Origin of the sequence: Methylobacterium terrae (assembly GCF_003173755.1) — a bacterium.
GTDB classification, from domain to species: domain Bacteria; phylum Pseudomonadota; class Alphaproteobacteria; order Rhizobiales; family Beijerinckiaceae; genus Methylobacterium; species Methylobacterium terrae.
Map to the genome: position 1 here is coordinate 3,125,370 of NZ_CP029553.1, position 112,810 is coordinate 3,238,179.

Sequence of the window (112,810 nt, forward strand, 5' to 3'; positions counted from 1 at the left end):
GTAGGAGAAGGGCCGGCCGTCGATCAGGCGGACGCGCACCGAGCGCTGCACCCGCTCGCCGGGATCGAGCAGCAGGGCCTCGGCGATGGCGGCCGGCGCCGCGACGTACTCGAAGGACAGGAGCCGCACGCCGGTGGCGCGCCCCATGGCGATCAGCCCCGCGAGCAGGTTCGGCAGGTCGCCGATCACCGGCCGGGCGCCGTCCGGACCCTGCACGAAGGTGCCGGAGCCGGGGCGCCGCCGCACCAGCCCCTCGCTCGCGAGAAGGTCGAGGGCGCGCCGCACGGTCACCCGCGCCAGGCCGTGCTCGGCGGCGAGCGCCGGCTCGCCCGGCAGCCGGGCGCCGCTCGGCAGCCGGCCGCTGGAGATCTGGTCGCGCAGCAGCAGGTAGAGCCGGCGCGCCTTGTGGGGCTCGATCGCGGAGGTCACGGGGCCATCCCTGGCTCGTGGCTTGCATGACTCGTGGCGTGCACGAGTCGGGTTGCAAGTGCCGTCCACGGTCATCCGCCGGCGCTCACCTGTCCGATTATGCAGACAGGTTGCTGTCCGTCAATTGGGACAGGTGGCAAGAACGAACAGGAATTTTCCGGGCGCCCGGGCGGGGCGGAGCCGGCGACCGGCACGGGCCGGTCCGGATCTCATCGCTTCCTGGTTCGCTCCGGGCCCGCGGAAGCGGCGCCCCGGACGACCCTGGGCGGGGCGATCGTCCGGCTCCGCCCCTCGCGGGCGCTTGCGCCTTACCGCGACGGCACCCATTGCCGCGACAGCGCGTAGAGGCGGTGCCCGAACGACCAGGTGCGCAGGAACCGCTTGGCGTAGCGCACCGGATCGTCGGCGAGGCGGCAGCGCCGGCGCAGGATGTCCCGGGCCGCCTCCGGGTCGCCGACGTCGAGGAGCTGGCGGGCGTATTCGAGCATCAGGAAGTTGCGGTAGCGCCCGGCGGAGCGCACGAGGTGCGGCGGGACCGCGTTGTGGCGCAGGAGGGCGGTCAGCGTCCGGTCGAAGGGCGGCGGCAGCGGGCGCTTGCGCATCTGGTGGGCGAGGACGCTGGTCGGGTGGCCGTCGCGGTAGACCGCCGTCGGCTCGGCCACGTAGCGGAAGGCGCCCTCGAGGGCGAGGCGGCAGAAGGTGTCGGTGTCGCCGCCCATCGCGGCGCCGACCGGGAACAGGCCCGCCCGCCGCAGGGCCGTCCGCTCGATCATCACCGCGCTCGGATGCACGGCGTAGGGGTAATGGGCGAGGGCGAAGGCGAAGAAGTCCTCGGTGCGCTGCCCGGGCAGGGCGGCCGGCATCACCGGCGCGGCGCGGCTGGCGAGCAGGTAGTTGCTGAACACCAGCACCGCGTCGCCCCGCGCCGCTTCCGCCGCCAGGTTCTCCAGGTGACGGCCGGCCCAGAGGTCGTCGGCATCCAGGAAGGCGATCCAGTCGCCGCGGGCCTCGGCGATGCCGCGGTTGCGCGCCGCCGCCTCGCCGCCGTTCGGCTGGCGCACCAGGCGGATGCGCGGGTCGGGATGCGCCGCCACGATGTCGCCGCCGCCATCGGTCGAGCCGTCGTCGACGACGACCAGCTCGAAATGCGGGTAGCTCTGGCGGAGCACCGCCGCGAGGGTTTCGGCGATCACGTCCGCCTTCTGGTAGAGCGGGATCACCACGGAGAGGGTCGGCAGCACGGATCGGCCTCCGGTCGGTCGCGCGGGTCATGCCGCGTCCGCCCTTGCTTACCAAGCCGCCGCGGGCGCCGGACCCGCCGCTTCCGGCGCTGCCGCCGCGGCGCCGCCTCCGGCATCCGGGGGCGGTCCTCCCCCGATCGGCGAACACGCTCCCGCCGAAGGCGGCGGTGCCGCGCTCCGCCGCCGCCGCTAGCCTCCTGCGGCGGCCGGCTCTCGTCCCGGCAAGTTCGGGTCCCGGCAAGTTCGGGTCCCGGCAAGTTCGGGTCCCGGCAAGTTCGCATCTCGGCAAGGTCGCGGCCCGGCAGCCGGCAGGAGGTTTCTCGCGATGATGGAAGCGGTGCGGGCCGGCGCCGGCGGCGATCCCGAGGCGCGGCGGATGCAGGCGGCGCTGGCGCGCAATCTCGCGGCGTTCCGCCACCTCCTCGCCCGGGCCCACCAGGCGGCGACCGAGGGGCGCGACGAGCATGCCGCCGTACTGGGCGAGGCTGCGGCGGCCTTCGCCACGGCCAACCATTGCGGCCTGTTCTCCAGCCCGGAGCTCGAGCGGCTGGTGACGGCCCTCGGCCGCCGCCTCGCGCCGCATCCGGTCGCATCGCGCGCGCCGCCCCGATCCTCGCCGGACCGGGTCCTCCACGTCCTGACCGAGGCGAGGATCGTGGGCGGCAGCAGCCGGATGGCCTGGCGCTGGATCGCGCAGGATCGCGGCCGGCGCCACTCGGTGGCCCTCACGCGCCAGGACGGCGCGCGGCTCCCGGCCCCCCTCGTCGCGGCGGTGCTGGCGAGCGGCGGCGCGGTCCACCGCCTCGACGGGGCGGGCCTGCTGGCGCGGGCGCGCCAGCTCGCGGCCCTCGGCCGGGAGGCCGACCTGGCGGTGGTGCACACCGAGCAGGACGCCGTGCCGCTCCTCGCCTTCGCGGATCCGGCCCGCTCGCCGCCGACCCTGTTCGTCGACCACGGCGACCACAAGTTCCGGCTCGGCCTCGCGGCGAGCACGGTGGTGGCGAGCATGCGCGAATCCGGCCAGCGCCACGCCCGCCGCCGACGCGACGTCGACCCGGCCCGCAACCCGCTGCTGCCGACCCTGCTCGACGCGGCCCCGGAGGCCGGACGGCGGGAGGAGGCGCGCCGGGCCCTCGGCCTGCCGGCCGAGGCGCGGATCCTGCTCAGCATCGCCCGAGGGACGAAGTTCGGTGCGCCCGGGAGCCCGAGCTACGCCGATCGGCACCTGTCGGTGCTCGAGGCCGATCCGGCGGCGCTCCTGGTGGTGGTCGGGGCGGGCACGCGCCCGGATTGGCAGGCGGCGGCGGAGCGCAGCGGCGGGCGCATCGTCGCCCTCGACGAGCGGCCCGACACCGCTCCCTTCTACGATGCCGCCGACATCTACGTCGATTCGTTCCCGTTCGTGTCGATCACCTCGCTGCTGGAAGCCGGCAGCCGCGGCCTGCCCCTGGTGAGCTGCTTCCCGCACGCGCCGGAGGCCGAGATCTTCGGCGCCGACATGCCGGGGCTGACCGGCTGCCTGCGGCGCGCCGGGGCCTGGCCCGAGTACCAGGAGATCCTCGCCGGCCTGCTGGCCGACGGGGCGGAGCGGCGCGCCCTCGGCCTGCGCACCCGGGCCTCGATCGCCGCCGTCCATACGGGGGAGGGGTGGATGGCGGCGCTCGAGCGCGCCTACGCCCTCGCGGCGCGGGAGCACGGCCCGTTCCGGGCGCCCCGGCCCGACGACGGGCCGGCCTTCGACCCCGTCGACCTCATCGTGCCGCTCGTCTGCCCGCAGGGCCACGCACCGGAACAGGCGATCGCCCAGCAATTGCGGATCTATCCCCTCTGGGCGCGGCTGAAGCTGTGGCTCGCGCTCGCGCGCGGGGCCGGGCCGGACGCCCGGATCGGGCGCAGCACCCTGGCCTGCTTCCTGCCGCCGGCCGCCCTCGCCCGGCTGCGGGCGGCGATGGCCCGGCGCCGGAGCGCGAGGGCGTGCGGGGGGGCCTGAGGGGGCATGAGAGACGGGATGGGGGACGACGAAACTCGGTCGTCGGCGCCCGGGATCAAGGCCCGCCGCGGCGCCGACGGGACACGGAACCGGGGTCTCGGTGCCCCTGGGACGCCCAGGCAAGAGATTGGGACGCTCGGACGTATCCTGCATCCCGCATCCGTGTTTGACCTTGGACCCCTGAACTGCTTCCCGGCTCAAGGACGATGTCGAAGCGCTCCTCTACCCCGATCCCGGCCTGGCTGCGTCGCCGCGGTTACTCTCCCCGCACCAAGGTGTGGCTCGCGGCCGCCTGCGAACGGACCCGCCGCCGGTCCGGGACGCCGTCGCCGGAGAGCGGGTGCGAGATCATCCCGTTCCCGGTCCGGTCGCCGGCCGTGGCCCGGGACGCGATGCGCGGCGCGGAGCCGCCACGGGTCGCCACCACCTGGCAGTAGGCGAGGCGTCGGACGGACGGCCTCTCCGCCTCGAGGAGCCCTGCGCAACATCCGCCGAAGCGGTCACCGGTTCGGCGGCGGAGTCGATGCCGTGACGGACGCCGAGCAGAGTGGCGCCGCTCCGCTCAGCCGCCCGGATGCACGAACAGGGTGTCGAACTCGCCCGGCTCGTAGTGGCGGCCGGTGATGTCGGTGATCACGATCCACTCGTGGCCGTCCGCCGCGAGTTCGTCGGCCTTCTCCAGCGCCGCCTCCGGCGAGGTGCGCTGGTACGAGAGGTGCCCGTCCGGGGTGTGGGCCGTCACGACGAGATGCATGGCTCTCCTTGCATATGCGGAGAGGCATTCTACAGGAACATGCCTCGCAGGGCGAGTCGGACCGAGACGGCGCCACGGCCACGCTTCCTGACCCATTGTCACGGAGCGGCCTTACTCACCGGCTAGGCGTGCCGCGTCGCCGCTTCCTGGAGGCCATCGGATGCCCGTCCTGCTCGCCGCAGCCTCATGCCTCGCCCTCGGCATCGCCCTCGTGGTGCTGCTCGGCCTCAACGTCTGAGCATCGGTCGCCGGGGCGGTGACCGCTTCGGCGACGACACCGAGGCGAGACGGCGAAGCCGAGCGGCGTTGCGCCATGCGACCCTGCTCAGAGCAGCGCCTTCGCCGCCTGCGCGACCTGGCGAATCGAGGTGTCGACCTCCCCGGCCGAGCCGGCGATCCGCTCCATGCTCCGGCGCACCGAGCCGACGCTCTGGGCCGCGTTCTGCATGTTGAACGACATGTCCCGGGTCACGGCGGCCTGCTCGACGATGGCGGAGGAGACCCCGACCGAGATCTCGCTGACGTGGCCGATGGCGGCGACGATCGCCTGGAGCGCCGCCACCGCCTCGGCGGTCGCGCCCTGCACGGCCTCGATCTGGGTGCCGATCTCCTGGGTCGCCCGGGCCGACTGGCCGGCGAGCGCCTTGACCTCGGCGGCCACCACCGCGAAGCCGCGCCCGGCCGCTCCCGCCCGGGCGGCCTCGATGGTGGCGTTGAGCGCCAGCAGGTTGGTCTGGTCGGCGATCGAGCGGATCAGCGACACGGCCTCGCCGATCCGGTCGGCGGCACCGGTCAGGCTCGTGACGATGCCGCCGGCATCCTGGGCCTTGCGCACCGCCGCGTCGGAGGCGGTGCGGGCCTCCTCGGCATGCCGGCCGAGCTCGGCGATCGAGGCGGCGAACTCCTCCGTGCCGGCGGCCACCGCCTCGACGTTGCCGGAGGTCATCACCGTCTGCTCGGTGGTGGCGCGGGCCTGGTCGGTGACAGCCGACACCGCGACGGTGATCGCCGCGATGTCCGCCTCGATCGCCCGCTGGCCGGCGCTCCGGCGCTGCTGGTCGAGCACCCGCTGGGTGATGTCGGTGGCGAATTTCACCACCGCGCAGGGCTTGCCGTCGAGGTCGAGCACCGGATTGTAGGCGCCGAAGATCCACACGTCGCGGCCGGCCTTGGCCACGCGGTGGAACTCGCCGGCCTGGTGGCGGCCGGCGGCCAGCGCCTGCCAGAACGCGGCGTAGTCCGCGCTCGCCCGCTCGGCTTCCGGGACGAACAGGCTGTGGTGGCGCCCCACCACCTCGTCGCGGGTGTAGCCCATCACGCCGAGGAAATTGGCGTTGGCCTCGGTGATCGTCCCGTCGGGCGTGAAGTGGATCACCGCCTGCGAGCGGTCGAGGGCGGCGATCTGGCCGGCCAGGTAGGCGTCGCGCTCCTTGCGGGCGGTGATGTCGGAGGCGAGCTTCACGATCCGCACGACGCGGCCGCGGCGGTCGAGGACCGGGTTGTAGGAGGCCTGGATCCAGATCGCGCGCCCGTCCTTGGCGACGCGGCGGAACTCCCGGGTCTCGAACCGGCCCTGCCGCAGGCCCTCCCAGAACGCCGTGTAGTCGGGACTGTCCCGCTCGGCCGCCGGCATCAGCAGGCCGTGGTGCCGGCCGCGCAGCTCGGCGAGGGTGTAGCCGGTCAGCGCCAGGAAGCCGGCATTCGCGTCCAGGATCGTCCCGGACGGGTCGAATTCGATCCGGCTCTGCGACCGGTCGACGGCCGCGAGGAGCGCGGCGTGGCTCGAGTGGAGAAGGGACACGGCTGCGGCCTCGGGCATCGGTTCCCGGTCAAGGTGCTCCGGGTTTATTATTGAACAGTGAAGACTGGAAAATTTTCCGGGCGGCCATCAAATGATAAAATACTCCCTGCGAGCATGCTATTCACTGAAAGTGCCCTAGATGACCAGGTCAGATGCTGACGAGCATTTTTCGCAAGGCGGGAAGATACCGACCGTCGTGAGCGCAGTCGCGGTGCAAGGAGGCGGCTCGCCGCCCCGCGAAATACGGAGACCGGCAGGCAATTCGGCGATCGAAGGGCGATCAACGGGTCCGGAAGGTCCCTGGACACCCTGATCGCCGGCCAGGCAGGTCGGGTGTGCACGGATCTATTTAGGACACGATACTATCGACGCCGACCGGACAGTGGCCGGATGCGCGACGCCGAGGCCGATCATCGGGTGCTCCGCTCGGTCAGGCCCGTACTGCGTGCCGGTCCGGCCTCCGCTCGGCCTGGAAGGATGGAGCGTCCGCGACGCGGGGATCGCCGGCGGGCTCGCCCGTCGGCGGCCCTCACCCCTTGCGCTGCGCCTTCACGTAGCTCGTGATCGCAGCCTGGCAGTTCGGGGACAGCTTGGCCTTGTTCTGGCGGAAGCAGGCCTGCACCTCGGGACCGTCCGGCGCCAGGTTGCCGCAATAGGTCAGGTAGTCGCCGGTGCAGTACTGCTTGAGCACCGCGCGATCGACCGCGACGGGCTCGGCGAGGGCGGCGCCCGTGGTCAGGGCGAGGACGAGGGTGGAGCGAAGGAGCACGTCGTCTCTCCGGTTGAGCGGATCGGGGAGGGGAGGAGGGGGGTACAGGCCAGACGATCCTGGCCGCAATGAGTTAGCGCGGCCGTAGCGATGATCTAGCAGGTCCGCGGCCGAGGACAAGTTTTCTCGCGGCGAGACTTCCGAAATCGCGCCGAGAGCGGTCGCCGGGACATCGGGATTCTGCCCTCGACTGTTCCTCGACCGCCCCGGACAAGTCATAACATCGCCCGTTCGCATCGCCGCACCGATGCAGCGTTCGTCGGGGCGGCGGCACCAGGACGGCGCTGCCGCCGGGGCGCCGGGAGTCGGTGAGCGGGGCAGCCGAGGGCGCCGGGATCGGCAGGCGACCTCATACCCTCCGCGCTCATGCATCGACCCGTCGACGCCAAGGCGTCCAGCGCAGCAGCGCCGACGCCCGTTCGGGCTGAGCCAGAGCCTTCGGACGGGTCCGTTCGAAGGCGCACCGGTGTCAGAGACGGCTGAGGCGCACCCGGGCGACGCCCGACATGCCGATCGCCCGGGCCGACGCCTGGGACAGGTCGATCACCCGGCCGCCGATGAAGGGGCCGCGGTCGTTGATGCGCACGACCACCGAGCGGCCGTTCGTCGTGTTGGTGACCCGGACCCGGGTGCCGAAGGGGAGGCGGCGGTGAGCCGCCGTGAAGGCGTGCGTGTTGAAGCGCTCGCCGTTCGCAGTGCGCCGGCCCTGGAATCCGGGGCCGTACCAGGAGGCGGCACCGGACTGGGCTTCGGCGGGCGTGCTGGCTTGTAGGGTCGCTCCGACGGAACCTGCCACCGCGAGCCCGATGATCGCCAGCTTTGCCTTCGAAACCATTTCGCATTCCCGTTTTGTTGCTTGACGCGGTGCAACATAAAACCGAAGAAGGCGACATTATGGAACAGTGAAAATCGAGATAATCTGTCGTATACTCGGAACTGCTGATCTGGCGGATGTCCGAGATTTACATCCGTTAACTGTTTTCGCAGGTCGATCCGCCGCGCCGGCGGGATGGAACCCGCGCCATCATACGGCCAAGGTCGGGCCGGCGGGCCGGGTCAGGACGCCCGCGCGGCCTCCCGCAGGGCGACCCGGATCAGGTCGGCGAGGGTGCGGGCGCCGAGCTTGCGGCGCAGCTGCGTGCAGGTATTGGCGATGGTCTTGTAGCTCAGGCCCAGCTCCTCGGCGATCGCCCCGTGCGAGCGGCCGGCGCCGAGGCGCTCGAGGATCTGGCGCTCGCGCGGGGTGAGGGGCGGCGCGGCCGGTGTCTCGCACCGCAGCCGCGCGACCTCGGCGGCCAGCGAGGGCGCGACGTAGGTGCCCCCGGCGCGCACCCGCTCGAAGGCGAGGTGGAGCTCCGCGGACGCCGTGTCCTTGAGGACGTAGCCCGCCGCCCCGCTCTCGAGGGCGCGCGCGGCGATCTCGGGATCGTCGTGCATGCTGAAGACCAGGATCCGGGTTCCCGGCGACACCGCCCGGATCCGCCGGATCAGCGCGAGGCCGCTCAGCGACGCGCCCTGGAAGGTCAGGTCGGCCACCACGATCTCGGGGCGGTGGCGGCGGAAACGCCGGTAGCCGGCGGCGATGCCGGTGGCCTCGTGCACGGTCTCGACGCCGGCATCCTCCAGCACGCGGCGGCAGCCCTGCAGCACGACCGGATGGTCGTCGACGACGAGCACGTTCACGGGTTCGATCCTCCGGCGCCCGGCCCGCGGCGACGCCGCGGGCCGCTCGGCCCCATTCCTGGCCTGCGGCGTCGCCGCGGGCCGCCTGACGGTCAGTTGGTCGGCTCGCCGGCCGCGACCTTGGCGGTCCAGTCGTCGAAGGCGACGACCGTCTGGCGCTGCTCGCCCAAGCCCTCGATGCCGAGAGTCACGACGTCGCCGGCCTTCAGGAAGCGGGCCGGCTTCATGCCCATGCCGACGCCGGGGGGCGTGCCGGTGGTGATGACGTCGCCGGGCTCGAGCAGCATGAAGTGCGACAGGTATGAGACGATCTGCCGGCAGTCGAAGATCATCGTGCGGGTCGAGCCGGTCTGCATCCGCTCGCCGTTCACGTCGAGCCACATGCCGAGATTCTGCACGTCGGCGACCTCGTCCGGGGTGACGAGCCAGGGGCCAAGCGGGCCGAAGGTCGGGCAGCCCTTGCCCTTGGTCCAGGTGCCGCCGCGCTCGAGCTGGAACTCGCGCTCCGAGACGTCGTGGCAGACGCAGTAGCCGGCGACGTAGTCGAGCGCCTCGTTGGCGTGGACGTAGGACGCGCGCTTGCCGATCACGATGGCGAGCTCGACCTCCCAGTCGGTCTTGGCCGAGCCCTTGGGCAGGATCACGTCGTCGTTCGGGCCGACGATGCAGGACGGCGCCTTGTTGAACAGGATCGGCTCGGCCGGGATCGGCGAGCCGGTCTCGGCGGCGTGGTCGGCGTAGTTGAGGCCGATGGCGATGAAGTTGCGCACGTGCCCGACGCAAGCGCCGAGCCGCGTGCCGGCGGGGACCTCCGGCAGGGTGGCGGGGTCGATCCCCCGCAAGGTGCCGAGGGTGTCGGCGGCGAGGAACGGGCCGGCGACGTCGCGGATCACGCCCGACAGGTCGCGGATCCGGCCGCCCTGGTCGACGAGTCCCGGCTTCTCCTCACCGCTCTCGCCCCAGCGCACAAGCTTCATGGTCGCCTCCCGAAACATCCGGTTCGAGGAGTCCCGGCCGACCGTTCGAGGCCGGGATCCCGCAGGGTCCGGACATTGGCGCCGGCGCGGCACCGCCGCAAGCCGGCAGGGGCGCGGGGGGAGCACGGCCCCGTTGCAGTTTCGTCACATCTGGGGCGAAACCATGTCGGCACGGCGAGCAAGCGGCGACAGGATCTTCTTCATCTATACGCTGGGCGGATCGAAAGATGGATAAAAAGCCTGTTTTCGACTTTTCCCGCGAGCAGATCCACAGCTCAAATCGAAAAAACTCCAGGACAAATCCGTCGGAACCCCGCCCATCGCCGGGATTGCACACCGGCTGCCTGCTGCCGCATCATTCCGCTCAAGCTGCGGGCGATATGAAGCCACGCGGCACGCGATTTCGGGTGTCGAGGTTACGTCATGACGGGTTTGAGGAGGGCGGCGCTGCTGGCCGGCGCATCGGTGGCGGTGCTGGCCGGTACCAACGGGGCGGCGCAGGCGGGAGCGTTCGGCCTGCGCGAGCAGAGCGCTCAGGCGATGGGCATGGCCTTCGCCGGCGCGGCGTCCGGCTCCGGCGGCCTGTCGTCGATGTTCTGGAACCCGGCCGTCGTCACGATGAAGCCGGGCTGGAACTCGGACTTCAACGCCACCCTGGTGGTCCCCTCGGCCACCATCACGCCGACGACCGGCACCTTCCCGCCCCTGATCGGGCTCGGCAATTCGGGCGATATCGGCCAGGCCGCGGTGCTGCCGGCGACCTACACGAACTACCAGCTCAGCGACCGGCTGTTCATCGGCCTGTCCGGCGCCGCGCCGTTCGGCCTCATCACCAAGCCGAACAACGTCTGGGCCGGGCAGACCTACAGCCGCTCGTCGAAGGTCTTCTCGCTCAACTTCAACCCGGTGATCGGCTACAAGGTCAACGACTGGCTGTCGGTCGCGGCCGGGCCGGTGCTCGAATACTTCAAGCTGACCCTGCGCCAGGCCACCGGCATCACCCCCGGGGCGAACACGGGGTTCCTCAAGGGCGACGACTGGGGCTGGGGCTTCACCGCCGGCGTCGTGGCGCGCCTCTCGGAGGGCACTACGGTCGGCGTCGGCTACCGCTCGTCGATCAACCACCAGATCGAGGGCTCGGCCTTCGGCATCGGCCAGGTCCGCGCCTCGCTCAACACCCCCGAGAAGGTCTCGGTCGGCCTGACCCAGGCGATCACCCGTGACCTGCGCCTGAACTTCGGCTTCGAGTGGGACAACTGGACCCGGATCGGCTCGCCGGCGATCGTCTCGCTGGCCCTCGGCCGGCCGGTGACGGCGCTGCCGCTGAACTACAAGAACGGGTTCTACTACTCGGTCGGCGCCGAGTACGACTTCACCCCGCAATGGACCGGCCGCGTCGGCTTCGCCTACGAGCAGTCGCCGATCGATCTCTCGAACCGCTCGACCCGCCTGCCCGACGGCGACCGCTACTTCGCCTCGGTCGGCGCGAGCTACCGCCTCAACGAGAAGGTCCAGTTCGACGTCTCCTACCAGCACCTGTTCTCCGTCGGCGGCCGCACCCGGATCGCGATCGTGCCGGGCGAGCCGCTCTACACCCCGCCGCTCGCCTTCCTGGGCACCGCCGACGCCAGCGCCGACATCGTCTCTGTCGGCCTGAAGTACCGCTGGGACACCCCGCCGGCCCCGGCGCCGATCCCGGTGCCGCTGGTGCGGAAGTACTGAGGTGAGGGCGCCCTTCGAGGGGCAGTGGGCTGCTCCTCTCGACGGCGCTTCCTGACTGCACGTCATTCCGGGGCCGCGCAACGGAGCCCGGAATGACGTATCGGATGGATTTCCGACTGCTGAGCGATTCAACCGCGTCGTCAGAAGCCGGTGGGCGACCATGACGACTCTCCCGCCGACTCCGATTCCCGACAATCGCAAGCTCGTCACCAACGAAACCGCCAAGCTGCTCGCGAACAATCTCGACCGCGTATCGACGGCGTGTTTCACGGTCGGCGCAGCCACGCCTGTAACCGGCTGGCTCTTCGGAGTGAGCGGACTGAACCAGGTGCCATGGTGGTTTCTGGCAGTCATCGTCTCCTGTTGGCTCGGAGGCTCCGCGCTCCCACATGACCTGGCACGACGCGTTCTCAGAGGGCTCATCCCATGAACGAGTATGCGGTCCTCGCCCTGATCGTCCCCTTCGTCGCGGTCGGCGTCGCCTACGTCGCGGTCCGGGTCCAGGAGCGACAGATCGCCCGCTTGAGACGGGACCTCGAGGCCGAAGCCGAGCAGGCGCGGCGTGCAGCTCTCGGCTAGGGACGAAAGCCGGTCGTCGTGATGATGGGAGGGTTGGTCGCGACCCGATTTGGACGGCCCTGTGCCGACATCAACAATCGCGACAGCCATGACCCACGAACTCTACCGCGTGATACGCCTGCTCGAAAGAGAGCGGATTCACTACCGTCTTGATCGCCATCGCGACGATAGCATCATGGTTACGGCAACCTTGGTCGGCGAGCGGATCGAGATCGATGTGTTCGAGGACGGGCACATCGAATATTCCCGGTTCCGCGGAAGCGAGGATGTAGAGGATGACGTCGCCTTGCTCGAAGCGCTGTTTCGCGAGGAGGGCAAGGAGTGATGGTCCTGCCGCTTCTTACTCCCGGTGGTCCTTGCCGTGGCTAAGCTGATAGGTTTCGGACCTTGAGCACCACTTCGGAGGAAAGCCCCCGGGACACCGCCCGGGGGCCCGCCTCATCTCACGCCTTCTCGAGCACGTAGGTCCCGGGCGCCGGGCCGAGCGAGGGCAGGGCGTCGCCGCCGGGCCGGCGCGCCGGCACCCGCTCGCCGTTCTGCTGCTCGAGCCAGGAGAACCAGTACGGCCACCACGAGCCGGGATGCTCGGTCGCCGCCGAGATCCACTCCTGGAGCGTGCCGTGGGCCGGTCCGCCGGTCCAGTACTGGTACTTGGGCTTGGCCGGCGGGTTGACCACGCCGGCGATGTGGCCCGAGCCCGCCAGCACGTAGTCGACGGGACCGCCGAAGGCGCGGCAGCCCTCGAACACCGAGAGCGCCGGGGCGATGTGGTCCTCCCGCGTCGCCAGGTTGAAGACCGGCGCCGTCACCTTGCCGAGGTCGAGGCGCACGTTGCCGAGCACCATCTCGCCGCGCGACAGCTTGTTGTCCAGGTAGCAGTTGCGCAGGTAGAACGAGTGGTTGGCGGCCGGCATCCGGGTCGCGTCGGAGTTCCAGTACAGGAGGTCGAAGGGCAGCGGCGCCTTGCCCTTCAGGTAGTTGTTGACGACGTAGGGCCAGATCAGGTCGTTGGGGCGCAGCATGTTGAAGGCGTTGGCCATCTTGGCGCCTTCGAGGTAGCCGCGATCCTTCATGCCGGCCTCGATCGAGCGGATCTGCGCCTCGTCGACGAAGACCTTGAGGTCGCCGGCATGGGTGAAGTCGACCTGGGTGGTCAGGAAGGTGGCGCTGGCGATGCGGTCGTCGCCGACCGCCGCCATGTAGGCGAGGCTGACGGCGAGCAGCGTGCCGCCGACGCAGTAGCCCACCGCCGAGACCTGGCGCTCGCCGGTCGCCCGCTCGATCGCCTCGAGCGCGGAGAAGATCCCCTCGCGCATGTAGCTCTCGAAGTCCTTCGAGGCGTGGCGCGCGTCCGGGTTGACCCACGAGATCACGAACACGGTGAGGCCCTGGCTCACCGCCCAGCCGATGTAGCTCTTGTCCTTGTTCAGATCGAGGATGTAGTACTTGTTGATCCAGGGCGGCACGATCAGCAGCGGGCGCTTGAGCACCGTGTCGGTCTGCGGCGCGTACTGGATCAGCTCGATCAAGTCGTTGCGGAACACCACCTCGCCCGGCGTGCTCGCCATGTTGACGCCGACCTTGAACTGGCCCTGGTCGGTCTGGCGCACGCGCAGCTCGCCGCCGCCGGCCTCGACGTCCTCGGCGAGCATCTTCATGCCGCGCACGAGGTTGGCGCCGTTCTCCCGGAAGGTCTCGCGGATCAGCTCCGGGTTGGTGGCGAGGAAGTTCGACGGCGACATCGCCCCCGAGATCTGCCGGACGTAGAACTGCGCCTTGGCGCGGGTATGGTCGTCGAGCCCCTCGGCCTCGTCGACCAGGATCTCGGCCCAGCGGGTGGTGATCAGGTAGCCCTGCTTCAGGAAGTCGAAGACCGGGTTCGCCGACCATTCGGGCGCCGCGAAGCGCTTGTCCTTCGGGTCGGGCAGGGCGACCGGCGTGACCGTCTCGCCCTGCATCTTCTGCAGGGTCGAGCCCCACAGGGCCAGGAACTGGCCGCCGATCAGGCTCTGGGCCTCCATCGCCTTCTGGGGATCGGTGAACCACTTCTCGGCCACGGTGCCGAGCGTGCGCACCACCTCGGTGACCGATTCGGCGAGAGCGGTGTTCGGTTTTCCCTCCTCGAGGGGCTTGGCGTAGGCGGCGAGCGCCCGGCCGAACTGCTCGGTCATCAGGCCCGCATTGCGCGACAGGGCCTCCACGTCAGCCACCGGCACCTGTGCCCCCGGTCCTTGCGCCCCTGGTACTTGCGCAAACGGCGCCGTACTCCTCTCGGTCGTCACGTGCGCATCCCTCCCTCGTTGTCGACGCCCCGCCCTGACGAGCCGCCTTTCCGACAAAATATCGTCTCAGACCGCCGGTTCCGCCAGATCACCGGACCGGGTTTCCTCACCGCCACGGTGCCCTCGCGCAAGGTTCCCTCGACGTCATGCCCGTCTTCCCCGCTCTTTGGCCCGGTCTGGCCCGCCTCGCCCTCCTCTCGACCTGCCTCGCGGCCGGCGGCTGCGTGCTCGACGGCGCCTCGGTGCGCGACGCCGCGAAGTCGGCCGGCTTCGGACCGAAGGAAGTCGCGGCTCCCGACTTCGTGGCCCAGTCCCGCCGCGGGGGCGGGGACTTCCTGCCGGTCGGCGAATCGGCCCCGCCCCGCGAGACCCGTGCCAAGTCGGCGGCCGGGGTGAAGGCGCTCGAGGCCGATCTCGATGCCAGCCGCCAGCGCAACGAGGTGAAGGGCCGCGACGCCGCCAAGGTCGGCGGCGCGGTCAAGCCGCCGGCTCCGCCGAAAGTCCCGCCGGCCGAGTGACGCGGAGTCACGAACGGCGGCCGCCCGAACTTCCTCTTCCCCCAAAACCCCTCTAGACAGCGTGTGTGACACGCGCGTCGCAGCGGCGGCGCCGATCCAGGACCCGGCCATGACCGATTTTCACCGCATCAAGCGACTGCCCCCCTACGTCTTCGAGCAGGTCAACCGGATCAAGGCCGCCGCCCGCGCCAACGGCGCCGACATCATCGACCTCGGCATGGGCAACCCCGACCTCGAGGCGCCCCGCCACGTGATCGAGAAGCTGGTCGAGACCGCCGGCAAGCCGCGCACCGACCGCTACTCGGCCTCGAAGGGCATCGCGGGCCTGCGCCGGGCCCAGGCGAACTACTACCAGCGGCGCTTCGGCGTCTCGCTCAACCCCGACACGCAGGTCGTGGCGACGCTGGGCTCCAAGGAGGGCTTCGCCAACATGGCGCAGGCCATCACGGCGCCGGGCGATGTGGTGCTGGTGCCCAACCCCAGCTACCCGATCCACGCCTTCGGCTTCCTGATGGCGGGCGGCGTGATCCGCTCGGTCCCGGCCGAGCCGACCCCGGCCTTCTTCCCGGCGGCCGAGCGGGCGATGCAGCACTCGATCCCCAAGCCCGTGGCGCTCGTCGTCTGCTATCCCTCGAACCCGACCGCCTACGTCGCCTCCCTCGACTTCTACCGCGACCTCGTCGCCTTCGCGAAGAAGCACGAGCTGATCCTGCTCTCCGACCTCGCCTACGCGGAGGTCTACTTCGACGATCATAACCCGCCGCCTTCCGTGCTGCAGGTGCCGGGCGCGATCGACGTGGCGGTGGAGTTCACGTCCCTGTCCAAGACCTTCTCGATGGCCGGCTGGCGGATGGGCTTCGCGGTCGGCAACGAGCGGCTGCTCGCGGCGCTGACGCGCGTGAAATCCTACCTCGATTACGGCGCCTTCACGCCGATCCAGGTCGCCGCCACCGCGGCGCTCAACGGCCCGGAGGATTGCATCCACGAGATGCGCGCCACCTATCGCCGCCGCCGCGACGCGATGGTCGACGCGTTCCAGAAGACCGGCTGGGACATCCCGGTCCCGTCGGCCTCGATGTTCGCCTGGGTGCCGATCCCGGAGCGCTTCCGCGGTCTCGGCAGCCTCGAATTCTCGAAGCTGCTCGTCGAGAAGGCCGACGTCGCGGTGGCGCCGGGCATCGGTTTCGGCGAGCACGGCGACGATTACGTGCGCATCGCGCTGGTCGAGAACGAGCAGCGCATCCGCCAGGCGGCCCGCAACATCCGCCGCTTCTTCGACAATGCCGACCGCACGCTGCACAACGTCGTGCCGATGCAGAAGGTCGGCTGACATCGTCACTTGTGGCCGGGGGGCGACAGGGGAGGCGCAATCGCGCCCCATCCGCGCTCCCCGCCGCCGCTCCGGCCCCGGTTCGGGTTGATCCGGGGGCTGCTGAGCGTCAGGGTGCGGCCAAGGTTTGGCTCCACCTTAGGGTATCCGATGCGTCGCTCGCTGAAGCTCGTCGTTCTCGCCGCCGCGGCCGCCCTGCCGGCCGCCTGCGCGCCGAACCCGATCATCGCCCGCGATCCCGTCCCGGCGCCGAGCCCCGACATCGCCTATCGCTGCTCCTCGACCCCGGCGCTCCTCAACGGCTACTGGGCCGATTGCGAGCGGGTGCGGCGCGAGCGCGAGGTCGTAGTCCGCACCAAGGGCTAACTCGCGCCCAAACCCGGACACCACGCCGCGCCCCGGAACCGGGCGCCGCTCGCCACGCGTTGACCCGGCATCCGTCACCGGAGGATGCCCCGCGTGGTCCGTCGTTTCATCCTGCCGCTCGCCGCCCTGGCAAGCCTGTCCCCGGCCATCCTCGCGGGCACGGCCCTCGCGCAGTCGCCTCTGCCCCTGCGCGTGCGCCCGCCCATGGCCGTCGAGCCGGACATCTACAACCGCGCCGCAGCAGCCGGCCCCGTCGTGCTGCAGGTCTCGCCCGACGTGACCGTCGGCCCGATGCCGTTGGGCCCGACCCGGCTCGTGGCGATCCGCGCCGTGCCGGTCGCGGCCGTCACCAATGGCGGCGGCTTCGGGCCGAGCGGCTTCGGCTACTACAACGACAGCGTGAGCGAGGGCCCGCTCAACCGCCCGCACCGCATGGCGGACTACGTCCTCGGCAGCCGGACCTACTAGACTCCTCCCCATTCAGAGAAGGATACGTCGATGCGCGCACGCTTCCTCGCGGCCGGCCTCGTCGGCCTCGCCACCCTCGCCGCCGCCCTGCCGGCCGCGGCCCAGAGCGTCGGCTACGTCACCGGCTTCCCGGGCCGGGACCCGGCCGGCGACGACGAGATCGGCTGGGGTCCGGCCTACCGGCCCGAGACCAGCTTCTCGCAGCCCGGCACGCCGCCGACCCCCGGCGACTTCGCCGGCGCCGCCTACCGGGCGCGGACCGGGCACGGGCCCTACGACGCGATCCAGGCCCCAATGCGGCCGGTGCGCGCCTACCAGTACCAGAACCCGGGCTACGGCGACGCCCCGGGCTACGACCAGGAACCCGGCTACGCCCCGCGCATGCGGAGCGTGCGGGCCCGGCATGCGGTCAAGCCGCGGCATCACGCCAAGGCGAAGATGCACCGGACGTACCGGCAGGTGATGCGCTGACGGCACCGGCGCGCCTCAGGTATTCGTCACTCACGGTGCCACCACGCAGGGTCATCCCGGCACTCGTCGCAGGCGAGACCCGGGATGACGATGCCGAGTGACAGGACCGCCGGGTGCGCCGAAGCGACGCCCCGCATATCGCTCAGGCAAACCCCTCCAGCACGATCTTCCCCTTCGCCCGCCCACTCTCGAGGAGCGCGTGGGCGCGCCTCAGGTTCGCGGCGGTGATCGGGCCGAAATGCTCGGCGAGCGTCGTGCGCAGCCGCCCCGCCTCGACGAGGCGCGCCACCTCGTCGAGCAGCGCGCCCTGCGCCGCGACGTCGACGGTGCCGAACATCGGCCGGGTGAACATGAACTCCCAGTGCAGCGACAGGCTCTTGCGCTTGAGGATCGACACGTCGAGCACCGCCGGGTCGTCGATCAGGGCCAGCCGCCCTTGCGGCGCGATCAGCTCGGCGATTCCCGCGAGGTGGGTGTCGGTGTGGGTGGTCGAGAACACGAGGCCCGGGGCGCCGAGCCCGAGCGCCGCGACGCCCTGCGCCAGCGACGCCCCGTGATCGACCACGTGATGCGCGCCGAGTTCCCGGCACCAGTCTCGCGTCTCCGGCCGCGAGGCGGTGGCGATCACCGTGAGGTCGGTGAGCTGGCGCGCGAGCTGCGTCGCGATCGACCCGACGCCGCCGGCCCCCCCGACGATCAGCACGGCCTCCGCCGCGCCGGGCACGGGCTTTCGCACGTCGAGCCGGTCGAACAGCGTCTCCCAGGCGGTGATCGCGGTGAGCGGCAGGGCCGCGGCCTCGGCGAAGGACAGCGAGGCCGGCTTGGTGCCGACGATGCGCTCGTCAACGAGGTGGAACTCGGCATTGGTGCCGGGGCGCTCCAGGGCGCCGGCATAGTAGACCGCGTCGCCGGGTCGGAACCGCGTCGCCTCGGGACCAGCCGCGACGACGATGCCGGCGGCGTCCCAGCCCAGGACCTTCCAGCCGCCGGCCTCCGGCGCGGCGCGGCGGCGCACCTTGGTGTCGACGGGGTTCACCGAGACGGCCCGGACCTCGACCAGAAGGTCGCGTCCCGTGGGCTCGGGGCGGGGCAGGGTGATGTCCCGGAGGGCGGCCTCGTCCTCGATCGGCAGGGAGGTCTGGTAACCGACGGCGCGCATGGGCGGGCTCCTTGATGACGGATGCCCAGATGACCGCTACTCTCACGAGGCGCAAGAACGCACATGAAGCGCCCATAGTGTCGAAAAGGATACCGTCATGGCCCGCACCCGGCACCGTAGCCTGGATTGCAGCCCGGGCTGCGCGGTCGAGGCGACGCTGCAGCTGATCGACGGCAAGTGGAAGGGCGTGATCCTCTACCACCTGCTCGACGAGGTGCCGGAGCCGGGGGGCGCCCTGCGGTTCAACGCCTTCCGCCGCCGGATGCCGAACGTGACGCAGCGGATGCTGACGAACCAGCTGCGCGAGCTGGAGGCGGACGGGCTCGTGCACCGCACGGTCTACGCCGAGGTGCCGCCGCGGGTGGAGTACCGCCTGACGGCGCGGGGCCGCACCCTCGAGCCGGTGATCCGGGCGCTCAAGGCCTGGGGCGATGCGCACGCCATGCCGGCCTCCGGGGCCGACGCGGCCTGCGGAGCCGACGCGGCCTGACGGGTCAGCGCGACAGGCTGCGGAACGCGCAAGTCCGCCCGCGATCCTCGTAGCCCGCCGGGCACTGGGCGACGCAGGCGCCGGAGGCGAACTTCAGCGGCGGGCGACAGTAGGATTCCTCCTGCTGGGCCCGCAGGGCGGGCGGCCGGAGGAGGGCGACCGCGATCATCACGGCGGCCGTCAGGATGATGCCGAGAGTAATGAGGCGCAGCACGGATCCGCACTCCTTTGTGCACTGCACGCCACCATATGGGGCCCGCGCGGCGCGCCGACAGGGAGGCCTCCGGCGATGCCGCGGAGGGAACCGCGTGGACGGCGCGGTGCGGCATCCTGGCCCCACCACCTTGTGCGCTTGACCCGTTGCGGCGGACGTGGCCCCACTCGCCGCGATACTCCGGCCACGCTGCCGGTTTCCATGCAGCGACAGCCCCCGCACCTAGCGCAGGGAAAGGACAGGATCTCGCACGATGGCGGAGCTCAGCCGTCCGGACCTCGATTACCGCCTGAAGCAGCAGAGGATCCTGTCGGAATTCGGCGTCGAGGCCCTGCGCGCCGACGATCTCGGCCGGCTCCTGCAGCGGGCGACCGAGCTGTGCGCGGAGGGGATGTCGGCCCAGTTCTGCAAGGCCCTCGAGTACAAGCCGGGACACGACACGCTGCTCGTCATCGCGGGCGTCGGGTGGGGGCCGAACGTCGTCGGCCACGCCCTCGTCGGTGCCGACCTCGCCTCGCCGGCGGGCTACGCCCTGAAGACCGGGCAGCCGGTGATCTCCAACCACCTCGAGAACGAGCGCCGCTTCCGCACCCCGCAGCTGATGGCCGAGCACGGCGTGCGCCGGGCGCTGAACGTGCTGATCCGCAACCGCGAGGGCGATTTCGGCGTGCTGGAGGTCGACGACAGTCGCGAGGGCCAGTTCGACGAGGCCGACATCGCCTTCATGCAGGGCTTCGCCAACCTGCTCGGCGGCGCCATCGAGCGCCAGCGGGCGGAGGCCCGGCTCCAGGCCGCCCTCGACCGCCAGGAGCTGCTCACCCGCGAGATGAGCCACCGGGTCAAGAACAGCCTCGCGACGGTGGCGGGCCTGCTCTCGCTCCAGGCCCGCACCACCGAGGGCCAGCAGGCGCGCGAGGCGCTGGACGATGCCCGCTCGCGGGTCGAAGCGGTGGCGCAGGTGCACGACCAGCTCTGGCGCCAGCCCGACCTCGCGGCGGTGGAGCTCAAGGGCTTCCTCGAGAGCCTGTGCGAGAAGCTGCGCGAGAGCGCGCCGGGCCACGCCATCACCTGCGAGGCGCCCGCGATGACGATCCCGGCCGACCTCGCGATCCCGCTCGGGCTGTTCGTCAACGAGCTCGTCACCAACGCGGTCAAGTACGCCTATCCGGGCGGCCACGGCCCGGTGCGGGTCGAGGCGGTGCCGTCGAGCGACGACACGGTGCGCCTGAGCGTCTCCGACGACGGCGTCGGCCTGCCCGAGGGGTTCGACGCGGCCGCCGCCCGCCGCAGCCTCGGCATGCGGGTGATCCACGGGCTCGCCCGCCAGCTCGGCGGAGAGTTGGCGGTGTCGGGGACGAAGGGCGCCTGCTTCGCCCTGACGCTGGACCCCAAGGCGGCCTGAGACGCCGAACGCCCCCGGGTGGATGGGGCCAGGCGGGATTTTTCCCGGGCGCGTCGCGGCGAGCCGCTTCCCACGGCCGCGCCTCTTGCACTACGCTCTCCGGCAGCGCTGCCGCTCGAACGCCGAATGACGGGCGGCGCGACGGGGACCGGAAGACCGGCCCCGCCTCGAACGAGCCCGGGCGGCAGATCCGGGCGGAGCAAGGGCAGGAAACGATGGGCGAGTTCTCCCGCGGCGGTCCGAGCCGCCGCAGCATCCTGGCATCCGGCGCCGCGGCGGCCGGCCTCGGGTTGATCGGCTCACGTCCGGCCTTCGCGGCCGTGGACTGGAAGCGCCACGCCGGCACCACCCTCGAGGTCAACCTGATCAAGGGGCCGCGCGGCGACCTGCTCCACCGCAGCGCCGCCGAGTTCACGGCGCTCACCGGGATCAAGGTCTCCTCCGAGGTGATCCCCGAGCAGCAGCAGCGCCAGAAGATCGTCATCGAGCTGACCTCCGGCCGGCCGAGCTTCGACGTGGTGCACCTGAGCTACCACGTGCAGAAGCGCCAGTTCGACAAGGCCGGCTGGCTCGCCGACCTGTCGGGCTTCATGAAGGACCCGAACCTGACCGAGCCCTCTCTCAAGGAGGCCGATTTCAGCAATGCGGGCCTGCAATACGCCAAGACGCCGAACGGCGAGATGCGCTCGCTGCCGCTCTCGGTCGACTACTTCATCCTGTACTGGAACAAGGAGCTGTTCCAGAAGAAGAACGTCGCCTTCCCCGAAACCTACGACGACATGGTGCGGGCGGCCGAGACCCTGACCGACCCGAAGGCCGGCACCTACGGCTTCGTCGGCCGGGGCTTGCGCAACGCCAACATGGCGCTCTGGGGCGCGTTCTTCCTCGCCTATGGCGGCCGTTTCCTCGACGACAAGGGCAACCTCCTGATCGACGGCCCTGAGGCCGTGGAGGCGACCAAGATCTACCAGCGCCTGCTGACCAAGACCGCGCCCCCCGGCGTCGTCGGCTTCAACTGGATGGAGTCGATGGCCGCGTTCACCCAAGGGCGGGCCGCGATGTGGCTCGACGGCGTCGGCTGGGCGCCGCCGCTGGAGGATCCCAACGCCTCCCGTGTCGTCGGCAAGGTCGGCTACGCCGTGGTGCCGAAGGGCCCGAAGGACCATGCGGCAGCAACTTATGGCGACGGGATCGGCGTCGCGGCGGCGAGCACCAAGAAGGAAGCCGGCTACCTCTACTGCCAGTGGGCGGTCTCGAAGCTCATGGGCGCGCGCCTGCTCCAGGCCGGCGGCGGCGTGCCGTTCCGCGACTCGATCCTCGGCGACGCCGAGGTGCAGCAGGGCGTGAAGATGCCGCGCGAGTGGCTCGATTCGGCGATCGGCTCGGCCAAGATCAGCAAGCTCGGCCTGCCCGTCGTGGTGCCGGTGGCGGAGTTCCGCGACATCGTCGGCTCCGCCGTCACCGCCACCCTGTCGGGGGCCGACCCGGCGGCCGAGCTGAAGAAGGCGGCCGAGCAGTACCGGCCGATCCTCGAGCGCAGCGAGAAGGCGTGATGGCGCGGGCCGGCCTCGCATCGCCAGCGGACGACCTGTCACCGGCCGAGGAGGCCGCGCCCGCCCGCTGGCGCCCGCCGGGCTACTGGCCCTTCGTGGTACCGGCCCTCGTCGTCGTCGTCGGGGTGATCGTCTTCCCCTGGGCCTTCACCCTGTGGATGAGCCTGCACGAGTGGAAGGTCGGCGCGGCGCCGGCCTTCGTCGGCCTGTCGAACTACGCGCGGCTGCCCACCGATCCGCGCTTCCTCGACGCGGTGTGGCAGACGCTGGTCTACACCGCGCTCTCGGTGGTGCTGCCGCTCGTCCTCGGCACGCTGGCGGCCTGCGTGTTCCACGCGAAGTTCCCGTTGCGCGGCTTCCTGCGCGGCGTGTTCATCCTGCCGATGATGGCGACGCCCGTCGCCATCGCGCTCGTCTGGACGATGATGTTCCATCCCCAGCTCGGGGTCTTGAACTACCTGCTCTCGCTGGTCGGCATCCCGCCCCAGCTCTGGGTCTTCCACCCCGCCACGGTGATCCCGTCCCTGGTGCTGGTCGAGACCTGGCAGTGGACGCCGCTCGTGATGCTGATCGTGCTCGGCGGCCTCGCGGCGCTCCCCACCGAGCCCTACGAGAGCGCGCAGATCGACGGCGCCTCGATCTGGCAGATGTTCCGCCACATCACCCTGCCGCTGGTCGCCCCCTTCCTGTTCGTCGCCGCGATGATCCGGATGATCGACGCGGTGAAGAGCTTCGACATCATCTTCGCCATCACTCAAGGGGGACCGGGAACGGCGTCGGAGACAATCAACATCTACCTCTACAGCGTCGCCTTCGCCTATTACGACGTCGGCTACGGCTCGGCGATCGCCGTGGTGTTCTTCCTGCTCATCATCGCCCTCGCCGCCGCCCTGCTGGTGGTCCGCAAGCGCACGCAAGGCGCCGTCGCATGAACTGGCGCTGGCTCGTCAAGCAGGCCGCCCTGCTCTTCGCCGTCCTGGTCATCGTCTCGCCGGTGATCCTGTTCTTCGTCTGGATGCTGTCGCTCTCGGTCAAGTACGAGATCGACAACGCCTCCTACCCGCCGATCCTGATTCCCGAGCGCTTCGCCTGGAAGAACTACCTCGACGTCCTCGAATCGAACCGGTTCTCGACCTACTTCGTCAACAGCCTCCTGGTCACCGGCACGGCGACGCTGCTTGCGCTCCTCGTCGGGGTGCCGGCGGGCTACGGCATCGCCCGGATGAAGGCCGCGAAGGCCGCGGTGGTGATCCTGGTCGCCCGCATCACGCCGGGCCTGTCCTACCTCATCCCACTCTTCCTGCTGTTCCAGTGGCTCGGGCTCCTCGGCACGCTGTGGCCGCAGATCATCATCCACCTCGTCGTTACGGTGCCGATCGTGATCTGGATCATGATCGGCTACTTCGAGACCACGCCGCTCGAACTGGAGGAGGCGGCGGTCATCGACGGCGCCAGCCGCTGGCAGGTCTTCCGCTACGTGGCGCTGCCGATCGCCAAGCCCGGCATCGCGGTCGCGATGATCCTGGCGGTGATCTTCTCCTGGAACAACTTCGTCTTCGGCATCGTGCTCGCCGGGCGCGAGACGCGCACCCTGCCGGTCGCGGTCTACAACATGATCTCGTTCGACCAGCTGAGCTGGGGTCCGCTCGCCGCGGCCGCGCTCATCGTCACCCTGCCGGTGCTGGTGCTGACGGTGTTCGCGCAGCGCCAGATCGTCGCCGGGCTGACGGCCGGGGCGGTGAAGGGGGGGTGAGGGGGCAGCGCACGTCCCGCCCACTCGCGAAGCTCATGCCGAGCACGGCACCTTGAAAGGCACGGCTCTCATAATACCCTCGGGCCTTGGAACGGACCCGTTCCAAGGCGCTGCGGTATGATACCAGCGCGCCTTGCCACCGGCGGGTCGACGGCAGGGCGTCCGGCGCATCGGTGCCGGCGCCCGTTCAAGCGTAGCCAGCGTCTTCGAACGCTTCCGTTCGAAGACGCTGCAGCATGAGACATCCGCCCGATCGCTTCGCTGCGCGGGTTTCGGCGTCGCTCGAGCGTGTGGAGCCGTCGGCTCCCCCGCGCGCGCTCGTGATACCGCTTCCGGAAGTCACCGTCGGGAATCGGCATCAGACCTTCGCCGCTTCGGGTCCTCCCATGTCCTCGCTCAGCATCCGCATCGACCTCGCCCCCGAGATCCGGGTCGGCCCCGGCAAGATCCGTCTCCTCGAAGCCATCGCCGAGCACGGCTCGATCTCGGCCGCCGGCCGGGTGCTCGGGATGTCGTACCGCCGCGCCTGGGTGCTCGTCGACGAGCTCAACCGTTCGTTCTCGCAGCCCGTCGTCGAGGGCCAGGTCGGGGGGCGCAGCGGCGGAGGTGCTCACGTCACGCCGTTCGGCGAGCGCCTGATCGCCTGCTACCGCGCCATCGAGCGCGATGCGACCGCGGTGGCCGCCCAGCACCTGGCCGGCCTTGAGGGCGCCGTCGCCGCACGCTGACCGCCCGGGGAGCGCCCCCGCCGCCGGGGGGCTGGCGTGCGATGGATGCTGACGACCCCGCGCTGCGGTCGTCCGGATATGGTGGCCGCGGCCGATGACACGGCCGCCACGGAGATGGTCATGCCGCTTGCCGCCTTGCCGCGCCGGCTCGCGACCCTGGCGGCTCGCACCGGCCTCGTGCCGACGGACGATTCCGGACGCAATGCGGCCCGCGCGTCGTCCTGTCCGAGGAAGGGCAGGGGATCCCGGCCCGGCACGACCTTGATCCCGATCGCATCGGATCCGTGACGCACCCGCCCCGCTCGATCATAGGCGCCGCTCCGTGTCGATCGCCGACCGGCGCGCCAAGCGCGCCGGGGCCGGTGTCCTCACCGCCAGCGACTAGGACCTCCACGGCCGGGCGGTCTCGCGCCCGGGACGCCGAGGGCGGGGCGCCCCACCGCCAAGGTCATCGACGCTGTTACGCCCTGAGATCGGCCGGCGCTGCACCGACGACGCGATAATCCGGTCCGGCGGCCGGTTCTTCGGCGTCGAGGGCACCGACACGACCAGCGGGACGGCGGCGGGACGGAACGGTGTATCGGCGGCCGCCCCCATTCCGACCGTTGTGGTCGAGGAAACCGTCGCCGAAGGCACGCGCGGGATCATCGGCGACCTCGTGCCTGCCCCCCGGCGGTCTCGGCGGCATTTCAGCCCCGACCTGCACATCGTTCCGGGCAGCCACCGGGCGACGGAGACGCCGACCCTGCCCGACGGCCTGAACGCCGATCAAGCGCCCTGGTCGGCGACGCCGCCTCGGGCCGACCTCCTACCAACGACCGGCCGCTTGGCGCGTGCGAAGGGACCGTTCGTCCTCGCTCGGCGGCCTGGTGGCGAAGCTGCCGGTCTCGATCGCCCCATCCCGCTCGAGCGCCGCGAAGTGGACGCCCTTGGGCGAGTGGGCCTGCTCGACCAGCCGCCACGCACGGGCCGCCGACGGATCGTCCGCGTGCCAGCGCTTGCCGCGACCGAGCATGACCGGAAAGGTGATCAGCACGATCCGGTCGATGAGGCCCGCCGCGAGCAGCGCCGGGTAGAGCATGCTGCTTCCCTGGATGAGGAGATCGGGACCGTCGCTCTCCTTCAGGCCGGTGACCGCCGCGACGGGGTCGCCGACGAGACGCTGGCTGTTGGTCCAGCCGAGCGCCCGGTCGGACGAGGTCACGACGTGCTTGCGCACGGCATTGAAGGCCGCTCCGATCGGCTGATCCCCGTTATGCGGCCAGTAGGCGGCGAAGATCTCGTAGGTCCGGCGCCCGAGCAGCAGCTCGTACTCCGCCTCGAACAGCCTCCCCATCGCCCCGCCCAGCGCGGTGTCGAAGTACGGGAAGGTCCACCCACCATGAGTGAACCCGGTCTGATCCTCCTCCGGGCCACCCGGGGCCTGGATCACGCCGTCGAGCGACTGGAACAGGGATCCGGTGATCCTACGCATGGACGGAATCCCCCCTGACGGCGGCCTCGATCCGGGCGATGTCGATCTTGCGCATGGTCATCATCGCCTCGAACGCGCGCCGGGCGGCGGCCTTGTCGGGATGGCCGTTGGCGCGCAGCAGCGCCCGGGGCGTGATCTGCCAGGAGAAACCCCACCGGTCGGTGCACCAGCCGCACTGGCTCTCGGCGCCGCCGCCGTCCACGATGGCGTTCCAGTAGCGGTCGGTCTCCGCCTGATCCTCGGTCAGCACCATGAAGCTGACCGCCTGGTTCGCCCTGAAGGCGGGGCCGCCGTTCAGGCCGACGAACGGGCGGCCGAGGACGGTGAACTTCACCGTCAGCTCGGCGCCCGCGGATCCGCCGGGGAAATCCGACGGCGCCTCCATGGGGGCGCCGACATGGCTGTCCGGAAAGGTCCCGGCATAGAACTCCGCGGCCCTGCGGGCCTCGCCGTGGTCGAACCACAGGCAGGTCGTCAGCTTCTCGCTCGTCATCGTCCGTCTCCCGTCACGCCGCCCGACGCGGACCGGCGAGGCCGAGCCGGTTGCCCGCCGGATCGGCGACGGTGGCCGAGTGGCTGCCGCCGGGGATCGGGTCGGGTCCCTGGAGCACCGTGCCGCCCCTCTCCCGGACCGTCGCGACCGCGACGTCGATGTCGGCCACGTGGACGTACCAGTTCCACCGCGCCGGCGCGCCGGTGGCGGCGCTCGGCATCACCGCGCCCGGGCGCAGGTCTCCCCGGCCGATGAAGGCGTACTCGCCCATACCCCCCATCGGCATCGCCCCGAGCTTCTCCCAGCCGAACAGCGCGCCGTAGAACGCGATCGCCGCCTCGGGATCGGGGGTGGCGAGCTCGATCCAGACGCCGTGGCCGAGGGTCCGCTCCGTCCCCAGGGGAACGGGGCCGAAGGCACGGCTCTCGCCGGGCCTGGCGGGCGTCATCATGGCGAACATCACGCCCTGCGGATCGCGCGCCATCGCGAAGCGGCCGACATGGGGGATGTCGACGGGCCCGAACGGGACCTGCCCGCCGAGTTCGACGACCCGGGAGGCCAAGGCATCGACGTCCCCGGTCGCGAGGTAGATGGCCCAGCCGGGGAGGCCGGGTGCCCCGGGGATCGACCCGCGGATGCCGGCGACGGGCGTCCCGTCCGCCTCGGCGATCCGGTAGCCGCCGTGCTCGGGCATGGGGGACGGCGCGACATGCCAGCCGGCGACGGCCTCGTAGAAGGCTTGCGCGGCGTCCTGGTCGGTCGCGTTCAGCTCGAACCAGATGGGCGTTCCCTCGACGGTCGGCATCGGACCTCCTCCGTGACACCATGCGCGTCCGCCGCGTCGCGGCACCGCTTGTCCCAGGCTGGCATCGTCGGTTATAGAAAGCAACTATGGAGTCAGAAAAAATAACTGAAGCGGGATCGCGGGCACGAGAGCGCCGTTACGACGATGCCTGCGGCACCGCCCTCGCGCTGGAATTCATCGGGGAGCGCTGGTCGCTCCTGATCATGCGCGAGCTGGTCTTCGGTCCCCGGCGCTTCGGCGAGATCAAGGCGAACCTTCCGGGCATCAGCGCCAACGTCCTGACGCAGCGCCTGGAGAGCCTGGAGGAGGTGGGCATCGCCCGGCGCTACCACCTGCCCTCTCCGGCGAACGTCCAGGTCTACGACCTGACGGAGTGGGGCCGCGAGGCCGCGCCGCTGATGCGCGGCCTGGGCCGCTGGGCCGCCCGCTCGCCACGGCACGACGTGAGCCTCTTCATGTCGGGTGCCTCCGCGATGATGTCGCTCCAGGCCCTGGTCGACCCCGCGCGGGCGATGGCGTTGCCGGTGTCGGTCGCCTTCCACTTCCCCGGCGAGGACTTCGTCGCGCGGGTGGCCGGCGGTGAGATCCTCGTGAGCCGGGGCGCCGTGGAGGGACCCGACCTCGCCTTCACCGGCGACACGATGGCGATGCGCCGGACGATCTACGGCAAGGCGCCCCTCGCCAGGGACGGCGCGGGCGGCACCCTCGCCGTCGCGGGCGATGTCGATCTGGCGCGGTCCTTCATCGACCTCTTCCGCCTGCCTGCCAAAGCCGCCTGATCCCGGCTCCGCTGGCTGGTCGGCGAACAGGCCAGCCACGTCCAGAAGTCCCTCGAGGCCGCCAACCTCAAGCTCGCCTCGGTGCTCACCGACATCATGGGCCAGTCCGGCCGCGCCGTCCTCGACGCGCTGGTCGAGGGGGAGCGCGATCCGGCCGGGCTGCAGGGCGCCGGTCAGTCCGCGGGTGAGGGCGCCGCCCGAGGCGATCCGTGCCGCGCTGACGGGCCGGATCGGCGATCACCACCGCTCCCTGCTCGGTGTCCATCCGCGCCAGTACGACGGATCAGGACGGGCGATCGGGGAGATCGACGCGCAACGTGGAGAGCGACCTCGGCCCTTTCGGGGAAGCGGTGAAGGTGCAGGTGACGATCCCGGGCATCGGTGACCTCACCGCGCAGGTGATCCTCTCCGAGATCGGCCCCGACATGAGCCGCTTCCCGACCGCCGGCCACCTGATCTCCTGGGCAGGCCTATGCCCGGGGAGCGACGAGAGCGCGGGCAAGCGCCGCTCGACACGGCTGCGCAAGGGCACGCCCTGGCTCAAGACGGCCCTGGTGCAGGCGGCCTGGGCCGGAACGCGCAGGAAGACGAGCGACATCAGGGCGCAGTTCCGGCGCCTGGGCGGCCGGCGACCTCGACGCCGCCGCACGGCGCGCGCCCTCGACCTCCGCTTCCTTCGCTCGAGCAGGGATCACTTGGCTCGAGCAGGGATCGTTTGGCCACGGTCGCGACGCGAAGCGCATCCATGACCGGAGCGAGAGGCGGCAGCCCTGGCCTTGGGGTTTCGCGATCAGAAGACGGCGTGGTCGCCGCGCTCGGCCTCGGCCTCGCCCCGGAGCAGGCGCGCGTAGTAGTCGAACAGCGTCTCGGACCCGGTGCCGGGCGTCGCCGCCGCGTCGTACCGGCCCGAGGCGGGGTCCAGAACGAGCATCGATTCCGTGGCGTAGTAGCGCCCGATCCGCGCGAGCTCGGCCTTGTCGGCCAGCGAGGGAACCACGCGGCCGGACGTGGACAGCCCCCAGACCACGGCATCCAGAAGACCCACCGGCACATGCCGAAAGCGCGGGGGGCGGCCGAGCAGGGCGAACAATGCCTCGCCCTGCTGCCGGGGCGTGATCGCCTCGCCCGGTCCGCCGATCGGGAGAACGCGGTTGCGCCGCTCGCGCTCCTCGGTGCACGCGGCGAGGTAGCGGGCCAGATCGTCGTCGCTGATCGGCTTGCAGGCCGTGAGCGCGCCGTCGCCGAACAGCAGCCAGGGCCTGCCCCGCCGGACGCCCTCGACCTGCCCGGAGAGCGACTTGAAGAACGCCGTGGGCCTGACGATCGTGTAGTCGATCCCCGAGGCGATCAGCGCACGCTCGAAGGCCAGCTTGGCCCGCTGGAACGCGAGCAGCGGCTTCTGGACGCAGATCGCCGAGAGCAGGACCATGTGCCCGATGCCGGACGCCCTGGCCGCGGCCAGCACCACCAGATGCGCGTCGTGGTCGATCGCCCAGGCGTCGCGGGGACGCCCGGTGCGCGAGGCGAGGCACGTGACCAGGGTGTCGAAGCGCTCGCCGCGCAGGCCGTCGCGCGCCAGCGAGGTCGGATCGGTCACGTCGCCGAACCGGACGGCGGCGCCCGCGGGAAGCCCGAGGGGTGCGGCGGCATCCGACCCGGTCGGCAGGCCGGGCCGGGACCTGACGAAGCAGACCACGTCGTGACCGCGCGCCACGAGGGCCCGCGCGGTTGCGCGGCCGATGGTGCCCGTGGCGCCGACGAGGAAGACCCGCCGCCCGCGACGGCCGGAGGATGCGTGCGCCATGGTTCTCCCCGACAGGCCCTCTCCAAGATCGCCGGCGCGACCATAGCGCGGTCCCGCACCGCCGTGGGGCGCCACGTCCCGGGCGTCGGGCGGCGAACGGCGGGGAGGTGACCCAGAGGTCCAGGCGCAGGTCAGGGCCCGACCCGGATCAGCCGCCGGCGGTCACCGCCACGGAGTCCTGGCCGCGCTCGGGTCACCCGCCGGACCCGCTCATACCCTCGCGCCTCGGCATCGACCCGTCGATGCCGAGGGGTCCGGCGCACCAGCGCCGACGCCCGTTCGGGCTCAGCCGGCGCCTTCGAACGGATCCGTTCGAAGGCGCTGGGGCATCAATCGACGCAGCGATACACCGTGCCGATCGCCTCGGCCGCGCCCCAGCCGGCCGCGTCGTTGAGGAGGTAGAGGTGGGTACCGCCGGTCGCGGCGGTCCGGCGGCGGAGGTCGACGAGAAGCGCCTCGTAGGCCTCGACCCTCGCGGCGGCGACGAGGCGGGCGGGGCGCCCGAGGGTCGCCACGAAGCGGCAGCCTCTGACGGCCGCGAGGTCCCGCACGAGGGTCACGCCGTCCCCGGGCTCGCGGACCGACAGGCATCCGGCGAGCAGTGCGGAGAGGGCAAGCAGCGCCAGCGGAGCGCAGGAGCGCCGCATCCCGGCCGGGCGGCGAGCGATCGCGCGCGTCATGGCGACACCGGCTGCGGCTTGGCGTCGGCGCGGGGCGGGGCCGGCGGGGGCAGCGCGGCGAGCATCATGCTCGCCGCCTCCGGGCTCGGCGCCGCGGCCTCGGCCTCCGCGAGGGCCTGCCGCCGGTCGGAATCGGACGGGATCTCCGCCTTCACCTTCAGGGGCTTCGACGATTTGTACCGCTTCACGTGCTCCGCGGCGGCGAGACCGGTCCTGAACTTCCACAATCCCTTCTCGGCCCCCTCCATGATCAGGGCGTAGACGCCGAGCTCGATCGCCTCGCGGACCGCGAGCTGGGTCGGCTCGTTGCGCGAGAAGCCGGCCTCCGCCTCCAGGATCTTGTCGATCGCGATGAACTTGTAGGTGCTGCCGTCGACCAGGACGGAGTAGATCGTCTTGGTGGTGGTGACGCTGAGCAGGACCTGGCCGCTCTGCACCGAGACGAGGCGCAGCGCGACGGTCACGGCGTCGCGCCGGTACTTCGTGTCCGCGCCGATCCCGAGGTAGCGCGCGCCGAACCCGCCCGTCACCGTGTTCGCGTCGTAGGCCAGGATCCCGCCCTCGAGGATCAGCCCGGCGAAGCGCAGCGGCGGGAGCGGGGCCGCGCTCGCCCCCTGGTACTCGACCCGGGTCGCGCGGATGAGCTGCCGCTCCTGGAGCAGCGCCTGGAGGCCGCCGCGCTCGACGACGTTGAACCACCTGCCCCCGCCGGCGCGGCGCAGGGCGTCGACCACGAAGGCCGAGCCGCCCTGCGTCACCGCGCGCGAGTACTCGGCGAAGTTGTCGCTCGGCTTGTTCTGGCCGGTCAGGTCGGGAAACGCGTAGAGCGCGACGTCGATCGGCCGCTGGGGCGGCGGGAGGGATTCGAGCCCGATTCCCGTCGGGGAGGAGGGTGTCACCTGGGGCGCCTCGGCCAGGATTTCCCGTTCTCCGGCGACCGTCTGGCACCCTGCCAGGGCGAGGGGCGAGCAGAGGAGGGCGAGGATGCGTGCGATCTGGGATGTCATGTCTCAGCCGTTCGCCGGCGGCCGTTCGGCCGATGCCGGCCCGGTCACCGGAGAGTTGCTGCGCGGGGAAGGGCGAAAAAGGCTCTAGAAGCCGAGGGGCACCGTTACGGTCGACGTGCTGGTCCCGTCGTTGACGGTGATCTGCACGTTGGCGCCGACCTGCTGGAACGTGATCGTCGTTCCCTGGACCACGAAGGTCCCGCTCTGCTGCGCGTTCTGCCCGAAGATCGCGGTCGTGATGCGATCGGCGACCGCCGCCAGGAGCCGGGCGTTGATGATCGCCGCGAAGTTGTTGGCCTGCGACGTCGAGGTCTGGGATTGCTGCGCCTGCTGGATCGCCTGCGCCATCGCGGCGCGCTGCTGCTCCTGCCGCACGAACACGTTCTGCGACGTCCCCTGCTGTAGAAGCCAAGTCCCGTTCAGTGGAGATCCGCCGAAAGACGGATTATTGGGCTGGTACGTCAACGGCGAGCCCGCGGCCGCGACGACACTCAACACGAGACCGGATGCGGCGGCGACGCTTGAGAAACAGTTCACGAGGCCTCCAACACGCTCGCTGCCCCGACGGCCCGGCACTAACAAATATTGTCAGGGGACAAGCCCTTTGCCAACTGTTCCGCTCGCCCCCTGTATTGTCATCGCGCGGAACGCGACCGGCTGTGGCTTCGTTGTCACATCGCGTCCGGCGGACCCATACCTGTCAGCGCTTCTCCATCGACCCAGGCGGATTCGCGCATGCGCGCGGGGCATCGCTCCGTGGGGACGGAGCCGTCACTCCCGCGGCGCGCCCTCGCGGTCAGCGCCGCGGGGCGACCGGCAGCGGCGTCGCGCCCGGCGGGACGATGACGGGCGCGGCCGCCGCGCCGGAATTCGTCTGGACGACCGAGATGTTCGCGTCGCGCCCCACCACCGTCAGCCCGTAGTTCAGGTTGTTGCCGGTCTGGGTGTTCGTGACGACGTTGCGCTGCCCGCTGACGTTCAGCGTGGAGCTGTTGTTGTCGCCGGTCTGGGTGGTGCCGACCGTGTTGCCGGTTCCGTACAGCGTCAGGTTCGACGCGCTGCCGTTACCCGTCTGGACCTGCGAGGTGGCGTTCGATCCGCCGTAGATCGTCGCGACCGCGGCGTTTCCCTGCCCCGTCTGGCTGATGGTGCCCGTGTTGCCCGCGCCGAACTGATTCAGGACGGCCGTGTTGCCGCTCGACCCGGCCGGGGCCGCACCCGGGGCGGGCGCGCCGCCGAACAGGCCTGCGCTCGACGCGCCCGCGGAGCCCGCCGTCCCGGCACCCCGGCCCGCGGCATTGCCGGCGGCCGCGTCGAGGAGGCTCTGCTCGACGGTCTGCGCCGTGACCGACCGCCGGTCGGGCGAGGCGACCGCGCGGTCGACCTGGTTGATGTAGACGCCGCCCTGCTGGGCCGCGGCGGGCCGGGCGAGGGCGGCCGCCACGAGGCCGAGCGCCGGGAGGCCGAGCGCCGGGAGGCCGAGCGCCGGGAGGCCGAGCGCCAAGAGAAGCCGGTACGCGCGCATGGTCGTGATCCTCACAGCGGGGTCGCCGCCGGTCCCGAGGACCGGCATTCGATGGTGCGGCCGAGTACGTCGAGGGTGAGGACGGCGTCGTAGCGCGCGCCCTGCTCCAGGCCGAGGCCGGCCTGCCCGACGCTCACGGGACGACGCGGCTCGGCGCGGAACTCGCCCGCCTGCGCGATGTCCGAGGATCCGGCGGCTCCGGTCTTGCGCACCCGCAGCCGGTAGCGTCCGGCGAGGGCGGCACTCGCCTCGGCCCAGCCCCGGATCGTCACGACGGGTCCGTCGCGCTCCTCGGTGATCGCGCACGTTACCGCGCTGCGATCGCCCTCGTCGGCCTTCGTCATTGCTGCTCCCCCGGACATCCAGATGGCTCCCGCGGCGATCAGGCCGGCGAGGGGGCGCGGCCATGCCGCTCCCCCGCGGGATCGCGCCGCCCCCGTCATGACAGGATCGCCGCCTTCGCGAGGAGCGCGACGAGCTCGGCCTGGCGCCTGGTCTGGGTCTTCACGAAGATCGACGCGAGCTGGGTGCGCAGCGTCGCGTGGCTCAGGCCCGTCGCGCGCGAGACCTCCGCCAGGGTCTGCCCGCAGCCGATCGCCTGGGCGAGCCGCGTCTCCGCGGGCGTCAGGTCGAACAGGCGGCGAAGGACCTTGGCGTCGGGTTGCGGCGGGTGGGCCAGCTCGACGAGGACGAGCACCGTGTGGGGTGACCCACCGGCCTCGACCGGGGTCGCGTGCAGGACCAGGGGCGGGCGCGGCTCGCGCCGGATCGTCACGAACAGCGCGTCGTTCGGATCCAGCTTCGCCCTCGCCGCCGCGAGGAGCGCCCGGAGGGCGTCCCGGCGCGCCCGGTGGTCGGCCCCGGCCGCGAGGTCCAGCATGCGGTCGGCGTTCCGGTTGGCGCCCAGGACGTCGCCGGAGGAACCGAGGACGAGGACGCCGCACGGCGTGCGGTCGAGGACGTCGAGGAGCGAGGCGGCGAGCCCGTCCGGGAACGATGCCGCTTCGGAGAAACCGGTCTTCATCTTGCCCCAGGCGAGCGGATGGTCGTCGAGGGAGCTGCGCCAGGCCGCACCGTCCGGGAGCGGGCCGGGACCATCCGGACGGCGTGCCGGCGCCGGCACGCAGGAGTGCGGAGGAACGGGGCTCGCCGACCCGGCATCCACGTCAGCAAAGCTGTGTCGCAAGTTTACTCCCCCCAACCTTGCGCCGTGTGCGGATCGGCAACTTCGGTGTCCGGCGTCGTTTCCGCTCCTCGGGTCGATGGCGTGCCACGCCTGATCAGACCGATGTCCTTGGAGCGATACGCCAAGGCCTAACGACAATTACGCCACCACCCTTCGAGATCAGAAACAGTCCTACAACTGCGTGACGACTCCATTAACCCTTCATCCAAGAAGGCGATGACTCGTTACCCGAATTACCTCGCCAGACCGATTTGTCAAACGGAATCAGCATTGGTGCTTCACCACCCTTCGGCACCGGGATCCTGGCTCAGCACTTTTCCGAACTGTTGATTTATCGGCGCTTCATTCGAACGAATGATGCGAAGCGCGTTCCGGATCGACTAGTAAATAAATCGTTAAGCCAAGCGGCCCGGCGCCAAGACGCCGGCCCTCGCGCTGACAAGGGGAGGCGGCCACGCCGCGTCAGACGTTCGACAAGGCGGACAGCCGAGCGCTTTCTCGCCAGCTTACGGGGATTGAACAATGAAAAAGCATCTTCTCGCGCTTGCCGCGGGCACGGCGACGCTCGTTCTTGCGACTTCAGCTTTCGCTCAGTCGAACACCGCTTTCACCAGCCAGCGGGACAGCAACAACGTGATGGACATCACGCAGTCCGGCTCGGGCGGCTTCGTGGGATTCAGCGATGGCCAGCGGGTCGATCAGAGAGGCGGGAGCGGCAACAGCCTCGTTGTCCGGCAGAGTGGCGCGAACAACGTCGTCGGCGCGACGGATTACAACACGGCGCAACAGGTTCTGGACGGCGCTCAGAACGGATCTGCTAATACCCTTCGCATCGATCAGAGCGGCTCTGGCAACGGCGTTCGTTACAGCCAGTTCGGCAATAACAACGGCAATCTCACGGCCGGCAGCTCCAATGGCGCGAACAATTTAGGTCCGTATGGCGGGACGGGCTTCCAAAGCCCCTTCGGCGGCGGCAACAATCATGGCGGTGCCGCGGGCGACGTCGCACGTTGGGATTACGTCCGTCAGGAAGGCACGGGCGATCAGTTGGCCATCAAACAGGATTCCCGTGACGCTTCAGGCGCAAATGGCGTCATCTCCCGCCAGAACAGCACCGCGTCGCGCATCAGCCTGGAGCAGCTGGCGACTAGTTCCGGCAACAACTACGCGTACTTCATTCAGAATGGCGGATCAGGGAATACGGCCGCCGTCCAGCAGACGAATCTCGGCAACGTGTTCAACTTGGCTGATATCCGTCAGGGCGACGGGTACGTCGGCCGCAGCACGACAGCCTCGACGGTCAACGCGACGCAGTCCGGCTCGGCACTCGATCTGTTCGTGAACCAGAGCGGTCAGTGGAACCAGGCGACAACCTCGCAGGAGGTGGCCAGCAATACCATCTCGATCTTCCAGGCTGGCATCGGCTACGATGATCTCACTGCCAACAAGGTAGATGCCAGCCAGCTCTCCGGCTCAGGCAACTATCTGTACGGCTACCAGGATGGCTATGCAAATTCCATTCTGAGCAGGCAGGATGGCAACAACAATTTTGGGTACATTACGCAGATCGGCAACTCCAACAACGTCACCAACCGGCAGTCCGGCGACAACCATCAGTTAATCGCCTTGCAGGTTGGCACCGGGTTGATCGTGGACTCGACCCAGAATGGCAGCGGCCAGTACGCGTCCATCGACCAGAACGGCTATAACAACTCCTACACTGGATTGCAGTCTGGCACCTCCAACCAGGCGTATGTGAGCCAGGGGCAGAACGGCAACATCGCCAACGTCGTCCAGGCCGGCTCTGGCAACCTCGCCACGATCCGCCAGAACCGCTGATCCAACTCGACCGGAGGACGGCCCGCGCCGCCCTCCGGTCCTCGTCGCCCCGCGGGCGGTGCCCGGGATCGTGCCCCAGGGCGTTCCTCGCGGCGACACCCTTTTCTGCCCTTCGAGACCGAACTCGCTCCCGCCCGCCTCGCAAGCGACGACAGGTGGATCCTCGGCGTCTCGGTGAAGGATTTCGAAGGTCGCGCCCGATCCTGTGCTGATCTCCGCGTCGTCGGAGCGTCCCGAATCTGAACGCGCCGGCGCCCATCTTTCATTAAGGTGCCTTGATCACACAGAGCACAGGTGGATCTCAGGACGCCATGCCTCGCTTGACCTTTCCGATCGCTCGAACGGTGATTGCCGGCGCCGGCCTGTGGCTGGCCGCAGCAGCCGCATCCGGCGCCCTCGCGCAGGCTCCCGCTGCGGGCGCGCCGCCGAGCACGGCGGCACCGTCTCCCGCGGCGGGCCCCGCTCCCGCGACCCCGGCCAATCCGGCCTGCGACGCCGGCTGCGTCCGGGCGAATGCCGACCGCGCCGTGCAGGCCTGCGCGCCGCGGATCGAGGCGGAAGCCCCGGGCGACTACGAGTGGCTGCTGCGGCCCTACGGCAGCATCTTCCAGGAGGCCGACACGCCCGAGCAGGCGAGCTCGACCGTCGTGCGCTACCGCGGCGACTCGATCCGCTTCCTGTCGCCCCAGAAGGAGTGGCTCCGCGCGATCTACGAGTGCGGCTTCGACGCCGGAACCCGTCAGGTCGCCTACGTGCGGGTCCGGATCGGCGTGCTCGGCAAGCGCAGCGCGGTTCCGGTCGCCGCCGCCGCGCCGGCCCCGCGGGCGCCGGCCGCCGCACCGGCCGCCACCCCAGCGGCCACCCCAGCCGCGAAGCCGGCGGCGCCGGGCCCGCAGGCCGCCGCGCCGAACCCGGCGCCGCCCGCCGCGAATTCGAGTGCCCCCCAGCCGGCCTCGATCAACCTGCGGGCGATCGGCGAGCCGAGCCTGGTCGACGTCCGCCAGATTCCCGCCGGAGCGAGGCCGCCGAAACCCTGAGGAGACGAGCCGGCAGGTGCCGCGCGCGGCGGGACCGATGCGGTCCCGCCCGGTCGAATACGCCGCTACACTGGCCTCAGGCAAGTCACAGCCTTGTATCGGCCCTCCCTGCGGCCGCGACGTGGTCCCGATGCGTTGAAGACAGAAAGCCTTGCGGCGTGTTCGCCAGGCTACAGACAGGCGGCCGCCAGACGCTAGAGTGGCATGAATTGCGCGAAAAGCGCGGTGATGGGGGCGGATTGTCGGTCGTGCGTGTCGTCGTTCTCGCAATCATTGCCGCGTTCTCGGCAGGTTCGGCCGCCGCAACCGGCCCCGCCTCGCCCTCGGCCCAAGCGGAAGATGCGATCCTCGCGCAGATGACCGGGCGCGTGACCGGCGCGATGACGTCGGCGCCGCTGCCGCTCTTCATCCGCATGGCGCCGATGCGCCCGCCGGTCGTGCCGGCGATGCGCCGGGAATTCGTCGCCCTGGCGGAGAGCGCGGCCACGCGGCACGGCCTGGATGCCGAGTTCTTCAAGCGCCTCATCCGGCAGGAGAGCGGCTACAACCCGAACGCCGTGAGCGCGGCCGGCGCCCAGGGCATCGCCCAGTTCATGCCGGCGACCGCCCTGATGGTCGGCCTCGACGATCCCTTCGATCCGAGGAAGGCCCTGCCGAAATCCGCCGAGCACCTGGCCGCCCTGCGCCAGCGCCTGGGCAACGAGGGCCTCGCGGCCGCCGCCTACAATGCCGGCGAGGCGCGGGTGCGGGCGTGGCTGGCCGGCCGCTCCGCCCTGCCGCTCGAGACGCAGAACTACGTCCTCACCATCACCGGCCGGCAGGCCTCCGAGTGGATCGCGCGCGGCGCCGCGACCTTCGACCGGATCGGCTTCGCCTGGCCGGCCGCGGCCGGGACCTTCGATCGTTCGCGGGAGGAGGGCTGGCGACCCGGAAGCGGCCTGTTCGAGGCCGCCACCCCGAAGCCCTCCCCGAGGCCTCTCGCGGCGACGGCGCATCCGCGCGCTCCCGCCGTCGCGAGCGCCGCACGCCGGCCGGTCTCGGGGGAGCGGGACCTGTGCGCCAGGATGGGCTGCATCGTTGCCGCGTCGTACTAGAGCAGCGCGCGATCGCGCTGCCTTCGGACGCTCCTCCAGGCGTTCGATGGTGCCGCATCGTCTGCGGCGAACCGGCGTCCGCTTCGTCGGAGGATGCGTCCGGCGATCCCGCGCGGCGGCCGGCGGCTCAGCGCTGCACGACCGTCAGCCGGTGCCCGGTCCCGCCCTGGATCGCGCCGAGCTGGTTGCCCTGCCCGAGCTGCACCGCCTGGATCATCCCCAGGATTCCGCTCTGCTGCAGCGTGACCGTGTTGCCGGATCCGGCTTGATGGACGGAGACCGCGAGCCCGTCGCCCGACTGCGCCACCGTCAGGTGATTGCCGAAGCCGCCCTGGATCAGGGCCGCCTCGTTGCGAAAGCCGTCCTGGACGAGGCCGATCGCGTTGCGCGTGCCGGCCTGCGGGAGGCCGGGCCGGCCGACGTCGCCCGCCGGGGGAGCGAGGAGCAGGTCGCTCGTCCCGCTCCGGCCGAGACCCGCCGCGGCCGCCGGTTCGCCGCCCGGCAAGCCGGTGATTCCGCCGGCGAGGAGCCGCGGGCCCTGTCCGCCGGACCCGAGGGCGCCCCTGTCGGAGCCCATGCCGGTTCGAACCGCTCCGGGCGCGACCTGCGCGATCCAGACCTCCTGTGCCCGCGAAGGACAGGAGAATCCCAAGGCGGCGACGGCCAGCAGGACTGCGCCGAGAGATCCGGTCCTGACCATGCGCCCCACCTCGCGTTCGCCGCCTCGATCGGACGAACGATAGTCGTGCCGCGTGGAGAACAGGTTAAGACGGGCCGGACATGGTCGGAGGCGACACGATGAGAGCAGTCCCGTCTTGGTCGGTCTTGATTCATCTGACGCTGGGCACGGCCGCCCTGGCGCAGGGCGCAGGGTCGAGCGGCAACGTCAACGATTGCACGTTCCTCAAGGACCCGATCGAGCTGCGCAACTGCATCCTGCGGTTCGAGGGCACGGGTACGCCGCCTCCGGCCGTGATCGAGGCGCCGCCCCCGGCGACGCCCGCGGACGGCGCGCTGCCCGGGACCGCCGCGGAGGAGAGCACGGGCAAGCCGTCCGGACGGCGCGCCAAGAGCAGGCGGGCGCGCGGCAGGCCGCAGGCGCCCCCCGTCGCGCCGTCCCGGGCGCGCGACACCCCGACCTCGATCGAGCAGGTCGAGATCCCGCCGCGGGCCCGGTGACGGGCGGGGTGCCGGCCGCCCCTCAGCGATCCGTCCGGTGCGCCACCACGCCGACGAGGGCCACCGCCAGCGCCAGCCCGGCGCCGATCAGCGGCAGGTGGCCGTAGCCCACCCCCGCCGTGATGGCGACGCCGCCGAGCCAGGCGCCGAGGGCGTTGCCGAGGTTGAAGGCACCCTGGTTCACCGTCGAGGCGAGGTTGCGGGCGCCGTCGGCCGCGGTGAGCACCCGCATCTGCAGCGGCGCCACCAGGGCGAAGGCGAGGATGCCCCACAGGCCGATCAGCGCGGTGGCGGGCATCAGTGAAGAACTCGCCGGCACGAGGGCCAGCAGCACCGCGACGAGGGCGAGGCCCAGGCCGATCACCGAGGGCATCAGCCGCCAGTCGCCGAGGCGCCCGCCGAGCACGTTGCCGAGCGTCAGCCCGACGCCGAACAGCAGCAGCACGCCGGTGATCGCCGACGGGCTCGCGCCCGCGGTCGCGGCGAGCATCGGCGCGACGTAGGTGAAGACGCTGAACAGGCTCGCCGAGGCCAGCACGCTGAGCAGCATGGCGAGCACCACCTGGGTCCGGCGCAAGGCTCGCATCTCCGACAGCAGGCTGCCGGATTCGTGGGCCAGGCGCCGCGGCAGCCAGGCGAGGAGCGCCGCGGCGGCGACGAAGCCGATGCCGACCACGGCCCAGAACGTCGCCCGCCAGCCCAGCGCGTGGCCGAGCGCGGTGCCGAACGGCACGCCGAGCACGTTGGCGAGGGTGAGCCCGGTGAACATGATCGCGATGGCGCTCGCCTTGCGGTGCGCGGGGACGAGGTCCGCCGCCACCACCGAGCCGAGGCCGAAGAAGGCGCCGTGGCAGAGCGCCGTGACGATGCGGGCGAGCATCAGGAGGCGGTAATCGGCCGCGAGCGCGCAGAGCGCGTTGCCGAGGATGAACAGGCCGATCAGCACGAGAAGCGCCCGGCGCCGGTCGAGGCGCGACAGCAGCACCGCCACGACCGGCGAGCCGAAGGTGACGCTGAGCGCGTAGCCGGAGACGAGGAGACCCGCCTTCGGGATGCTCACCCCGAGATCCGAGGCCATCTCGGGCAGGAGCCCCATGATGACGAACTCGGTGGTGCCGATGCCGAAGGAGGCGGCGGCCAGCGCCAGGAGGGCGAGGCCCGCGGCGCGCCCGGTCGCCGCGGCGCCGGCGGTGTGATCGAGTGTGTGCTGCATCGCCGTCCTTACTGTTGCGATGCAGCATAAGGCGGGAGGCCGCCCGGGGTTCAGCCCCGGCGCCGCATGGCAGGCCTGCGGCGGCTCGGCAGGCCTGTGGCGGCTCGGCAGGCCTGTGGCGGCTCGGCAGGCCTGTGGCGGCTCGGCAGGCCTTTAGCGGCTTTGAAAGGCCTGCGGGGGCTCGGAAAGGCCGGGAGGATGTTGGCTCCGTCGAGAGACCGAGGCGACCGTTACGGCAAGGCCGCCCGCGGCCCGGTGCCGGCGGGCAGGGCCGCCAGGGCGTCGCGGACGATCGACTCGGTGAGGATCTGCGGCAGCACCGCGACGCCGCCGCGGCCGTCGTAGAGCAGGTAGAGCGGCACGCCCGAGCGGCCGTTGGCCTCGAGCACCCGGGTGATCTCCGGGTTCTGGTTGGTCCAGTCGCCGGTGAGCTGCGCCACGTCGTGGGCCCGGAAGGCCTCGCGCACCGAGGCCGCCCGCAGGGTGGCGCGGTCGTTGACCTGGCAGGTGATGCACCACGCCGCCGTCATGTTGACGAAGACCGGCCGGCGCTCGGCCAGGAGCGCGTCGAGCCGGGCCCGGCTGAACGGCTCGACCCCGTCCGCGGCCGCCACCGCGACCGGGCCGGCGCGGTCCCGGTCGAGCACGGCGAGGAGGCCGGCGACGCCGAGGAGGCCGACGAGCGTCGCGGCCTGCGCGGCGCGCCGGGCGACCGCGCCCGCCATCCGCCCGCGCTCGCTCGTCCAGGCGCAGAACGCCACCAGCACGAGGCCGGTGAGCCCGGCCATCAGCCCGGTCGGCCCGACCTGCCGGCTCAGCACCCAGACCAGCCACGCCACCGTGAGGTAGAGCGGGAAGGCGAGGACGCCCTTGAGGGTCTCCATCCAGGCGCCGGGCCGCGGCAGGCGCCGCAAGCCGGCCGGCCAGGCCGCCAGCAGGGCGAAGGGCAGGGCGAGCCCGAGGCCGAGCGCCGCGAAGACCGCGAGCGCGACCGGAGCCCCCTGCGTCAGCCCGTAGCCGACCGCCGCCCCCATGAAGGGCGCGGTGCAGGGCGTGGCGACGATCGTGGCGAGCACGCCGGTGAAGAACGAGCCCTCGAGCCCGGCCCGCCGGGTGAGGCCGTCGCCGAGCGACGCCGCCCGGCCGCCGAGGTGCCAGACCCCCGACAGGCTGAGGCCCATGGCGAACAGCCCGTAGGCGAGGCCGGCCACCACCAGGGGCGATTGCAGCTGGAAGCCCCAGCCGATCTGCGCGCCGCCGGCCCGCAGCGCGATCAGCAGGCCGGCGAGGCTCAGGAACGTCGCCAGCACGCCGGCCGCGTAGGCGAGGCCGTGCAGCCGCACCCGGCCCGGGCTCTCGCCGGAATGGCGCACCAGGCTCAGGACCTTGATCGACAGGACCGGGAAGACGCAGGGCATCAGGTTGAGGAGGAGCCCGCCCAGGAAGGCGAGGAAAGCCGCCTGCCACAGGCCCTCGGCCTCCGGCGGCGCGCTGGCGGTGGCGACGGGCGCGGAGGGGGCCGTCGTCGCGGGCGTCGGCGCCGCCTCGCCGAGCGCGTAGGCGCGGCGCACCGGGCCGGATCCGGTCTCCTCCGTGAAGGTCAGCACGCCGTCGGCCCGGGGCGCCGGGGCGTCGGCCTGGCTGCTGCGCTGGAGCCGCAGGTGCAGGCCGGTCGCGTCGCTCGTCGCGACCTGGACGGCGGCGTGCTCCAGGGCGGTCTCGGAATAGGGGAAGAACGCGAGGTCGCGGGCCTTCAGCCCCGGCGCGTCGATGTCGAGCACCGGGGTCGCGCCGTCCTGCCGCATCCGGACCGGCCAGGGCGCGGGCACCGGCAGGCGCTCCCGGCCCTGCGCGAACAGGGCCGCCGCGCGGGGATCGGGCCGCGGGCTGGTGCCGGCGGGCGCCACCGGCAGGCTCAGCGACAGCGACGCCTCGCCCGGCACGCATTCGCGCTCGCAGACGAGATAGGAGACCTTGGCCCTGAGCGGCACGGGCCCGGGCCCGAGCGTCTCCGGCGCGGTGACCGGCACCGTCAGCAGCACCTCGCCCTCGTAGCCGAAATTCATCAGGTCGCCGACCGGGATCCGCTCCGGCGCCGGCCACGCGACGGATCCCGCCGAGAAGCCCGCCGGCAGCGTCCAGGCGATCTCCGGCGGCAGGCCGGAATCGCCCGGGTTGCGCCAGTAGACGTGCCAGCCCGGCTTCATCGCGAGCCGCACGCCGGCGGTGAGCACGGTGCCCGGCGCGACCGCGCTCTCCTCGGTCACGAGCTCGGCCCGGACGAGGTCGGCGTATTTCGAGGAACGCGGCGCCTGCGCCGCGGCGGGCCCGAGGCCGAACCAGGACGCGAGGAGAACGAGGAGGAGGGCGAGGCGACGGGGCGGCATGGCTCACGGGTTACCCGGACTCTGCGGCGCTGGCGAGGCCGGGCGGATCGCGTTCGCGTGAGGCGCGGGGCCTCAGGGCGCGGGCCGGCGCCAGGGGGGCGGATCGAGGGCGCTCGCGAGCGCGTCGAGGAAGCGCCGGGTGCGCGCGGCGCGGGCCCGGCGCCGGGCGCCCAGCAGCGCCGTCACGGGGGCGTCCGGCAGGGCATAGCCGGGCAGGAGGCGCACGAGGCGCCCGGCCCGCAGGTCGCCGGCGACGTCCCATTCCGAGCGCAGGATGATGCCGCGCCCGGCGAGCGCCCAGCCGCGCACCACCTCGCCGTCGTTGCTCGACAGGCGCGGCTCGATCCGCACCCGCTCCTCGGTCTCCCCGGTCTCGGCCCCCGGGCTCCGGAAGCGCCACAGGGTCACGTCCTCGTCGTTCTCGCGCAGCGCGATGCAGGCGTGGGCGCCGAGCTCGGCGGGGCGCGCCGGGGTGCCCCGCGCGGCGAGGTAGGCCGGCGCGGCGCAGACCACCCGGTCGTTCGGGGCGAGCCGCCGGGCGATCAGGCCCGGCGCCGCCCGGGCGATCTCGCCGACATGGATCGCGAGGTCGAAGGTGCCCTCCGGCACGCCGCCGAGGCGGTCGGAGAGCACGAGGTCGATCGCCACCTCGGGGTGGTCCTCCTGGAACGAGGCCGCGACGGGGGCGACGTGGCGGCGGCCGAAGCCGAGCGGCGCGACGATCCGCAGGTGCCCGACCACCCGCCCGCGCCGGGCGGCCAGGGCCTCGTCGAGGTCGCCGAGGGCGTCGAGGACCGCGCGGCCGCGCTCGGCGACGAGCTCGCCCTCGTCGGTGAGCGCGAGGTGGCGCCCGGTCCGGTCGACGAGGTGCACGCCGAGCCGTTCCTCGAGCCCGCGCAGGCGCTGCGTGACCGCCGGCGGAGACACGTCGAGGGCACGCGCGGCGGCGGCGAGCGAGGCTGCGTCGGCGATGGCGAGGAAGAAGCGGAGGTCGTCGGTTCCGAGCATTAAGTCCGATCTTAATGCAGGAGGCAGCTACCGTTAATGGCGCTTGGGGGCCGTCCCGTGCTTCCTGCGGGCCTTCAGACCCCGCGACGGGAGGAGGTCCGCGACATGGCCGAAACGCTCGAGACCCTGGCGACCCCCTGTCTGCTCCTCGACGAGGCGCGCCTGCGCGCCAATGCCGAGCGGATGCGCGCCCACCTCGCCGGCCTCGGGGTGCGCTTGCGGCCCCATCTCAAGACCGCGAAGTCGCTCGACGTCGCCCGCATCGCCATGACGTCGCCGGAGGGGCCGGCGATCGTCTCGACCCTGCGCGAGGCCGAGTACTTCGCGGCGGGCGGGGTGCGCGACATGATCTACGGCGTCGGCATCGCGCCGGCGAAGCTGCCCCGGGTGGCGGCGATCAGGGCCGGGGGCACCGACCTCGCGATCATCCTCGACAGCCTCGAACAGGCGCGAGCCGTGGCGGCTCACGCCCGCGCGAGCGGCGACGCGGTGCCGGTGCTGATCGAGGTCGATGCCGACGGCCACCGCTCCGGCGTCGCGCCCCATGACGGCGACACCCTGGCGGCGATCGGCCGCGCGCTCACGGCGGGCGGCGCGACCTTGCGCGGCGTGATGCTGCATGCCGGCGACAGCTACGCCCTGCGCGACCCCGAGGCCCTGGCGGCGGCGGCCGAGAACGAGCGGGTCGCCGCGGTGACGGCGGCGGACGCGTTGCGCGCCGCGGGCCTGCCGTGCCCGGTGGTCAGCGTCGGCTCGACCCCGACCGCGCGGTTTGCCCGCGACCTCACCGGCATCACCGAGGTCCGGGCCGGCGTCTACATGGTGGGCGACCTGTTCCAGGCCGGCGTCGGCTCGGTCGCGGTCGAGGACATCGCGGTCTCGGTCCTCGCCACGGTGATCGGCCACCAGCGGGCGAAGGGCTGGATCATCGTCGATGCCGGCTGGATGGCGCTGTCGCGCGACCGCGGCACGGCGCGACAGGCCGTCGACCAGGGCTACGGCCTCGTCTGCGATCTCGCCGGCCGGCCCTATCCCGACCTCCTCGTCGCCGACGCCAACCAGGAGCACGGCATCGTGGCCCTGCGGGCGGGCTCGGGCGGGGGCCTGCCGGACCTTCCGGTCGGCGCGCAGGTGCGCATCCTGCCGAACCACGCCTGCGCCACCGGCGCGCAGTACGACCGCTACCACGTCCTCGACGGCGAGGGCCGGGTCTCGGCCGTGTGGCCGCGCATCAACGGCTGGTAGGGAAGAGCCGCTGGACCGGAGGGGAGAGACCCATGTCGACCCGTCGCTACGACGCCGTCCTGTTCGACCTTCTGACCGCGCTCCTCGACAGCTGGACGCTGTGGAACGCGGTCGCCGGCGACGACGATCTCGGCCGGCGCTGGCGCGCCGAGTACCTGCGGATCACCTACCGCACCGGCGGCTACCGGCCCTACGAGGCGCTGGTCGCCGAAGCGGCGGAGGCGGTCGGGCTGCCGCGCACGGCGGCCGGGCAGCTCGACGAGCGCTACGGCGAGCTGAAGCCCTGGCCCGGCGTGCCGCAGGCCCTGCGGGCGCTGGCCGCGGCTTCCGTGCCGCTCGGCATCGTGACGAACTGCTCGGAGCGGCTCGGCCGCATCGCGGCGGGGTGCGTCGGGGTCGACGTCGCGGTCCTCGTCACGGCGGAGCGGGCCGGGTTCTACAAGCCCGATCCCCGGACCTACCGGCTCGGGCTGCGGGAGATCGGCGTCGCGGCGCCGCGCTGCCTGTTCGTCGCCGGCTCGCCCTACGACCTCGTCGGGACGGGGGCGGCCGGGCTGCCGACCTACTGGCACGACCGCTCCGGGATGACCGCTCCTCCGGACGCGCCCGCGCCGCTCGCCCGCGCGACGAACCTCGACGGGCTGCCGGCCTTCGTCCTCGGCTAGAGCATTGCCCGACGAACCGGTGTCCGGTTCGTCGGACGAGGCGGCGTGATCAAGGACCTGGAGCGGCGTTCGGTGGCGAGACGACCCGAGCGCGGCCCTAGCTCGCATCCTCCGGCTCGGGGCCGCGGGTCTGGTCCAGCGGCTTCCCGTCCGGGCCTTTCGCGCGCCCGTCCTTCTCGCCCCTCGCCACGCTCCGCTCGGGAGGCTTCAGCGCCACCGTCTGCCCGGTGCGGGCGGCCTCGTAGATCGCCTCCATCAGGATCTGGTCCTGCAGGCCCTCCTCGCCCGGGGTGCGGGGGGTGCGGCCCTCGAGGATGCAGGTCGCCATGTGGTCGATCTCGAGGGCGAACTGGTTCTTCTGCCCCAGCACCCGCTCCTCGCGCGCCTCGGCCCTGCCCTCGCGGTGGCTCAGGAACAGGCGCTGGCCCTGGTAGGCGAAGGCGTTCTGGAGCTGGATCGCCGCGCCCTCGGCCTGGACGGTCAGGGAGCGGGTCTCGTGGGCGCCGTAGCTGGTCGAGCACAGGGCGAGCGCGCCGGAGGGGAACCGCAGCGTGAACGCCACCGTCTCCTCGACCTCGCGGTAGAGGGGATCGTCGACCGAGTGAACCTGCGCCTGGACGGAGACCGGCTCCTCGCCCATCAGCGCCCGCACCCCGTTGAGGCAGTAGAGCCCGATATCCGGCAGCGCGCCGCCGCCGGCCAGCGCCTTGCGCATCCGCCACTGCTCGGGCAGGCTCATGGTCTGGGTGTTGGTCGCCTCGATCAGCTTGACCTTGCCGTACTTGCCGCTGCGCGCCAGGTGCACGACCTCGCGGTTGTAGGGCTCGTACTGGCAGCGATAGGCGATCATCAGCGTCACCTTCGCCGTGGCGCAGGCGTCGATCATCGCCCGCGCCTCCGCCGCGGAGGTCGCCATCGGCTTCTCGCACAGCACGTGCTTGCCGGCGCCGGCCGCGGCGATCACCTGGTCGCGGTGCAGCGCGTTCGGGGTGACGATGTAGACCGCCTTCACCTCCGGGTTGCGGGCGAGCGCGTCCCACCCGTCGTAGCCGTAGACTGCCTCGGGCCTGATGCCGTGCTGCGCCGCCACCGCCTTGGCCTTGTCGGGCGAGCCCGACATCAGCGCGACGGGCTTCGCCTTGCGGCACTCGCCGAAGGCCGGGAGGATCTCCTCCAGCGACAGCCTCCCCAGGCCCACGATCGCGAAGCCGACCCGCTCGGAGGGCGGCAGCGGCGCCGGCGGCGGCGGGGAGGGGCGGTCGGACGGGCCGCGCCAGTTCGGGAACGTGACCTTGCCGTTCTCGACCTTGCCCGTATCGACCGGCCGCTCGGGCCCGGGCGTCCCTTGCCCGGACGTCCCTTGCGCCGCCGCGCTGCCGATCCCGACCAGGGTGGCCCCGCCGGCCATCATCAGGCTGCGGCGCGAGAGGGCGGTGACATCGTCCGGCATCGGCACTCATCCGTTGGGGCGGGAGCCTGCGCAACGTGTCGAGGGTGGCGGGGTTCCGGCGATGCCGAGCGTTGGTCGGACCGCTCGATGACGCTTCGGACCGGCAACGCGAGAAAGGCCGACCCTCGCGGGCCGGCCTTCCGGGAACTCACCGCACCTCAGGCTCACTCGCCCGCCATCATCTCCGGCGAGAAGTGGCCGCACCAATCCTGGGCCGAGACCACCGGCCACAGGCCGTGCCCTTGCGGCTCGGGCTGGCTCACCGGCGGGTTGAAGCGGCACAGGCCCTCCTCGCCCTGCGCGGCGGCGCCGTTGAGCTTGTGGTCGTCGTAGTAGCGGCAGCTGTGGCAGTTCGCGGACGGGGTCGTCGTCATGTCGTGCCTCCTTGCGAATTAGAAGAACTCCAATCAGGCGGATAACGGGAGGGCGCGCGGCGGGTTCCCGATGCGCGGTCCGCGACGCGGCACCCCCGATGCGGCTTTCGACCACGGGGACGCGCCGCCTTCCGCCTTGAACGAACCCAGAACAGAGCCCAGGTTGCCGGTATGGACGACGCCCTGAAGAAGAAGCTCACGATCCTCGCCGACGCGGCGAAGTACGATGCCTCCTGCGCCTCGTCGGGGGCGCCCAAGCGCAAGGCCGAACCCGGCGGGCTCGGCTCGACCACCGGGGCCGGGATCTGCCACGCCTACACGCCGGACGGGCGCTGCGTCTCGCTGCTCAAGATCCTGCTCACCAATTACTGCCTGTTCGACTGCGCCTACTGCGTCAACCGGCGCTCCTCGAACGTGCGACGGGCCCGGTTCTCGGTCGACGAGGTCGTGACGCTGACGGTCGAGTTCTACAAGCGCAACTACATCGAGGGGCTGTTTCTCTCCTCCGGGATCATCCGCTCGCCCGACCACACGATGGAGCAGCTGATCCGGGTGGCCAAGACCTTGCGTCAGCGCCACGGCTTTCGCGGCTACATCCACCTGAAGACCATCCCCGAGGCGAGCCCGTGGCTGATCGAGCAGGCCGGGCTCTACGCCGACCGGCTCTCGATCAACCTCGAACTGCCGACCGAGGCGAGCCTGGAGCGGCTGGCGCCGGAGAAGGACGGCGCCGCGATCCAGACCGCGATGGGCCAGATGGGCGAGCGCATCCTGCAGGCGAAGGAGGAGAAGCGCCGCTTCGCCCCCGCCGGGCAATCGACGCAGGTGATCGTCGGCGCCGATGCCAGCACCGACGAATCGCTGATCCGCACCTCGGCGCGGCTCTACGACCATTACGGCCTGAAGCGGATCTACTACTCGGCCTTCAGCCCGATTCCCGACGCCGCCTCGATTCTGCCGAGCAAATCCCCGCCGCTCCAGCGCGAGCACCGGCTGTACCAGGCCGACTGGCTGATGCGGTACTACGAGTTCTCGCCCGACGACGTGGCGGGGGCGACCGAATCCGGCATGCTCGCCCTCGACGTCGACCCGAAGCTCGCCTGGGCCCTGCGCAACCGCGACCGCTTCCCCGTCGACGTCAACAAGGCCGACCGGGAGATGCTGCTGCGGGTGCCGGGCCTCGGCGTCCGGGCGGTCGACAAGATCGTGGCGGCGCGCCGGCACGCGACCCTGCGGCTCGACGACGTGGCGCGGCTCACCTCGGGCCTCAAGCGCGCCCGGCCGTTCCTGATCGCGGCCGATTACGCGCCGGTGCGGCTCACCGACCGGCTCGACCTGCGCGCGCGCCTCGCCGAGCCGCCGCGCCAGCTGAGCCTGTTCTAGATGGCGCTCCGCACGATCCGCCTGCGGCCGGGCGCCGACCTCGCGGGTTTCCGCGAGGCGGTCCGGCGGCTGATCCACGAGGGCGTGCCGCCGGAGGCGGTGACCTGGGTCGCCGGGGAGGCGCGCTCGCTGTTCCCCGAGGACGCGCCCCCCGGGGAGCCCGCGCCGGCGCTCGCCCTGCCGCGGGCGGTGGCCGCCCTCGCCTCCGCCGTCGTGATGCACCGCGAGCCCGAGCGCTACGGCCTGCTCCACCGGCTGATCCGGCGCGTCGCGGACGGCGAGCGCCACCTCGCCGAGGTCGCCAGCGACCCGCTGGTCCACCGCCTGAACCTGATGCGCAAGGCGGTGGGCCGCGACCTGCACAAGATGCACGCCTTCCTGCGCTTCCGCCGCGCCGGGTCGGGCGAGGGGACGGGGGAGGGCGGCCGGGAGCGGTTCGCCGCCTGGTTCGAGCCCGAGCACCACATCCTCGTCGAGGCGGCGCCGTTCTTCTCGGCCCGCTTCCCGTCCTTCGACTGGTCGATCCTGACCCCGGACGGCTCGGCGCACTGGGACGGGCGGTCCCTGTCCTTCGGTCCGCCGGGCTGGCGCGAGGACGTGCCCGAGCAGGACGCGTTCGAGGCCGGCTGGACCGACTATTATTCCAGCACCTTCAACCCCGCCCGCACCAACCTCGCGGCGATGCGGGCCGAGATGCCGAAGAAGTACTGGCACAACATGCCCGAGACCGCGGCGATCCCGGGGCTCGTGCGCGAGGCCGGGCGGCGGGTCGGGGAGATGATCGCGCGTGCCCCCGAGGCGCCGGCAAAGCGCGTGCCGGCGCGGGCGCTCGCCGCCATGGCGGCGCAGGAGCCGGACTCCCTCGAGGCGCTGAACGCGGTGATCCGCGCCTCCGAGCCCCTGGTGCCGGGCGCGACGCAGGCGGTGCTCGGGGAGGGCCCCGTGGGCGCCGCCATCGCCTTCGTGGGCGAGCAGCCGGGCGACCAGGAGGACCTGCAGGGCCGGCCCTTCGTCGGCCCGGCGGGCCGGCTGCTGGCGGGCGCCCTGCGCGAGGCGGGGATCGACCGCGACCGGGCCTACCTCACCAATGCGGTCAAGCACTTCAAGTTCGAGGCGCGGGGCAAGCGGCGCCTCCACCGGTCGCCCACCGCCGGCGAGGTCGCGCATTACCGCTGGTGGCTCGACCGCGAGCTCGCCTTCGTGGCCCCGCGCCTCGTGGTGGCGCTCGGCGCCACCGCCGTGCTCGCGCTGACCGGCCGCCAGGTCCCGATCACCCGCGCCCGCGGGCCGGCCGCCTTCGACGGCAGGCCGTACCGGGGCTTCGTCACCGTCCACCCCTCCTACCTGCTGCGCCTGCCCGACGAGGCCCGGGAAGAGGCCTATGCGGGCTTCGTCGACGACCTGCGGCGCGCCGCGTCCCTGGCGGCGGAGCTCGCGACGGCCTCCGCGTAGGACCGGAATTACCCCGGGAAACGCTGCACTGCGGAAACCAAGCCGGTCCTGCCGAGTTTGTCGCCAGACCGGAACCGGGAAACGAGGACCATGAGGCTGATCGTGTCCGCCCTCGCGGCGGGAATCTGTCTGGGTGCCGCCGCGGCGCCCGCCATCGCCAGGACGGGCGCCAAGGCGGCGGACCGCTTCGACGGCACCTGGAGCGTCGAGGTCATCACCGAGAGCGGCTCCTGCGACCGCGCCTACCGCTACGGCGTGATCATCCAGAACGGCCAGGCCCGTTACGCCGGCGGCGGCGATTTCACCGTCTCCGGGCGGGTGCAGCCGAGCGGCGCCGTCCGGGCGACGATCAGCCGGGGCGACGCGGCCGCCCAGGTGGTGGGGCGCCTCGGCAGCGAGGGCGGCGGCAACGGCACCTGGACCACCTCCGGCTCCGCCAGCTGCAAGGGCCGCTGGAACGCCGAGCGCCGCGGCTGAGGCGGGCCCCGCGGCGAAGGAGAGCGCCGCGCCCGAGCTGCGAATGCTGCCGCTAAGCTTCGCGGCGACAGGACACAGGCTTCAGAAATCGAACTTCTCCCTGGGTTTCGCCCAAGATCCGCCCTTGATCGGCACGAGGCTTGCCGGGATAGAGGCGGTTGATTCGGCCGAGGCCTGGATGATGAAAGCTCTGCTGTACGGCGCGATCTGCACCTTCGCGGCGATGGAACTGGCCGCCGCGGCCCACCCGGCCGCGGCCGCGCCGGTCCCTCGCGCCGAGCAACGGCGCGCGGTGCTCACGCCCCTCGAACAGGCCGCGACCGACTGCTTCGCCGAGACCATCGGCAACAACCCGGCCGCGCTCGCGCATGCCCGGGCCGGTCGCTGGTACGAGGCGGCCGGCGTGATCGGCTTCCTGTGCCGGCCCGAGGTCGACGCGATGACCAAGGCCCGCGACCACCTCGACGGCCGCGGCGCCGGCGCGCGCTACTTCACGGGCGCCTACACCCGCCATCTCGGCCAGGAGCTCGCCCGGCGCCTCGAGCCGCTGCTGACGACCAAGGCCTTCGCCAATGCCGAGCCGCGCGCCGACAGCGAGGCGCCGGCGGCGCCGGCCGAGGAGCCGTGATCGCGCGGGCGGGGGCGGGGCACCGGGGTGTCGCCGTCCCGTCGCTCGCCACGGATGTCGGGCAAGGACAGGATCTCGGGACGGACAAGATTTCGAGACGCCGGCGTAAACCGCCCTCCTCTGCAGCACGTCCGCCCGGGGACGAGCGCCTTCGGAATCGGGCCCGCGATCGCCCGGAGAGGGGGGACCGGCGCCTCGCCTTCTGCCCGGACGGCCCGGCCTTTGCGGGAGGGGTCGGACGCGAGGACCCACCGCCGCATTTCTCCCGGTCCACTTAACCCGCCCGCAAGCCCGGCCCGCTATCGAGGACCTTCGCGCGGCGCGATCGGAGCGGCGGGATGGCGGCCGGGGCTTCTCTCGGCGAGGCGGAGGCGGGCGGCGGCGCCGGCACCGCGCTCGCGGTGTTCGGCGTCCGGATCGCCGCGGCGGCCTGCGCCTTCGTCGCCCAGGTTCTGATGGCGCGCCTGATGGGCGGCGAGGAGTACGGCGTCTTCGCCACGGTCTGGGTCTGGACCGCCCTCGTCGGCCATGCCTCGACCTGGGGGCTGTCGCAGGCCGCCTGCCGCTTCCTGCCGGCCTACCGGGCGCAGGGCGCCGCCGGGCCGGCCCGGGGGTTCGTCGCGTTCGGGGCCGTGTTCTCCCTCATGGCCGCATCGGTCCTGGCGGGCGCCGGCGCCGCCCTCGTCTGGCTCGCCCCCGGCCTCGTCGGACCCTCCTACGCGGCGCCGCTCCTCGTCGCGGCCCTGGTGCTGCCGCTCTTCGCCCTGCAGGATTTCTGCGAGGGCGTGGCGCGGGCCTGCGACTGGCCCCTGCTCGCGGTGGCGCCGCCCTACCTCCTGCGCCAGGGCCTGATCATGGCGCTGATGCTCGTCGCGGTCGGGGTCGGCGCGCCGGCCGAGGCCTGGGTCGCCGTCGCCTGCACGCTCGCCGGCACCGCCCTGTCGCTCGGCCTCCAGGCGGGCCTCCTGCTCCGGCGCCTGGCCCGCGAGCACCGTGCGGGCCGGGCGCCCCGGCCCTGGCGCGACTGGCTCCGGGCAGCCCTGCCGATGGCGCTGATCGATCTCGCCGGTTCGGGCTTCAACTTCGTCGACGTGCTGGTGCTCGGTTTCCTGCTCCCGCCCGCGGAGGTCGGCACCTATTTCGCGGCGACGCGCCTCCTGCAATTCGTGGTCTTCGTCCAGTACGCCGCCTCCGCGGTGACGGCCCAGCGCTTCGCCGCGGCCCAGGCGCGGGGCGACCGGGCCGGGCTCGAGGCCCTGGTCCGGCGCTGGTCGCGGCTGACCTTCGCCGCCACCCTGGCCACCGGCCTCGCCGTGGTGGCCGCCGGACCGCTGCTGCTCGGGCTGTTCGGGGCGGAGTTCCGTGCCGCCCTGCCGCTCCTCGCCATCCTGGTCGCCGGCCATGGCCTCGCCGCCGCCTTCGGGCCGGCGGAGGACCTCCTGACCATGCTCGGCGCCGAGCGCGCCTGCGCGGCCGTGACGGTCGGGCTCCTCGGGGCGGCCGTCCTCCTCACCGCGGCGCTGGTCTCCGTCCTCGGCCTCGCCGGCGCGGCGCTCGCCGCGTGCCTCGTCACGGCCCTGCGCGGCGGGACGCTGGCGCTCCTGGCGCAGCGCCGCCTCGGCCTGCCGACCCCGGCCTTCGCCCGATGACCGCACGCTCCGCGCCCCTGCACCCGCCCTTGCCATCGCCATCGCCGTCGCCCGTCGCGGAGCCGAGCTGGGCGGTCGCGACGCTCGCCGACCTGAGCCGCGAGCCCGGGCCCTGGGACGCCCTGGTCGCCCGGGCGGACCGCCCGAGCCCGGATTATTCGCGGCGGATGCTGGAGGCCCATCGCGACTACGGCCTCGCCCCGCCGGACCTGCCCTGCCTCGCGGTGCGCCGCGGCCCCGACCTCCTGGCGCTGCTGCCGTTCCGGATCGGGCGCGGCCCCCTCGGGCTCGGCCGGGTCGCGCGGCCCTTCGCCTCGCCCTACCTCACGGTCACGGCCCCCCTGGTGGCGGGGGGCCCGGAGGAGGCGCCGGCCCTCGCAGCCCTCGCGGCCGGGATGCGCGACCTCGGCTGCCCGTGGTGGTGGCCGCTCCTGCCGACGGCGGACGGGCCGTCCGGCCCGGCCCTGCTCGGTGCGCTCGGCCGGGACGGGTGGGGCGTGGAGGAGGTCTCGCACATCCTGCGCCCGGTGCTCTCGCGCCGCCCGAGCCACGACGCCTTCCTGCGCGACCACCCGCACAAGGGCCGGCTCAAGGATCTGCGCCGGCGCCGGCGCCGGCTCGAGGAGGCGGGCCGCGTCGCCCTGGAGGCGGTCGGGCCGGGCGGGGACCTCGAGGCGGCGGTGGCCGAGTTCCTCGACCTGGAGCGGCGCGGCTGGAAGGGCCGGGCCGGCACCGCGCTCGCCTGCCGCCCCGCGACCGCGGGCTTCGCCCGGGCGCTGTTTCGCCCCGGCGACGGCCCGGTGACCGGCCGGGCCGACCTCCTGCGCCTCGACGGGCGGGTGATCGCCGCGAGCCTGGCGCTCGTCTGCGGCGGCACCGCGACGCTGCTCAAGACCGCCTACGACGAGGAGCAGCGCCGGCTCGCCCCCGGCGTGCTGCTCGAGGCCGAGATCGTGCGCGCGCTGCACGAGACCCGTTTCGCGGAGAGGCTCGACTCGGCGACCCTGGCGAGCGCGGTGCTCGACGACCTCTACTACCCCGAGCGCGCCCGCATCGCCGAGATTGTGGCGTCGCCCCCGGGCGGGCCGCCGCCGGGGCGGCTCGCGGCGCGGGCGAGGGCGCAGGCCGCCGCCAAGGGCTGGATCAAGGCGCGTCTGTCGGGGTTTCGCGGCCGCTGACCGCGGCGGCGTTCGAGGCGGTGGCCCCGCGGGCCGCGTCGGCCTCGCGGGCCGCGTCGGCCTCGCGCCAGCCGACCCGGGCCTGCGGGCGCGCGTCGGTCGAGGCGAAGTAGGGCTTGATGTCGAGGAGAGGCGTGCCGTCGAGGCAGTCGAGCCCGCGCACCCGCAGGGTGGCGCCCCTGAGTTCGAGCAGCTCCACCACCGAAACCGCGATCGGGTTCGGCCGCGCCGGCGAGCGCAGCGCGAAGGTGCCGCGGGGCTCGGGCGCGTGGCGGGGCTGCTGCGCCACCAGGTTCCGCGGCGCCCGGTCCATCCAGTACAGGACGATCAGGTGGCTGGTGCCGGACAGGCTCCTCAGGGCCGGGGCGAAGCGGGGATCGACCTCCAGGGTGCAGACCGCGTCCGACTGGGCCGAGTTGCGCGGGCACTCCGCCCGCGCGGTCCAGGGCGTGCGCACCCGGCCGACGAAGTAGAGCCCGGCATCGAACGAGGCCGGCAGGTCGACCGCCTCCTCGCCCGGGCGCGGACCGAACGCCCCGCCGACATCTCCCTCGCTCATGCGCACCACCTCTCGAAACCGCGGGACCCCGGGTCGCCCCGCCACCGCACCCGGTATAGGCTGGCGGCCGGGACTTCAGGGAGTGTGATCGCGTGTTCGCCGACGAGCTGAGACCGATGGAGACGGTGGCCGACCCCGAGACGGCGGTCGATCGCCTGGCAGCCTTGCACGCCGCCGCCACCGGAAGCCTGCGGGACGCGCTGACCCGCTTCCTCAGCCACGGCACGGCGCCCGACGCCGCCGAGCGGCTGACCTTCCGCTACCCCGAGCTGCGCCTGACCTACCGCCCGACGGGGCCGCTGCCGCGCATCACCCGCGCCACCGCGAAGTTCCAGGGCCCGGGCGTCTACGCCACCACGCTGACCCAGCCCGCGCATTTCCGCGCCTACCTGCTCGAGCAGCTGCGCCCGCTGGTGCAGGATTACGGCGCGACGATCGAGGTGGGCCCGAGCGCCCACGAGATCCCGTACCCCTACGTCGTCGAGCCGGGCGCCGAGCTCGCCCGCGGCGTCACCGCGAGCGACCTCGCGCGGCACTTCCCGACCCCGATGCTGTCGAGCGTCGGCGACGAGATCGCCGACGGGCTGTGGCGGGATGCCGGCGACGAGGTCCGGCCGCTGGCCCTGTTCGACGGGCCGCGGGTCGATTACTCGCTGCGCCGCCTCGTGCACTATACCGGCGCCGACTGGCGCCAGATCCAGCCCTGGATCCTGCTCACCAACTACCACCGCTACGTCGACCAGTTCGTGCGGGTCGGCCTGAAGGCGCTCGCGGCGGAGCCCGAGCGCTACGCCCGCCTGGTCCTGCCCGGCGGCGTCTCGGTCGAGGCCGGGGAGGCGGCCGGCGCCGAGGCCGACGCCTTGATCGCCGCCTCGCCCTGGCACAAGTTCCAGATGCCCGCCTACCACCTCGTCGCCCGCGATCGCGACGGGCAGGCGGGGCAGGGGACGAGCCTCGTCAATATCGGCGTCGGGCCCTCGAACGCCAAGACGATCACCGACCACCTGGCGGTGCTGCGCCCGCATTGCTGGCTGATGGTCGGCCATTGCGGGGGCCTGCGCCAGTCGCAGACCATCGGCGACTACGTGCTCGCCCACGGCTACCTGCGCCGCGACCGGATCCTCGACGAATTGGTGCCGCCGGACGTGCCGATCCCGGCGCTGGCCGAGGTCCAGGTCGCGCTGCAGGAGGCCGCCGCCAGCGTCACCGGCGAGCGGGCGGAGGCCTTGAAGCAGCGCCTGCGCACCGGCACGGTGGTGACCTACGACGACCGCAACTGGGAGCTGCGCTGGTCGCAGGAGCGCCGTCGCATCAACCTGTCCCGGGCGATCGGCGTCGACATGGAGAGCGGCACCATCGCGGCGCAAGGGTATCGCCTGCGGGTGCCCTACGGCACGCTGCTCTGCGTCTCCGACAAGCCGCTGCACGGCGAGATCAAGCTGCCGGGCGCCGCCAACGCCTTCTACGAGCGGGCGGTGGGCGAGCACCTGCTCATCGGCCTCGCCACCCTCGACGCCCTGCGGCGCAACCGGCACGGCCTGCACTCGCGCAAGCTGCGCAGCTTCGACGAGCCGCCGTTCCGCTAGAGCATTGTCCGACGAAGTGGATACCGGTTCGGCGCAGAAAATGCGGCAAAACCAAAGACCTGGAGCAGCGCCCGATGGCAACGCGATCGGGCGCTGCTCCAGCCCCGTGCCGCTGCCGATCTCGAACAGCCGCCACGTCGCCGTGCCGGAGGGTACCTCCGAGCGCGTCGTCGCGATCGCCGACCTCGCCGCCTCCCTCGGCGCCGACGCGCTGATCCGCCTGCACGAGGAGGATTTCGCGGGCCTGTCCGGCCTCGGCCGCGACTTCGTCCACTTCAACCTGGAGCGCACGATCAACCGCGCCGGCCTGCGCTACGCCCTGATGCCGATCCTGCGGGCCGGGCGGCGCCGGCCCGGCGGGCCCGAGGAGCTGCCGGTCCTCGACCCGACCCGGTTCCGCACCGGCCTGTGCGTCGCGGTGCGCCAGGGCCTGCCGGTGGCGGCGGTGACGCCGGACCTGTTCGCGCATTCGCTGCCGGCGATACGCGACGCCGACGCCCTCGCGGCGGCCCTGGTGCGCCGCTACCGCCCCCTGTTCCCGGATCTCGACCCGGCCGGGATCGTGGCGCGCGGTTGCGCGGTCACGCGGCTGCGCCTCGACGAGGCGTGACGGCGTCATGCCGCTGCTGTCGCGCCCGGCTTCCTTGCGTCATACGAGGCCCGCCATCGCTAGGAAGAGTATCCTTACCGCGGCTTGATACGATCCAATCCGGGGCGACCACTCGGTCCAGCTGCCGCAATTCTTCACTGTTCGCGCCTGGACTGCCGATTTCGCGTATATGTTTTACCGGTTCGCAACCGGGAGCCGGACAGGTTGCGCGGACACCGAGCCGGACGCGAACCTTCATGCTCCAGACCGCCGAAACCCTGGTCGCCCTGCACGACGGCCGGCTCGTCGGGCTGTCGGTCCTGATCGGCGTGCTCGCCTCGATCACCGCGATCGACCTGCTCCAGCACGCGCGGGCCGCCGCGGCCAGCAGCCGGGGGATCTGGCTCTCGGCCGCCGCGGTCGCGGGCGGGTTCGGGCTGTGGGCGAGCCAGATGATCGCGCAGGCCGCGATCCGGCCCGCCGACGAGATCCTGCACCGGAGCGAGCCCCTGCTGCTCGGCCTCGTCATGATGGTGCTCCTCGCCGGCGGCGGCCTGCGCGCGGCCGTCTCGGCGCCGCGCCGGGTCGGGCCCTGGCTCGGCGGCGGCCTGATCGGCCTCGGCCTGGCGGCGGTCGGCGCCGCGGTGTCGGAGGGCCTGCCGGGGGCGGGCGGGCCGGCCTGGATCGCCGGGATCGGCCTGTCGGCGGCCGCCGGAGCCCTGCTCTGCGGCCTCGCCCTGTCCTTGAGCCTGCGGGAGAGCCCGGCGAGCCGCGGCGCCGGGGCCCTGCTCCTGTCGCTGGCCGTGACGCTGCCGCACGGCATCGCGCTCGCCGCGGCCGGGGAGGGGCTTCGCCCCGCGGCCCTCGACGGCCAGTTCGCCGCCTCGCTGGGCTTTGCCAGCCTGACGCTCCTCGTCCTCGCCTTCACGGGTCTGACCCTCGACGGCCGCGCCCGGCGCCGGCGCGAGGCGCAGGAGCTGATGCGCAGCCTCGCCGACGCCGCGGTCGAGGGGATCGCCGTCTGCGAGGGCCGGCGCATCGTGACCGTCAACACCAGCCTCGCCGAGCTGATCGGCCGCGTGCCGGCCGCCCTGATCGGGCGGCCGATCACCGAGATCCTGCCGGAGGCGCTGCTGCTGCGCCTCGATTCGGGGCCGGCCGGCGCGGTCGTCGAGACCGAGCTCCGGGGCGTGGGCGGCGAGGCGCTCCCGGTCGACGTGATCCGCCGTCCCCTCGGCAACCGGCCCTGCCACGCCTTCGCCTTCCGCGACCTGCGGGCGCGGCGCCAGGCCGAGCGCGACATCCGGTTCCTCGCCCATCACGACACGCTGACGGGCCTGCCCAACCGGGCGACCTTCCGCGCGCGCCTCGACGAGGAGATCGCCGTGGCGCGGGCCGGCGGAGGCCTGGTGGCGGTGCTCTGCCTCGACCTCGACCGGTTCAAGGACGTCAACGACCTCTACGGCCACGCCATGGGCGACGGTCTGCTGCAGGCGCTGGCGCGCTGGATCGCGCCGGTGCTGGGACCGCGGCAGATGATGGCGCGCCTCGGCGGCGACGAGTTCGCGGTCCTGATGCCGGGGATCGCGCGGCCGGAGGAGGCCGGACAGCTCGCCGAGGAGATCCTGCGGGTGATCCGGGAGGGCAACGCCCGGGCCGGAAGCGGGCCGATCCTGGCGACCAGCATCGGCATCGCGCTCTGCCCGACCGACGCGGAGGACGGCCAGACCCTGCTCAACCACGCCGACGCCGCACTCTACTGCGCCAAGAACCATGGACGGGGCGTGCACCGGTTCTTCGAGCCGGTGCTGGCCGCGCAGATCCGCGACCGGCGCTCCCTCGAGCACGACCTGCGCCACGCCGTCGAGCGGGGCGAGTTCCGGATCGTGTACCAGCCGCAGATGGCGGTCGACAGCGGCACCGTCGTCGGGTTCGAGGCGCTGCTGCGCTGGCAGCACCCGGAGCGCGGCGCCGTGCCGCCCGACCTGTTCATCCCGATCTCCGAGGAGACCGGCAGCATCCTCGGGATCGGCGAGTGGGTCCTGCGCGAGACCTGCCGCGAGGCCGCCTCGTGGGAGAAGCCCCTGCGCATCGCCGTCAACGTCTCGGCGGTCCAGCTCCACGCCCCGGGCTTCGCCGAGCTGGTCCACGAGGTCCTGGTCGTCACGGATCTCTCGCCCGCCCGGCTCGAACTCGAGATCACCGAGACGGCGCTGGTGCGCGATCCCGTCCGGGCGCTGGCGACGCTCAGGCGGATCAAGGCGATGGGGGTGCGGATCGCGATGGACGATTTCGGCACCGGCTACTCGTCGCTGTCGAACCTGCGCGCCTTCCCGTTCGACAAGATCAAGATCGACCGCTCGTTCATCCGTGCCGTCGACGTCAATCGCGAGACCGCCGCGATCATGCGGGCGGTGCTGGGCCTGGGCCGCGGCCTCGGCCTGCCGGTCCTGGCGGAGGGCGTCGAGACCTCGGCCGAGCTGGCCTTCCTCGGCGCCGAGAACTGCCACGAGGCGCAGGGGTATCTCCTCGGCCGCCCCGGCCCGATCGCGCATTTCGTCGAGCATACCCGCGAGGCCCAGGGCGCGGCGGACGCGGCGTAGGAGGCTGCGTCGCCCGGGCGGTCGCGACGCCGTCCCTCGTTGCGCGGCCGCGCAGCCCGGAAGCCGGAGGTGGCTGACGCAGAGGAAGGAGGCCGGACGCTGTCCGGGTCATCCCCTCGCCGAGTGTCCGGATCGCGGATTGCGCCGGGTATCCCCCGGGATGACCGGGTGCATGCCGGTTTCCGGCGGGTTCGGTCGATACCGCCTCGAGCCGTCGCACGGGAGGGGGCACCGCGACTTGGCACGCGAGTTCGCACCTCCCCCTCCACACCCTAATCTCGCCGGCCACACGAACGGGCACGACGGGAACAAGATCGATCAAGCAGCGGTTTGCCTGCGGCCCGGCGACTTGCCGGCGGCACTTGGGTCATTAATCCACGATTAGCCACTCGGACTTAGGTTTCGTCGAAGAACGACCGAGCAGCTCCAATGCGCATCAAGACTATAGTCCTTACCGGCTTCGCCCTCGTCGCGATTCCGGGCCTCGCGGCCATGACCTGGATCGCGGCGGAGAACTGGCGCGCCTGGACGCACGCGGCCCATGCCGAGATCGCCGCGACGGTCGTGAACGACGTGCAGCGGGCGCAGACGGTGTTCGCCGTCGAGCTCGGCACCATCAACGCCGCCTCGAAGGCCGAGACGCCCGACCTGCCGGCCCTCGCCCAGGCGGCCCGCGCCAGCGATCCGCTGCTGGAGGCCGCCGAGCGGAGCGTCGGGGCCGCCGGCCTGGACGGGCGGAGCCTCGCCGAGACCAGGGCGGCGCTGGCGGGCCTGAGGGAGACGATCGCCGCCCAGGCGAAGCTGCCCGGCGCGCAGCGGGACCAGGGCTTCTCCGCGAAGGTCATGCAGGAATTGCAGCGGGGCACCTCCCGGCTGTCCGATCTCGCCAAGTCCGCCGGCCGCCGCGTCGCGGTCGAAGCGCCGCGGATCGCCCCCGCGGTGGAGGTCGCCACCCAGATCATGGATGTCCGGGAATTCGTCGGCCGCCGCGCCGTGTTCCTGGGCAACTGGGTCACCGGCACCCCGCCCGCCGCCGATCTCGGCGCCGTCGATCAGCTGACCGGCCGCGCCGCGCAGGCCTGGGACAACGCCGCGCGGATGATCGAGGCCCTGCCGGGCGCCGAGGCCCTGAAGCAGGAGCGGGAGCGCCAGGTGGCCTCCTTCGTCAAGCGCGACGACGCGCGCTGGCTGGAGATGATCGCGACCGCCCGCGCGCAGGCCCGGCTCGCCCCGGACCAGCCCGTCGCGTGGCCGTTCAACCGGGCCGAGTTCCGCAAGTGGACGCTGCCGGGCCTGGCGAACATCCTCGCCCTGCGCGACGCGGCCCTGGATCACGCGATGGCCGAGGCGCGGAGCGCCGCCGACGCGGCCAGGAGCGCCGTCATCCTGGCGCTCGGGGTCGTGGGCCTCATCCTGATGCTGTCGGTCGGTGCGGCGGTCCTGCTGTTCGCCCGCGTGGTGCGCCCGCTCCAGACCATGACCCGGGTCGTCGGCCGGATCGCCGGCGGCGACGCCGAGGTCGCCGTGCCGAGCGTCGGACGCGGCGACGAGATCGGCTCGCTGGCCGCCGCCGTGCAGGTGTTCAAGAACAACCTGATCCACACCCGGCGGCTCGAGGCGGAGACGGCCCTCGCCCGCGCCGACGCGGAGACGCAGCGCCGGGCCACGATGGGCGAGATGGCCGACCGCTTCGAGGCGGCGGTGGGAAGCGTCGTCGGGTTGGTCTCGGATTCGGCGGCCGAGCTGCAGGGAACCGCCCGGCGGATGAGCGCCGCGGCGACCGATACCGCGGGCCGCTCGATCACGGTCGCGGCCGCGGCCGAGGAGGCGGCGGCGAACGTCAACACCGTCGCGGCGGCGGCGGAGGAGCTCGGCGCCTCGGTGCAGGAGATCGGCCGGCAGGTCTCGGGCTCGGCCGACCTGGCGAAGCTGGCGGTGGGCGAGGCCGACCGGACCGCCTCCCTGGTGCACGAGCTGAGCCGGACGGTCACCCGGATCGAGGGCGTGGTGCAGCTGATCTCGTCGATCGCGGCCCAGACCAACCTGCTCGCGCTCAACGCGACGATCGAGGCGGCGCGGGCCGGCGAGGCGGGGCGCGGGTTCGCGGTCGTCGCCGCCGAGGTCAAGGAGCTGGCCAACCAGACGGCCCGTGCGACCGAGGAGATCGCCGGCCAGATCGGCCAGGTCCAGGGAGCGACGGGCCAGGCCGTCGGGGCGATCGGCTCGATCGCCGCGCGGATCCGCGAGATCGACACGGTCGCGGCCTCGATCGCCGCGGCGGTCGAGCAGCAGGGCGCGGCGACCCAGGAGATCGTCCGCAACGTGACCCAGGCCTCCACCGGCACGACGGAGGTGACGAGCCACATCGCCGGCGTCGCGCAGGCCTCCGAGACGACGGGGACGGCCGCCGGGCAGGTCCTGGCCTCGGCCTCCGAGCTGTCGCGCCAGTCCAGTCACCTCGCGAGCGAGGTGCAGCGCTTCCTCGCGACGATCCGCGCCGCGTGATCGACGGGCGCGCCGGACGAGGGAAGCCTCCGATCCGGGCCGGCGGCCCGGATCGCGGTGCCCGCCGTCAATCGACCCGCCGCAGCCCTTGCGCGAAGCGCCTGGCATTGGCGACGTAGCGGTCGGCCGAGGCGCGCAACCCCGCCACCGCCGCCTCGTCGAGCACCCGCACCGCCTTGGCGGGAGCGCCGACGATCAGGCTGTTGTCGGGGAATTCCTTGCCCTCCGTGACGAGCGCGTTGGCGCCGACGAGGCAGTTGCGGCCGATCCTCGCGCCGTTGAGGATCGTCGCGCCCATCCCGATCAGGCTGTCGTCCCCCACGGTGCAGCCGTGCACGATGGCGCCGTGCCCCACCGTGATGCCCGAGCCGAGGGTGAGCGGGAAGCCCGCATCGGTGTGGAGCACCGCGCCCTCCTGGATGTTGGTGCGGTCGCCGATCGCGATCGGCTCGTTGTCCCCGCGGATGACGGCGCCGAACCACACCCCGACCTCGCGGCCGAGGCGCACCCGCCCGATCACGTGGGCGTCGGGCGCGATCCAGGCGCTGCCGTCCTCCGGCAGGACCGGGCTGACGGTGTCGAGGGCGTAGAGCGGCATCGGCGGATCCTCCGGGAGTCGTTTCCGCCCTCATCGCATGCCGGGACGGCGCAGTCAGCCCGCGGCATCGGCGCGACGGCGCCGGCCCGCGACGACCGGGATGCCGTCGGCTCCATCGAGACCGGTCCTCTACACCGAGCCGACGGTCTTCAGCCGCGCCCGCGCGTGGATCTCCGCCTGGCTCATCACCGGGGTCTCGCGGCGGAACCGCTCGATGATCGAGCGCACGAAGGGCCGGGCCTGGACCGAGGTGACGAGGACCGGCATCTCGCCCATCCGCGCCGCCTCCTCGAAGCGGTCGCGCACCGTGGTGACGAAATCCGAGAGCTTCGAGGGCTGCATCGCCAGGTGGCGCTCGTCGCCGTGGCCGACGATCGCCTCCATGAAGGCGCTCTCCCAGGCCGGCGACAGGGTGATGATCGGCAGGACGCCGCCCGGGCCCTGGTACTGGGCGCAGATCTGGCGGCCGAGCCGGGCGCGGACGTGCTCGACGATGTCGCGCGGGTTCTTGATGTGGCCGGCCACCTCCGCGATGCCCTCGACGATGGTGCCGAGGTCGCGGATCGAGACCCGCTCGGCGAGCAGGTATTGCAGCACCCGCTGGATGCCCGTGGTCGCGATCTGGCCCGGCACGACCTCCTTCAGAAGCTCGCCGTGCTCCTTCGGCAGTTCCTTGAGGAGCTTGTGCACCTCGACGTGGTTGAGGAGGTCGGCGACGTGGGCCTTGATGATCTCGGTGAGGTGGGTCGAGACCACGGTGGCGGCGTCGACCACGGTGTAGCCCTTGAGCTGGGCCTCGTCGCGCAAGGAGGCGTCGACCCAGGTCGCCGGCAGGCCGAAGGTGGGTTCCAGGAGGTGCTGGCCGGGCAGCTGGACCTGGCCGCCCATCGGGTCCATCGCCATGAACTGGCCCGGGAAGACCTGGCCCGCACCGGCCTCGATCTCCTTGACGCGCACCACGTAGCTGTTGGCGTCGAGCTGGACGTTGTCGAGGATGCGCACCGAGGGCATCACGAAGCCGAGCTCGGCGGCGAGCTGCCGGCGCAGGGCCCGGATCTGGTCGGTGAGGCGGTCCTGGCCCGCCGGCCCGTTGACGAGGGGCAGGAGCGCGTAGCCCATCTCGAGCTTGAGGTCGTCGAGCTTCAGGAGGTCGGCCGCCGTCTCCTCCTTCTGCGCGCCCGTGCCGTCCGCGGCGGGGGCGCCGCCGGCCGCGGCCTCGGCCTCGGCGGGCTTGGGCATCAGGGCGATGCGGCGGGCGAGGTAGGCGGCGCCGAGCCCGAGGCCCAGGAAGGGCAGCGCCGGGATGCCGGGCATGAGCCCGATCAGGATCATCACGCCCGCCGACATCCCGAGCGCCTTGGGGTAGTTGGCGATCTGGCGCCCGAGCGCCCGGGCGGCGGCGCCGCGCACGCCGGCCTTGGAGACGAGCAGGCCCGCCGCGGTCGAGACGATCAGCGCCGGAACCTGGCTGACGAGGCCATCGCCGACGGTGAGAAGGGTGAAGGTCTTGGCCGCGTCGGAAAACCCCATGCCCTGCTGGCCGACGCCGATGACGATGCCGCCGACGACGTTGATGACGGTGATGAGGAGTGCGGCGATCGCGTCGCCGCGCACGAATTTCGAGGCGCCGTCCATGGCGCCGAAGAACGAGGATTCGTCCTCGAGCGACTGGCGGCGGGTCCGCGCGGTCTTCTCGTCGATCAGGCCGGCCGAGAGGTCGGCGTCGATCGCCATCTGCTTGCCGGGCATCGCGTCGAGGGTGAAGCGGGCTGCGACTTCCGCGATGCGCCCCGAGCCCTTGGTGATGACGACGAAGTTCACGATGATCAGGATCGCGAAGACGATGATCCCGATGAGGAAGTTGCCGCCCATCACGAAGTGGCCGAACGCCTCGATGACGTGGCCGGCCGCCGCCGTGCCCTCGTGGCCGTGACCGAGGATCAGCCGCGTCGAGGCGAGGTTGAGCGCCAGCCGCAGCATCGTGGCGATGAGCAGCACCGTCGGGAAGACCGTGAACTCGAGCGGGTTCTCGATGAACAGGCCGGTCATCAGGATCAGGACCGACAGGATGATCGAGACCGCGAGCAGCAAGTCGAGGAGCAGGGCCGGCAGCGGGAAGATCAGCACCGTCAGGATGCCGAGCAACGCGACGGCGAGCACGAGGTCGCTGCGGCGGGTGAGCGCCATCAGGTCGGCCCGCGTCGGCAGCGCGAAGATGCGGCCCGCGCCGAGTGCCCCCGTCTCGCTCATCAGATCCCAGCCCTCGGTCGACCCGGCCATGATCGACCGGGCAATGATCGACCCGGCAATGATCGACCAGGCAATTCCTGCCGGGTGCATGGTTAGGGATCGGTTAACGACCCGGGCGCCCGGTGAGGCCTGCGCCGCCCAGACCCCGTCCCCGGCCCCGTGCACGGCCCCCGCCGATCCGCGCGCGATGCAAAATGAAGCTCCGTCGAGTTTCTGACCGGAACAATCCTCGCGTTCCGTTTTTGTGCGTCGCAGCACAGAGGAAAAACAAAGATTACGATCTCAACGGTCAAGCTGAATACGAGATTTCTTGGAACTCGGGCAGCGTGCCGCGCTCAACGTTACGCGTGCGGAACCAAGACGCGCGGCAACGATTGAGAAGGCATCGATCGGTCAGACAAGGTTCGAGGAGATCATGCGCAAGACCCTCATCACCCTCGCGGCTCTCGGCATGCTCGGAGCCGGCGCGGCTCAGGCTCAGACCACGGTGACGGGCGACCCGGCGCGCGACGCCAAGCCCAGCACCCAGTCGCAGGGCCAGGAGGCGGTGACCCGGCCCAACACCGACATGATGGACAAGAACAACCCGGGCACCACCGGAACCGTCACCACCAACGCCAAGCTCGAGCCCGGCGCGAACAGCTTCACCGAGGCCCAGGCCCGCAGCCGCCTCGAGCAGGCCGGCTTCAAGGACGTGAAGGAGCTCAAGAAGGACGACCAGGGTATCTGGCGCGGCCAGGCGATGCAGTCCGGCAACACGGTCATGGTCGGCCTCGACTTCAAGGGCAACGTCGCGACGGCGCGCTGAGCGCGAAGAGACCCCGCATCCCCCTTCCCGGAACATGAGGACGACGCCCATGGCGACCCGTACCATCACCGCCCTGTTCGACAACTACGACGAGGCCTCCGCGGCCGTCCGCAAGGTCGAGGCGGCCGGCGTGCCGCACGCCGACGTCAGCATCGTGGCCAACAACCAAGACGAGCGCTATTCCGGCCATATCGGCCGCGACACCGCGACCACGGGCGACACGGCGGCCACCGGCGAGACCGCGCATGACGCGTCGAACGGCGCCGGAGCCGGCGCCTCGCTCGGCACCGTGCTCGGCGGCGGCGCCGGCCTTCTCACCGGCCTCGGCCTGCTTGCCATCCCGGGCGTCGGCCCGGTGGTCGCCGCGGGCTGGCTCGTCGCCACGCTCACCGGGGCCGGCGTCGGCGCGGCGGCCGGCGGCCTGATCGGCTCGCTCACCGGGGCGGGCCTCAGCGAGGAGCAGGCGCACAGCTACGCCGAGGGCGTGCGCCGCGGCGGCACCCTGGTCACCGTACGGGCCGACGACACCCATGCCGACCGGGTCTACTCGATCCTGAAGGAGCACGGCTCGGTCGACATGGACGACCGCGCCCGCGGCTGGCGCCAGGAGGGCTGGACCGGCCGCCACGACGAGACCGCCCCCTCGATGACCAACCCGGCGGCGGTCGCCGGCGGTTCGTCGGCGGTGGGCGCGGCCGGCAGCACCACCACCGGCCTCAATACCGGCGGCATGCCCTTCGCGGCCGGCGCTCCCCCGACGACCCAGGCGGTCGATCCCGGCCTGCCGGGCACCACCCGCGAGCGCCACATCGGCATCGAGGACGAGCTTCCCCCGGCCCGTCAGCCGGTCGGTACCGACCGGCGCTGAGCCGGCGAGCGGCGCTGAGAACCAGGACCGCGTGAGGCGCGAGGCGGCGGCAGGGGCGACCCTGCCGCCGCTTCCTTTTGGGCGAGGCCGGCCGCCTCGCCCCCGTTTCGCGGCAGTCGATCGAAGACTTCGAACGGGCGTCAAGTCGAGCGCGGGATCCCCGCTCCCGTGGGGGAGAGGGGTAGGGGCGATCGAAGACCGCGCGACGGTGGCACGCTTCCGAGTAAAGCTCAGTTCATCACGCTGCCAGCACGACGCTTCGTGCTTTATCGCGGAACCGTATCACCCTCACCCCCAGCCCCTCTCCCACATGGGAGAGGGGATCCCGCGACTGCAATTCGACAGGTGGTTGTTGCCGGACGGCGATGAATGTCTTGATCCCCGTCGCGCGCGAGACTGACGCTCGACTCGCCGGAACACTACGTCATCACGCACCGCCTCCTTCAATCGAAGGACGCGTCTGACCGCGTTTTGGTATCTTTATGGCTCTTGAACGGCGCCGGGGGCGTCGGGGAGCCGACCGATGCCCGAGACCGAGACGTGGCCCGCCCTGCTGGGGCCGCTCGTCACCGCCTATGCTCCCGTCCTGGCGGCGCCCGGGCCGAACCTCCTGGTGGTCCTGCGGGCGGGCGTCGCGGCACCCGGGCGCGGGCCGCTCGTCGCCGCCCTCGGCGTCGCCTGCGGGGCGGGCCTCGCGGCGGCCCTCGCGGGGCTCGGTGCCTCGCTGCTGCCGGCGGGCCGCCTCGTCACCGGGCTCGGCACCGCGTTGTTCGCGCTCCTGATGCTGCGGGCCGCCTACAGGCTGGCGAGCGGACGGGCGGGCCCCGCCGAGGATCCGTCGAGGATGGTCCCGGGGCGCGACGCCGGCACCTTCGCGCTCGGCCTCGGCGCGGCGCTCACCAACCCGGTCAGCCTCGCCTTCTTCGCCGGCTTCTTCCTCGCCCATCCGGGCCGGGGCGCGGTGCCGCTGGCGGGCGCGGCGGTGTTCGGCATGGCGGCGACGTGGTTCGGCCTCGTCGGCCTCGTCCTCACCCGGCCCGCCTGCCGGGCGCGCCTCGCCGGCACCGGACGCCTCGCCCGCCTCGCCTTGGCGCTCGCCCTCGTGGCCTGCGCGGCCCTGGCGGTGTGGCGCGCGCTGGGCGCGTGACGGCTGGCGCGGCCCGGCGCACCTCCCCTACACTGCCGGCAAGGACGATTCGGGAGGAACATCATGCGCTGGCTCGCCACCCTCGTCGCGCTCGTCTGCGCGCTTCCCGCCCTGGCGGAGGAGCCGCTCAAGTTCCGGGTCGATCCGGCCTGGCCCAAGCCCCTGCCGAACAACTGGATCATGGGACAGGCCGCGGGCGTCGCCGTCGATGCCGAGGACCACGTCTGGGTGATCCAGCGGCCGCGCACGCTCACCGACGACGAGAAGGCCGCGAGCCTCGATCCCCCGCGCACCCGCTGCTGCGTCCCGGCCCCGCCGGTCCTGGTCTTCGACCAGGAGGGCAACCTCCTGAAGTCCTGGGGCGGGCCGGGCCAGGGCTACGACTGGCCGCAGAACGAGCACGGCATCCACATCGACCACAAGGGCTTCGTCTGGCTCGCCGGCAACGGCGAGCGGGACGGGCAGATCCTGAAGTTCACGCAGGACGGCCGCTTCGTGATGCAGATCGGCAAGTCCGGGCCGCAGACCGACAGCCGCGACACCACGCGGCTCGGCAAGCCGGCGAACATGCAGGTCGATCCGGAGACGAACGAGCTCTACGTCGCCGACGGCTACTACAACCACCGGGTCATCGTGTTCGACGCCGAGACCGGGGCGTTCAAGCGGATGTGGGGCGCCTACGGCGAGCCGCCGACCGACGAGGCGCAAGGGCCCTACGACCCGGCCGCGGCACCGGCCCGCCAGTTCCGCAACCCGGTCCACTGCGTCCAGGTCGCCCGCGATGGCCTCGTCTACGTCTGCGACCGCACCAACGACCGCGTCCAGGTGTTCCGCCGCGACGGCACCTTCGTGAAGGAGTTCAAGGTCGAGCCGCAGACCCGGGCCAACGGCTCGGTCTGGGAACTCGCCCTGTGGCCGGACGAGGGGCAGACCTACCTGATGAACGCCGACGGCGCCAACAACGAGGTCCGTACCCTGCGGCGGGAGGACGGCGCGGTCCTCGGCCGCTTCGGCCGCAACGGCCGGATGGCCGGCGACTTCCACTGGGTGCACAACCTCGCGGTCGATTCCCGCGGGAACGTGTTCACCACCGAGGTCGATACCGGCAAGCGGGCGCAGAAATTCCTGCTCCAGGGCACCATGGTGCTGCGCAAGCGCACGCCGTGAGGCGCCTCACGCCTCGGACTTCGAGAAATCCGCCGCCCGCGCGGCGAGGTCGTCGAGGTTGCGCCGGAGCTGCTCCAGGCTGAAGGCGAGCCAGAAGATCCGCCCGACGCCGTCGGTGGAGAGCGTCCGGGTGACCTGCCGCCGGCGCATCCCGTCGATGGCGTCGCGGTAGCCGGCGATCGCCGCGACCAGGGCCGCATCGTCGCCCGCGGGCCGGCCCCCGTTCGCGAGGGCGTCGGCGAGCACCCGCAGGCGCCCTGCTGCGGCGCGGGCGGCGTCGCCCCAGGCCTCCGCGAGGTGGACGCGCAGGACGTCCGCGTCGGCCTCCGCGATGGCGCGACGCAGCAGCACAAGGTCGTGGCGCAGGCGCATCAGGGTGCGCAGGAGCGGGTCCGGATCGGGGGCGGCCGAGAGGCGGCTGCGGCGCTCGCGCGCCGCCTCGCCGGCCAGGGTCTCGAGGCGCGCCAGGCTCCGGCGCACCGCCGGCGGCAGGGCCCTGGCCTCCGGCGCCTCCTCGACGTCGAGGCGGGCGAGGGCGTCGAGCTGGGCGGCGAGGAGCCGCGCGAGGCCGGCGCCCTGACCCGTCACCGCCCGGGCGGCCCGGGCCGGCGCCACCATCAGCGACACGCCGAGCCCGATGACGCAGCCGAGCCCGATCTCGAAGATCCGATCGAGGGCGAAGGCGAGGGGGCCCAGCGTCGAGCCGGTGGTGGAGAGCAGCACGATGATCGCGGTGATCGGCGCGATGCGGAACCCCGCCGAGACCGTCGCCGCGACGGTGAGGGGCGCCACCGCCACGAACAGGGCCGCGAAGGTCGAGGCGCCGCCGTGATGCGGGATCGCGAAGGCGACCGCGCCGCCGTAGCAGGCGCCGAGCACCGAGCCGAGGAAGCGGTCGAGCGCCGCCTTGAGCGAGCCGCCGACGCTGCTCTGCGTCACGATGAGCGCGGTGATGACGGCCCAGTAGGCCTGCGGCAGCGCCAGGGATTCGGCCAAGAGGAAGGTCGCGAGGCTCGCGGTCGTCATCCGCAGCCCCTGCGTCAGGCGCGGCCGCTGGCGGTCGAACGCCCGCCGCAGGGTGTCGGGGAAGCGCCGCAGGCTGTCCGCGAAGCGCCGCAGGCTGTCCGGGAATGAGGCCATGACGGCGTAGGAGCCGGTGCGAACCGCTCCTGTCAATCGCCGCGGGGCCGGATCGCGTGTGCCCAGCCCGTCATGCGGGCTTTACCGGAGCCGTGCGATATCCTTACGACAGAAGGGTTAACGACGACGCGGGGGGTCAGGGCGGTGACGATGCGCAAGTTCGTGGGAGTGGCGGGAATTCTGGCGGCGCTGGCGGCGGCACCGGCGGAGGCGCGGTCGCTCGCCGCGATCAAGCAGGACGGCACGCTGCGGGTCGGCCTGACCGGCGACTACGCGCCGTACTCCCTGCGGCTGCCGGACGGCGGCATCAAGGGCGCCGACGTGGTGATGGCGGGCGAGCTCGCCAAGGCGCTGGGCGTCACGCTCGAGATCGTGCCGACGACCTGGAAGACGCTCAAGGACGACCTGCTCTCCGACCGGTTCGACGTCGCGATGGGCGGGGTCAGCGTCACGCCCGACCGGGCCTCGGTGGGCGATTTCTCGGTCCCCGTGCTGACCGACGGCAAGCGCCCGATCGTGCGCTGCGCCGACAAGGCCCGCTTCGTCACGATCAAGGACATCGACAAGCCGGAGGTCCGCGTCGTCGTGAATCCGGGCGGCACCAACCAGCGCTTCGCCGACGCCAACTTCCCGCACGCCTCGGTGCGGGTGTTTCCCGACAACCGCGCCATCTTCAAGGAGGTCGCCGAGGGCCGGGCGGACCTGATGGTCACCGACGGCGCCGAGGTCGATTACCAGTCGCGGCGCAATGCCGGCGTGCTCTGCCCGGCCGCCGTGCCGGACACCTTCGACAAGGCCGAGAAGGCCTACTGGATGACCCGCGACCCGGCACTCAAATCTGGGGTCGACGAGTGGCTGACGAAGACCCTGAGGAGCGGCGCCTACGGCCGAGCGCTGGCGAAGGCGGCGGAGTAGGGGGCGGGCGACCTTTTCAGGACCGTGCACGTCTCACGGCGTCGTCCCGGGGCTCGTCGAAGACGAGAACCCGGGATCCACAGCCGCTGACGGTACAGAACCCGGCGGATCGCGTTCCGCGTCATCCTGAAGCGTGAGCGTCCATGGATCCCGGGTTTCCGCCTTCGCGGCCCCGGGACGACGGTTCGCGGGTGACGGGGCCGTCTTTCCGGGCCCGTCCTCATCCTCAGCCGAGGAAGCCGATCGAGATCCACGGCACCAGGATCACCACGACGAGGCCGACCAGCAGCGCCGTCATGTAGCCGACGATCGGCCGGATGCCGGCATCCGGATGGATCCGGCTGATCGCGCAGGCGGCGTAGTAGCCGACGCCGAAGGGCGGCGCGAACAGGCCGACGCCCATCGCCAGGATCACCACCATCGCGTAGTGCACCTCGTGCACGCCGACCTGGCGGGCGATCGGGAACAGCAGGGGTCCGAACAGCACGATCGCCGGAATGCCCTCCAGCACCGAGCCCAGGATCACGAAGGCCACCGCCGAGACGACGAGGAAGCCGAGCGCCCCGCCGGGCAGGCTCTTCATCATCACGGCGAGGCTCTGCGAGAAGCCCGACTGCGTCAGCGCCCAGGCCATGCCGGTCGCCGCCCCGATGATCAGCAGGATCGCCCCCGACAGGGACGCGGTCGAGACCAGCATCGGGTAGACCCGGCGCCAGTCGAACTGGCGGTAGATCAGGAGGCCGGCGAGGATCGCGTAGACGATGCCGATCGTCGAGACTTCCGTCGCGGTCGCCACGCCCTCGACCACCGCTGCGCGGATGACGAAGGGGAGAGCGAGCGCCGGGAAGGCGATGACGAGGGCCCGGCCGATCTCGCCCTTGGTGGCGCGCTTGACGTGGCTGAGGTTCTCGCCCCGGTAGCGCCACCAGACCAGCATGCACAACGTGATGCCGAGCACGACGCCGGGCATCAGGCCGCCGGTGAACAAGGCGGTGATCGACACGCCGGTCACCGACCCGATGGTGATGAGCACCAGCGAGGGCGGGATGGTCTCGGTCTGGGCGCCGGTGGCGGCGAGGAGCGCGACGAGGTCGCCCTCCTTGGCGCCGCGCTTCTTCATCTCGGGGAACAGCACGGGGGCCACCGCCGCCATGTCGGCGGCCTTGGAGCCGGAGATGCCCGAGACGAGGTACATCGCCCCGACGAGCACGTAGTGCAGGCCGCCGCGGACGTGGCCGAGCAGGCTCGCCAGGAAGCCCACCATGGCCTTCGCCATGCCGGTCATCTCGATGAGCAGGCCGAGGAACACGAAGAGCGGCACGGCGAGCAGGATGAGGTGGCTCATCCCCTCGTCCATGCGCCCGACCACCACCATGGCGGGGGCCCGCGTCGTCAGCATCAGGTAGCCGAAGGTGGCGAGCCCGAACGCGAAGGCGATCGGCACGCCGGTGAAGACCAGGGCGCCGACGCCGAGCACGAAGAAGATCAGCAGGTTCCAGTTGCCGAGCGTGCGAAGCAGCGGCTCGGCGAGCCAGAGGGCCGCGATGATCAGGCCGGTGAGGACGAGGGCGCCGACCGTGTGACGCAGGTCGGCGCATTCGACGAGACGCAGGGCCGCGACGACCAGCATCAGGCCGAAGCCGACCGGCAGGGCGGCGGCGCGCCAGGCATTGGTGATCTCGAGCGCCGGCGTCTGGACGAAGACCTCCTCGGCCGCGAACTCGTAGGCCGGATGCAGCAGCATCAGCACGAAGGCGAGGCCGGCGGCGAGCGCCACCGCCTCGAGGAAGGCCTGGGTCTTGACCGAGCACATGCTGACGAGCGCGGTCATGCGCATGTGCTCGGCGCGGCGGTAGGCGACCACCGAGCCCAGCATGGCGAGCCACAGGAACAGGATCGAGGCGAGCTCGTCCGACCACACGATGGGCGCGTGGAAGACGTAGCGGCTGACGACGCCGGCGAGCAGCACCACCACCTCGGCCACCACCAGGAGGGCGGCCGGGATCTCGATCAGCGGGCCGAGGGCGTTGTCGAGCGTGCGCGCCCAGGCGCGCTTGGCGGAGGCCGCCGGCAGGGCCGGCGTCTCCGTCGCGATATCGACATGCATCTCTCGCCTCCCTCAGGCCAATTTGCCGGCGACGGCCTCGAGGTGCTCCCAGGCCGCGTCCCCGTACTTGTTCTTCCAGTCCTTGTAGAATGTCGTGCGCCCGAGCGCATCGCGAAATTTCTGGCGATCGACGTCGATGAAGGTGATGCCCTTGGAGCCGAGCTCCTGGACCAGGGAGGCGCTGAGCTTCACGATGTCGGCGCGCTGGTCGTCGGCCGAGCGGTCGAGCTCGCGGGTCACGATGGCGCGCAGGTCCTCCGGCAGACGCTGGACCGCCTTCTTGTTGCCGAGGATCCAGTAGCCGTCCCAGACGTGGCCGGTGAGGCTGCAGGTCTTCTGCACCTCGTAGAGCCGGGTCGTCGCGATGATCGCGAGCGGGTTCTCCTGGCCCTCGAAGATCTTGGTCTGCAGGGCCGAGTACAGCTCGTTGAAGTTGAGCGGCGCCGCGCCGGCATCGAACGCCTTGAACAGCGAGGTCAGCATCGGCGACGGCGGGACACGGATCTTGAAGCCCTTCAGGTCCTCCGGGTTGCGGATCTCCTTGGTCGAGGACGTGATCTGGCGGAAGCCGTTGTCCCAGACCTTCGACACGGCCTGGATCGGCGTCTTGGCGATCTGCTCGCGGACGTAAGCCCCGAGCCCGCCGTCCATCGCCTTCCAGACCTCGTTGTAGTCCTTGAACGCGAAGCCGGTGTTGGGCAGCGCCGCCGCGGGAACGAAGGTCGAGAGGATCGAGGTCGAGAGGTTGAAGAACTCGACGCTGCCGTTGCGCACCTGCGACAGCAGGTCGGTGTCGGAGCCGAGCTGGTTGGCCGGGAACAGCTTGATGTCGAGCCGCCCGTTCGAGGCCTCGCGGATGCGGTTCAGGGCCTCCTGGGCGCGGATGTTGACCGGGTGGGTCGGGTCCTGGCCGGTGGCGAGCTTGTACTCGAACTCGGCGGCGCGCACCGGGCGGGTGAAGACCGTGGCGAGGGGGAAGGCAGCGGCGCCGGCGAGCAGGGTACGGCGGGAGAGGGTGTGGCTCATGGGGGTTTCCTCTGGGATCTGGGGGATCTGGACCGGTTGGGCCGGTTTCTGGACGTGAGTGATCAGTATGGCCGCGGCGATGCCACGGATGCCGAACGATGCGCGGAAATCCCCTCTCCCCGCGGGCGGGGAGAGGACTTCATCGACCTTGTCGTCGATGAAGTGAGCCCGAAGGGCGAGGGTGAGGGGGTGTCTCCGAAAGGGACTTCTCCGGCACCTCCCCCTCACCATCGGCTGCCGCCTCGCTTCGATGACGACGAGGTCATCGAAGCCCTCTCCCCGCCCGCGGGGAGAGGGGGGATGCGCACGACCCGATGCGCAAAACATCCATCATCAGGCCGTGTGCCCGAACTACTTGCCGTTGAGTACCCGGTACGAGCCGATGACCTGGCTGTCGTCTTCCGCACCCGCGCCACGGCCCGACGCCGCCAGGAAGAGCTGATGCGCCAGGGCCGCCAGCGGCAACGCCGCCTTCTCGCTGCGGCCGGCCTCCAGCACGATGCCGAGATCCTTGACGAAGATGTCGACGGCGCTGGTGACCCGGGGGGTTTCCTCCAGCATCCGCGGACCGCGGTCGCGCAGCATCCAGCTCGATGCCGAGGAGCCGGAGACGATCTCGAGCGCGGTCGCGCCGTCGATCCCGACCTTGGCGGCGAGCGACAGGGCCTCCGCCGCCGCCGCCAGGTTCACCCCGCAGAGGAGCTGGTTGACCGCCTTCATGGTGGCGCCCTGGCCGGGCTCGGGCCCGACATGGAACACCTTGTCGCCCATCGCCTCCAGCAGCGGCTTCACCCCGGCGATCACGGCCGCGGGGGCCGCCGCCATGATGGTGAGGCTGCCGGCCTCGGCGCCGACGACCCCGCCGGAGACGGGCGCGTCGACGAAGGCCCGGCCGGTGGCCGTCACCCGTTTCGCCAGGGCCGCGACGGCGGCCGGCGGGCAGGTCGCCATCAGGACCACCGCGGCGTCCGGGCTCGAGCGCTCCAGGGCGCCCTCGCCGAACAGGATGGCCTCCGCCTGGTCGGCATTGACCACCATGAGCACCAGCGCCCCGGCGCCGTCGGCCGCCGCCGCGATCGTCCCGGCGGGGGTGCCGCCGGCGGCCGCGAAGGCGGCCCGCCCTTCCGCCCGCACGTCGAAGCCGCGCACGGGAAAGCCGTGCCGCACGAGGTTGCGGGCCATCGGCAGGCCCATCGAGCCCAAGCCCACGAAGGCGACGGGGCGCTCGGGGCTCACAGCCATTGGCGGATGCTCCGCACCATGGCGTTGGTCGAGATGCCGTAGCGGTCGTGGAGGGTCGGCAGGGCGCCGGCATCCAGGAACTCGTCCGGCAGGCCGACCTGGCGGAAGGCCTTCGGGATCGTGCCGGAGCGCATCAGCAGCCCCGCCACTGCCTCGCCCAAGCCTCCGACCACGGTATGGTTCTCGGCCACCACCACGAGGCGCCCGCCCTTGCCGGCCTCGCGCAGGATCGTCTCGGTGTCGAGGGGCTTGATCGTCGGCACGTGCAGCACCGCGACGTCGACCTTGTCGTCGCGCAGGGCGTCGGCCGCCTCGAGGGCCCGCATGGTCATCAGGCCGGTCGAGATGATCAGGACGTCGTTGCCGTCCCGGATGGTCTTGGCCTTGCCGAGCTCGAACGTGTAGCCGTACTCGTCGAGCACCAGGGGCACGTTGCCGCGCAGGAGCCGCATGTAGACCGGCCCCTTGTGATCGGCGATGGCCGGCACGGCCTGGGCGATCTCGTGCGCGTCGCAGGGGTCGAGGATCGTCATGTTGGGCAGGCCGCGGAAGATCGCGATGTCTTCCGTCGCCTGGTGGCTCGGGCCGTAGCCGGTGGTGAGGCCGGGCAGCGCGCAGACGATCTTGACGTTAAGATTCTCCTCCGCGATCGCCATGCAGATGAAGTCGTAGGCGCGGCGTGCCGCGAACACCGCGTAGGTGGTGGCGAAGGGCTGGAAGCCTTCCCGCGCCATGCCGGCGGCGGCGCTGATCAGCAGCTGCTCGGCCATGCCCATCTGGTAGAAGCGCTCGGGGTGCTTCTGGGCGAAGATGTGCAGGTCGGTGTACTTGCCGAGATCGGCGGTCAGCCCGACGATCTCCGGCCGCTCCTCGGCGAGCTTGGCCAGCGCGTGGCCGAACGGGGCCGGCGCCACGCGCTGGTCGGGGCCGGCGAGGGAGGCGATCATCGCCGAGGTGGTCAGCCGCTCACCCGTATTGGCCTCGGAGAGCCAGGCCGGGCGCGTGTACTTCGAGCGTTTCATGCGAGCCTCCCGGCATCCAGGATCTTCAGGGCGTCCTGCCATTCCTGCGGCTCCACCCGCAGGAAGTGGTTGCGCTCGCGCGCCTCCAGGAACGGGATGCCCTTCGCCATCTTGGTGTCGCAGATGATGATGCGGGGCTTCGGCTCCGCGCAGGCCCGTGCCGCGTCGAAGGCCTGGACGAGGGCGTCGATGTCGTTGCCGTCGACCCGCTGGACGTGCCAGCCGAAGGCCTCGAAGCGCGACGCCGCCGGCTCGAAGCCGGTGACCTGCGAGGCCGGGCCGTCGGCCTGCTGGTTGTTGACGTCGACGATGGCGATCAGGTTGTCGAGCTTCCAGTGGCTCGCCGACCACGCGCCCTCCCAGATCGAGCCCTCGCCGAGCTCGCCGTCGGAGATGAGGCAGTAGACGAACGAGTCCGACTGCTTGCGCTTGAGCCCGAGGCAGAAGCCGACCGCGAGGGCGAGGCCCTGGCCGAGGGAGCCGCCGGTGATCTCCATGCCGGGGGTGTAGGCGGCCATGCCGGACATCGGCAGCCGGCTGTCGTCGGCCCCGTAGCTCGTCAGCTCGTCCTCGGGCAGGATGCCTGCTTCGAGGAGCGCCGCGTAGAGCGCGATGGCGTAGTGGCCGATCGAGAGCAGGAAGCGGTCGCGCCCCTCCCATTCCGGATCGTCCGGCCGGTAGCGCATGGCGTGGAAGTACGACACCGCCAGCACGTCGGCGATGCCGAGGGCCTGGGCGATGTAGCCCTGGCCCTGGACCTCGCCCATCAGCAGGGCGTTGCGGCGGATGCGGTAGGCGCGCTCGGCGAGCGAGGGGCTGTTGGCCCGCGGCGGAGATTCGGCGTGAGGCATGGTCGTCACCTTCAGTGGATCAGCATGCCGCCGTTCACGTCGATGACGGCGCCGGTGATGTAGGAGGAGAGGTCGGAGGCCAGGAACAGGCAGGCGTTGGCGACGTCGTCGGCGACGCCGAGGCGGCCGAGCGGGATGCCCTTGGCGATCTCGACCTTCAGCTCGTCGGTGAGCTTGCCGCCGGTGATGTCGGTCTGGATCAGGCCCGGGGTGATGCTGTTGACCCGCACCGTGTCGGGGCCGAGCTCGCGGGCCATCGCCTTGCCGAGGCCCAGCACGCCGCCCTTGGCGGCGCTGTAATGCGGCCCGCCGAAGATGCCGCCGCCGCGCTGCGCCGAGACCGACGACATGCAGACGATCGAGCCAGAACGCTGCTGGCGCATCTGCGGCACCACCGCCTGGCTCATGTAGAGCGTGCCGCGCAGGTTGACGTCGAGCACCGCCTCGTAGTTGCCGGGCTCGATCTCCATGAACTTCAGCGGCTGGGTGATGCCGGCATTGTTGACCAGCACGTCGATGCGGCCGAGGCGCGACACCACCTCGTCGGCGGCGGCCTGGCAGGCTGCCTTGTCGGTGACGTTGCAGGCGAGGCCGAGATGGCCCTCGCCGATCGCGCGGGCGGCCTCTTCGGCCTGGCCGGCATCGAGATCGAGGATCACCACCTTGGCGCCGTGCTGGGCGAAGAGCTTCGCGGTGGCGCGGCCGATGCCCCGCAGCGAAGCGGCGCCGGTGATCAGGCACACCTTGTCGGTCAGCAGCATGTCGTCCTCCCTGGCAGCGGGCCGGCTTTCGGCCCCGATGCACGAGGGAGTGTCCGCGGCCGAGGCCTCACGCCCCGTCGCCGCCCGTCCTCGGACGGTGCCTCCCTCGTTTCGTTGCCGGCAGAGTGCCCGGGGGCAGGGGGCAGGACAAACGCGGATTTTGCAGGCGGAGGTGAATGGGATTCATCTGACGGGGTCGGGCGTGGCAGCACGCCTCCTCTTCTCCCACCCGCGACCTCATCCTGAAGTCGCGGGTGGGAAGGACGATACTTTCAACTCACGCCAGATCCTCGGGCAGGACGATGCTCATCTCCTGCGCCAGCCAGCGCGCGAAGACCCGCAGCGGCGCCCGCCGCCGCGTGGTCGCGGGGTAGACGAGGTGGTGGCCGACGTAACTGACGTCCTGCGCCAGCCCGCGCAGGGGCGCGACGAGGCGGCCGCTGGCGATCTCGCGCTCCGCCAGCAGGGTCGATTCGAGCGCCACCCCGAGCCCGTCGGCGGCGGCCGCGATGGCGAGGAAGCTGCGGTCGAAGCGCACGCCCAAAGGCCGCGGCGCCGGCAGGCCGTTGCGGGCGAACCAGAGCGGCCAGCGCACCTGCTTGTTGTCGCTCTGGATCAGCACCTGATCGAGAAGGTCTTCCGGCGCGCGGATGCGGGCGGCGCGCTCGGGGTCGCAGAGCGGGGTCACCGTCTCGGTGCAGAGCGGCACCGCCACCAGGCCCTCGCCCCGGGGCGGGCCGTAGACGAGGTCGGCGTCGAACTCGTCGCTGACGAAGCGGGCGTAGTCCATGCCGGCGGCGAGCCGCACCTCGAAGCCCGGATGGGCGGCGAGGAAGCGGGCGAGGCGCGGCGTCAGCCACTGCGCCGCGAGGCTCGGCGCGCAGTGGAGGCGGAGCAGCTGCGGGCCTCGCGCCGCCACGAGGTCGAGGCCGCGATGCAGTTCGTCGAAGGCGCGGCTCACGTGCTCCAGCAGCGCCTCGCCGGCGGCCGTCGGCACCACGCCCTGGCCCTGGCGCTCGAACAGGGTGACGCCGAGCATCGCCTCCATCTTGCGGATGGCGTGGCTCACGGCGCTCGCGGTCAGGTTCAGCTCGGCGGCCGCGTCCTTGAAGGAGCGGCGCCGCGCCGCCGCCTCGAAGGAGCGCACGGCGGAGAGGGGAACGCGCAGGGACATGACGCTACGATGCGGCGGCGGGCGCCGGCTTGGCAACCGCCGCGCTCAGCCCTCGCGGTCGGTCAGGACGATCCGGAACCGCGCCCCGCTGCCGGTCTCGTCGAGGCTCAAGGTCCCGCCGTTGAGCCGCACCAGCTCGGCCGCGATGGCGAGGCCGAGCCCCGTGCCGCCGGAGCGGCCGGCGCCCTGGAAGGCCTCGAACAGGTGGGTCCGGGCCCGCTCCGGCAGGCCGGGGCCGTTGTCGGCGACGAGGATCGTGACGGTCGAGCCGGTCCGCTCGGCCTCGATCGCGACGCGCGGCGCGCCCTCGCTCGCTCCCGCGAGGCCGATCGCCTGGACGGCGTTGCGCACCAGGTTGACCAGCACCCGCGACAGCTGGTCGGGATCGGCGTCGACGCTCAAGCCCTCCGGCGTGCGGTCCTCGATGGTGATGGCGGCGCCCGGCGCCAGCCCGGCGAGGTCGAGGGCGTCGCGCAGGATCGGGCGCAGCGGCGTCACCCGGCGCTCGGGCGCCCGCTCGGCGGCGCGGCCGTAGGCGAGCGTGCCCTCGCAGTAGCGGATCGCCCGGCCGAGGGTCGCGACGAGGCGGGGTGCCACCCGCTGCACCCCCGGATCGGCCACGTGCTCGAGCCGGTCGACGAGGAGTTGCGCGGTGGTCAGCAGGTTCCTCAGCTCGTGGTTGATCTTGCTCACCGAGAGGCCGAGATCGGCGAGCCGCCGCTTCTGGCGCAGCTCGTCCGACAGGATCGTCTCCATGCGGGCGAGCGCGGTCTCGGCGGCGCCGATCTCGTCGCTGCGCCAGGACGGATTGATCCGCCGCGACAGGTCCTCGGGATCCTCCGCGAAGGTCGCGATGTTGCGCGCCAGCCGCCGCACCGGCCGGACGATCGAGAGCTGCAGCACCAGGAAGACGAGGCCGGCGGTGATGCCGGAGATGGCGAGCGACGCGAGCAGGATCCGGCGCGAGAAGGCGATCATCGCGTTGCGCAAGGGAGCGGGGTCGAGGACGAGCTCGACGAAATCGACCCCGTCCATGCCGTGCCCGACCACCCTGAGCGGCAGGGGGTTTACCTCCGTCAGGGTGCGCCAGGCCCCGCCGATGCTGTCGATCCAGCCGGCCTCGCGCAGGTCGACGGTCTCGGCCACCTCCGGCGGCATCGGCGTGAGGTTGAGGAGGCGGCGCGCGCCGCCGGCCTTCAGAGCGATGGCCTGGGCGCCCACCCCCGTCAGCAGCCGCCGGGCGAGGTCGTCGGAGACCCGCTGCTGGGGTGCGGCGTCGAGCACCAGGGCGGCGACCTGCGCGGCGGCGACCCGGTCGGAGAGCCAGGAGCGCCGATAGCTCGCGACGCTCGGGACGTAGATCAGCACCTCGGCGATGAGGACGAACACCACCGTGAGCAGCAGCAGCCGGCCGGACAGCCCGATGCGCCCGGCGAGGCGCCGGATCCCACCCTGGCTCGCCGCGTCATCGCCCCACTGCACGGTCCCGCCGCCCTCGCTCGCCCGATACCCGTCGCCGGACACTAACACGACCGGCCGTCCCTGCCGCCCTGCGCAGGAGGCGGGCGGAGACGATTCCCAGATAGCCGCAAGACCGGCCGCAGACCAGGAAATTGCGCGTAATCCTTTCGGGCCGCCGAGAGCGTTCCTGGACGAGGCGGCACGCTCGAGGGCCGGGAGCAGCGTTCGATCGCACCGCTCTCCGGCGCCTCTCCCGTGCGTCAGCGCGGCCGGCCGCGCCAGCGCCGCCAGGCGACCGGCAGCAGCGCCAGGACGCCGAGGCCGAGGAGCGTGGCGACGAGCTGCGGCGTGACGACGGCGCGCAGCGACAGCGCGGCGTCGCAGGCGACGCCACCGGCGACGACGCAGGCCTCCTTGGCCGCCTGGTGGGCGGCGACCACGGTCTCGACCCCCGCCCCCGCCGAGGCGTAGATGAAGGCGCCGGGGCTGATGCCGATCAGGGTGGCGAGCGCGAAGGTGCGCAGGCGCACGCCGAAGATCGCCGGCGCCAGGTTGGTCATCCAGAACGGGAAGACCGGCAGGAGCCGCAGCACCATCACGTACGAGAAGGCGTCCCGGCGAAAGCCCTCCGCGAGCCGGCTCAGACGCGAGCCGGCGCGGCGCAGGAGCACCTCGCCCGCCGCCGTGCGGCCGATCGAGAACACGATCACGGCGCCGGTCGTCGCGGCGGAGATCGAGACCAGCGCGCCGTAGACCGGCCCGAACAGGAAGCCGCACAGGGTCGTCATCACCACCGAGACCGGCAGCGAGACGATCACCGTGCCGACATAGGCGAGGTAGGCGCACGCATAGGCGCGCCAGAACCCCTCGGCGACCCAGGCCTTGGCGTAGGCCCGGGAGGACAGCAGCAGGTCGACGGAGAACCAGCGGGTGATGCCGCCGAACAGGAGCCCGAGGGACAGGGCCACCAGGGCGACGAGCGGCAGCACCCGCAGCCAGCCGCGCCAGGCCGGCGCCGCCACGGCCTCGGGGCCGGCCGCCGGGCAGGGCTCAGGCCCGGGCTCGTCGGGTCGGGGCGGCGCGCTCACCCGGCCTTCTGCATGCGCAGGATCTTGAAGAATCCGCCCGGGAAGGTCGGCTGCACGCCGATGAAGGTCACGCCGCGGCTCCTGGCCCAGGCCTCGATCCGGGCGGCCTTGAAGGCCGAGCTCCAGCCGATCTTCTCGCAGAGCGGCGCCACGATCTCCTCGACCCGGGCGACCGTGCCGGCATCCTGGCCGAAATGGTTGGCGAGCACGATCATGCCGCCGGGCCGCACCACCCGCAGGAACTCGTCGAGGGCGCCTTCCGGGTCCGGCACCAGGGTGATGAGGAACTGCGCCACCACCGCGTCGAAGCTCGCGTCGGTATAGCCGAGGCGGCAGACGTCCATCACCTGCAGGCCCTTGACGTGGGACAGGCCGCGCCGCGCCACCTTGCGGTTGGCGCGGCGGAGCATGTCCTCGGACAGGTCGACGCCGTAGACCTCGGCATCCTTCGGGTAGTAGCCCAGGGACAGGCCGGTGCCGACGCCGGCCTCCAGGATGCGCCGCCCGCCGACGAGCGCGGCCTCGACCGCGTCCCGGGCCGCCGGCTCGGTGAGCTTGTCGTAGACCACGTCGTAGACCGGCGCCCAGCGCGCGTAGGCCTTGCGCATCAAGGCGGTGGTGGGCCCCGCCTCTCGCGGCTCGCTCAGCATGTCCGTATCGTCTCCGAGGAAAGTCTGTGGCGCGGGACCGGCCCCGCGCGGGGGTCAGGCCGCGACCAGGCGCTCGGCCTCGACCCGCCGGATGGTGCCGCCGCCCAGGACCCGGGCGCGAGGTCCGTCATCGGCATAGATGACGCAGGCCTGGCCCGGCGACACCCCGTCCTCGGGGGTCGCCAGGGTGATCTCGGCGGATTCCGCGTCCGGGTTCCAGGACAGGAGGGCCGGGCGCGGCTCGCGGGTCGAGCGCACCCGCACCGCGACCGGCAGGTCGCGGGCCGCCGCGAGGGCCGCGTCGCCGAGCCAGTTCGGGTCGGCGAGGCGGATCACCGAGGTGGCGAGCGCCTCGCGCGGGCCGACGACCACCCGGGCCTCGCCGGGCTCGAGGCGCACGACGTAGAGCGGCTCGCCCGCCGCGACGTTGAGGCCGCGACGCTGGCCGACCGTGAAGCCGATGATGCCGTCGTGGCGGCCGAGCCGCCGCCCGTCGAGGTGGACGATCTCGCCCGGGCGCACCGCGTCGGGCCGCAGGCGCGCGATCACGTCCTGGTAGCGCCCCTGCGGCACGAAGCAGATGTCCTGGCTGTCGGGCTTGTCGGCGACGGCGAGGCCGAAGGCCTTGGCGAGCGCGCGGGTCTCGTCCTTCGGCCGCTCGCCGAGGGGAAAGCGCAGGAGGTCGAGCTGCTCGCTCGTCGTGGCGTACAGGAAGTAGCTCTGGTCCCGGGCCGGGTCGAGGGCGCGGTGGAGCGCCCGGCCGCCGCCGGGGAGCGCCCGGCTCGCGACGTAGTGGCCCGTCGCCAGCACGTCGGCGCCGAGGTCCCGGGCGGTCGAGAGCAGGTCGCGGAACTTGATCGAGCGGTTGCACTCGACGCAGGGGATCGGCGTCTCGCCCTGGAGGTAGCTGTCGGCGAAGCGGTCGATCACCGCCTCGCGGAACCGGTCCTCGTAATCGAGCACGTAGTGCGGGATCCCGATGACCTCCGCGGCGCGGCGGGCGTCGTGGATGTCCTGCCCCGCGCAGCAGGCGCCGCGGCGGTGGGTGGCCGCGCCGTGATCGTAGAGCTGCAGCGTGATCCCGACCACGTCGTAGCCCTCGCGCTTCAGGAGCGCGGCGACGACAGAGGAATCGACGCCCCCGGACATCGCCACGACGACGCGGGTGTCCTCCGGGGCCTTGTGCAGATCGAGCGAGTTCATGACCGTGCGAGGGGTTGTTCGGGCGGCTCCCCGGGAGAGATCCCGGCGCGCACGGGGGAGTCTATAGCGATCCGGCCGGGGTTCTGCCAGGGCACGCGCGCGGGAGCCGCGCCGGGACGGCGATGGGCAGGGCGATGGGCAGGGCGATGGGGAAATCGACCGGGAAGTTCTTGCCGGGGTCCCGGCAGATTCCGCCCGGGCGGCCGCCGCGAACCCCAGCCTCTTCGAAAATCATTCTTTCCCATCAGCATCTTAGCACGACCGGCGACGTGGCAGGCGGCTTGCTCCACCGGGGAGCAGGAGGTCGCCGATGCGGATCAGCGGAGCGGGTGAGGGGGGATGGATGGCGGGACGCGAGCCGGCCCGTCCGGCGCGGGCCGTCGCGTACGAGCCGTTCCGCCCCGCAGACGACGCGGCCGCGCGCCCCGCCCGCAACCCCCATCGGCCGCCGGAGCGGTCCCGTCCCGAGGCCGGCAGGCCCGAGGCGAGCCGCACGGAGGCGAACCGCCAGCGAGCGGACCGGGACGAGGCCCGGGCGGACGCAGCGCCGCCTGACGCCCGGATGCGCCGGGACGGGGCCCGGACGGCCGATGCGGCCGCGCGCCGGGACGATGCGGCGGCGGGAGACCGCGCCGGCAACACCCGCGCCGCCGAGGATCGCGCCGCCGAGAACCGCGCCGCGAAGGATGCCGCGGCCAGGGACGGCGCAGCCAGGAGCGCGGCCAAGAGCGATGCGGCCAAGAGCGATGCCGCGAAGGAGAACAGCGCGAAGGACGCCGCCGACGCGGACGCAGCGACGGACGCCGGCAGGGCGGACGCGACCGGCGCGAAGGCGCCCGCTTCGGCGCAGGCCGAAGCGGTCCGTTCGGCCGCCGCCGCGTCCGGCGAGCTGACGGAGGCCGGGGACGAGACGGAGACCGACGACGAGGACGAGGCGGCCGACGCCGTCCCGGCGGGGCCGGTCCCGTCGATCCTCGCGAGCCCCACGGTGGCCTCGGCGCCCGGCGCGGCGTCCGCCTCCGGCGCGGTGCAGGGCGGGGCGGGAGCCGAGGGCGCCGGGCGCCGGCAGGCGACGCTCCCCGCCGACCCGGGCAGGGCCGGGGCGGCGGTCGAGGGGCTGACGGTCGAGGCGGCGTCCGGCCGCAAGGACGGGCAGGGCGAGGGCGGCGCGAGCGCCGCCGCGCCGGACGGCCTGGCGGCCGCCGCCGCTCCTTCGCCCGCGCCGTCGGCGAAGGGCGCCGAGGCCCCGGCCGCCGCAGCCCCGCCGGCGGAGACCCGCCCTACGGTCTCGGTGCCGGCGACCCTGAGCGCCGTGCCGATCGCCATCGGGATGCGGGCGCTCGCCGGATCGAACCGCTTCGAGATCCGCCTCGACCCCTACGAGCTCGGCCGCATCGACGTGCGCCTCGACATCGACCGCGAGCAGGGCGCCGTGAAGGCCCACCTGGTGGTGGAGCGGCCCGAGACCCTGGCGCTGCTCCAGCGCGACGCCGGCAGCCTGCACCAGGCGCTCGCCCAGGCCGGCCTCAATCCCGGCGAGGCCGGCCTCAGCTTCTCGCTGTTCGACGGCGGCGGCAACGCGCCGCCGCGCGACCAGGCCGGCCGCGCGCCCGCCTCCGAGCGAGCCGAGCCCGGCCGGGCCGAGGCCGAGGCGCAAGCGGGCCTGCCGCCCTTGCGCGACCTCGGCCAGCGCCTCGGCCTCGACCTCAGAATCTAGGCAACATCCCGTGAGCTTCCCGATGACGCCCGACACGACGAGGTCCCGATGACCGCCGGCATCAGCAGCCTGACCAACCTCTCCGCCAAGACCAGCACCGGCGCAGGCTCCGGCGACGCCAGCACGATCGCCGGGAACTTCAACCAATTCCTGACCCTGCTGACGACGCAGCTGCAGAACCAGAACCCGCTCGATCCCCTCGACACCAACCAGTTCACCCAGCAGCTGGTGCAGTTCGCCTCGGTCGAGCAGCAGCTCAAGACCAACGACCAGCTCGGCAGCCTGATCACCGCCAGCAAGGCCTCGGCCGCGGCGACCGCCTCGGGGCTGATCGGCAAGACCGTGACGGCGGACGGCGCCACGACCTCGCTCGCCGAGGGCAGCGCGACCTGGAGCCTGAACCCGGCCCGGGCCGCCGCCAAGGCGGTGCTGTCGATCACGGACGCCAAGGGCAACGTCGTCGCCACCCAGACCAAGGCGCTCGCCGCCGGCAGCCAGGGCTTCACCTGGGACGGGCGCGCCTCCACCGGCCAGCTCGCCCCCAACGGCAAGTACACCCTGAAGGTGCAGGCCGTCGACGCGACTGGTGCGAGCGTCGCCGTCGACACCAAGATCAGCGGCACGATCACGAGCGTCGACGTCACCGGCGCCGAACCGGTCCTGACCATCGGCGACCGCACCGCCTCCCTCAGCAGCGTCGAGGCGATCGGTGGCACCGGCAGCAACTGATTCGGTGGATTGCTGTGGATTACGAATCACATGCGAGGGAAATGATTCAAGCAATCTTAAGCGCGGGTGCCTAGCGTCGGTCTCGACAGGTCAGTTGAGTGTAGAGCGTATCATGACCGAACCGCATCGCCCGAGGGCGAAGTATGTCATCGGCCCAGACGGAAGTCCGCTGACCATTGCCGACCTTCCCCCGACCGATACCCGCCGATGGGTGATCCGGCGGAAGGCGGAGGTCGTCGCCGCCGTGCGCGGCGGGCTCCTCAGTCTCGAGGAAGCCTGCCAGCGCTACACGCTGACCACCGAGGAATTCCTGAGCTGGCAGTACTCGATCGAGCAGCACGGCCTCGCCGGCCTGCGCACGACGCGGATCCAGCACTACCGCCAGTAAGGACGGCGCCCGCGCCCCGACCGGGACACGGGCGGGACTGCCGGGGATCGGCGGGGCGCGGGCCTCTCCACCCCCGGCGGGAGACAGGACCAGAGGAACTCTCCGGCTCCTCCGTCGGTGACCTTTCCGGACCGCACCGCGCCGCGCGCAAGCCCGGGACACCCTCGCTTCGCCCCGAAGCCGCGGTGTCCCGGGCTTGCGCGCGTCCATGTGCGCCGCGTTAACCAAGTCATAACCACGACCCGGCAAATTTTGCCTCGCGGGGGCCGATGGGGCTCCGATGGCGGGTGCGTGACGTCGTGAAGCCGGTCCTCGAATTGGTGGCCAAACTCGGGCCTGCGCGGCTCGCCGCGATGGGTGCGGTGACCCTCGCGCTCATCGGCTTCTTCGCCTTCGTCATCCTGCGGGTCTCGCGCCCCGAGATGGGCGTGCTCTACACCGACCTCTCGGTGCAGGATGCCGGCGCGGTGGTGCGCGACCTCGAGACCCGGGGCATCCGCTACGAGACCAGGGGCGATGCCGGCCAGACCGTGCTGGCGCCGCGCGGCGACCTCGCCCGCCTGCGGATGGACCTCGCCTCGAAGGGCCTGCCGAGCGCCGGCGGCGTCGGCTACGAGATCTTCGACAAGGGCGACGCGTTCTCGTCGACGAGCTTCGTCCAGAACGTCAACCACCTGCGGGCGTTGGAGGGCGAGCTCGCCCGCTCCATCCGGGCGATCGGCCGGGTGCAGGCGGCCCGCGTCCACCTCGTCCTGCCCGAGAAGCGGCTGTTCGCCCGCGACCGCGAGGCGCCGAGCGCGGCGATCGTGGTGCGGCTCGCCGGCGACCTCGACCCGGGCCAGGTCCGGGCGGTGCGCCACCTCGTCGCCTCGGCGGTGGAGGGCCTGAAGCCCGAGCGCATCTCGATCGTCGACGAGCGCGGGCGGCTGCTCGCCGACGGCGCCCGCGGGGCCGAGGACCAGGCGGGCATCGGGCTCGAGGAGCGCCAGACCGGGCTCGAGCGGCGCCTGCGCAACCAGGTCGAGGAGATCGTCGCCGGTATCGTCGGATCGGGCCGGGCCCGGGTGCAGGTGACGGCCGAGCTCGACGCCAACCGGATCGAGAGCCGCTCCGAGAGCTTCGATCCCGAGAGCCGGGTGGTGCGCTCGACCCAGACCCGCAGCGAGAGCACGCAGTCGCAGGGCAACGAGGGCGGCGTGAGCGTCGGCAACGAATTGCCCGGCGCCAACCAGGGCCAGCAGGCGCAAGGCCCGCGCGACGCCTCGACGAAGAACGAGGAGACCACGAACTACGAGATCTCCCGGGTGACGCGGACCGAGGTGAACGAGGGCGGCCGGATCAAGCGCCTGTCGGTGGCGGTGCTGATCGACGGCACCTACGCGGCCGGCCCCGACGGCAAGGCGGCCTACGCGCCGCGGCCCGCGGCCGAGCTCGAGCGGATCACCGCCCTGGTGCGCACCGCGGTGGGCTACGACAAGGGCCGCGGCGACCAGGTCGAGGTGGTGAACCTGCGCTTCGCCGAGACCCCGGCGGTACCGGAGCTGCAGGAGCCCGGCCTCCTCGCCTCGCTCCTGCAGCCGACCAAGGAGGACGTGCTGCGCGTCGCCGAGATGTCGGTGCTGTTCCTCCTCGGCCTCGTGGTGCTGATGACGGTGGTGCGCCCGCTGGTGCAGCGGGTGGTCACCTCGGACGTGCCGACGCTGGCACTCGGCCAGGTCACGGTCCTCAAGGAGGCCGGCGGCCTCGTGCTGGCGGCCGAGGGCGGGGCGGGCGGGGCGGCCATGGCCGAGATGCCGCTGCCCGAGAGCCCGGCCAGCCGCCTCGTCGAGTTCGCCAAGATCAACGGCAAGATCCAGGCCCAGACGGTCGAGCGCGTCGTCGACATCGTGAAGACCAACCCGACCGAGACGGTCGAGGTGCTGCGCACCTGGATCAACGACCGCTGAGGCTCCTCCCCAGCACCCCCGGCCCGGCGCGGCGCTGAGCCGGCCCCCCTCACGACTTCGACCCGCCCGAGGATTGAGCCGACGCCATGGCCGCGACCACGATGCCGATCCCTCGACCGACCGCCGGGGCCGCGGGCTTCGCCGAGATGCCCGGCGCGCAGCGCGCCGCCGCGCTCCTGCTGCTGCTCGGCGAGGAGGAGGGCGCGCCGATCTGGCGGATGCTGGAGGAGGACGAGATCAAGAAGGTCTCGCACGCCATGGTGCAGCTCGGCTCGCTCGAGGCCGACGTGGTCGAGCACCTCATCATCGACTTCGTGTCGCGGCTCTCGGCCAGCGGCGGCATCACCTCGAGCTTCGAGCGCACCGAGGCGCTGCTGCTCAAGATCTTCCCGCCCGAGCAGGTCTCGGTGATCATGGCCGAGGTGAAGGGCGCCTCGGGCCGCCGGGTCTGGGCCAGCCTGACCCAGATCGATCCCGAGATCCTGGCCTCGTTCCTGCGCAACGAGTACCCGCAGACGGTCGCGGTGATCCTGTCGCGGGTGCGCTCGGACTACGCCGCCCGGGTGCTGACGATCCTGCCGGAGGACTTCGCCATCGACGTCCTCAACCGCATGCTGCGGATGGAGACGGTGCAGAAGGAGGCCCTGCGCCACATCGAGGAGATCCTGCGGGTCGAGTTCGTCTCGACCATCGCCCAGACCACCCGGCGCGACGCCCACGAGCTGCTCGCCGACGTGTTCAACGCCTTCGACCGCCAGACCGAGATCCGGTTCCTGGCCGCCCTCGACCAGGCCAATCGCGGCTCGGCGAAGAAGATCCGCCAGCTGATGTTCACCTTCGACGACCTGATGAAGCTCGACGCCGGCAGCGTCCAGACCCTGATGCGCAGCGTCGACCGCGACGTGCTGGCCCGGGCGCTGAAGGGCGCGTCCGATCCGGTCCGGGCGTTCTTCTTCGCCAACATGTCGAGCCGGGCGGCCAAGAACATGCAGGACGAGATGGGCTCGCTCGGGCCGATCCGCCTCAAGGAGGTCGACGAGGCCCAGTCGCGGATGACCGACCTCGCCAAGGACCTGGCCGAGAAGGGCGAGATCATGATCGCCAAGAACAGCGCCGAGGAGGAGCTGGTCTACTGATGCGCGCCCGCGAGAGCCGAACCCCCGTCCTCGACATGCCCGTCCTCGACATGCCCGGCCCGGGAGGGACCGCCTGATGGCGCAGATCCGGCGCTTCCTGTTCGACACCGATTTCCGCCATCCCGACGGCAAGCCCGCGCGGGAGGAGGCCGGCGGCCCCGCGGGCCAGGCCGAGGCCCAGGCCGCCGCGCAGGCGGCCGAACGGGCCGCGCTCGAGGCCGAGGCCTTCGCCCGCGGCCTGCAGGAGGGGCGCGCCCAGGCCGAGGCGCAGGTGCAGGCGCGCCTCGCCGACGCCCTCAACCGGGTCGCCGCCGCGGCCTCCGGCATGATCGGCGCGCAGGACGCGCGCGACGCCGAGCGCGAGGCCCAGGCCCTCGACTTCGCGGTGGCGCTCGGGCGCAAGATCGCGGGCGCGGCCCTCGACAGCCAGCCGGTCGCGGCGATCGCGGAGGCGGCGGGCCGCGCGCTGCAGCACCTGCGCGGCGTGCCCCACCTGGCGATCCGGGTCCACGACGCCCTCGTCGAGGAGACCGAGGCCCGGGTGGCGCGGCTCGCCCGCGAGCGCGGCTACGAGGGCCGCCTCGTCGTCCTCGGCGATCCCGGCCTGGCGCCGGGCGACGCCCGCATCGAGTGGGCCGACGGCGGCATGGTGCGCGAGCGCGCGGCGATCGAGTCCGCCGTGCTCTCGGCGCTCGCCCCCGCCTGACCCGCCGGCCCGATCCTCCTTCCTCTTCCCAAGGGTACCCCCCGATGACCTCCGACAACGATCTCGGCCTGCCGCAGCTCAGCGAGGCGGACCTCGCCTTCGACACCGCGGCGACCGGCGCGATGCGCGACGTGCCGGCCGCCGCCAAGTCGGCGGCCGACCTCGAGCAGGTCTTCGACGTGCCGGTGATGGTGTCGGCGGTGCTCGGCTCGTCGCGGATGCCGATCGGCGACCTCCTGCGCCTCGGCCCCGGCACGGTGCTCGAGCTCGACCGCAAGGTCGGCGAGGCGATCGACATCTTCGTCAACAACCGCCTCGTCGCCCGCGGCGAGGTGGTGCTGGTGGAGGAGCGCCTCGGCGTGACGATGACCGAGATCGTCAAGGCCGACGGCTGAACCCCGCCCCACCCGAAACCGACGCACCGGAGGATCCGCCATGCGGCTCTTGATCATCGGACGCCTGAACGGCGAACTCGTCACCGCCTCCCGGATCGCGATGAGCCGCGGCGCCGCCGTGACCCAGGCCGACGGGATCGAGCAGGGGCTGAACGTCCTGCGGATCAAGGGCGCCGACCTGATCATGGTCGACGTGTCGCTGCCGATCCGCACCCTGGTGGCGGCGCTCGGTGACGAGCGCATCCGCACGCCGGTGGTGGCCTGCGGCACCGGCACCGATGCCAAGGCGGCGGTGGCGGCGATCCAGGCCGGCGCCAAGGAGTACATCCCGCTGCCGCCCGACCCCGAGCTGATCGCGGCGGTGCTCGAGGCGGTGGTGGCGGATGCCCGGGCCTTCGTGTGGGGCGACGCCTCGATGGAGCGGGTGGTCAGGCTCGCCGAGCAGGTGGCGCGCTCCGACGCCTCGGTGCTGATCACCGGCGAGAGCGGCACCGGCAAGGAGGTGCTGGCGCGCCACGTCCACGCCCGCTCCAACCGGGCCCAAAAGCCCTTCGTCAGCGTGAACTGCGCGGCGATCCCCGACGCGCTGCTCGAATCCGAGCTGTTCGGCCACGAGAAGGGCGCCTTCACCGGCGCGGTGGCCCGGCGCATCGGCCGGTTCGAGGAGGCGAACGGCGGCACGCTGCTCCTCGACGAGATCTCCGAGATGGACGTCCGGCTCCAGGCCAAGCTCCTCAGGGCGCTGCAGGAGCGGGTGATCGACCGGGTCGGCGGCACCCAGCCGGTGAAGGTCGACATCCGGGTGCTCGCCACCTCGAACCGCAACCTCGCCGAGGAGGCGCGGAAGGGCACGTTCCGGGAGGACCTGCTCTACCGCCTCAACGTCGTGAACCTGCGCCTGCCGCCGTTGCGCGACCGCCCGGCCGACATCCTCGAGCTCGCCGGCCACTTCGCCCGCAAATACGCCGAGGCCAACGGGCTCTCGGTCCGGCCGCTCTCGGCCGAGGCGCGGCGCCTCGTGACCCAGAGCCAGTGGCCCGGCAACGTGCGCGAACTGGAGAACACCCTGCACCGGGCGGTGCTGCTGGCGAGCGGCCCCGAGATCGACGCCGACGCGATCCGCTCGCCGGAGGGCGACGCGCTCGGCGCCGGCCCGGCCGGCGCCGCCGCCCGGGCGGTCCAGGTCGCCGAGGCGGTGACCCGGGGCTTCGTCGGCCGCTCGCTCGCCGATGTCGAGCGCGACCTGATCCTCGACACGCTCGACCACTGCCTCGGCAACCGCACCCACGCCGCCAAGATCCTGGGCATCTCGATCCGCACCCTGCGCAACAAGCTCAACGAGTATACCGGCGCCGGAATCCCGGTGGCCGAGCCCGGCCACACGCGGGCGCTGGCGGCCTACGGCTGAGGCGCGGCGGCGATCGGCCGGGGGCCGGCGCTCCGCCGATTCCCGGCGTTTCCGTCCTCCGGCCGGCCCTGTTAGTTCTATCAAAGTTCATCATCGTCCTATGGACGAGGCGGCGAGACGAAAAAACGCTCATTCTTTAATCGTGCCTTAGCGGACACATCCCATCGTCCCCGGGAGAACGAGCCTGAGCGGGACGACGGGGCCGATGAAGACAGGGATCAAGGGCGGGCGACTCGCCCGGATGTCGATCAAGGCGCGGATCTTCGTCGGGTTCGGCGTCGTGCTGGCGACGACCGTCGGCGTGGCGGCGTCGGGCTACATGCTGGTGACGCAGGTCAATTCGGACTTCGCCGAGTACCAGCAGAACCGCGCCAAGACCGAGCACGTCCGCTCCGTCGACATGGCGATGATGCAGACCCGCTTCGAGCTGAGCCGCTGGCTGCAGCGCTTCGACCCGGCGGCGCTCAAGGTCGCGCGGGACTACCTCGACAAGTCCCTCGGCCTGATCGAGCGCGGCCCCGCCGTCGGGCTCTCGGCCGACGAGCTCGCGGCCAGCACCGCGATCGCCCGGGCGCTGCGCACCTACGGCGACGAGTACGCGATCCTCGCCCGGATCAAGGAGGAGGAGACCGCGCTCCTCGGCCGCGAGATCGACCAGGCCGGCGACCAGGTCGCCGCGAGCCTGTCGCAGCGGCGCACCCGCGCCTTCGAGGCCGGCGACATCGACCAGGCCCGGATGCTGAACGGCGCCGCCGACGCGTTCCAGGCCGCCCGCGAGCAGGTGGCCCAGTTCAAGACGACGGGGGACGCCAAGCACCTGGCGGCGGCGGGCCAGTCGGCGGGGTCGGCGCAAGCAAAGCTGCAGGCCAATGCCGACCTCACGGCGAAGATGACCGCCTGGCGCGGGGCGCTCGAGCGCGCCGCTTCGCTCTCGGCCGAGTGGGGCCGGCACCTGAAGCTCTCCCGCGCCGCCCGGGACGAGTCGATGAAGACCTCCGAGGCCCTGCTGACGGGGGTGACGCGCGAGGGGCTGGCGGCCGAGGAGGATTTCGCCCGCAGCGTCGCGCACGGCACCACGAGCTTCCTCGCCAAGGCGCTCGGCATCGTGCTCCTCGGGATCCTGATCTCGCTCCGGCTCGCCGGCTCGATCACCCGGCCGCTGCAGCGCCTCTCGGGCGCCATGGCGGCGCTCGGCGGCGGCGCCCGGACGATCGCGGTGCCGGACACGCACCGGGCCGACGAGATCGGCGCGATGGCGCGCACCGTCGCGCTGTTCCGCGACGGGCTCGTCGAATCCGAGCACCGCGACGCGATCCAGCGCCGGGACACCGACGCCAAGGTGGAGCGGGCGCGCCACCTCGAGGCGCTGACCCGGGGCTTCGAGGGCAAGGTCTCGGCCCTGATCGCGAGCCTGACCGCGGCGGCGGGGGAGATGGAGGGGGCGGCCCGCTCGATGTCGCACTCGGCCGCCGAGGCCTCGAGCCTGTCGGCGGGCGTGGCGGAGGCGGCGAGCCAGACCTCGGCCAATGTCGGGGGCGTGGCGAGCGCGACGGACGAGCTGTCCGCCAACATCGACGAGATCGTGGGGCAGGTCGCCCGGTCCTCGGTCATCGCCGGCCGCGCCGACGCGGAGGCCGCGCGCACCGAGGCGACGATCCGGGCGCTGGCGGCGGGCGCGCAGCAGATCGGCGACGTGGTCCAGCTCATCACCAGCATCGCCGGGCGGACCAACCTTCTCGCGCTCAACGCCACGATCGAGGCGGCGCGGGCCGGCGAGGCGGGTCGCGGCTTCGCGGTGGTGGCCGCCGAGGTCAAGGACCTCGCCACCCGCACCGCGCGGGCGACCGACGAGATCGCCGGCCAGATCGGCAGCATCCAGGCCCAGACGACGCAGGCGGTCCAGGCGATCGAGACGATCGGCGGCACGATCCGCGACATGAACGCCATCGCCACCGGGGTCGCGACCGCGATGGAGCGTCAGAGCGCCGCCACCGGCGAGATCGCCCGCAACGTCCAGCACGCCGCCCACAGCACGCAGGTGGTCTCAGGGCACATCGACGCGGTGCAGCAGGGCGCCGACCGCACCGGCGGCACCGCCCACCAGGTGCTGCGCGCCGCCCGGGACCTCGCGCAGCAGGCCGCGACGCTCGAGCGCGAGATCGGCGGGTTCGTGACGGAGATCAAGGCGGCGTAGCGCCGTCGACCTATCTGCCGCCCTCCCGTGTCGTGACGGACTCCGCCGTCGCGGCCCCGGAACGGCGCGGAGGCTGTGCCTTCGGTCGGGTTCGATCGTCCGCCTAATGCGCCTGCAACCGCGGGATCGCGTCCGCGAACCGCGCGATCGGCAGGAAGACGCTGAAGCGGCGCTCCTTGTCCTCGACGTGGATGATCGCCTCCTTCCACTCGGGCTCGCGGCAGGCGCGCCGCTTCAGCAGCACCGCGATATGCGCCGAACAGGTGATGATCTCGTGCGGCTCCTCGAGCTCGACGCCGCGGGTGTCCCGGATGAGACGGCTGCCGACCTGGAAATGGAAGTAGTAGCAGGACATTCCGCTCTCTCCTGGGGCTGGCTGTCCTGCACGAGTACGGCCCCTGGTCTCCGGCTGCCTTAACCCGAGTCAAGCGTTTTTCGATTCCCGCCTCGGCGCGGGCGGTCTCGTCCTGCACCGCCTACAGGTAGCCGGTGCCGGCTTCCGCCGCGAAGCGGTCGGGCGGGCCCTCCCAGACGATGCGGGCGTGCTCCAGCACGTAGACCCGGTCGGCGTGCGGCAGCGCGAAGGTGACGTTCTGCTCGCCCAGCAGCACCGTGATCGGCGTGGTCTGGCGCAGGCGCTCGAGCGCCTTCGAGAGCTGCTCCAGGATCACCGGCGCGAGGCCGAGCGTCGGCTCGTCGAGGATCAGGAGGCGTGGCTTCATCATCAGGGCGCGGGCGATGGTGAGCATCTGCTGCTCTCCCCCCGAGAGGGTGCGGGCCATCTGGCCGCCGCGGCTCTTGAGGATCGGAAACAGCTCGAACAGCCATTCGAGCTGGCGCGCGCTCTCGGCCTTGGGGAGGTGCTGGCCGCCGAGGTCGAGGTTCTCGCGCACGCTCATCTCGCCGAACAGCTCGCGGGTTTCCGGCACCTGGACGATGCCCCCCTTGGCGATGCTCGCCGGCGTGCGCCTCGCCAGCGACTCGCCGGCGAAGCTGATCCTGCCGGAATGCGGGACGAGGCCGGAGATCGCGTTGAACAGGGTCGTCTTGCCGGCGCCGTTGAGGCCGACCACCGAGACGAACTCGCCCTCGTGCACGTGCAGGCCGACCCCGCGCAGGGCCTGGGCCTTGCCGTAGAGCACGTCGAGCCCCTCGACCTTGATGAGCGGCTCGCCGGAGAAGCTGGCTTCCGGCCGCGCCGCCGTCTCGATGCTGCCGCCGAGATAGACCCGGCGCACGGTCTCGTTGCGCATCACCTCGGCGGCGGTCCCCTCGGCGACGCGCTCGCCGAGATACATCGCGAAGACCCGGTCGACGAGGGCCGACACGCTCTTCACGTTGTGGTCGACGAGGAGCACCGCCTTGCCCTCGTCGCGAAAGCCGCGGATCAGGGCGGAGAAATCCGCGACCTCGCCGGAGGTGAGCCCCGCGAAGGGCTCGTCGACGAGCACGACCTGCGGATCGCGGGCGATCGCCTTGGCGAGCTCCATCCGGCGCAGGTCGGCGAAGGGCAGGGTGCCGGGGCGCCGGTCCATCACGGCCCCGAGGCCCACCCGCTCGGCGATGGCCCGCGCCCGCGTCTCGACGCCCGGATCGGCGAAGAGCCGGATCAGGCTGTCGGGCAGGAGCGCGAGCTTGATGTTCTCCAGCACCGTCTGCCGGTGGAGCGGCCGGGAGTGCTGGAAGACGAGGCCGACGCCGGCGCGCGCCACCCGGTGCGAGGGCCAGCCGGCGATCTCGGCGCCGTCGAGCCGGATGCTGCCGGCATTCGGCCGCTCCAGCCCCATGATGAGCTTCATCACCGTGGACTTGCCCGAGCCGTTCGGCCCGATCAGCCCGACGATCTCGCCGGCCCGCACGGTGAAGCCGATCGATTTCGCCGCGACGAGGCCGCCGTAGCGCTTGGTCAGCCCCTCGACCGCCAGCAGCGGCGGGGCGGCGTCCGGCGCGGGGCGCGCGGCGGAGGGCAGGGGGGAGGAGGCGAGGCCGGCCGCACTCATGAACGCAACCCTTGTGACGCGAATGACGTGGGCATCAGGCGTGCCGCCCCTGCCGGGTGAGGATCCCGAGGAGGCCTGCCGGCACGAACAGGATGACGGCGAGCGCCGCGGCCGAGACCACGAAGGTCGAGAGCGAGCCCAGCGGCCGCAGCAGCTCGCCGGCGGCGATCAGGAACACCGCGCCGAGCACCCCGCCCACGATGGTGCGCCGCCCGCCGAGCACCGCCCCGATGATGACCTGGACGCCGACCGAGACGTCGACCAGCGTGCCGACCGAGGCGGTGCCCATGTAGAAGACGAACAGCGCGCCCGCGAGCCCGGAGAACACCGCGCTGACGCAGAACGCCGCGAGCTTGTGCTTGGCGACGTTGAAGCCGAGCGCGCCGGCCTCGACCGGGTCCTGCCCGCTCGCCTGCAGGATCAGCCCGACCGGCGAGACCGCGATGGCGTAGAGGATGAGCCCGCTCACCCCCATGAAGCCGAGCGCGATCCAGTAGTTGGTGGCGGCGTCGATGCTGATGACGTCGGGCACGGTGAGCCCGATCTCGCCGCCGGTGGTGTCGGCGAAGACGACGATCAGGTTCTGCAGGATCAGCACCGCGACGACGGTGGTGAGGCCGAAATACGGGCCCCGCACCCGGAGCGCCGGCAGGGCCAGGACGAGGCCGCCGATCACCGCCGCGACCGTGCCGGCCAGCAGGCAGAGCGGGATGCCGACGCCGTGTCCGTTGAGGATGCCGGCGGTGTAGGCCCCGAGACCGATCAGGAAGGTCGGCCCGAAATTGACCTCGCCGGCGAAGCCGAACAGCAGGTCCCAGGCCATCGAGAACACGCCGAAGTAATACGCGACGGTGAGGAGCCCGAGGATGTAGCCCGAGACCCAGAGCGGCAGCACGCTGGCGAGCGCGAGGCCGATCAGGCAGAGCCAGAACAGCGGATTGCGGAGAGTCTTGGCGAGCATGGGGCCTCTTGCGGAAAAGAGGTGAGGCGAGATCGGGTGAAGCCCGGCGTCAGCGGCGCCCGAGCAGGCCTTGCGGGCGGACATACATCACGGCGACGAGGAGCAGCAGCGCCGGGATCGTCCGGTAGGCCGGGGAGACGAGGTAGGCGGTGAGCGTCTCGAGGTAGCCGACGACGTAGGCCGCGATCAGCGAGCCCGAGACGCTCCCCAAGCCCCCCAGCACCACGATCGAGAAGGCGCTGGCGGTGAGCGGGCCGACGCTGTAGCTCGACACGCCGAGGAACTGGCCGAGCAGCACCCCGGCGATGCCCGCGAGCACGCCGTAGATGAGCCAGATCGCGACGTAGATCCTGGACAGCTCGAAGCCCAAGAGCGTCACGCCGCGGGGGTTCATCGAGGCCGCGAGCAGCACCTTGCCGGTGCGGGTGCGGTTGACCAAGAGCCACAGGAGCCCGATCGTCGCCCAGCACACCACCGCGGTGAAGACCTGGTTCCACGGCGTGCGCACGCCCGCGATGGTGACGACGCCCTCGACGATCGGCATCACCGTCTTGGCGTTGCTGGTGAACAGGTAGGCGATGAACTCCTGGATCATGATGCCCCAGAGCAGCGTGCCGGTGAGGATGAAGATCTCCTTCTCCTCCGGCGGAATCGCCCGGGACCTGTCGATCGGCCGCACCACCACGCCGTAGGTGGCGAGCGTGAGCCCCGTGCACACCGCGACGCCCGCGGCGGCGCCGGCGTAGGAGCCGAGGCCGTACTCGCTCGACGCCGCCCAGGCCACCACCGCGGCGGTGACCATGAGCGCCCCGTGCGAGAGGTTGAGCACCCCCGAGACGCCGAAGATGAGGGTGAAGCCGGTGGCGCCGAGCGCGTAGAGCGCCGAGATGGCGAAGCCGTCGATGAGGATCTGGATCGCGGTCATGGGGCTCGCTTGGGCAAGTCGTGGCGAGACGCGCGCGAACTCCCCTCTCCCGAGTGGGAGAGGGGTCGGGGGATCGAAGATCCCGCGTGAGGGTGGCGCGGGCTCAGGATGGAACTCAACCGTTCAGCTGCCAGCACGACGGCCACAGTTTCATACTGAAGCGCGCCACCCTCGCGCGATCTTCGATCGTCCCTACCCCTCTCCCACTCGGGAGAGGGGATCCCGCGCTGGCTGGATCGGGGGTCAGTTCAAGGTGGGCTCAGTTCGCCGCCGTGCCCGCCTTGACGAAGCTCGGGAAGGTCATCTTCCCGTTGGCGACGGTCGAGGGCCAGATCGCCAGCTGCTTGCCGTCCTGCCACTGCATCATCATGCCCGAGACGAGGCCCGGGCCGTACTTGATCGAGTGGGTGAACTCGTCGTCCTTGCCGTAGAACTGGATGCGCCCGAGGGTGCCCTCCCAGTCGGTCGTCTCGAGCGCCTCGACGAGCTTGTCGGGATCGGTCGAGCCGGCCCGCTTCACCGCGTCGGCGATGTAGTAGACCTCGTCGTAGGCGGTGTAGCCGGCATATCCCGGATAGCTGCCGTACTTGGCCTTGAACGCCTCGGCGAAGGGCGCGGTCTTCGGCGTCACGTTGGTGCCGGGGGCGGCGAACATCTCGAACAGCACGCCCTCCGTCGCGCCATTCGTCTCCTTCCAGAACGTGGCGTTGGTCGCCTGCGAGGCGATGCCGACCATCGGGATCGGCACCTGCTGGCTGCGCCACTGCACCGTCGGCTGCACGCCGACATGCGAGATGCCGGTGACGATCACGTCGGGCTTGGCGCCCTCGATGCGGCTGAAGATCGGGTTGAAGTCGGTCGTGCTCGGCGAGAACCGGATGTGGTCGAGCACCTTGAGGCCGGCCTTCGGCAGGCACTCCTTGTAGCCCTCGTCGAGCGGCTTCGTCCACGCCGCGTCCTCGCTCATGATGACGGCGGTCTTCATCTGGCGGCCCTCGGCCAGGATCGCCTTGGCGGCGTCGCAGACGGCCTGGGACTGCGCCTTCGAGGTCAGGTAGCCGTGGAAGGAGTACTTGTAGCGGGCGTAGTCCTTGTGGACGTTGAGCGGGATCTCGTTCGAGGCCGCGCCCGGGGTGATGAAGGGCAGCTTCAGGCGGGCCGACCAGGGCTGGAGGGCCAGCACCACCTCGCTGATGTAGCTGGCGATGACGGCGTGGGCCTTGTCCTCGCTCGCCGCGCGCTGGAAGGCGCGGACCGAGTCGGCGGCCGAGCTCTTGTTGTCGTAGGTGATGATCTCGATCTTGCGGCCGTCCATGCCGCCCTTGGCGTTGATCTCGTCGGCGGCGAGCTGGGCGGCCTGGGGAATCGCCGCACCGGCGATCGCCTGCGCCTCCGCGATCACCGCGATGCGGATCGGATCGGCGGCCTGAACGGTCGAGAGCGAGGCATTGGCGGCCAACAGAATGGTCGAACCAAGCAACGCGCGGACGAGCCGCCGCCTGGCGACGGATGCGCACTCCAGCATGACGTTCCCTCTTCCGGCCGCTGTTTGATTGATGGCGTCGCGGCTCGGGCCGGGAGTGTAACGGCAGTGGGATCGATCACAAGATGCTGAACGTGATCGGGTGGCGGGGACCAGGGATTACGGCGCGAGCCATCACGTGGGTGCATGGCTGCGCGCCCTGCCGGATCTCCGGACGGTCGGGCGCTTCCGCGACGGCGCGGGGCACCCGGGCGACGCGGATCCGTCCGCGCCGTCACGCCCCCAGCATCGGCGCCACCGCGTCGGCCGGGACCGGCCGGCTGATGAGGTAGCCCTGCACCTCGGTGCAGCCGGCCGCGCGCAGGTGGGCGAGCTGCTCCTCGGTCTCGACGCCCTCGGCGGTGGTCGTCATGCCGAGGCTGTCGGCCAGCGTCGTCACCGCCCGCACGATGGCCAGCGCGTCCGGGCGCACGGAGAGGTCGGCCACGAAGGAGCGGTCGATCTTGATCTTGTCGAACGGGAACGCCCGCAGGTAGCCGAGGGACGAGTACCCGGTGCCGAAATCGTCCATGGCGATGCGCACCCCGAGCCGCTTGAGCCGGTGGAGGATCGCGAGCGTCGATTCGCTGTCCTGCAGGAGCACGCCCTCGGTGATCTCGAGCTCGAGCCGGCGCGGGTCGAGGCCCGCGTCGCGCAGGGCCGCGATCACCACGGCGTCGATGTCGCCGCCGCGGAACTGCACCGGCGAGAGGTTGACCGAGACCCGGACTCCTTCCGGCCAGCGCGCCGCCTCGCGGCAGGCCTGGCGCAGCACCCACTCGCCGAGCGGCACGATCATGCCGGTCTCCTCGGCGACCGGCACGAAGGCGGCGGGGCTCACCACGCCGCGGACCGGATGGTGCCAGCGCAGGAGCGCCTCGAATCCGGCGATCCGGTCGCCGGAGAGGCCGAGGAACGGCTGGAACGCGAGGGCGAAGTGCTGCTCGGCCAGCGCGGTCCTGAGGTCGATCTCGACGGTCCGCCGCGCCTGGATCGCCACGTCCATGGCGGGCTCGAAGAAGCGGTGGGTGCCCCGGCCCTCGGCCTTGGCGCGGTAGAGCGCCAGGTCGGCGGCCCGCATCAGCCCCTCGGGATCCTGCCCGTCCGCCGGGGCGAGGGCGAGGCCGACGCTGAGGCCCACGGCGATGCGCTTGCCGTCGATGTCGTAGTCGCGCCCCACCGCGGCGATCAGCCGGCCGGCGAGGCGCCCGGCCCGGAAGCGCGAGGTCGGCGTCAGGACGACGGCGAACTCGTCGCCGCCCAACCGCGCCAGGGTGGCGAGCCCGGTCCCGGCCTCGTCGCGGATCTCGGCGGCCAGCCGGGCCGCCACCTGGCGCAGGAGCTTGTCGCCGACGGCGTGGCCGAGGGTGTCGTTGACCGTCTTGAAGCGGTCGAGGTCGAGGCAGAGAACCGCCGTCCCCCCGCCGCCGCGCCCCAGGGCGTCGGCCAGGCCCTCGTGCAGCAGGGCGCGGTTGGGCAGGCCGGTCAGCGCGTCGTGGCGCGCCATGTGGACGATCTGGGCCTCGGCGCGCTTGGCCGCGGTGACGTCCTCGTGGACGGTCACGAAGCCGCCCTCCGGCGTCGGCGCGTAGGTCACAGCGATGACCCGTCCGTCGACGAGGGTCTGGTCGAGGCGGTAGCGGGTGCGGGTGGCCAGCCGCACGCTCACCTGCCGCCAGGCCTCCTCCGGCGCGAGGCCGGGGAAGTTGCCGGCCTCGGTGCGCCGGTGGATCAGCTCCTCGGCGGTGATGCCCGGATGCACCGTCTCGGGCGACAGGCCGTAGAGGTCGAGGAACTGCCGGTTGACGACCGTCACCCGGTGCTCGGCGTCGAACAGGACGAGGCCGTGCGACATGTGAGTCAGCGCGTGGTCGAGACGGCGGTTCTGCTCGGCCAGGGCCGCGTCGGCGCGCGCCCGGTCGGTCGCGTCCTCGTGCACCACCATGGTGCTGCCGTCCGGCAGCGGCGCGATGGTGGTCCTGAGCAGGAGGCCGCTCGGCAGCAGCCGCTCGCGCTGCAGCCGGACCCGCCGGCCGACGCGCTCGGCGACGAAGGCGCACGCCTCGTCGGGGGTCAGGCCCGGATAGTTGCCGAGACGGGCACTGGCACGGATCATCGTCTCGATCGGCGTGCCGGGGCGCATCAGACCGGCCGGCAGATCGTAGAGGTCGCGCAGGCGGTCGTTGAAGGCGATGAGCCGCAGGTCGGCGTCGAACACGCTGACGCCGATCGGCATGTTCTCCACCGCCGCCGCGAAGCGCCGCGCCTGCGCCTCCAGGCAGCGCGCCTGCGCCTCGAGGCAGCGCGCCCGTTCGTCGGGGCCGGCCGGCGATCCCGGGACCTCGGCGCAGACGCCGCGCCACCCTGCGATCGATCCGTCCGGCGCATGACGCGGCGCCCCGCCGAAGCGGAACCAGCGGGTCCGCCCGTCGCGGTGCCGGTGGGCGAGGACGTGGTCCCGGAACGGCGCGCGGCCGCGAAGCGGCGCGTCGTCCGGAGGCCCGTCGCCGTCGAGACCCGGCCAGGGTCGCCCGATCGGCGCCGCCTCGCCGGTCAGCGCCGCGTAGCGCCCCCGCACCGCCGTCAGCCGCAGGTCCGCATCGGTCTCCCAGGACCAGTCGGCGGCGATGGTGTCGAGGTCGTCGGGCAGCATGAAGCGGTCTTCTGCGAGCCCTCGATGGTTCTCACAAAATCGCTGAGATTTCGTTTCGCGTGGTGTGGAGCGCGACGAGGCCTGCGATCCGGCGCGCGGCACGCTCCCGGCGCGGCACCGGCCCGGCGGCCGGGCTCACGTTCCCCGCGGCTTGGCGCGTCGGGTCGGCGGGGCGGTGGTCGGGTCCTCGGGCCAGGGGTGGCGGGGGTATTGCCCGCGCATGTCGGCGCGCACCGCCGCCCAGGAGCCGCGCCAGAAGCCCGGCAGGTCGCGGGTGATCTGGATCGGGCGCTGGGCCGGGGAAAGGAGGTGGAGCACGAGCGGCACCCGGCCGCCGCCGATGGTCGGGTGGCGGGTGAGGCCGAACAGCTCCTGCACCCGCACGGCGAGGACGGGCCCGCCCTCGGCGGCGTAGTCGACCGGGATGCGCGAGCCGGTCGGCACCTCGATATGGGTCGGGGCCTCGGCGTCGAGGCGGGCGCGCAGGGCCCACGGCACGAGGTCGTGCAGGGCGTCTGAGAGCCGGTCGGCGCCGATCTCGTCGAGGCGGGTGATCCCGGTGAGATGGGGGCCGAGCCAGTCGGGCAGCGCCTCGGCGAGGGCGGGATCCGAGAGGTCGGGCCAGGGCTCGCCCTCGGCGCTGCGAAGGAACGTCACCCGCTCGCGCCATTGCTGCGCCGCCTTCGACCAGGGCAGGGCGGAGACGCCGAGGGAGGCCAGGCCGCGAGCGAGGATCGCGGCGCTGTCGGCATCCGCCGGCACCGGCAGGATGCGCTCGGCGAGCGAGACGGCGCCGAGGCGGCGCTGGGCGCGGGCGCGAAGTGCCCTCGCGTCGGGGTCGAACTCGACCCGGGTGCGGGCCTCGATCCGGTCGGCGAAGAGGGCCTCGACGGCGGAGAGCGCGATCGGGGCGGCGGCCAGGATGCGCGCCGCCGAGGCCTTGCCGACGATCTCGGCGACGGCCAGGAACGGCTCGCGGGCGAGGCCCGCCGCCGGATCGAGCGCGGCGCCGCGGCCGTTCGCCAGGACGTACTCGCCGGGCCTGCCCCGGGCCCGGGCGATCCGGTCGGGATAGGCCAGCGCCACGAGGGCGCCGACGTCCGGAGTGCCGATGTCGGGCGTCTCGCCGGCCCCGGCGGGCTCCGTCGTCGTCGCCGCCATCCTGGCCCAGCCGGCGGCGAGGCGGCGCATGTCCTCGGACCGCCCCGCGCGGTCGCGGCGGTAGCGCTCGACCCGCTCGGTGAGATCGACCGCGTCGCCGCCCAGGCCCCGCTCCACCAGCACGGCGGCGACATCCGCCGCGAGGCGCGCCGCGTCGCGGCCGGTCGCGGCGGCGCTCACCACCATGCGGGCGAGGCGCGGCGGCAGGGGGAGGGCGCGCAGGGCCCGGCCCGCCGGGGTCAGGCGTCCCCCGGCGTCGAGGGCGTCGAGGCCGGCGAGCAGCGCCCGCGCCTCGGCGAGCGCCGGGGCCGGGGGCGGATCGAGGAAGGGCAGGGTGGTCGGGTCGGAGACGCCCCAGGCGGCGCAGTCGAGCACCAGCCCGGCGAGGTCGGCGGCGAGGATCTCGGGCCGGGTGAACGGCTCGAGCGCGCCGGTCGCGGCCTCCGGCCACAGGCGGTAGCACACGCCGGCCTGCGTGCGGCCGGCGCGGCCGCGGCGCTGGTCGACGGAGGCGCGGGAGGCGCGCTGGGTCACGAGGCGGGTCAGGCCGAGATCCGGCTCGTAGACCGGCACCCGGGCAAGCCCCGAATCGACCACGACGCGCACGCCCTCGATGGTCAGCGATGTCTCGGCGATCGAGGTGGCGAGCACCACCTTGCGGCGGCCCGCCGGGCTCGGCCGCACCGCCCGGTCCTGCTCGGCCCGGTCGAGGGCGCCGTAGAGCGGGGCGAGGTCGATGTCGGGCACCTCGGCGAGGCGGGCGCGCAGGCGCTCCTCGGTGCGGCGGATCTCGGCCTGGCCCGGCAGGAAGGCCAGAACCGAGCCGGGCTCGGCCCTGAGCGCCCGCATCACCGCGTCCGTCACCGCATCCTCGATGCGGCCTTGCGGGTCGCGGTCGAGATGGCGGGTCTCGACCGTGAAGGCGCGGCCCTCCGAGACGATGACCGGCGCCGGATTCTCATGTCCTTGCCCCATGAGCGCCGCGACCCGGGCGCCGTCGATCGTCGCCGACATCGCGAGGAGCCGCAGGTCCTCGCGCAAGCCCCCTTGCGCGTCGAGCGCCAGGGCGAGGCCGAGATCGGCGTCGAGCGAGCGCTCGTGGAACTCGTCGAACAGCACGGCGGCGACGCCGTCGAGTTCGGGATCGTCCAGGATCATGCGGGCGAAGACGCCCTCGGTGACGACCTCGATGCGGGTGCGGGCCGAGACCTTCGAGCCGAGGCGCACCCGGAGGCCCACCGTCTCGCCGACCGCCTCGCTCAAGCTCGCGGCCATGCGCTCGGCCGCCGCCCGCGCGGCGAGGCGGCGCGGCTCGAGGAGGATGATCCGGCGGTCGCCGCGCCACGGCGCGTCGAGGAGCGTGAGCGGCACCCGGGTGGTCTTGCCGGCGCCCGGGGGCGCCACCAGCACCGCGTTGGGGCGGCCCTGCGCGGAGGGAGCCGCGAGGGCGGCTGCGAGGTCGCCGAGGACCGCGTCGATCGGCAGGGAGGGAGCGGAGCGCATGGGCGCCGGGATGGCGGAGGCGGTCCCGCCGCGCAAGCCCGGACCGCGAACGGCCCGGGGGTGCGCCCCCGACGCGACGCGCGCGCCGCCCTGCGTAGTCTCTGCGCAGCTTTTCCCGATGATTTCCCGTGTCGCAGCGGAACCGGACGCGCGATGCGAGATTGACGCACGGGTTGGCCGAGGGGGCCACCGCCTGGAGATGATCGCGATGAAGTCCCTGACCCTGGCTCTGGCGGCGAGCGTGCTGCTGGGCGGTCTCGCCCTGACCCCGGCCTCGGCCGCCGTGACCGGTCCGGCCCCGGCCGTCGCCGGCGCGGAATCGACGGTCGAGCACGTCGCCATGCGCCGCCACCGCCACTATCACCGCATGAAGCGACACGACCGCCACATGCGCCGTCACATGCGCCGCAACCACATGCGGGCCGGTGACCCGAACGCCCGCAACCCGTCGCGCCCGGGCTACCAGCAGCAGCTCGGCAACACCACCGGCGGCCCGCGCTACTGAGGCCTCCCGCGAGCCCGGCGCTCGCGACCACGGCGCCCTTCACCGCCCGGCTCGGACCGTGCGGTGAAGGTTCGCTGGCCCAGCGCTCGCAGAAAGGCGAGGGCTTGCAAGAACGGCGGCGAACCGCCAGGGGAGCCGGACCGGCATCCCTGGAGCCCGAGATGACCCGTCCATCACTGCCGTGCGGGGCCGCCCGCCGATGAGCCTCGCCTCCGTCAAGGCCGACCTCGCCGTGCGCGCGCCCGACCTCACCGTCCTCGAGACCGAGGCGAGCTCGGCCACCGTGGCGCTGGCGGCCGCCGCCCACGGCGTCGAGCCGGCCCGCATCGCCAAGACCCTGTCGCTGCGCCTCGGCGAGCGGATCGTGCTCCTGGTCGCCCGCGGCGACGCCCGCCTCGACAACCGCAAGGCCAGGGCCGCCTTCGGGGTCAAGCCCCGGATGCTCGGCGCGGAGGAGGTCGAGGCGATCACCGGCCATCCGGTCGGCGGGGTCTGCCCGTTCGGCCTCGCCACGCCGCTCACGGTCTATTGCGACGTCAGCCTCAAGGCCTTCGACGAGGTGGTGCCGGCGGCCGGCTCGCCGAACAGCGCCGTGCGGGTGTCGCCCGAGCGCATGGCCGCGCTGACCGGGGCGGAGTGGATCGACGTCTGCCAGCCGCCCGAGGCGGGAGAGCCCGCGGCCTGACGCCTCGGGCCAAAACACCGCCCGGCTGTGGACGCCGCGCCATCGACAACCGGGCCGGTCGCGCCCTAGCTGTCACGGAGCCTTCAAGGCGGCCGGGCCACAAGGCTCCATTCCGCTGCGCCCCTCTCGCCGCCGCGCCCCTCTCGTTCCGAGACCGCCCTTGATCTTCGTCCATCAGCCGAATGCCTGCGCCAGCACCGGGCAGCCGCTCCTCGAGCGGCGCCTGCTCGAGATGTCCGAGCCGATCCCGCCGGACGCGCTCTGGATCGACCTGATCGAGCCGACGCGCCAGGAGGACCACAAGGTCGAGGCGTTCCTCGGCATCTCGATCCCGACCCGGGAGGAGATGGAGGACATCGAGCCCTCGGAACTCCTCTACGTCGAGAACGGTGCCCGCTACATGACCGGGCGGCTGCTGTGCCGGGTCGACACCGACGACGCGCGCCTCACCGGCGTCACCTTCATCCTGCGCGACAACAAGCTCGCCACGGTGCGCTACGACGACCCCCAGGCGTTCCGGATGTTCGTCCACCGCGCCGCCCGGCCGGCCGGCGTCATGCTGACCGGCGAGGCGATCCTCGCCGGCCTGATCGAGACCGTCATCGACCGCGCCGCCGACGTGCTCCAGGCGCAGGGCGAGCGCATCGACCGGCTCTCGCGCCGGATCTTCGCCGAGCATTCCGACCCGAGCGCCCGCAACGCCGAATTGCAGGACACCCTGCGGGCGCTCGGCCGCCACAACGAATTGCTGTCGCAGCAGCGCGAGAGCCTCGTCTCGGTCGAGCGCATCCTGCTCTCGCTCTCGGCGAGCTACCGGGCCAGCAAGGCGCCCAGGGAGGTCCGCGAGGAGATCCGCTCGACCCTGCGCGACCTGCAATCGCTCGAGGAGCATGCGAGCTTCCTGTCGGGAAAGATCCAGTTCCTGCTCGACGCCACCCTCGGCCTCGTCAACCTCGAGCAGAACAACATCATCAAGCTGTTCTCGGTCATGGCGGTGGTGTTCATGCCGCCGACCCTGATCGCCTCGATGTACGGCATGAACTTCAAGGTGATGCCGGAGCTCGACTGGGGCTTCGGCTACCCGATGGCGGTGGTGATGATGGTGGTGGCGGCGATCCTGCCCTACGCCTTCTTCCGCTGGAAGCGCTGGCTGTGAGACACCGGACGCCGTGAGGCATCGACCGTGATGAGGCACTGAACGTCATGTGCGGCCGCTTCTTCGTCACCTCCTCGCCCGAGACCTTCCGCGAGGCCTACGCGTACGACGACCGGCCGAACTTCCCGGCCCGCCACAACGTGGCGCCGACCCAGCCGGTGGCCGTCGTCACCGCCGAGCACGGGCGCCGGCGCTTCGTGCTGATGCGCTGGGGCTTCCTGCCGGCCTGGGTCAAGGACCCGGCCGACTTCCCCCTTGTGATCAACGCCCGGATCGAGACCGCGGCGGAGAAGCCGAGCTTCCGCAACGCGCTGCGCTACCGGCGCTGCGTCGTCCTCGCCGACGGCTTCTACGAGTGGCGCCGCGGCGGGCCGCGCGGCCAGGCGCCCTACGCGATCCGCCGCGCCGATCGCCGCCCGATGGCGCTCGCCGGCCTGTGGGAGACCTGGAGCAGCCGCGACGGCTCGGAGATCGACACCGCGGCGATCGTGACCTGCGGCGCCAACGGGCTGCTCGCCGCCATCCACGAGCGGATGCCGGCGATCCTGTCGCCGGAGGGCGTCGACCGGTGGCTCGACATGCGGGACGTCGATGCCGGGCAGGCAGCCGCCCTGTGCCGGCCGGCGCCGGAAAAATGGCTCGACCTCGCGCCGGCGAGCCGGCAGGTCAACGACGTGCGTCACGACGAGGCGGGGCTCCTGCGGCCGGACGAGGACGCGCCGGCGCCGCCACCGCCGGAGCGGAAGACGGAGGCGCAGGGGTCGCTGTTCTGACCGGACCGCCCGGGAAGGGCCGGGCGGACCAGCCGAAAACACGTTTCCCCGCGCGACTTCATCCTCGGAAAAATTTCCGCGCCTGCCCGGGAACACAGGGGAAGCCCGGCGCTTCGTCCCGCATGTCGCTGGGTCACGGCCGGCGCGCGGGGGAAGGCGACGCGACGGCCGGCTCCCGCGCGGCGGGCTCCGTCCCGGCTCGTCCGCCCTCTCGCCCGAGCCCCTTCACGATGCACGACCCGGACGCGCGGCCCTACCAGCCCATCGAGGCCTACGGGCTGATCAGCAACTGCCACGGCTGCGCCCTCGTGGCCCGCGACGGCTCGATCGACTGGGCCTGCCTCGAACGGTTCGATGCGCCCCCGGTCTTCTCCCGCCTGCTCGACCGCCGGCGCGGCGGCTTCTTCGCGCTCGCACCCGAGACCCCGTTCGAGAGCGCCCGGCTCTATCTCCCCGGGACCAACATCCTCGAGACCACCTTCACCTGCGCCACCGGGGCGGCGACGGTGCACGACTTCATGCTGGCGCCCGAGCCCGGCCGGGCGCTGCCCTGCCTCGTGCGCCTGGTGTCGGGCGTATCCGGCCACGTGCCGATGCGGGCGGCCTACCGGCCCCTCGCGGGCTTCGCGACACGCTTCCCGGACCTCGTCGCCGTCCCGGGCGGCGCGGGCGCGGAGGGGCTGCCGGACCTGATCGCGGACCTGGACCTGACGGTCGAGGGCGGCGAGGCGGTGGCGCGGTTCACGATCGCGCATGGGGGCGAGCAGTCCTTCGCGCTCTTCTCCGGCGGGGCCGGAGACCGCGAGGCCTTGCGCCCGCGCGACCTGATGGAGGCGGCGCGCCGGAGCTGGATCGGCTGGTCGGCCGGCGCCGCCTATGACGGGCCGCTCGCCGACCAGTTGCTGCGCAGCGCGCTCACCCTCAAGGCCCTGACCTACGCGCCCTCCGGCGCGATCGTGGCGGCGGCCACGACCTCGCTGCCGGAGGAGATCGGCGGCATCCGCAACTGGGACTACCGGTTCTGCTGGATCCGCGACGCCTGCCTGTCGTTCTACGTGCTCAAGAAGTTCGGCATGGTGGCGGAGGCGGAAGCGTTCTTCCGCTTCGTCGGCGGGCTCGCCGAGCGCGACGAGGGCGGCCTGAAACCGCTCTACGCCATCGCCGGCGAAGCCGACCTCAGCGAGCACGAGGCGGCGCATTTCGAGGGCTGGCGCGGCAGCGCCCCGGTCCGCTACGGCAACGAGGCCGCCGAGCAGCACCAGAGCGACGCCTACGGCCAGGTGCTCGACCTCCTGCACCTGTACCACAGCCTCGGCGGCACGATTCCCGATGCCATGGCGCGCCAGGCGGTGCGTCTCGCCGACTTCGCCGCCGCGCACTGGCACGAGACGGATGCCGGCCTGTGGGAGCCGCGCAAGCCCGAGCAGCACTACCTCCACGCCGCGATCATGAACTGGGTCGCGGTCGACCGCGCGATCCGGCTGTTCGGCGAGCGGCCGCACTGGCGCGAGGCCCGCGACGCCATCGTGGCCCGGGTCAACGGGGAGGGGGTGCACCGTGACGGCTACTACCCGCAATATCTCGGCGGCGACGATCCCGACGCCGCCCTGCTGATCGCCCCGATGGTCGGCTTCCCGGTCGACGAGGCGGCGTTCGCCCGCACGGTCGACGTCGTGATCGCGCGCCTCGGCCACGGCCCGCTGGTCTACCGCTACCGCAACGACGACGGGCTGCCGGGCCACGAGGGCACCTTCCTGATCTGCGCCTTCTGGCTCGTCGACGCGCTGGCCTGGCTCGGCCGCACCGAGGAGGCGCAGACCCGCTTCGACGCCCTGCGGGCGCTGCAGAACGACGTCGGCCTGTACGCCGAGGAGGTGGCGGAGGACCGCACCTTCCTGGGCAATTTCCCCCAGGCCTTCAGTCACCTCGCCTTCATCCACAGCGCCCTCGTCCTCGACCTCGCGCACCAGGGCGGCCGCGAGGCGGTCGCCGGCACCTACGCCGACCGGACCTTGCGCGAGACGCGCTGGCGCCGGGTGCCGTGGATCGTGCCGCCGGCGGAATGACCGGGGGCGGATCAGGTTGTAGGCTGTCGCGTCGAGCGAGGCGGCGTTCTTTGACATCGTGAATGGCACCAGCGACTTAGCTGGCAGAGGCTCCCCCGCCCACGCGGGGATCGACCCCTCGAGTCCCGGCAGCGCCGGCGCCTCGTCGGGGCTCCCCCGCCCACGCGGGGATCGACCCCTGAGTCATGGATCGTCGTGTCCGTGTCGGCTGGCTCCCCCGCCCACGCGGGGATCGACCCGAGGCGATGCCGCGGGACAGCATCCGGTCCCGGGCTCCCCCGCCCACGCGGGGATCGACCCAGGATTCGATGTGCCGCCGCTGTCGATTTCGAGGCTCCCCCGCCCACGCGGGGATCGACCCCCCAAGGGCGGCTTTACCTGCGTCACGGTCGTGGCTCCCCCGCCCACGCGGGGATCGACCCCGGCCGCGGCCGCACCGCACTTGCACGGTCATGGCTCCCCCGCCCACGCGGGGATCGACCGTCCGGGTCCGCGGCGAGGTTGGACCGCAGCTTGGCTCCCCCGCCCACGCGGGGATCGACCCGTCGCACGCATCTAGGCGTTAGCGAAATCGGTGGCTCCCCCGCCCACGCGGGGATCGACCTGTCGACGCTCGGGGCCGTCACGAAGGTCAGGGGGGCTCCCCCGCCCACGCGGGGATCGACCCTTCCCGATCGGGATCGTCGTCCTGCAGCCGGTGCCTTCCCCGCCTACGCGGGGGTCAACCCTCCGCCATTTCCATCCCGCAGTCCTGTGTCCACATCCCGACACCTGATCACAACACCGTGCACCGAAGACATCCTCTCGATGTGCCCGACGGCATTAACCCGATCTTGAAGGTGAACCCCGCACCCATCGTCGACACGTCGACGGACAACCTCGGGAACCATCATGGTGAAACGGCGCGGTTTCGCGGGCTTGCTCGTCGCGCTCGGTCTCGTGACCTCGGCGCCGGCCGGGGCGAGGCAGCTCACCTGGTCGGTCTTCGACGCGCCGCCCTTCACGATCGTCGAGGGCGAGAACCGCGGCCGCGGCGTCTTCGACCGGATCCGCCACTTCCTGGCCGCCCGGCTGGGCGACTACGCCGTCACCAGCGTCACGGTGCCGTTCCCGCGCATCGTCGCCTCGCTCAAGACCGGCGAGGAATGGTGCTTCGTCGGCGGGGTGAAGACGCCGGAGCGCGAGGTCTTCGCGGCGTTCTCGCGGCCGGTGGCGATGTTCTATCCCTTGCGCATCGTCGTTCCGGCCGCGAAGCGGGCGCAGTTCGAGGCGCTCAAGCCCCTGTCCCTGCGCAGCCTGCTCGCGGAGCGCCGCGACCTGCGCACCAGCGTGCTGCGCGACCGCGCCATCGCGCCCGAGGTCGACGCGCTGCTCCGGCAATATCCGCCGGGCCAGACCTACGCCCATTTCATCGAAGCCTACCGCATGCTGATGAACGACCGGCTCGACTACCTCGTCGATTTCTCCAGCATCACCGCCTACAACGCCCGCCAGCTCGCCCGGCCGGGCGCCTTCGTGGGCCTGCCCTTCGCCGAGAGCCCGGAGCCGGTCTTCGCCCGGGTGATGTGCGCCGGCACGCCCTGGGGACGCGAGGTGGTGGCGCGCATCGACGCCGTCCTGGCGGCCGAGCGGGCGAGCCCGGAGTACCGGCGGATCGTCGAGGCCTGGACGGCGGAGGAGGACCTGCCGCGCATCCGCGCCGTCTACGACACCTTCCTGGCGAGCGAGTGACGCTTCTTGCGGCACGCCGGACTACGACGAGACGACGGCGGGACTTGGCCCGGGAGACTTGACCCGGACACGCTCGCCCCCGACGGTCCGGCCCAATCGTGCCGGCGGCGATTAACCCGATCTTGAAGGTGAGGCCTGCATTGGCCGACGGCTGGTCCACGGGCATCGCGGGAAACGTCATGGTGAAGCGGCGCGGTCTCGCCGGTCTGGTCGTCGCGCTCGCCCTCGCGGGGCCGGCACGGGCCGAGGACAAGCAGATCACCTGGTCGGTCTACAACGCCGCGCCGTTCATGATGACCGAGGGCGAGGACCGCGACGCCGGCATCTTCGACCGCATCCGCGGGCTCCTGAGCGCCCGGCTGACCGACTACGCCCACACCACCCTGACGGTGCCGTTCCCGCGCATCCTCACCTCGCTGAAGAATCGCGAGGAATGGTGCTTCGTCGGCGGGGTGAAGACGCCGGAGCGCGAGGTCTTCGCGGTGTTCTCGCGGCCGGTGGCGATGTTCTATCCCCTGCGCGTCATCGTGCCGGCCGCCA

Annotated in this window: 104 protein-coding genes and 1 CRISPR repeat array (2 of these 105 only partly in view); of the genes, 55 read left to right on the forward strand and 49 right to left on the reverse strand. The window is 72.3% G+C overall.

Annotated elements, in window-relative coordinates; translation table 11 throughout:
- On the reverse strand, positions 1-429 hold the 5' portion of the coding sequence (locus DK419_RS14415; protein WP_109959689.1) for a GntR family transcriptional regulator. It extends 396 nt beyond the left edge of the window; the window shows 429 of its 825 coding nt (coding positions 1-429); it begins with the start codon at positions 427-429; its stop codon lies off the left edge, out of view.
- Between the two features lie 308 nt (positions 430-737).
- The gene (locus tag DK419_RS14420; RefSeq protein WP_109959690.1) at positions 738-1,670 is read right to left on the reverse strand and encodes a glycosyltransferase family 2 protein; all 933 of its coding nucleotides are present in this window, start codon (positions 1,668-1,670) and stop codon (positions 738-740) included.
- A 325-nt stretch (positions 1,671-1,995) separates the two neighbouring features.
- Between DK419_RS14420 and DK419_RS14425 the strand changes: the two genes are divergently transcribed.
- The gene (locus DK419_RS14425) at positions 1,996-3,660 is read left to right on the forward strand and encodes a glycosyltransferase family protein (protein WP_109959691.1); all 1,665 of its coding nucleotides are present in this window, start codon (positions 1,996-1,998) and stop codon (positions 3,658-3,660) included.
- 562 nt (positions 3,661-4,222) lie between these two features.
- On the opposite strand, the gene DK419_RS14430 is transcribed toward DK419_RS14425, so the two are convergent.
- The 6 genes from DK419_RS14430 to DK419_RS14455 form a co-directional block, all read right to left on the reverse strand.
- A complete protein-coding gene (locus DK419_RS14430; RefSeq protein WP_109959692.1) occupies positions 4,223-4,414 on the reverse strand; it encodes a hypothetical protein in 192 nt (63 codons plus the stop codon).
- Between the two features lie 325 nt (positions 4,415-4,739).
- Positions 4,740-6,215 carry a methyl-accepting chemotaxis protein gene (locus tag DK419_RS14435; RefSeq protein ID WP_109962310.1) on the reverse strand — a complete coding sequence of 492 codons (1,476 nt, stop codon included), beginning with the start codon at positions 6,213-6,215 and terminating at the stop codon, positions 4,740-4,742.
- Positions 6,216-6,744: 529 nt separating this feature from the next.
- The gene (locus DK419_RS14440) at positions 6,745-6,984 is read right to left on the reverse strand and encodes a hypothetical protein (RefSeq protein WP_109959693.1); all 240 of its coding nucleotides are present in this window, start codon (positions 6,982-6,984) and stop codon (positions 6,745-6,747) included.
- Between the two features lie 469 nt (positions 6,985-7,453).
- Positions 7,454-7,819, reverse strand: coding sequence for a septal ring lytic transglycosylase RlpA family protein (locus tag DK419_RS14445; RefSeq protein WP_109959694.1), 366 nt, complete (start codon positions 7,817-7,819; stop codon positions 7,454-7,456).
- 221 nt (positions 7,820-8,040) lie between these two features.
- Positions 8,041-8,667, reverse strand: coding sequence for a response regulator transcription factor (locus tag DK419_RS14450; RefSeq protein WP_109959695.1), 627 nt, complete (start codon positions 8,665-8,667; stop codon positions 8,041-8,043).
- Between the two features lie 92 nt (positions 8,668-8,759).
- The gene (locus tag DK419_RS14455; protein ID WP_109959696.1) at positions 8,760-9,644 is read right to left on the reverse strand and encodes a fumarylacetoacetate hydrolase family protein; all 885 of its coding nucleotides are present in this window, start codon (positions 9,642-9,644) and stop codon (positions 8,760-8,762) included.
- Positions 9,645-10,067: 423 nt separating this feature from the next.
- Between DK419_RS14455 and DK419_RS14460 the strand changes: the two genes are divergently transcribed.
- The 3 genes from DK419_RS14460 (at position 10,068) to DK419_RS14465 (ending at position 12,270) form a co-directional block, all read left to right on the forward strand.
- Positions 10,068-11,366, forward strand: a complete 1,299-nt coding sequence (locus tag DK419_RS14460; RefSeq protein ID WP_109959697.1) for an OmpP1/FadL family transporter — start codon at positions 10,068-10,070, stop codon at positions 11,364-11,366.
- A gap of 426 nt (positions 11,367-11,792) precedes the next feature.
- On the forward strand, positions 11,793-11,945 hold the full coding sequence (locus DK419_RS29040; protein ID WP_167376121.1) for a hypothetical protein: 153 nt from the start codon (positions 11,793-11,795) through the stop codon (positions 11,943-11,945).
- 88 nt (positions 11,946-12,033) lie between these two features.
- Positions 12,034-12,270 carry a hypothetical protein gene (locus tag DK419_RS14465; protein ID WP_109959698.1) on the forward strand — a complete coding sequence of 79 codons (237 nt, stop codon included), beginning with the start codon at positions 12,034-12,036 and terminating at the stop codon, positions 12,268-12,270.
- Between the two features lie 118 nt (positions 12,271-12,388).
- Here DK419_RS14465 and phaC read toward each other — a convergent pair whose 3' ends face one another.
- A complete protein-coding gene (gene phaC, locus DK419_RS14470; protein ID WP_109962311.1) occupies positions 12,389-14,116 on the reverse strand; it encodes a class I poly(R)-hydroxyalkanoic acid synthase in 1,728 nt (575 codons plus the stop codon).
- 257 nt (positions 14,117-14,373) lie between these two features.
- Between phaC and DK419_RS14475 the strand changes: the two genes are divergently transcribed.
- From DK419_RS14475 to DK419_RS29480, 5 genes are all read left to right on the forward strand, one after another.
- Positions 14,374-14,745, forward strand: a complete 372-nt coding sequence (locus DK419_RS14475; protein ID WP_245442438.1) for a hypothetical protein — start codon at positions 14,374-14,376, stop codon at positions 14,743-14,745.
- 109 nt (positions 14,746-14,854) lie between these two features.
- A complete protein-coding gene (locus tag DK419_RS14480) occupies positions 14,855-16,075 on the forward strand; it encodes an LL-diaminopimelate aminotransferase (protein WP_109959699.1) in 1,221 nt (406 codons plus the stop codon).
- Positions 16,076-16,225: 150 nt separating this feature from the next.
- Positions 16,226-16,441, forward strand: coding sequence for a hypothetical protein (locus DK419_RS14485; RefSeq protein ID WP_109959700.1), 216 nt, complete (start codon positions 16,226-16,228; stop codon positions 16,439-16,441).
- A gap of 93 nt (positions 16,442-16,534) precedes the next feature.
- Positions 16,535-16,909 (forward strand): hypothetical protein, encoded by a 375-nt coding sequence (locus DK419_RS14490; RefSeq protein ID WP_425352582.1) that lies wholly within the window; start codon positions 16,535-16,537, stop codon positions 16,907-16,909.
- A 30-nt stretch (positions 16,910-16,939) separates the two neighbouring features.
- Positions 16,940-17,380 (forward strand): hypothetical protein, encoded by a 441-nt coding sequence (locus DK419_RS29480; RefSeq protein ID WP_245442441.1) that lies wholly within the window; start codon positions 16,940-16,942, stop codon positions 17,378-17,380.
- A 142-nt stretch (positions 17,381-17,522) separates the two neighbouring features.
- Here DK419_RS29480 and DK419_RS14500 read toward each other — a convergent pair whose 3' ends face one another.
- Positions 17,523-18,539: a zinc-binding alcohol dehydrogenase family protein gene (locus tag DK419_RS14500; protein WP_109959702.1), complete on the reverse strand. Its 1,017-nt coding sequence runs from the start codon at positions 18,537-18,539 to the stop codon at positions 17,523-17,525.
- 97 nt (positions 18,540-18,636) lie between these two features.
- On the opposite strand from DK419_RS14500, the gene DK419_RS14505 reads away from it, so the two are divergent.
- Entirely contained in the window at positions 18,637-19,029 is a 393-nt protein-coding gene (locus tag DK419_RS14505) for a winged helix-turn-helix transcriptional regulator (RefSeq protein ID WP_109959703.1), read from the forward strand.
- A 4-nt stretch (positions 19,030-19,033) separates the two neighbouring features.
- Here DK419_RS14505 and DK419_RS14510 read toward each other — a convergent pair whose 3' ends face one another.
- Complete coding sequence (locus DK419_RS14510) at positions 19,034-19,243, reverse strand: hypothetical protein (RefSeq protein ID WP_245442442.1); 210 nt, start codon at positions 19,241-19,243, stop codon at positions 19,034-19,036.
- 253 nt (positions 19,244-19,496) lie between these two features.
- On the opposite strand from DK419_RS14510, the gene DK419_RS14515 reads away from it, so the two are divergent.
- The 6 genes from DK419_RS14515 (at position 19,497) to DK419_RS14540 (ending at position 24,967) form a co-directional block, all read left to right on the forward strand.
- Positions 19,497-20,645, forward strand: coding sequence for a sensor histidine kinase (locus DK419_RS14515; protein WP_109959704.1), 1,149 nt, complete (start codon positions 19,497-19,499; stop codon positions 20,643-20,645).
- Between the two features lie 215 nt (positions 20,646-20,860).
- Positions 20,861-22,198 carry an ABC transporter substrate-binding protein gene (locus tag DK419_RS14520; RefSeq protein ID WP_109959705.1) on the forward strand — a complete coding sequence of 446 codons (1,338 nt, stop codon included), beginning with the start codon at positions 20,861-20,863 and terminating at the stop codon, positions 22,196-22,198.
- The gene (locus tag DK419_RS14525; protein WP_109959706.1) at positions 22,198-23,130 is read left to right on the forward strand and encodes a carbohydrate ABC transporter permease; all 933 of its coding nucleotides are present in this window, start codon (positions 22,198-22,200) and stop codon (positions 23,128-23,130) included. Before DK419_RS14520 ends, DK419_RS14525 begins: the two co-directional genes overlap by 1 nt.
- Complete coding sequence (locus DK419_RS14530; protein ID WP_109959707.1) at positions 23,127-23,951, forward strand: carbohydrate ABC transporter permease; 825 nt, start codon at positions 23,127-23,129, stop codon at positions 23,949-23,951. Before DK419_RS14525 ends, DK419_RS14530 begins: the two co-directional genes overlap by 4 nt.
- A gap of 386 nt (positions 23,952-24,337) precedes the next feature.
- Positions 24,338-24,679: a winged helix-turn-helix domain-containing protein gene (locus DK419_RS14535; RefSeq protein ID WP_109959708.1), complete on the forward strand. Its 342-nt coding sequence runs from the start codon at positions 24,338-24,340 to the stop codon at positions 24,677-24,679.
- 45 nt (positions 24,680-24,724) lie between these two features.
- Positions 24,725-24,967: a hypothetical protein gene (locus DK419_RS14540; protein WP_162561231.1), complete on the forward strand. Its 243-nt coding sequence runs from the start codon at positions 24,725-24,727 to the stop codon at positions 24,965-24,967.
- 520 nt (positions 24,968-25,487) lie between these two features.
- Here DK419_RS14540 and DK419_RS14545 read toward each other — a convergent pair.
- From DK419_RS14545 to DK419_RS14555, 3 genes are read right to left on the reverse strand one after another with little or no spacing between them, the layout of a single operon-like run.
- Positions 25,488-26,153: a dihydrofolate reductase family protein gene (locus tag DK419_RS14545; RefSeq protein WP_109959710.1), complete on the reverse strand. Its 666-nt coding sequence runs from the start codon at positions 26,151-26,153 to the stop codon at positions 25,488-25,490.
- Positions 26,146-26,646: a VOC family protein gene (locus DK419_RS14550; protein ID WP_109959711.1), complete on the reverse strand. Its 501-nt coding sequence runs from the start codon at positions 26,644-26,646 to the stop codon at positions 26,146-26,148. The genes DK419_RS14545 and DK419_RS14550 overlap by 8 nt, the downstream gene beginning before the upstream one ends.
- A 13-nt stretch (positions 26,647-26,659) precedes the next feature.
- Positions 26,660-27,451 carry a VOC family protein gene (locus DK419_RS14555; protein WP_109959712.1) on the reverse strand — a complete coding sequence of 264 codons (792 nt, stop codon included), beginning with the start codon at positions 27,449-27,451 and terminating at the stop codon, positions 26,660-26,662.
- 86 nt (positions 27,452-27,537) lie between these two features.
- On the opposite strand from DK419_RS14555, the gene DK419_RS14560 reads away from it, so the two are divergent.
- Together DK419_RS14560 and DK419_RS14565 are read left to right on the forward strand one after the other, a co-directional pair.
- Positions 27,538-28,230 carry a winged helix-turn-helix transcriptional regulator gene (locus DK419_RS14560; RefSeq protein ID WP_109959713.1) on the forward strand — a complete coding sequence of 231 codons (693 nt, stop codon included), beginning with the start codon at positions 27,538-27,540 and terminating at the stop codon, positions 28,228-28,230.
- Positions 28,231-28,547: 317 nt separating this feature from the next.
- Positions 28,548-28,979: a transposase gene (locus DK419_RS14565; RefSeq protein ID WP_162561232.1), complete on the forward strand. Its 432-nt coding sequence runs from the start codon at positions 28,548-28,550 to the stop codon at positions 28,977-28,979.
- Positions 28,980-29,020: 41 nt separating this feature from the next.
- Here the strand turns inward: DK419_RS14565 and DK419_RS14570 are convergent, their stop codons facing one another.
- The 7 genes from DK419_RS14570 to DK419_RS14600 form a co-directional block, all read right to left on the reverse strand.
- Positions 29,021-30,034, reverse strand: coding sequence for an NAD(P)H-binding protein (locus DK419_RS14570; RefSeq protein WP_109959715.1), 1,014 nt, complete (start codon positions 30,032-30,034; stop codon positions 29,021-29,023).
- A gap of 329 nt (positions 30,035-30,363) precedes the next feature.
- Entirely contained in the window at positions 30,364-30,714 is a 351-nt protein-coding gene (locus DK419_RS14575) for a hypothetical protein (RefSeq protein ID WP_109959716.1), read from the reverse strand.
- Complete coding sequence (locus DK419_RS14580; RefSeq protein ID WP_109959717.1) at positions 30,711-31,721, reverse strand: CsgG/HfaB family protein; 1,011 nt, start codon at positions 31,719-31,721, stop codon at positions 30,711-30,713. The genes DK419_RS14575 and DK419_RS14580 overlap by 4 nt, the downstream gene beginning before the upstream one ends.
- An 84-nt stretch (positions 31,722-31,805) precedes the next feature.
- Complete coding sequence (locus DK419_RS14585; protein ID WP_342587192.1) at positions 31,806-32,297, reverse strand: curli assembly protein CsgF; 492 nt, start codon at positions 32,295-32,297, stop codon at positions 31,806-31,808.
- Between the two features lie 220 nt (positions 32,298-32,517).
- On the reverse strand, positions 32,518-33,246 hold the full coding sequence (locus DK419_RS14590) for a hypothetical protein (RefSeq protein WP_162561234.1): 729 nt from the start codon (positions 33,244-33,246) through the stop codon (positions 32,518-32,520).
- A gap of 11 nt (positions 33,247-33,257) precedes the next feature.
- A complete protein-coding gene (gene csgH / locus DK419_RS14595; protein WP_109959720.1) occupies positions 33,258-33,590 on the reverse strand; it encodes a curli-like amyloid fiber formation chaperone CsgH in 333 nt (110 codons plus the stop codon).
- Positions 33,591-33,685: 95 nt separating this feature from the next.
- Entirely contained in the window at positions 33,686-34,369 is a 684-nt protein-coding gene (locus DK419_RS14600) for a helix-turn-helix transcriptional regulator (protein ID WP_109959721.1), read from the reverse strand.
- 585 nt (positions 34,370-34,954) lie between these two features.
- Between DK419_RS14600 and DK419_RS14605 the strand changes: the two genes are divergently transcribed.
- The 3 genes from DK419_RS14605 to DK419_RS29990 all read left to right on the forward strand — a co-directional run bounded on the left by DK419_RS14605 (position 34,955) and on the right by DK419_RS29990 (position 38,402).
- Positions 34,955-36,271 carry a hypothetical protein gene (locus DK419_RS14605; protein ID WP_109959722.1) on the forward strand — a complete coding sequence of 439 codons (1,317 nt, stop codon included), beginning with the start codon at positions 34,955-34,957 and terminating at the stop codon, positions 36,269-36,271.
- 320 nt (positions 36,272-36,591) lie between these two features.
- The gene (locus tag DK419_RS28620) at positions 36,592-37,308 is read left to right on the forward strand and encodes a hypothetical protein (protein WP_162561235.1); all 717 of its coding nucleotides are present in this window, start codon (positions 36,592-36,594) and stop codon (positions 37,306-37,308) included.
- 356 nt (positions 37,309-37,664) lie between these two features.
- On the forward strand, positions 37,665-38,402 hold the full coding sequence (locus tag DK419_RS29990; protein ID WP_109959723.1) for a transglycosylase SLT domain-containing protein: 738 nt from the start codon (positions 37,665-37,667) through the stop codon (positions 38,400-38,402).
- Between the two features lie 127 nt (positions 38,403-38,529).
- Here DK419_RS29990 and DK419_RS14620 read toward each other — a convergent pair whose 3' ends face one another.
- Positions 38,530-38,979, reverse strand: a complete 450-nt coding sequence (locus DK419_RS14620; protein WP_162561236.1) for a hypothetical protein — start codon at positions 38,977-38,979, stop codon at positions 38,530-38,532.
- A 221-nt stretch (positions 38,980-39,200) separates the two neighbouring features.
- Between DK419_RS14620 and DK419_RS14625 the strand changes: the two genes are divergently transcribed.
- Positions 39,201-39,581 (forward strand): hypothetical protein, encoded by a 381-nt coding sequence (locus tag DK419_RS14625; protein ID WP_162561237.1) that lies wholly within the window; start codon positions 39,201-39,203, stop codon positions 39,579-39,581.
- Positions 39,582-39,603: 22 nt separating this feature from the next.
- Here DK419_RS14625 and DK419_RS14630 read toward each other — a convergent pair whose 3' ends face one another.
- The 3 genes from DK419_RS14630 to DK419_RS14640 all read right to left on the reverse strand — a co-directional run bounded on the left by DK419_RS14630 (position 39,604) and on the right by DK419_RS14640 (position 44,189).
- A complete protein-coding gene (locus DK419_RS14630) occupies positions 39,604-40,794 on the reverse strand; it encodes an MFS transporter (RefSeq protein ID WP_109959726.1) in 1,191 nt (396 codons plus the stop codon).
- Between the two features lie 230 nt (positions 40,795-41,024).
- Positions 41,025-43,181 carry a protein-disulfide reductase DsbD family protein gene (locus DK419_RS14635; protein WP_109959727.1) on the reverse strand — a complete coding sequence of 719 codons (2,157 nt, stop codon included), beginning with the start codon at positions 43,179-43,181 and terminating at the stop codon, positions 41,025-41,027.
- Positions 43,182-43,253: 72 nt separating this feature from the next.
- A complete protein-coding gene (locus DK419_RS14640; protein WP_109959728.1) occupies positions 43,254-44,189 on the reverse strand; it encodes a LysR substrate-binding domain-containing protein in 936 nt (311 codons plus the stop codon).
- 105 nt (positions 44,190-44,294) lie between these two features.
- Here DK419_RS14640 and DK419_RS14645 point away from each other — a divergent pair, with 105 nt between their 5' ends.
- Positions 44,295-45,434: a DSD1 family PLP-dependent enzyme gene (locus DK419_RS14645; protein WP_109959729.1), complete on the forward strand. Its 1,140-nt coding sequence runs from the start codon at positions 44,295-44,297 to the stop codon at positions 45,432-45,434.
- 32 nt (positions 45,435-45,466) lie between these two features.
- Entirely contained in the window at positions 45,467-46,099 is a 633-nt protein-coding gene (locus DK419_RS14650) for an HAD-IA family hydrolase (protein WP_109959730.1), read from the forward strand.
- Between the two features lie 97 nt (positions 46,100-46,196).
- On the opposite strand, the gene DK419_RS14655 is transcribed toward DK419_RS14650, so the two are convergent.
- Together DK419_RS14655 and DK419_RS14660 are read right to left on the reverse strand one after the other, a co-directional pair.
- Entirely contained in the window at positions 46,197-47,549 is a 1,353-nt protein-coding gene (locus DK419_RS14655) for a Gfo/Idh/MocA family protein (RefSeq protein WP_109959731.1), read from the reverse strand.
- Between the two features lie 164 nt (positions 47,550-47,713).
- Complete coding sequence (locus DK419_RS14660; RefSeq protein ID WP_109959732.1) at positions 47,714-47,923, reverse strand: hypothetical protein; 210 nt, start codon at positions 47,921-47,923, stop codon at positions 47,714-47,716.
- 171 nt (positions 47,924-48,094) lie between these two features.
- Between DK419_RS14660 and DK419_RS14665 the strand changes: the two genes are divergently transcribed.
- The 6 genes from DK419_RS14665 (at position 48,095) to DK419_RS14690 (ending at position 54,690) form a co-directional block, all read left to right on the forward strand.
- Positions 48,095-49,306, forward strand: coding sequence for a putative DNA modification/repair radical SAM protein (locus DK419_RS14665; RefSeq protein WP_109959733.1), 1,212 nt, complete (start codon positions 48,095-48,097; stop codon positions 49,304-49,306).
- On the forward strand, positions 49,307-50,758 hold the full coding sequence (locus DK419_RS14670; RefSeq protein WP_109959734.1) for a UdgX family uracil-DNA binding protein: 1,452 nt from the start codon (positions 49,307-49,309) through the stop codon (positions 50,756-50,758).
- Between the two features lie 90 nt (positions 50,759-50,848).
- A complete protein-coding gene (locus DK419_RS14675; protein WP_208642198.1) occupies positions 50,849-51,235 on the forward strand; it encodes a hypothetical protein in 387 nt (128 codons plus the stop codon).
- A gap of 181 nt (positions 51,236-51,416) precedes the next feature.
- A complete protein-coding gene (locus DK419_RS14680) occupies positions 51,417-51,863 on the forward strand; it encodes a hypothetical protein (protein WP_425352670.1) in 447 nt (148 codons plus the stop codon).
- A gap of 338 nt (positions 51,864-52,201) precedes the next feature.
- Positions 52,202-53,512 carry a lipopolysaccharide biosynthesis protein gene (locus DK419_RS14685; protein WP_109959736.1) on the forward strand — a complete coding sequence of 437 codons (1,311 nt, stop codon included), beginning with the start codon at positions 52,202-52,204 and terminating at the stop codon, positions 53,510-53,512.
- Positions 53,509-54,690: a GNAT family N-acetyltransferase gene (locus tag DK419_RS14690; protein ID WP_109959737.1), complete on the forward strand. Its 1,182-nt coding sequence runs from the start codon at positions 53,509-53,511 to the stop codon at positions 54,688-54,690. Before DK419_RS14685 ends, DK419_RS14690 begins: the two co-directional genes overlap by 4 nt.
- Here the strand turns inward: DK419_RS14690 and tsaA are convergent.
- Positions 54,656-55,249 carry a tRNA (N6-threonylcarbamoyladenosine(37)-N6)-methyltransferase TrmO gene (gene tsaA / locus DK419_RS14695; protein WP_109959738.1) on the reverse strand — a complete coding sequence of 198 codons (594 nt, stop codon included), beginning with the start codon at positions 55,247-55,249 and terminating at the stop codon, positions 54,656-54,658. The two genes, DK419_RS14690 and tsaA, sit on opposite strands and share 35 nt — an antisense overlap.
- Before the next feature lie 92 nt (positions 55,250-55,341).
- Between tsaA and DK419_RS14700 the strand changes: the two genes are divergently transcribed.
- From DK419_RS14700 to DK419_RS14720, 4 genes are all read left to right on the forward strand, one after another.
- Complete coding sequence (locus tag DK419_RS14700; protein ID WP_109959739.1) at positions 55,342-56,835, forward strand: AMP nucleosidase; 1,494 nt, start codon at positions 55,342-55,344, stop codon at positions 56,833-56,835.
- A 106-nt stretch (positions 56,836-56,941) separates the two neighbouring features.
- The gene (locus tag DK419_RS14705) at positions 56,942-57,445 is read left to right on the forward strand and encodes a hypothetical protein (protein ID WP_109959740.1); all 504 of its coding nucleotides are present in this window, start codon (positions 56,942-56,944) and stop codon (positions 57,443-57,445) included.
- Positions 57,446-57,681: 236 nt separating this feature from the next.
- Positions 57,682-60,027: a putative bifunctional diguanylate cyclase/phosphodiesterase gene (locus tag DK419_RS14710; protein WP_109959741.1), complete on the forward strand. Its 2,346-nt coding sequence runs from the start codon at positions 57,682-57,684 to the stop codon at positions 60,025-60,027.
- 429 nt (positions 60,028-60,456) lie between these two features.
- The gene (locus DK419_RS14720; protein WP_245442444.1) at positions 60,457-62,532 is read left to right on the forward strand and encodes a methyl-accepting chemotaxis protein; all 2,076 of its coding nucleotides are present in this window, start codon (positions 60,457-60,459) and stop codon (positions 62,530-62,532) included.
- Positions 62,533-62,599: 67 nt separating this feature from the next.
- Here DK419_RS14720 and DK419_RS14725 read toward each other — a convergent pair whose 3' ends face one another.
- Together DK419_RS14725 and flhA are read right to left on the reverse strand one after the other, a co-directional pair.
- Positions 62,600-63,130 carry a gamma carbonic anhydrase family protein gene (locus DK419_RS14725; protein ID WP_109959742.1) on the reverse strand — a complete coding sequence of 177 codons (531 nt, stop codon included), beginning with the start codon at positions 63,128-63,130 and terminating at the stop codon, positions 62,600-62,602.
- A gap of 129 nt (positions 63,131-63,259) precedes the next feature.
- Entirely contained in the window at positions 63,260-65,380 is a 2,121-nt protein-coding gene (gene flhA, locus DK419_RS14730; protein WP_109962316.1) for a flagellar biosynthesis protein FlhA, read from the reverse strand.
- Between the two features lie 415 nt (positions 65,381-65,795).
- Between flhA and DK419_RS14735 the strand changes: the two genes are divergently transcribed.
- The 4 genes from DK419_RS14735 (at position 65,796) to DK419_RS14750 (ending at position 69,370) form a co-directional block, all read left to right on the forward strand.
- Positions 65,796-66,188: a PepSY domain-containing protein gene (locus tag DK419_RS14735; RefSeq protein ID WP_109959743.1), complete on the forward strand. Its 393-nt coding sequence runs from the start codon at positions 65,796-65,798 to the stop codon at positions 66,186-66,188.
- A 49-nt stretch (positions 66,189-66,237) separates the two neighbouring features.
- Positions 66,238-67,056 (forward strand): hypothetical protein, encoded by an 819-nt coding sequence (locus DK419_RS14740; protein ID WP_109959744.1) that lies wholly within the window; start codon positions 66,238-66,240, stop codon positions 67,054-67,056.
- Positions 67,057-67,579: 523 nt separating this feature from the next.
- Positions 67,580-68,203: a LysE family transporter gene (locus DK419_RS14745; RefSeq protein WP_109959745.1), complete on the forward strand. Its 624-nt coding sequence runs from the start codon at positions 67,580-67,582 to the stop codon at positions 68,201-68,203.
- A 63-nt stretch (positions 68,204-68,266) separates the two neighbouring features.
- Positions 68,267-69,370 (forward strand): NHL repeat-containing protein, encoded by a 1,104-nt coding sequence (locus DK419_RS14750; RefSeq protein ID WP_109959746.1) that lies wholly within the window; start codon positions 68,267-68,269, stop codon positions 69,368-69,370.
- Between the two features lie 6 nt (positions 69,371-69,376).
- On the opposite strand, the gene DK419_RS14755 is transcribed toward DK419_RS14750, so the two are convergent.
- Complete coding sequence (locus DK419_RS14755; RefSeq protein WP_109959747.1) at positions 69,377-70,510, reverse strand: FUSC family protein; 1,134 nt, start codon at positions 70,508-70,510, stop codon at positions 69,377-69,379.
- A 150-nt stretch (positions 70,511-70,660) separates the two neighbouring features.
- On the opposite strand from DK419_RS14755, the gene DK419_RS14760 reads away from it, so the two are divergent.
- Entirely contained in the window at positions 70,661-71,425 is a 765-nt protein-coding gene (locus tag DK419_RS14760) for a transporter substrate-binding domain-containing protein (protein ID WP_109962317.1), read from the forward strand.
- 226 nt (positions 71,426-71,651) lie between these two features.
- Here DK419_RS14760 and DK419_RS14765 read toward each other — a convergent pair whose 3' ends face one another.
- The 11 genes from DK419_RS14765 to mnmA form a co-directional block, all read right to left on the reverse strand.
- On the reverse strand, positions 71,652-73,532 hold the full coding sequence (locus DK419_RS14765; protein WP_109959748.1) for a TRAP transporter large permease: 1,881 nt from the start codon (positions 73,530-73,532) through the stop codon (positions 71,652-71,654).
- A gap of 12 nt (positions 73,533-73,544) precedes the next feature.
- The gene (locus tag DK419_RS14770) at positions 73,545-74,558 is read right to left on the reverse strand and encodes a TRAP transporter substrate-binding protein (protein ID WP_109959749.1); all 1,014 of its coding nucleotides are present in this window, start codon (positions 74,556-74,558) and stop codon (positions 73,545-73,547) included.
- A gap of 351 nt (positions 74,559-74,909) precedes the next feature.
- Positions 74,910-75,794 carry an NAD(P)-dependent oxidoreductase gene (locus DK419_RS14775; protein WP_425352671.1) on the reverse strand — a complete coding sequence of 295 codons (885 nt, stop codon included), beginning with the start codon at positions 75,792-75,794 and terminating at the stop codon, positions 74,910-74,912.
- Positions 75,791-76,822 (reverse strand): transketolase family protein, encoded by a 1,032-nt coding sequence (locus DK419_RS14780; protein ID WP_109959751.1) that lies wholly within the window; start codon positions 76,820-76,822, stop codon positions 75,791-75,793. The genes DK419_RS14775 and DK419_RS14780 overlap by 4 nt, the downstream gene beginning before the upstream one ends.
- Positions 76,819-77,673 carry a transketolase gene (locus tag DK419_RS14785; RefSeq protein WP_109962318.1) on the reverse strand — a complete coding sequence of 285 codons (855 nt, stop codon included), beginning with the start codon at positions 77,671-77,673 and terminating at the stop codon, positions 76,819-76,821. The genes DK419_RS14780 and DK419_RS14785 overlap by 4 nt, the downstream gene beginning before the upstream one ends.
- Positions 77,674-77,684: 11 nt before the next feature.
- Positions 77,685-78,434, reverse strand: coding sequence for an SDR family NAD(P)-dependent oxidoreductase (locus tag DK419_RS14790; protein WP_109959752.1), 750 nt, complete (start codon positions 78,432-78,434; stop codon positions 77,685-77,687).
- 277 nt (positions 78,435-78,711) lie between these two features.
- Complete coding sequence (locus DK419_RS14795) at positions 78,712-79,608, reverse strand: LysR substrate-binding domain-containing protein (RefSeq protein ID WP_109959753.1); 897 nt, start codon at positions 79,606-79,608, stop codon at positions 78,712-78,714.
- Between the two features lie 45 nt (positions 79,609-79,653).
- Positions 79,654-81,090: a sensor histidine kinase gene (locus tag DK419_RS14800; protein ID WP_109962319.1), complete on the reverse strand. Its 1,437-nt coding sequence runs from the start codon at positions 81,088-81,090 to the stop codon at positions 79,654-79,656.
- A gap of 239 nt (positions 81,091-81,329) precedes the next feature.
- Positions 81,330-82,157, reverse strand: a complete 828-nt coding sequence (locus DK419_RS14805; protein ID WP_245442446.1) for a TVP38/TMEM64 family protein — start codon at positions 82,155-82,157, stop codon at positions 81,330-81,332.
- A complete protein-coding gene (locus tag DK419_RS14810) occupies positions 82,154-82,807 on the reverse strand; it encodes a class I SAM-dependent methyltransferase (RefSeq protein WP_109959755.1) in 654 nt (217 codons plus the stop codon). The genes DK419_RS14805 and DK419_RS14810 overlap by 4 nt, the downstream gene beginning before the upstream one ends.
- Positions 82,808-82,861: 54 nt before the next feature.
- The gene (gene mnmA / locus DK419_RS14815; protein WP_109959756.1) at positions 82,862-84,010 is read right to left on the reverse strand and encodes a tRNA 2-thiouridine(34) synthase MnmA; all 1,149 of its coding nucleotides are present in this window, start codon (positions 84,008-84,010) and stop codon (positions 82,862-82,864) included.
- A 343-nt stretch (positions 84,011-84,353) separates the two neighbouring features.
- Between mnmA and DK419_RS14820 the strand changes: the two genes are divergently transcribed.
- The 9 genes from DK419_RS14820 to DK419_RS14860 all read left to right on the forward strand — a co-directional run bounded on the left by DK419_RS14820 (position 84,354) and on the right by DK419_RS14860 (position 94,629).
- The gene (locus DK419_RS14820) at positions 84,354-85,727 is read left to right on the forward strand and encodes a flagellar hook-length control protein FliK (protein ID WP_109959757.1); all 1,374 of its coding nucleotides are present in this window, start codon (positions 84,354-84,356) and stop codon (positions 85,725-85,727) included.
- Between the two features lie 48 nt (positions 85,728-85,775).
- On the forward strand, positions 85,776-86,456 hold the full coding sequence (locus DK419_RS14825) for a flagellar hook assembly protein FlgD (protein WP_109959758.1): 681 nt from the start codon (positions 85,776-85,778) through the stop codon (positions 86,454-86,456).
- A 112-nt stretch (positions 86,457-86,568) separates the two neighbouring features.
- Positions 86,569-86,844 (forward strand): CtrA inhibitor SciP, encoded by a 276-nt coding sequence (gene sciP / locus DK419_RS14830; protein WP_048436039.1) that lies wholly within the window; start codon positions 86,569-86,571, stop codon positions 86,842-86,844.
- A gap of 299 nt (positions 86,845-87,143) precedes the next feature.
- The gene (fliF, locus tag DK419_RS14835) at positions 87,144-88,790 is read left to right on the forward strand and encodes a flagellar basal-body MS-ring/collar protein FliF (RefSeq protein WP_109959759.1); all 1,647 of its coding nucleotides are present in this window, start codon (positions 87,144-87,146) and stop codon (positions 88,788-88,790) included.
- A gap of 86 nt (positions 88,791-88,876) precedes the next feature.
- Positions 88,877-89,926: a flagellar motor switch protein FliG gene (locus DK419_RS14840; protein WP_109959760.1), complete on the forward strand. Its 1,050-nt coding sequence runs from the start codon at positions 88,877-88,879 to the stop codon at positions 89,924-89,926.
- A 76-nt stretch (positions 89,927-90,002) separates the two neighbouring features.
- A complete protein-coding gene (locus tag DK419_RS14845) occupies positions 90,003-90,632 on the forward strand; it encodes a FliH/SctL family protein (protein WP_109959761.1) in 630 nt (209 codons plus the stop codon).
- 44 nt (positions 90,633-90,676) lie between these two features.
- On the forward strand, positions 90,677-91,027 hold the full coding sequence (gene fliN / locus DK419_RS14850) for a flagellar motor switch protein FliN (RefSeq protein ID WP_109959762.1): 351 nt from the start codon (positions 90,677-90,679) through the stop codon (positions 91,025-91,027).
- A 40-nt stretch (positions 91,028-91,067) separates the two neighbouring features.
- On the forward strand, positions 91,068-92,435 hold the full coding sequence (gene flbD, locus DK419_RS14855; protein WP_109959763.1) for a sigma-54-dependent transcriptional regulator FlbD: 1,368 nt from the start codon (positions 91,068-91,070) through the stop codon (positions 92,433-92,435).
- Between the two features lie 205 nt (positions 92,436-92,640).
- Positions 92,641-94,629 (forward strand): methyl-accepting chemotaxis protein, encoded by a 1,989-nt coding sequence (locus DK419_RS14860; RefSeq protein ID WP_109959764.1) that lies wholly within the window; start codon positions 92,641-92,643, stop codon positions 94,627-94,629.
- A gap of 103 nt (positions 94,630-94,732) precedes the next feature.
- Here DK419_RS14860 and DK419_RS14865 read toward each other — a convergent pair whose 3' ends face one another.
- The 7 genes from DK419_RS14865 to hrpB form a co-directional block, all read right to left on the reverse strand.
- A complete protein-coding gene (locus DK419_RS14865; protein ID WP_109959765.1) occupies positions 94,733-94,984 on the reverse strand; it encodes a DUF6894 family protein in 252 nt (83 codons plus the stop codon).
- A 121-nt stretch (positions 94,985-95,105) separates the two neighbouring features.
- The gene (locus tag DK419_RS14870; protein ID WP_109959766.1) at positions 95,106-96,629 is read right to left on the reverse strand and encodes an ATP-binding cassette domain-containing protein; all 1,524 of its coding nucleotides are present in this window, start codon (positions 96,627-96,629) and stop codon (positions 95,106-95,108) included.
- A 34-nt stretch (positions 96,630-96,663) separates the two neighbouring features.
- Positions 96,664-97,590, reverse strand: a complete 927-nt coding sequence (locus DK419_RS14875) for a branched-chain amino acid ABC transporter permease (RefSeq protein WP_093566352.1) — start codon at positions 97,588-97,590, stop codon at positions 96,664-96,666.
- A 49-nt stretch (positions 97,591-97,639) separates the two neighbouring features.
- The gene (locus tag DK419_RS14880) at positions 97,640-98,515 is read right to left on the reverse strand and encodes a branched-chain amino acid ABC transporter permease (RefSeq protein ID WP_109959767.1); all 876 of its coding nucleotides are present in this window, start codon (positions 98,513-98,515) and stop codon (positions 97,640-97,642) included.
- Between the two features lie 259 nt (positions 98,516-98,774).
- Positions 98,775-100,040 (reverse strand): ABC transporter substrate-binding protein, encoded by a 1,266-nt coding sequence (locus DK419_RS14885; protein ID WP_109959768.1) that lies wholly within the window; start codon positions 100,038-100,040, stop codon positions 98,775-98,777.
- Positions 100,041-100,272: 232 nt separating this feature from the next.
- Entirely contained in the window at positions 100,273-102,690 is a 2,418-nt protein-coding gene (locus DK419_RS14890) for a sensor domain-containing protein (protein WP_109959769.1), read from the reverse strand.
- Positions 102,691-102,825: 135 nt separating this feature from the next.
- A complete protein-coding gene (gene hrpB, locus DK419_RS14895) occupies positions 102,826-105,354 on the reverse strand; it encodes an ATP-dependent helicase HrpB (protein WP_109959770.1) in 2,529 nt (842 codons plus the stop codon).
- Positions 105,355-105,562: 208 nt separating this feature from the next.
- Here hrpB and DK419_RS14900 point away from each other — a divergent pair, with 208 nt between their 5' ends.
- The 7 genes from DK419_RS14900 to DK419_RS14930 all read left to right on the forward strand — a co-directional run.
- On the forward strand, positions 105,563-105,859 hold the full coding sequence (locus DK419_RS14900; protein WP_109962320.1) for a hypothetical protein: 297 nt from the start codon (positions 105,563-105,565) through the stop codon (positions 105,857-105,859).
- Positions 105,860-106,058: 199 nt separating this feature from the next.
- Positions 106,059-106,544 (forward strand): YbaK/EbsC family protein, encoded by a 486-nt coding sequence (locus DK419_RS14905; protein ID WP_109962321.1) that lies wholly within the window; start codon positions 106,059-106,061, stop codon positions 106,542-106,544.
- A gap of 160 nt (positions 106,545-106,704) precedes the next feature.
- Positions 106,705-107,700, forward strand: coding sequence for a magnesium/cobalt transporter CorA (gene corA, locus DK419_RS14910; RefSeq protein ID WP_109959771.1), 996 nt, complete (start codon positions 106,705-106,707; stop codon positions 107,698-107,700).
- A gap of 47 nt (positions 107,701-107,747) precedes the next feature.
- A complete protein-coding gene (locus DK419_RS14915) occupies positions 107,748-108,473 on the forward strand; it encodes an SOS response-associated peptidase (protein WP_109959772.1) in 726 nt (241 codons plus the stop codon).
- A 230-nt stretch (positions 108,474-108,703) separates the two neighbouring features.
- Complete coding sequence (locus DK419_RS14920) at positions 108,704-110,539, forward strand: glycoside hydrolase family 15 protein (RefSeq protein WP_109959773.1); 1,836 nt, start codon at positions 108,704-108,706, stop codon at positions 110,537-110,539.
- A gap of 88 nt (positions 110,540-110,627) precedes the next feature.
- Positions 110,628-111,267: a CRISPR direct-repeat array (repeat unit 29 nt; unit sequence GGCTCCCCCGCCCACGCGGGGATCGACCC).
- Positions 111,268-111,430: 163 nt separating this feature from the next.
- Positions 111,431-112,270, forward strand: coding sequence for a transporter substrate-binding domain-containing protein (locus DK419_RS14925; RefSeq protein WP_109959774.1), 840 nt, complete (start codon positions 111,431-111,433; stop codon positions 112,268-112,270).
- Between the two features lie 179 nt (positions 112,271-112,449).
- Positions 112,450-112,810 carry the 5' end (the start) of a transporter substrate-binding domain-containing protein gene (locus DK419_RS14930; protein WP_109959775.1) on the forward strand. 482 nt of this gene lie beyond the right edge of the window, so the window shows 361 of its 843 coding nt (coding positions 1-361); it begins with the start codon at positions 112,450-112,452; its stop codon lies beyond the right edge, outside the window.

Coding starts and splice junctions, on each gene's coding strand:
- DK419_RS29480 (WP_245442441.1), top strand. CDS start 16,940: ATGCGCGCACGCTTCCTCGCGGCCGGCCTCGTCGGCCTCGCCACCCTC.
- DK419_RS14575 (WP_109959716.1), bottom strand. CDS start 30,714: ATGACGCGCGCGATCGCTCGCCGCCCGGCCGGGATGCGGCGCTCCTGC.
- DK419_RS14660 (WP_109959732.1), bottom strand. CDS start 47,923: ATGACGACGACCCCGTCCGCGAACTGCCACAGCTGCCGCTACTACGAC.
- DK419_RS14675 (WP_208642198.1), top strand. CDS start 50,849: ATGAGGCTGATCGTGTCCGCCCTCGCGGCGGGAATCTGTCTGGGTGCC.
- DK419_RS14520 (WP_109959705.1), top strand. CDS start 20,861: ATGGGCGAGTTCTCCCGCGGCGGTCCGAGCCGCCGCAGCATCCTGGCA.
- mnmA (WP_109959756.1), bottom strand. CDS start 84,010: ATGAACTCGCTCGATCTGCACAAGGCCCCGGAGGACACCCGCGTCGTC.
- DK419_RS14905 (WP_109962321.1), top strand. CDS start 106,059: ATGAGCCTCGCCTCCGTCAAGGCCGACCTCGCCGTGCGCGCGCCCGAC.
- DK419_RS14580 (WP_109959717.1), bottom strand. CDS start 31,721: ATGACATCCCAGATCGCACGCATCCTCGCCCTCCTCTGCTCGCCCCTC.
- DK419_RS14720 (WP_245442444.1), top strand. CDS start 60,457: ATGCGCATCAAGACTATAGTCCTTACCGGCTTCGCCCTCGTCGCGATT.
- DK419_RS14860 (WP_109959764.1), top strand. CDS start 92,641: ATGAAGACAGGGATCAAGGGCGGGCGACTCGCCCGGATGTCGATCAAG.
- DK419_RS14900 (WP_109962320.1), top strand. CDS start 105,563: ATGAAGTCCCTGACCCTGGCTCTGGCGGCGAGCGTGCTGCTGGGCGGT.
- DK419_RS14500 (WP_109959702.1), bottom strand. CDS start 18,539: ATGCGCGCCGTCGGTTACCAGACCTCCCTGCCGATCGAGGACGAGGCC.
- DK419_RS14735 (WP_109959743.1), top strand. CDS start 65,796: ATGCGCAAGACCCTCATCACCCTCGCGGCTCTCGGCATGCTCGGAGCC.
- csgH (WP_109959720.1), bottom strand. CDS start 33,590: ATGACGAAGGCCGACGAGGGCGATCGCAGCGCGGTAACGTGCGCGATC.
- DK419_RS14485 (WP_109959700.1), top strand. CDS start 16,226: ATGCGTCGCTCGCTGAAGCTCGTCGTTCTCGCCGCCGCGGCCGCCCTG.
- DK419_RS14750 (WP_109959746.1), top strand. CDS start 68,267: ATGCGCTGGCTCGCCACCCTCGTCGCGCTCGTCTGCGCGCTTCCCGCC.
- DK419_RS14925 (WP_109959774.1), top strand. CDS start 111,431: ATGGTGAAACGGCGCGGTTTCGCGGGCTTGCTCGTCGCGCTCGGTCTC.
- fliN (WP_109959762.1), top strand. CDS start 90,677: ATGACCTCCGACAACGATCTCGGCCTGCCGCAGCTCAGCGAGGCGGAC.
- DK419_RS14790 (WP_109959752.1), bottom strand. CDS start 78,434: ATGCTGCTGACCGACAAGGTGTGCCTGATCACCGGCGCCGCTTCGCTG.
- DK419_RS14620 (WP_162561236.1), bottom strand. CDS start 38,979: ATGGGCTCCGACAGGGGCGCCCTCGGGTCCGGCGGACAGGGCCCGCGG.
- DK419_RS14650 (WP_109959730.1), top strand. CDS start 45,467: ATGTCGACCCGTCGCTACGACGCCGTCCTGTTCGACCTTCTGACCGCG.
- DK419_RS14845 (WP_109959761.1), top strand. CDS start 90,003: ATGGCGCAGATCCGGCGCTTCCTGTTCGACACCGATTTCCGCCATCCC.
- DK419_RS14840 (WP_109959760.1), top strand. CDS start 88,877: ATGGCCGCGACCACGATGCCGATCCCTCGACCGACCGCCGGGGCCGCG.
- DK419_RS14680 (WP_425352670.1), top strand. CDS start 51,417: ATGAAAGCTCTGCTGTACGGCGCGATCTGCACCTTCGCGGCGATGGAA.
- DK419_RS14725 (WP_109959742.1), bottom strand. CDS start 63,130: ATGCCGCTCTACGCCCTCGACACCGTCAGCCCGGTCCTGCCGGAGGAC.
- sciP (WP_048436039.1), top strand. CDS start 86,569: ATGACCGAACCGCATCGCCCGAGGGCGAAGTATGTCATCGGCCCAGAC.
- DK419_RS14890 (WP_109959769.1), bottom strand. CDS start 102,690: ATGCTGCCCGACGACCTCGACACCATCGCCGCCGACTGGTCCTGGGAG.
- hrpB (WP_109959770.1), bottom strand. CDS start 105,354: ATGCGCTCCGCTCCCTCCCTGCCGATCGACGCGGTCCTCGGCGACCTC.
- DK419_RS14785 (WP_109962318.1), bottom strand. CDS start 77,673: ATGCCTCACGCCGAATCTCCGCCGCGGGCCAACAGCCCCTCGCTCGCC.
- DK419_RS14755 (WP_109959747.1), bottom strand. CDS start 70,510: ATGGCCTCATTCCCGGACAGCCTGCGGCGCTTCGCGGACAGCCTGCGG.
- DK419_RS14745 (WP_109959745.1), top strand. CDS start 67,580: ATGCCCGAGACCGAGACGTGGCCCGCCCTGCTGGGGCCGCTCGTCACC.
- DK419_RS14625 (WP_162561237.1), top strand. CDS start 39,201: ATGAGAGCAGTCCCGTCTTGGTCGGTCTTGATTCATCTGACGCTGGGC.
- DK419_RS14635 (WP_109959727.1), bottom strand. CDS start 43,181: ATGCCGCCCCGTCGCCTCGCCCTCCTCCTCGTTCTCCTCGCGTCCTGG.
- DK419_RS14880 (WP_109959767.1), bottom strand. CDS start 98,515: ATGACCGCGATCCAGATCCTCATCGACGGCTTCGCCATCTCGGCGCTC.
- DK419_RS14665 (WP_109959733.1), top strand. CDS start 48,095: ATGGACGACGCCCTGAAGAAGAAGCTCACGATCCTCGCCGACGCGGCG.
- DK419_RS14780 (WP_109959751.1), bottom strand. CDS start 76,822: ATGAAACGCTCGAAGTACACGCGCCCGGCCTGGCTCTCCGAGGCCAAT.
- DK419_RS14915 (WP_109959772.1), top strand. CDS start 107,748: ATGTGCGGCCGCTTCTTCGTCACCTCCTCGCCCGAGACCTTCCGCGAG.
- DK419_RS14530 (WP_109959707.1), top strand. CDS start 23,127: ATGAACTGGCGCTGGCTCGTCAAGCAGGCCGCCCTGCTCTTCGCCGTC.
- DK419_RS14640 (WP_109959728.1), bottom strand. CDS start 44,189: ATGCTCGGAACCGACGACCTCCGCTTCTTCCTCGCCATCGCCGACGCA.
- DK419_RS14795 (WP_109959753.1), bottom strand. CDS start 79,608: ATGTCCCTGCGCGTTCCCCTCTCCGCCGTGCGCTCCTTCGAGGCGGCG.
- DK419_RS14465 (WP_109959698.1), top strand. CDS start 12,034: ATGACCCACGAACTCTACCGCGTGATACGCCTGCTCGAAAGAGAGCGG.
- DK419_RS14590 (WP_162561234.1), bottom strand. CDS start 33,246: ATGCGCGCGTACCGGCTTCTCTTGGCGCTCGGCCTCCCGGCGCTCGGC.
- DK419_RS14430 (WP_109959692.1), bottom strand. CDS start 4,414: ATGCATCTCGTCGTGACGGCCCACACCCCGGACGGGCACCTCTCGTAC.
- DK419_RS14445 (WP_109959694.1), bottom strand. CDS start 7,819: ATGGTTTCGAAGGCAAAGCTGGCGATCATCGGGCTCGCGGTGGCAGGT.
- DK419_RS14525 (WP_109959706.1), top strand. CDS start 22,198: ATGGCGCGGGCCGGCCTCGCATCGCCAGCGGACGACCTGTCACCGGCC.
- DK419_RS14605 (WP_109959722.1), top strand. CDS start 34,955: ATGAAAAAGCATCTTCTCGCGCTTGCCGCGGGCACGGCGACGCTCGTT.
- DK419_RS14630 (WP_109959726.1), bottom strand. CDS start 40,794: ATGCAGCACACACTCGATCACACCGCCGGCGCCGCGGCGACCGGGCGC.
- DK419_RS14760 (WP_109962317.1), top strand. CDS start 70,661: ATGCGCAAGTTCGTGGGAGTGGCGGGAATTCTGGCGGCGCTGGCGGCG.
- DK419_RS14825 (WP_109959758.1), top strand. CDS start 85,776: ATGACCGCCGGCATCAGCAGCCTGACCAACCTCTCCGCCAAGACCAGC.
- DK419_RS14920 (WP_109959773.1), top strand. CDS start 108,704: ATGCACGACCCGGACGCGCGGCCCTACCAGCCCATCGAGGCCTACGGG.
- DK419_RS29990 (WP_109959723.1), top strand. CDS start 37,665: ATGACCGGGCGCGTGACCGGCGCGATGACGTCGGCGCCGCTGCCGCTC.
- DK419_RS14685 (WP_109959736.1), top strand. CDS start 52,202: ATGGCGGCCGGGGCTTCTCTCGGCGAGGCGGAGGCGGGCGGCGGCGCC.
- tsaA (WP_109959738.1), bottom strand. CDS start 55,249: ATGAGCGAGGGAGATGTCGGCGGGGCGTTCGGTCCGCGCCCGGGCGAG.
- DK419_RS14770 (WP_109959749.1), bottom strand. CDS start 74,558: ATGAGCCACACCCTCTCCCGCCGTACCCTGCTCGCCGGCGCCGCTGCC.
- DK419_RS14690 (WP_109959737.1), top strand. CDS start 53,509: ATGACCGCACGCTCCGCGCCCCTGCACCCGCCCTTGCCATCGCCATCG.
- DK419_RS14710 (WP_109959741.1), top strand. CDS start 57,682: ATGCTCCAGACCGCCGAAACCCTGGTCGCCCTGCACGACGGCCGGCTC.
- DK419_RS14655 (WP_109959731.1), bottom strand. CDS start 47,549: ATGCCGGACGATGTCACCGCCCTCTCGCGCCGCAGCCTGATGATGGCC.
- DK419_RS14535 (WP_109959708.1), top strand. CDS start 24,338: ATGTCCTCGCTCAGCATCCGCATCGACCTCGCCCCCGAGATCCGGGTC.
- DK419_RS14875 (WP_093566352.1), bottom strand. CDS start 97,590: ATGCTCGCCAAGACTCTCCGCAATCCGCTGTTCTGGCTCTGCCTGATC.
- DK419_RS14480 (WP_109959699.1), top strand. CDS start 14,855: ATGACCGATTTTCACCGCATCAAGCGACTGCCCCCCTACGTCTTCGAG.
- DK419_RS14425 (WP_109959691.1), top strand. CDS start 1,996: ATGATGGAAGCGGTGCGGGCCGGCGCCGGCGGCGATCCCGAGGCGCGG.
- DK419_RS14870 (WP_109959766.1), bottom strand. CDS start 96,629: ATGAGTGCGGCCGGCCTCGCCTCCTCCCCCCTGCCCTCCGCCGCGCGC.
- DK419_RS14505 (WP_109959703.1), top strand. CDS start 18,637: ATGGCCCGCACCCGGCACCGTAGCCTGGATTGCAGCCCGGGCTGCGCG.
- DK419_RS14540 (WP_162561231.1), top strand. CDS start 24,725: ATGCTGACGACCCCGCGCTGCGGTCGTCCGGATATGGTGGCCGCGGCC.
- DK419_RS14765 (WP_109959748.1), bottom strand. CDS start 73,532: ATGCATGTCGATATCGCGACGGAGACGCCGGCCCTGCCGGCGGCCTCC.
- DK419_RS14885 (WP_109959768.1), bottom strand. CDS start 100,040: ATGCTGGAGTGCGCATCCGTCGCCAGGCGGCGGCTCGTCCGCGCGTTG.
- DK419_RS14515 (WP_109959704.1), top strand. CDS start 19,497: ATGGCGGAGCTCAGCCGTCCGGACCTCGATTACCGCCTGAAGCAGCAG.
- DK419_RS14865 (WP_109959765.1), bottom strand. CDS start 94,984: ATGTCCTGCTACTACTTCCATTTCCAGGTCGGCAGCCGTCTCATCCGG.
- DK419_RS14460 (WP_109959697.1), top strand. CDS start 10,068: ATGACGGGTTTGAGGAGGGCGGCGCTGCTGGCCGGCGCATCGGTGGCG.
- DK419_RS14555 (WP_109959712.1), bottom strand. CDS start 27,451: ATGCCGACCGTCGAGGGAACGCCCATCTGGTTCGAGCTGAACGCGACC.
- flbD (WP_109959763.1), top strand. CDS start 91,068: ATGCGGCTCTTGATCATCGGACGCCTGAACGGCGAACTCGTCACCGCC.
- DK419_RS14645 (WP_109959729.1), top strand. CDS start 44,295: ATGGCCGAAACGCTCGAGACCCTGGCGACCCCCTGTCTGCTCCTCGAC.
- DK419_RS14560 (WP_109959713.1), top strand. CDS start 27,538: ATGGAGTCAGAAAAAATAACTGAAGCGGGATCGCGGGCACGAGAGCGC.
- DK419_RS29040 (WP_167376121.1), top strand. CDS start 11,793: ATGAACGAGTATGCGGTCCTCGCCCTGATCGTCCCCTTCGTCGCGGTC.
- DK419_RS14550 (WP_109959711.1), bottom strand. CDS start 26,646: ATGACGAGCGAGAAGCTGACGACCTGCCTGTGGTTCGACCACGGCGAG.
- DK419_RS14475 (WP_245442438.1), top strand. CDS start 14,374: ATGCCCGTCTTCCCCGCTCTTTGGCCCGGTCTGGCCCGCCTCGCCCTC.
- DK419_RS14670 (WP_109959734.1), top strand. CDS start 49,307: ATGGCGCTCCGCACGATCCGCCTGCGGCCGGGCGCCGACCTCGCGGGT.
- flhA (WP_109962316.1), bottom strand. CDS start 65,380: ATGAGCGAGACGGGGGCACTCGGCGCGGGCCGCATCTTCGCGCTGCCG.
- DK419_RS14820 (WP_109959757.1), top strand. CDS start 84,354: ATGGCGGGACGCGAGCCGGCCCGTCCGGCGCGGGCCGTCGCGTACGAG.
- DK419_RS14740 (WP_109959744.1), top strand. CDS start 66,238: ATGGCGACCCGTACCATCACCGCCCTGTTCGACAACTACGACGAGGCC.
- DK419_RS14455 (WP_109959696.1), bottom strand. CDS start 9,644: ATGAAGCTTGTGCGCTGGGGCGAGAGCGGTGAGGAGAAGCCGGGACTC.
- phaC (WP_109962311.1), bottom strand. CDS start 14,116: ATGACCGAGCAGTTCGGCCGGGCGCTCGCCGCCTACGCCAAGCCCCTC.
- DK419_RS14810 (WP_109959755.1), bottom strand. CDS start 82,807: ATGCTGAGCGAGCCGCGAGAGGCGGGGCCCACCACCGCCTTGATGCGC.
- DK419_RS14570 (WP_109959715.1), bottom strand. CDS start 30,034: ATGGCGCACGCATCCTCCGGCCGTCGCGGGCGGCGGGTCTTCCTCGTC.
- DK419_RS14545 (WP_109959710.1), bottom strand. CDS start 26,153: ATGCGTAGGATCACCGGATCCCTGTTCCAGTCGCTCGACGGCGTGATC.